The organism is Nonomuraea sp. NPDC001831 (genome assembly GCF_042892035.1).
Taxonomy (GTDB): Bacteria; Actinomycetota; Actinomycetes; order Streptosporangiales; family Streptosporangiaceae; genus Nonomuraea.
Window position 1 is genome coordinate 1171412 of sequence record NZ_JBIATU010000001.1, and the last position, 89658, is coordinate 1261069.

85 protein-coding genes, 1 pseudogene and 1 riboswitch (1 of these 87 running past the window's edge) are annotated in these 89658 nt (G+C 73.5%); of the genes and pseudogenes, 44 read left to right on the forward strand and 42 right to left on the reverse strand.

What is annotated here, in order from left to right; all coding sequences use genetic code 11:
- Positions 1-913, forward strand: partial view of an MFS transporter gene (locus ACFYYW_RS05145; protein ID WP_387645258.1) — the 3' portion only. It extends 290 nt beyond the left edge of the window; the window shows 913 of its 1203 coding nt (coding positions 291-1203); the start codon falls outside the window, past its left edge; its stop codon occupies positions 911-913.
- A 120-nt stretch (positions 914-1033) separates the two neighbouring features.
- Here ACFYYW_RS05145 and ACFYYW_RS05150 read toward each other — a convergent pair whose 3' ends face one another.
- The gene (locus ACFYYW_RS05150) at positions 1034-2221 is read right to left on the reverse strand and encodes an MCE family protein (protein WP_387645261.1); all 1188 of its coding nucleotides are present in this window, start codon (positions 2219-2221) and stop codon (positions 1034-1036) included.
- 140 nt (positions 2222-2361) lie between these two features.
- Between ACFYYW_RS05150 and ACFYYW_RS05155 the strand changes: the two genes are divergently transcribed.
- Positions 2362-3570: an acyl-CoA dehydrogenase family protein gene (locus ACFYYW_RS05155; RefSeq protein WP_358292788.1), complete on the forward strand. Its 1209-nt coding sequence runs from the start codon at positions 2362-2364 to the stop codon at positions 3568-3570.
- 136 nt (positions 3571-3706) lie between these two features.
- Here ACFYYW_RS05155 and ACFYYW_RS05160 read toward each other — a convergent pair whose 3' ends face one another.
- Both ACFYYW_RS05160 and ACFYYW_RS05165 read right to left on the reverse strand, forming a co-directional pair.
- Positions 3707-4141 carry a GNAT family N-acetyltransferase gene (locus ACFYYW_RS05160; RefSeq protein WP_387645265.1) on the reverse strand — a complete coding sequence of 145 codons (435 nt, stop codon included), beginning with the start codon at positions 4139-4141 and terminating at the stop codon, positions 3707-3709.
- Positions 4142-4289: 148 nt separating this feature from the next.
- On the reverse strand, positions 4290-5702 hold the full coding sequence (locus ACFYYW_RS05165; protein ID WP_387645268.1) for an MFS transporter: 1413 nt from the start codon (positions 5700-5702) through the stop codon (positions 4290-4292).
- A 91-nt stretch (positions 5703-5793) separates the two neighbouring features.
- Between ACFYYW_RS05165 and ACFYYW_RS05170 the strand changes: the two genes are divergently transcribed.
- Both ACFYYW_RS05170 and ACFYYW_RS05175 read left to right on the forward strand, forming a co-directional pair.
- Positions 5794-6384 carry a TetR/AcrR family transcriptional regulator gene (locus ACFYYW_RS05170; RefSeq protein ID WP_387645271.1) on the forward strand — a complete coding sequence of 197 codons (591 nt, stop codon included), beginning with the start codon at positions 5794-5796 and terminating at the stop codon, positions 6382-6384.
- Between the two features lie 352 nt (positions 6385-6736).
- Positions 6737-6889, forward strand: a riboswitch (cyclic di-AMP (ydaO/yuaA leader).
- Positions 6890-6902: 13 nt separating this feature from the next.
- Entirely contained in the window at positions 6903-7565 is a 663-nt protein-coding gene (locus tag ACFYYW_RS05175; protein ID WP_387645273.1) for a CHAP domain-containing protein, read from the forward strand.
- Between the two features lie 304 nt (positions 7566-7869).
- On the opposite strand, the gene ACFYYW_RS05180 is transcribed toward ACFYYW_RS05175, so the two are convergent.
- Positions 7870-9348 carry an MFS transporter gene (locus tag ACFYYW_RS05180; RefSeq protein WP_387645276.1) on the reverse strand — a complete coding sequence of 493 codons (1479 nt, stop codon included), beginning with the start codon at positions 9346-9348 and terminating at the stop codon, positions 7870-7872.
- 66 nt (positions 9349-9414) lie between these two features.
- Between ACFYYW_RS05180 and ACFYYW_RS05185 the strand changes: the two genes are divergently transcribed.
- The 3 genes from ACFYYW_RS05185 (at position 9415) to ACFYYW_RS05195 (ending at position 12684) form a co-directional block, all read left to right on the forward strand.
- Positions 9415-10398 (forward strand): helix-turn-helix transcriptional regulator, encoded by a 984-nt coding sequence (locus tag ACFYYW_RS05185; protein WP_387645279.1) that lies wholly within the window; start codon positions 9415-9417, stop codon positions 10396-10398.
- Positions 10399-10464: 66 nt separating this feature from the next.
- A complete protein-coding gene (locus tag ACFYYW_RS05190) occupies positions 10465-10818 on the forward strand; it encodes a VOC family protein (protein WP_387645282.1) in 354 nt (117 codons plus the stop codon).
- A gap of 81 nt (positions 10819-10899) precedes the next feature.
- Entirely contained in the window at positions 10900-12684 is a 1785-nt protein-coding gene (locus tag ACFYYW_RS05195; RefSeq protein WP_387645285.1) for a DUF4132 domain-containing protein, read from the forward strand.
- A gap of 130 nt (positions 12685-12814) precedes the next feature.
- Here the strand turns inward: ACFYYW_RS05195 and atpE are convergent, their stop codons facing one another.
- The 5 genes from atpE to ACFYYW_RS05220 form a co-directional block, all read right to left on the reverse strand.
- Positions 12815-13048, reverse strand: a complete 234-nt coding sequence (gene atpE / locus ACFYYW_RS05200) for an ATP synthase F0 subunit C (protein WP_352329951.1) — start codon at positions 13046-13048, stop codon at positions 12815-12817.
- Between the two features lie 206 nt (positions 13049-13254).
- On the reverse strand, positions 13255-14826 hold the full coding sequence (locus tag ACFYYW_RS05205) for a M28 family metallopeptidase (RefSeq protein WP_387645288.1): 1572 nt from the start codon (positions 14824-14826) through the stop codon (positions 13255-13257).
- A gap of 153 nt (positions 14827-14979) precedes the next feature.
- On the reverse strand, positions 14980-15879 hold the full coding sequence (locus ACFYYW_RS05210; RefSeq protein ID WP_387645291.1) for a cation diffusion facilitator family transporter: 900 nt from the start codon (positions 15877-15879) through the stop codon (positions 14980-14982).
- Positions 15879-16268: an ArsR/SmtB family transcription factor gene (locus ACFYYW_RS05215; RefSeq protein ID WP_387645294.1), complete on the reverse strand. Its 390-nt coding sequence runs from the start codon at positions 16266-16268 to the stop codon at positions 15879-15881. Before ACFYYW_RS05215 ends, ACFYYW_RS05210 begins: the two co-directional genes overlap by 1 nt.
- A 67-nt stretch (positions 16269-16335) precedes the next feature.
- Complete coding sequence (locus tag ACFYYW_RS05220) at positions 16336-17487, reverse strand: aminotransferase class V-fold PLP-dependent enzyme (protein WP_387645297.1); 1152 nt, start codon at positions 17485-17487, stop codon at positions 16336-16338.
- Between the two features lie 412 nt (positions 17488-17899).
- On the opposite strand from ACFYYW_RS05220, the gene ACFYYW_RS05225 reads away from it, so the two are divergent.
- The 3 genes from ACFYYW_RS05225 (at position 17900) to ACFYYW_RS05235 (ending at position 20790) form a co-directional block, all read left to right on the forward strand.
- Complete coding sequence (locus ACFYYW_RS05225; protein ID WP_364421052.1) at positions 17900-18364, forward strand: hypothetical protein; 465 nt, start codon at positions 17900-17902, stop codon at positions 18362-18364.
- Between the two features lie 90 nt (positions 18365-18454).
- Positions 18455-19546, forward strand: coding sequence for a PLP-dependent cysteine synthase family protein (locus tag ACFYYW_RS05230; RefSeq protein WP_387645300.1), 1092 nt, complete (start codon positions 18455-18457; stop codon positions 19544-19546).
- Positions 19543-20790, forward strand: a complete 1248-nt coding sequence (locus ACFYYW_RS05235) for an MFS transporter (protein WP_387645302.1) — start codon at positions 19543-19545, stop codon at positions 20788-20790. The genes ACFYYW_RS05230 and ACFYYW_RS05235 overlap by 4 nt, the downstream gene beginning before the upstream one ends.
- 60 nt (positions 20791-20850) lie before the next feature.
- Here ACFYYW_RS05235 and ACFYYW_RS05240 read toward each other — a convergent pair whose 3' ends face one another.
- The 4 genes from ACFYYW_RS05240 to ACFYYW_RS05255 form a co-directional block, all read right to left on the reverse strand.
- The gene (locus ACFYYW_RS05240; RefSeq protein ID WP_387645305.1) at positions 20851-21588 is read right to left on the reverse strand and encodes a copper resistance protein CopC; all 738 of its coding nucleotides are present in this window, start codon (positions 21586-21588) and stop codon (positions 20851-20853) included.
- A 150-nt stretch (positions 21589-21738) separates the two neighbouring features.
- Entirely contained in the window at positions 21739-22422 is a 684-nt protein-coding gene (locus ACFYYW_RS05245; RefSeq protein ID WP_387645308.1) for a hypothetical protein, read from the reverse strand.
- Positions 22423-22575: 153 nt separating this feature from the next.
- Positions 22576-23031 carry a hypothetical protein gene (locus ACFYYW_RS05250; protein WP_387645311.1) on the reverse strand — a complete coding sequence of 152 codons (456 nt, stop codon included), beginning with the start codon at positions 23029-23031 and terminating at the stop codon, positions 22576-22578.
- 74 nt (positions 23032-23105) lie between these two features.
- A complete protein-coding gene (locus tag ACFYYW_RS05255; RefSeq protein ID WP_387645313.1) occupies positions 23106-23723 on the reverse strand; it encodes a DUF4142 domain-containing protein in 618 nt (205 codons plus the stop codon).
- Between the two features lie 88 nt (positions 23724-23811).
- Here ACFYYW_RS05255 and ACFYYW_RS05260 point away from each other — a divergent pair, with 88 nt between their 5' ends.
- From ACFYYW_RS05260 to ACFYYW_RS05280, 5 genes are all read left to right on the forward strand, one after another.
- A complete protein-coding gene (locus tag ACFYYW_RS05260; protein WP_387645316.1) occupies positions 23812-24345 on the forward strand; it encodes a carboxymuconolactone decarboxylase family protein in 534 nt (177 codons plus the stop codon).
- Between the two features lie 80 nt (positions 24346-24425).
- A complete protein-coding gene (locus ACFYYW_RS05265; protein ID WP_387645319.1) occupies positions 24426-24830 on the forward strand; it encodes a nuclear transport factor 2 family protein in 405 nt (134 codons plus the stop codon).
- A gap of 109 nt (positions 24831-24939) precedes the next feature.
- A complete protein-coding gene (locus ACFYYW_RS05270; protein ID WP_387645322.1) occupies positions 24940-25596 on the forward strand; it encodes a CBS domain-containing protein in 657 nt (218 codons plus the stop codon).
- Positions 25597-25657: 61 nt separating this feature from the next.
- Entirely contained in the window at positions 25658-27355 is a 1698-nt protein-coding gene (locus ACFYYW_RS05275; protein WP_387645325.1) for a GAF domain-containing protein, read from the forward strand.
- Positions 27356-27555: 200 nt separating this feature from the next.
- Positions 27556-28068, forward strand: coding sequence for an MFS transporter (locus ACFYYW_RS05280; protein WP_387645328.1), 513 nt, complete (start codon positions 27556-27558; stop codon positions 28066-28068).
- Between the two features lie 70 nt (positions 28069-28138).
- Here ACFYYW_RS05280 and ACFYYW_RS05285 read toward each other — a convergent pair whose 3' ends face one another.
- Both ACFYYW_RS05285 and ACFYYW_RS05290 read right to left on the reverse strand, forming a co-directional pair.
- The gene (locus ACFYYW_RS05285) at positions 28139-28546 is read right to left on the reverse strand and encodes a pyridoxamine 5'-phosphate oxidase family protein (protein WP_387645331.1); all 408 of its coding nucleotides are present in this window, start codon (positions 28544-28546) and stop codon (positions 28139-28141) included.
- Positions 28547-28611: 65 nt separating this feature from the next.
- On the reverse strand, positions 28612-29253 hold the full coding sequence (locus tag ACFYYW_RS05290; RefSeq protein ID WP_352326402.1) for a response regulator transcription factor: 642 nt from the start codon (positions 29251-29253) through the stop codon (positions 28612-28614).
- Between the two features lie 188 nt (positions 29254-29441).
- Between ACFYYW_RS05290 and narI the strand changes: the two are divergent.
- Both narI and ACFYYW_RS05300 read left to right on the forward strand, forming a co-directional pair.
- Positions 29442-30034, forward strand: a pseudogene (narI, locus tag ACFYYW_RS05295) (respiratory nitrate reductase subunit gamma).
- A 32-nt stretch (positions 30035-30066) separates the two neighbouring features.
- A complete protein-coding gene (locus tag ACFYYW_RS05300; protein ID WP_387645335.1) occupies positions 30067-30921 on the forward strand; it encodes a universal stress protein in 855 nt (284 codons plus the stop codon).
- An 18-nt stretch (positions 30922-30939) separates the two neighbouring features.
- On the opposite strand, the gene ACFYYW_RS05305 is transcribed toward ACFYYW_RS05300, so the two are convergent.
- Positions 30940-31590: a helix-turn-helix domain-containing protein gene (locus ACFYYW_RS05305; protein WP_387645338.1), complete on the reverse strand. Its 651-nt coding sequence runs from the start codon at positions 31588-31590 to the stop codon at positions 30940-30942.
- Between the two features lie 156 nt (positions 31591-31746).
- Here ACFYYW_RS05305 and ACFYYW_RS05310 point away from each other — a divergent pair, with 156 nt between their 5' ends.
- Both ACFYYW_RS05310 and cydB read left to right on the forward strand, forming a co-directional pair.
- The gene (locus tag ACFYYW_RS05310; protein WP_352326394.1) at positions 31747-33120 is read left to right on the forward strand and encodes a cytochrome ubiquinol oxidase subunit I; all 1374 of its coding nucleotides are present in this window, start codon (positions 31747-31749) and stop codon (positions 33118-33120) included.
- A 7-nt stretch (positions 33121-33127) separates the two neighbouring features.
- On the forward strand, positions 33128-34099 hold the full coding sequence (cydB, locus tag ACFYYW_RS05315) for a cytochrome d ubiquinol oxidase subunit II (protein ID WP_387645341.1): 972 nt from the start codon (positions 33128-33130) through the stop codon (positions 34097-34099).
- An 86-nt stretch (positions 34100-34185) separates the two neighbouring features.
- Here the strand turns inward: cydB and ACFYYW_RS05320 are convergent, their stop codons facing one another.
- On the reverse strand, positions 34186-35073 hold the full coding sequence (locus ACFYYW_RS05320; protein WP_387645344.1) for an SGNH/GDSL hydrolase family protein: 888 nt from the start codon (positions 35071-35073) through the stop codon (positions 34186-34188).
- Between the two features lie 256 nt (positions 35074-35329).
- Here ACFYYW_RS05320 and ACFYYW_RS05325 point away from each other — a divergent pair, with 256 nt between their 5' ends.
- The 7 genes from ACFYYW_RS05325 (at position 35330) to ACFYYW_RS05355 (ending at position 43500) form a co-directional block, all read left to right on the forward strand.
- A complete protein-coding gene (locus ACFYYW_RS05325) occupies positions 35330-36397 on the forward strand; it encodes a LacI family DNA-binding transcriptional regulator (protein ID WP_387645347.1) in 1068 nt (355 codons plus the stop codon).
- Between the two features lie 108 nt (positions 36398-36505).
- Positions 36506-37768, forward strand: a complete 1263-nt coding sequence (locus ACFYYW_RS05330; RefSeq protein ID WP_387645349.1) for an extracellular solute-binding protein — start codon at positions 36506-36508, stop codon at positions 37766-37768.
- 15 nt (positions 37769-37783) lie between these two features.
- The gene (locus ACFYYW_RS05335) at positions 37784-38734 is read left to right on the forward strand and encodes a carbohydrate ABC transporter permease (RefSeq protein WP_387645352.1); all 951 of its coding nucleotides are present in this window, start codon (positions 37784-37786) and stop codon (positions 38732-38734) included.
- Entirely contained in the window at positions 38731-39561 is an 831-nt protein-coding gene (locus tag ACFYYW_RS05340; RefSeq protein WP_364420049.1) for a carbohydrate ABC transporter permease, read from the forward strand. Before ACFYYW_RS05335 ends, ACFYYW_RS05340 begins: the two co-directional genes overlap by 4 nt.
- 32 nt (positions 39562-39593) lie before the next feature.
- Positions 39594-40799: a glycoside hydrolase family 1 protein gene (locus tag ACFYYW_RS05345; protein ID WP_387645355.1), complete on the forward strand. Its 1206-nt coding sequence runs from the start codon at positions 39594-39596 to the stop codon at positions 40797-40799.
- Positions 40796-41968: a GDSL-type esterase/lipase family protein gene (locus ACFYYW_RS05350; RefSeq protein WP_387645358.1), complete on the forward strand. Its 1173-nt coding sequence runs from the start codon at positions 40796-40798 to the stop codon at positions 41966-41968. Before ACFYYW_RS05345 ends, ACFYYW_RS05350 begins: the two co-directional genes overlap by 4 nt.
- Entirely contained in the window at positions 41965-43500 is a 1536-nt protein-coding gene (locus ACFYYW_RS05355; protein WP_387645361.1) for a family 20 glycosylhydrolase, read from the forward strand. Before ACFYYW_RS05350 ends, ACFYYW_RS05355 begins: the two co-directional genes overlap by 4 nt.
- A 118-nt stretch (positions 43501-43618) precedes the next feature.
- Here ACFYYW_RS05355 and ACFYYW_RS05360 read toward each other — a convergent pair whose 3' ends face one another.
- The 3 genes from ACFYYW_RS05360 to ACFYYW_RS05370 form a co-directional block, all read right to left on the reverse strand.
- Positions 43619-44530: a hypothetical protein gene (locus tag ACFYYW_RS05360; RefSeq protein ID WP_387645363.1), complete on the reverse strand. Its 912-nt coding sequence runs from the start codon at positions 44528-44530 to the stop codon at positions 43619-43621.
- Positions 44531-44747: 217 nt separating this feature from the next.
- Positions 44748-45392 carry a response regulator transcription factor gene (locus ACFYYW_RS05365; RefSeq protein WP_352351471.1) on the reverse strand — a complete coding sequence of 215 codons (645 nt, stop codon included), beginning with the start codon at positions 45390-45392 and terminating at the stop codon, positions 44748-44750.
- Positions 45389-46393 (reverse strand): histidine kinase, encoded by a 1005-nt coding sequence (locus ACFYYW_RS05370; protein ID WP_387645366.1) that lies wholly within the window; start codon positions 46391-46393, stop codon positions 45389-45391. Before ACFYYW_RS05370 ends, ACFYYW_RS05365 begins: the two co-directional genes overlap by 4 nt.
- 446 nt (positions 46394-46839) lie before the next feature.
- Here ACFYYW_RS05370 and ACFYYW_RS05375 point away from each other — a divergent pair, with 446 nt between their 5' ends.
- Together ACFYYW_RS05375 and ACFYYW_RS05380 are read left to right on the forward strand one after the other, a co-directional pair.
- Positions 46840-47298, forward strand: coding sequence for a CBS domain-containing protein (locus ACFYYW_RS05375; RefSeq protein ID WP_352330979.1), 459 nt, complete (start codon positions 46840-46842; stop codon positions 47296-47298).
- A 5-nt stretch (positions 47299-47303) separates the two neighbouring features.
- On the forward strand, positions 47304-48587 hold the full coding sequence (locus tag ACFYYW_RS05380; RefSeq protein ID WP_364393896.1) for an ArsB/NhaD family transporter: 1284 nt from the start codon (positions 47304-47306) through the stop codon (positions 48585-48587).
- A gap of 15 nt (positions 48588-48602) precedes the next feature.
- On the opposite strand, the gene ACFYYW_RS05385 is transcribed toward ACFYYW_RS05380, so the two are convergent.
- Positions 48603-49487, reverse strand: coding sequence for a phosphotransferase enzyme family protein (locus ACFYYW_RS05385; RefSeq protein ID WP_387645370.1), 885 nt, complete (start codon positions 49485-49487; stop codon positions 48603-48605).
- 432 nt (positions 49488-49919) lie between these two features.
- Here ACFYYW_RS05385 and ACFYYW_RS05390 point away from each other — a divergent pair, with 432 nt between their 5' ends.
- The 5 genes from ACFYYW_RS05390 (at position 49920) to ACFYYW_RS05410 (ending at position 55762) form a co-directional block, all read left to right on the forward strand.
- A complete protein-coding gene (locus ACFYYW_RS05390) occupies positions 49920-50897 on the forward strand; it encodes a lysophospholipid acyltransferase family protein (protein WP_387645373.1) in 978 nt (325 codons plus the stop codon).
- Between the two features lie 202 nt (positions 50898-51099).
- Complete coding sequence (locus ACFYYW_RS05395) at positions 51100-53343, forward strand: MMPL family transporter (RefSeq protein WP_387645376.1); 2244 nt, start codon at positions 51100-51102, stop codon at positions 53341-53343.
- Complete coding sequence (locus ACFYYW_RS05400; protein WP_387645379.1) at positions 53340-54197, forward strand: lysophospholipid acyltransferase family protein; 858 nt, start codon at positions 53340-53342, stop codon at positions 54195-54197. The genes ACFYYW_RS05395 and ACFYYW_RS05400 overlap by 4 nt, the downstream gene beginning before the upstream one ends.
- Positions 54198-54287: 90 nt before the next feature.
- Positions 54288-54539, forward strand: coding sequence for an acyl carrier protein (locus ACFYYW_RS05405; RefSeq protein ID WP_352331127.1), 252 nt, complete (start codon positions 54288-54290; stop codon positions 54537-54539).
- The gene (locus ACFYYW_RS05410; protein ID WP_387645382.1) at positions 54539-55762 is read left to right on the forward strand and encodes a beta-ketoacyl-[acyl-carrier-protein] synthase family protein; all 1224 of its coding nucleotides are present in this window, start codon (positions 54539-54541) and stop codon (positions 55760-55762) included. The genes ACFYYW_RS05405 and ACFYYW_RS05410 overlap by 1 nt, the downstream gene beginning before the upstream one ends.
- A gap of 51 nt (positions 55763-55813) precedes the next feature.
- Here the strand turns inward: ACFYYW_RS05410 and ACFYYW_RS05415 are convergent, their stop codons facing one another.
- On the reverse strand, positions 55814-56251 hold the full coding sequence (locus ACFYYW_RS05415; RefSeq protein ID WP_387645385.1) for a VOC family protein: 438 nt from the start codon (positions 56249-56251) through the stop codon (positions 55814-55816).
- A 72-nt stretch (positions 56252-56323) separates the two neighbouring features.
- Complete coding sequence (locus tag ACFYYW_RS05420; protein WP_387645387.1) at positions 56324-57511, reverse strand: cytochrome P450; 1188 nt, start codon at positions 57509-57511, stop codon at positions 56324-56326.
- Between the two features lie 74 nt (positions 57512-57585).
- Between ACFYYW_RS05420 and ACFYYW_RS05425 the strand changes: the two genes are divergently transcribed.
- Positions 57586-58194, forward strand: coding sequence for a TetR/AcrR family transcriptional regulator (locus ACFYYW_RS05425; RefSeq protein WP_387645390.1), 609 nt, complete (start codon positions 57586-57588; stop codon positions 58192-58194).
- Between the two features lie 76 nt (positions 58195-58270).
- Here ACFYYW_RS05425 and ACFYYW_RS05430 read toward each other — a convergent pair whose 3' ends face one another.
- Complete coding sequence (locus ACFYYW_RS05430; protein WP_352328646.1) at positions 58271-58873, reverse strand: ABATE domain-containing protein; 603 nt, start codon at positions 58871-58873, stop codon at positions 58271-58273.
- A gap of 68 nt (positions 58874-58941) precedes the next feature.
- Here ACFYYW_RS05430 and ACFYYW_RS05435 point away from each other — a divergent pair, with 68 nt between their 5' ends.
- Both ACFYYW_RS05435 and ACFYYW_RS05440 read left to right on the forward strand, forming a co-directional pair.
- On the forward strand, positions 58942-59331 hold the full coding sequence (locus tag ACFYYW_RS05435; protein WP_352328644.1) for a RidA family protein: 390 nt from the start codon (positions 58942-58944) through the stop codon (positions 59329-59331).
- A 32-nt stretch (positions 59332-59363) separates the two neighbouring features.
- Positions 59364-60776, forward strand: a complete 1413-nt coding sequence (locus ACFYYW_RS05440; RefSeq protein WP_387645394.1) for an MFS transporter — start codon at positions 59364-59366, stop codon at positions 60774-60776.
- A gap of 85 nt (positions 60777-60861) precedes the next feature.
- Here ACFYYW_RS05440 and ACFYYW_RS05445 read toward each other — a convergent pair whose 3' ends face one another.
- The 3 genes from ACFYYW_RS05445 to cseB form a co-directional block, all read right to left on the reverse strand.
- The gene (locus tag ACFYYW_RS05445) at positions 60862-61725 is read right to left on the reverse strand and encodes a serine hydrolase (protein ID WP_364420023.1); all 864 of its coding nucleotides are present in this window, start codon (positions 61723-61725) and stop codon (positions 60862-60864) included.
- Positions 61726-61829: 104 nt separating this feature from the next.
- Positions 61830-63029, reverse strand: a complete 1200-nt coding sequence (locus ACFYYW_RS05450; RefSeq protein WP_387645397.1) for a sensor histidine kinase — start codon at positions 63027-63029, stop codon at positions 61830-61832.
- Positions 63026-63712: a two-component system response regulator CseB gene (gene cseB / locus ACFYYW_RS05455; RefSeq protein ID WP_387645399.1), complete on the reverse strand. Its 687-nt coding sequence runs from the start codon at positions 63710-63712 to the stop codon at positions 63026-63028. Before cseB ends, ACFYYW_RS05450 begins: the two co-directional genes overlap by 4 nt.
- 379 nt (positions 63713-64091) lie before the next feature.
- Here cseB and ACFYYW_RS05460 point away from each other — a divergent pair, with 379 nt between their 5' ends.
- A complete protein-coding gene (locus ACFYYW_RS05460) occupies positions 64092-64643 on the forward strand; it encodes an AAA family ATPase (RefSeq protein ID WP_387645402.1) in 552 nt (183 codons plus the stop codon).
- On the opposite strand, the gene ACFYYW_RS05465 is transcribed toward ACFYYW_RS05460, so the two are convergent.
- From ACFYYW_RS05465 to ACFYYW_RS05475, 3 genes are all read right to left on the reverse strand, one after another.
- Positions 64621-65121, reverse strand: coding sequence for an anthrone oxygenase family protein (locus tag ACFYYW_RS05465; RefSeq protein ID WP_364393867.1), 501 nt, complete (start codon positions 65119-65121; stop codon positions 64621-64623). The genes ACFYYW_RS05460 and ACFYYW_RS05465 overlap by 23 nt on opposite strands.
- Positions 65122-65251: 130 nt before the next feature.
- Positions 65252-66001 (reverse strand): SAM-dependent methyltransferase, encoded by a 750-nt coding sequence (locus tag ACFYYW_RS05470; protein ID WP_387645405.1) that lies wholly within the window; start codon positions 65999-66001, stop codon positions 65252-65254.
- An 82-nt stretch (positions 66002-66083) separates the two neighbouring features.
- The gene (locus tag ACFYYW_RS05475; protein ID WP_387645408.1) at positions 66084-66953 is read right to left on the reverse strand and encodes a LysR family transcriptional regulator; all 870 of its coding nucleotides are present in this window, start codon (positions 66951-66953) and stop codon (positions 66084-66086) included.
- A gap of 76 nt (positions 66954-67029) precedes the next feature.
- Here ACFYYW_RS05475 and ACFYYW_RS05480 point away from each other — a divergent pair, with 76 nt between their 5' ends.
- A complete protein-coding gene (locus ACFYYW_RS05480) occupies positions 67030-67179 on the forward strand; it encodes a hypothetical protein (protein WP_358301381.1) in 150 nt (49 codons plus the stop codon).
- A 7-nt stretch (positions 67180-67186) separates the two neighbouring features.
- On the opposite strand, the gene ACFYYW_RS05485 is transcribed toward ACFYYW_RS05480, so the two are convergent.
- A complete protein-coding gene (locus ACFYYW_RS05485) occupies positions 67187-69310 on the reverse strand; it encodes a SpoIIE family protein phosphatase (RefSeq protein ID WP_387645410.1) in 2124 nt (707 codons plus the stop codon).
- Positions 69311-69772: 462 nt separating this feature from the next.
- Here ACFYYW_RS05485 and ACFYYW_RS05490 point away from each other — a divergent pair, with 462 nt between their 5' ends.
- Positions 69773-73027 (forward strand): S8 family serine peptidase, encoded by a 3255-nt coding sequence (locus ACFYYW_RS05490; RefSeq protein ID WP_387645412.1) that lies wholly within the window; start codon positions 69773-69775, stop codon positions 73025-73027.
- Between the two features lie 316 nt (positions 73028-73343).
- On the opposite strand, the gene ACFYYW_RS05495 is transcribed toward ACFYYW_RS05490, so the two are convergent.
- Both ACFYYW_RS05495 and ACFYYW_RS05500 read right to left on the reverse strand, forming a co-directional pair.
- Positions 73344-73685 carry an Lsr2 family protein gene (locus ACFYYW_RS05495; protein ID WP_352330153.1) on the reverse strand — a complete coding sequence of 114 codons (342 nt, stop codon included), beginning with the start codon at positions 73683-73685 and terminating at the stop codon, positions 73344-73346.
- A 532-nt stretch (positions 73686-74217) separates the two neighbouring features.
- On the reverse strand, positions 74218-75078 hold the full coding sequence (locus tag ACFYYW_RS05500) for a hypothetical protein (RefSeq protein WP_387645415.1): 861 nt from the start codon (positions 75076-75078) through the stop codon (positions 74218-74220).
- Positions 75079-75208: 130 nt separating this feature from the next.
- On the opposite strand from ACFYYW_RS05500, the gene ACFYYW_RS05505 reads away from it, so the two are divergent.
- Positions 75209-75940 (forward strand): ankyrin repeat domain-containing protein, encoded by a 732-nt coding sequence (locus ACFYYW_RS05505; RefSeq protein ID WP_387645418.1) that lies wholly within the window; start codon positions 75209-75211, stop codon positions 75938-75940.
- Between the two features lie 137 nt (positions 75941-76077).
- Here the strand turns inward: ACFYYW_RS05505 and ACFYYW_RS05510 are convergent, their stop codons facing one another.
- The 3 genes from ACFYYW_RS05510 to ACFYYW_RS05520 form a co-directional block, all read right to left on the reverse strand.
- Complete coding sequence (locus tag ACFYYW_RS05510) at positions 76078-77292, reverse strand: RNA polymerase sigma factor (protein ID WP_387645420.1); 1215 nt, start codon at positions 77290-77292, stop codon at positions 76078-76080.
- Positions 77289-77657, reverse strand: coding sequence for a YciI family protein (locus tag ACFYYW_RS05515; protein ID WP_387645423.1), 369 nt, complete (start codon positions 77655-77657; stop codon positions 77289-77291). The genes ACFYYW_RS05510 and ACFYYW_RS05515 overlap by 4 nt, the downstream gene beginning before the upstream one ends.
- Before the next feature lie 68 nt (positions 77658-77725).
- Positions 77726-78154 (reverse strand): ATP-binding protein, encoded by a 429-nt coding sequence (locus ACFYYW_RS05520; RefSeq protein WP_387645425.1) that lies wholly within the window; start codon positions 78152-78154, stop codon positions 77726-77728.
- Positions 78155-78342: 188 nt separating this feature from the next.
- On the opposite strand from ACFYYW_RS05520, the gene ACFYYW_RS05525 reads away from it, so the two are divergent.
- The gene (locus tag ACFYYW_RS05525; protein WP_352330404.1) at positions 78343-78684 is read left to right on the forward strand and encodes a hypothetical protein; all 342 of its coding nucleotides are present in this window, start codon (positions 78343-78345) and stop codon (positions 78682-78684) included.
- A 98-nt stretch (positions 78685-78782) separates the two neighbouring features.
- Here the strand turns inward: ACFYYW_RS05525 and ACFYYW_RS05530 are convergent, their stop codons facing one another.
- The 3 genes from ACFYYW_RS05530 to ACFYYW_RS05540 all read right to left on the reverse strand — a co-directional run bounded on the left by ACFYYW_RS05530 (position 78783) and on the right by ACFYYW_RS05540 (position 80212).
- Positions 78783-79100: a transcriptional regulator gene (locus ACFYYW_RS05530; RefSeq protein ID WP_364419996.1), complete on the reverse strand. Its 318-nt coding sequence runs from the start codon at positions 79098-79100 to the stop codon at positions 78783-78785.
- Positions 79090-79521: a hypothetical protein gene (locus tag ACFYYW_RS05535; protein WP_387645427.1), complete on the reverse strand. Its 432-nt coding sequence runs from the start codon at positions 79519-79521 to the stop codon at positions 79090-79092. Before ACFYYW_RS05535 ends, ACFYYW_RS05530 begins: the two co-directional genes overlap by 11 nt.
- A gap of 121 nt (positions 79522-79642) precedes the next feature.
- Entirely contained in the window at positions 79643-80212 is a 570-nt protein-coding gene (locus ACFYYW_RS05540) for a helix-turn-helix transcriptional regulator (protein WP_352330409.1), read from the reverse strand.
- Positions 80213-80259: 47 nt separating this feature from the next.
- Between ACFYYW_RS05540 and ACFYYW_RS05545 the strand changes: the two genes are divergently transcribed.
- Both ACFYYW_RS05545 and ACFYYW_RS05550 read left to right on the forward strand, forming a co-directional pair.
- Entirely contained in the window at positions 80260-81081 is an 822-nt protein-coding gene (locus ACFYYW_RS05545) for a class I SAM-dependent methyltransferase (protein WP_387645429.1), read from the forward strand.
- Positions 81082-81129: 48 nt separating this feature from the next.
- Complete coding sequence (locus tag ACFYYW_RS05550; RefSeq protein ID WP_387645432.1) at positions 81130-82305, forward strand: acyltransferase family protein; 1176 nt, start codon at positions 81130-81132, stop codon at positions 82303-82305.
- 6 nt (positions 82306-82311) lie between these two features.
- Here the strand turns inward: ACFYYW_RS05550 and ACFYYW_RS05555 are convergent, their stop codons facing one another.
- Positions 82312-83265, reverse strand: a complete 954-nt coding sequence (locus tag ACFYYW_RS05555) for a zinc-binding alcohol dehydrogenase family protein (RefSeq protein ID WP_387645435.1) — start codon at positions 83263-83265, stop codon at positions 82312-82314.
- Between the two features lie 78 nt (positions 83266-83343).
- On the opposite strand from ACFYYW_RS05555, the gene ACFYYW_RS05560 reads away from it, so the two are divergent.
- Positions 83344-83937: a TetR/AcrR family transcriptional regulator gene (locus ACFYYW_RS05560; RefSeq protein WP_387645437.1), complete on the forward strand. Its 594-nt coding sequence runs from the start codon at positions 83344-83346 to the stop codon at positions 83935-83937.
- A gap of 86 nt (positions 83938-84023) precedes the next feature.
- Here ACFYYW_RS05560 and ACFYYW_RS05565 read toward each other — a convergent pair whose 3' ends face one another.
- Both ACFYYW_RS05565 and ACFYYW_RS05570 read right to left on the reverse strand, forming a co-directional pair.
- Positions 84024-86285: a SpoIIE family protein phosphatase gene (locus ACFYYW_RS05565; RefSeq protein WP_387645440.1), complete on the reverse strand. Its 2262-nt coding sequence runs from the start codon at positions 86283-86285 to the stop codon at positions 84024-84026.
- Between the two features lie 19 nt (positions 86286-86304).
- On the reverse strand, positions 86305-89658 hold a 3354-nt coding region (locus ACFYYW_RS05570; RefSeq protein ID WP_387645443.1), incomplete at its 5' end, for a HAMP domain-containing protein.

Sequence of the window (89658 nt, forward strand, 5' to 3'; positions counted from 1 at the left end):
TGCCGCGCTGACCAGCGCATTGGTCGCATTGAGCCCGAACGTCGAGGTGGCCCTGGTGGTGCGGGCCCTGCAGGGGGTGGCCGTGGCGATGTTCCCGCCCGCCGGCATGGCCTACCTGGCCGAACGTCTTGAGCCCCGGCGCCGCGTGGTCGCCATCGCCGCGGTGACCGGCGCTTTCCTGGCCTCGGCCGTGTTGTTGCAGGTCGCCGCGCAGGTGCTGGTCGAGACGATCGGCTGGCGGGGGCTGTTCCTGCTGTCGGCCGCCGGTTTCGCCCTCGCCGGCCTCGGCCTGCGCGCCGTCATGCTGCCCGACCTGCCGCGCGAGGCGGCCGGGTCGCTGCTGTCGGCCTACCGCGCGGTGCCCGGTCTGCTGTTCGACCGGGTGCTCGCGCTGCGCTATCTGGCCACGGTCATGCTGATGGCCGGGTTCGTCGCCGTCTACACCGGGTTGCAGATCTACGGCGTCACGTCCGCCGCCGACCTGCTCACGTTGCGCGCCTCCGGACTGCCCTCGATCGTGCTGATGCCGGTGCTCATGCCGTGGCTGGCCCGGATCCCCACCACGGCCAGGGCCGCCGCGTTCCTGGCCGTGGGCGCGCTCGCCCTGGCGGCCGTCGCGTTCAGCGGAGCCGGCGCCCTCGGCCTGCTCCTCCTGCTGGCCGTCTACGTCGCCGCCATCACCGGCGGCCTGCCCAGCATGAACGAGGCCATCTCCGCCCAGGCCGGACCGGCCCGCGGCACGGCGCTCGCCCTGTTCTCCTTCGCCCTGGCCGTCGGGGGCAGCGTCGGCCCGCAGCTCGCGGCCGCTTTCGGCGGGTTCAACCCGCTGGTGTACGGCCTGGCGATCGGCATGGGCCTGGCCGCCCTGGCCGTCCTCACCTCCGCCCACCGCGCCACCCGTACCACCCGCTGACCCACCCCACCCTCCTCAACCCGCCCCTCCCTCCGGAGCCACCCCGCCCTCAGGCCCCCACTGGACGCCGGCCCGGCACTGCCGCTCGGCGTCTGATGGGGGCCGAGTGGCGAGAGGCGGTCAGCGGGTCGTGACGAGGCCGCCGAGCGACAGGTCGGGGCGGTCGACCTGCACGTCGGGCAGCAGCCACGACGTGTCGAGCGCCACCGTGTCATTGAGCGCCCGCGCCAGAGGGTTGAGCGCGCCGAGCAGCGACTCGCAGCCGCCGTCCATGGAATGGGCCAGCGAGCACAACCACATCGCTACGTCGTCGGTCTGGCCGTTGAGGTTGAACCGGGCCCGGAACGTCGCGCTCACGGGGTCGTAGGCGTTGTTCGCGTTGTTCAGGGCGAGCGGCGCGGTGTCGAGGAACGTGCCGATGGACGCGCGCTGACGTACCAGCAGGGTGGTGAGGTGGGCGAGCTCGCGGGTGTTGGCGGCGATCTCACCCCTGTTGTCCTCGACGAAGTCGGCGACCTGGGTGAGCGTGGAGGACAGCTGACCCAGCACCGCGCGCAGCTCCTCGCGCTCGCCGTCGAGTTGCGCCGACACGCCCGCCAGGTCCTTCATGAACGCCCGGATCCGCGCGTCGTCGCGGGCCATCGCCCCGGTGATCGTGGCCAGGTCGCGGACGGTCTGAGCCAGGTCGTCGCCGTCGCCGGCCAGGACGGAGGCCGCGTCGGACAGGCCCCGCACGGTGGCCCCCACCGTCTCGCCCTGCCCGCCGAACGTGCCCGCCGAGACCCGCAACAACCGCGCCAGCGCCCCCCGCTCATCCGCCGTCACCCCACCCGGCCCCGGCCGAGGCGGACCGAGCCCCGGCGAGCCGGACCGGGTGGAGCCGGAGACCGGTGGGGCGAGGGCCGCGGCGAGTCGGTCGTAGCCGCGTAACGCCTCGTCGATCTCGACCGGCGAGCGGGTACGGCCGAGCGTGCCGCCGTCCTGGAGCACGGGCCCGCCCCGGTACGGCGGCGTGAGCTGCACGAACCGATCGGCGATCAGCGACCGCGCCACGATGACCGCCTGCGCGCCCGCCGGGACCTTGCGCCCGGCGTCGAGCGCCAGCTCCACCCGGACCTGCGCGCCCGCCGGGCTGACCGCGGTGACCCGCCCGACCCGCACCCCGAGAACCCGGACGTCGGACCCCGGATACAGCCCCACGGCGGCGTCGAAGGAGGCGACGGCGCGCACGCCCGCACCCGGCCTGAGCAGCAGATACGCCGCCCCCAGCACGAGGACGGCGAGAAGTGCGGCGAGCCGGCGGTCCATCGGCCTTCCTCGATCGACATGGGCGTACGGTTACCGGAACATTACCGTGAGTCGCCGGACCGTCGCACCTTCCGGCCGAGCCCTACTCGCCGGTAGGGTGTTACCGACGGTAACAAGGGAACGGCCAGGGAGTGGACGCGATGACCGGGTTCTGTCCGGAGCTCAGTGACGACGTGATCGAGGTGCGTGACTGGGTCCACGCGTTCGCCCGCGACGTGATCCGCCCCGCGGGCGCCGAATGGGACGAACGCGAGCAGACCCCCTGGCCCGTCATCCAGGAGGCCGCCAAGATCGGCCTGTACTCGCTGGACTTCTTCGCCACCCAATGGTTCGAGCAGAGCGGCTTGGCGCTGCCGGTGGCGTTCGAGGAGATCTTCTGGGGGGACGCCGGCATCGGCCTGTCCATCGTCGGGACCGGCCTGGCCGCCGCGGCGCTGTCCGCGAACGGCACGCCGGAGCAGCTGGGGGAGTGGCTGCCGCAGATGTTCGGCACGGAGAACGACGTCAAGCTGGGCGCCTTCTGCGCCTCCGAGCCCGACGCCGGCTCCGACATCGGCGCCATCCGCACCCGCGCCGTGCACGACAACGGCGACTGGGTGCTGAACGGCGTCAAGACCTGGGCCACGAACGGCGGCATCGCCGACGTGCACGTGGTCGTCGCCTCGGTGGACCCGTCACTGGGCACCCGCGGGCAGGCCAGCTTCGTCGTCCCGCCCGGCACGCCGGGCCTGTCGATGGGGCAGAAGTTCCGCAAGCACGGCATCCGCGCCTCGCACACCGCCGAGGTGATCCTCGAGGACGTGCGCGTGCCGGGCTCGTGCCTGCTGGGCGGCAAGGAGAAGCTGGACGCCCGCCTGGCCAGGGTCCGCAACGGCGAACGCGCCGGCGAGCAGGCCGCGATGCGCACGTTCGAGACCACCCGACCGTCGGTCGCCGCGATGGCCGTCGGCATCGCCCGCGCGGGCTTCGAGTACGCCCGGGACTACGCTCGCGAACGCGAGCAGTTCGGCCGCAGGATCGGCGACAACCAGGCGATCGCGTTCCTGCTCGCCGACATGGCGACCCGCGTTGACGTGGCCCGCCTGCTGACCTGGCGCGCCGCCTGGATGGCCCGCAACGGCAGGCCGTTCGAGCAGGCCGAGGGGTCGATGTCGAAGCTGGTGGCGGGCGAGACGGCGGTGTGGGTGACCGAACAGGCGATCCAGATCCTCGGCGGCGCCGGCTACACCAGGGAACACCCGGTGGAACGTTTCCACCGCGACGCCAAGATCTACACCATCTTCGAGGGCACGTCGGAGATCCAGCGCCTCATCATCGGCCGCGCCGTCACCGGCCTGCCGGTCCGCTGAGGACGTCTGTTCACCCGGGACGACGGAGCCGGCCACCGGTGGTCCGGAAGTGCGGACAACCGGTGAGGATCGGCGAACGGCGGCCGGACCGGGGAGAACGCCTGGAACCTGTTCTCCCCACGTGCCGGAGCAGGGGTCACTTCGGCTGCCAGCGACAGATCTTCTTGGTGGTGAGGGTCGCGCCGATGCGGGCGTAGAAGCGTTGGGCGGCGACGTTGGCCTCGCCCACCTCCCAGCGGATCACCTTGCCGTCGGCGGCTTCGGCCGCGGCCTGCATCAGCTGTTCGCCCACGCCGTCGCCGCGTTCGGCGCCGGTCACGTACAGGTCGTCCAGGGCGAGGTAGTCCTGGCCGGACCAGAAGCTGATGCGCTCCAGCCAGGAGACGTAGCCGACGGCCCGGCCGCTCCGCTCGGCGATCAGGTAGGTGATCTCCGGGCGGGCGAGCAGCCGCTCCAGGTCCTCGACGCCTACGGTGACGGCCGAGGACTGGCCTTGGTGTTCGGCCAGGCCGCGCATGAGGTCGTGCACGATGGCGGCGTCTTCGGGCGTGGCACGACGGATCGTTGTCACAGTGATCCCTTCCGGGGTTCAGGAGCGGGGTGGTGTGTTTCAGGTCCGCTCGCCGTCTGCTGGGCGAGCTTGGGCGTGGTGGGGGAGTCGCCGGCGGCGCAGGGGGGTCGACGAGCCGCCGTGGCGCCGGCAACCAGGCGGTCCCCGCTCACTGAGAGCCGGCTTGCGCCGCAGGTGACGGGCGGCCGGGCGTTACCAGCGCCGCGACGGCCGCGCCGACCGCCGATGCGATCGCGGCCACGGTGAATCCGCTGGTGAAGCCGTTCAACGTGGTCCCGGCCAGGCTCGCGGCTGCGACGCTGGAGATGACGGCGGCTCCGATGGACGCGCCGAACTCGTGGAAGGTGCTCACGATGCCGGAGGCGATCCCGGCCTCGTGGGGCGCCACCTGACCGAGGGCGGTCGCCGAGGCGATGACGAACATCGCGCCGGTGCCCGCCGCCGCGACGGCCACGCCTGCCACGACGCTGACGACGTTCGTCGAGAAGGCCGGTACGGCCATGCCGATCGCCGCGACCGTCAGACCGGCGACGGCCAGGGCGCGCCCGCCCCACCGGCCGAGCAGCCGTCCGGTCAGGTTGGCGCCGAGCATCGTCGCCACCGCGACCGGCAGGAACAGCAGCCCGGCCCGCAGCGCGCCGTAGCCCAGAGCGTGCTGGAAGTAGAAGGTTCCCAGGAAGAACACAGCGATCATCAGTGCCGTGGCCATCAGGATGAGGAAGGCCCCGACCGCCACGGGTCGCCGGGCGAGCAGTCGCACGTCCATCAGGGGCGAACGCGCCCGCCTCTGCCACAGCACGAACAGCACGTAGCCCACGGCAGCCGCGAGCACGAGCCACCCGGTGAGCGCGCTGAGCCATCCCTTCTCGCCGGCGGCGATGAGTGCGTAGATCAACGACCCGCTGGCGGACGTCACCAAGATCGCACCAAGGACGTCCAGCCGGGGCCGGGAGGCGGTCGAAGGCGTACGCGCCGGGAGGAGTACGGCGAGGACCACGGCGATCACCAGGCCGATGGGCACGTTGACGTAAAACACCCACGACCAGCCGGGTCCGGCGGTGAGCAGACCGCCGAGGAGCACGCCGAGCGCGGCACCGCCGCCGCCGAGCGCGGACCAGACGCCGAGGGCCTTGTTCCGCTCCTCTCCGTCGAACAGGGCGACCACCAGCGACAGCGCCGCGGGCGACAGCAGCGCGGCCCCGACGCCCTGTGCCACCCGACCGGCGAGCAGCGTGCCCGCCGACCCGGCCAACCCTGTGACCAGCGACGCGACGCTGAACAGCAACAGGCCGGCGATCACGATCCGCTTGGCGCCCAGCAGGTCCGTGATGCGGCCGCCGAGCAGCATGAGCCCGCCGAAGGTGAGCGTGTAGGCGCTGACTGTCCAGGTCAGCGCCTCGCGACTGAGGGCGAGGTCCGTTTCCATGTGCGGCAGCGCGATGGCGACGACGGTGACGTCCAGGATCAGCATGAGCTGGGCCACGCCGAGGAAGCCGAGGATGCGCCACCGGGCCGGCAGTGGCTCGTGGAGCTCTGCCTGGTGCACTGCAGGTCGGGTCATCAAATCCTCCAGTTGCTATCTCGTATGTCCATATACGAGTTCTGCTGGGACACTATAAGCCGTATACGCGTATACGAGATAGGGTGGGGGCATGGCTGCATCTCCTGCGCGCTCCAGGCGCCGCGTCGATGCCGAGCGCAGCATCGCCCGCATCGTGTCCGCGGCACGCGAACTGATGCGCTCGGACCCGCATGCGACCACCGACGACATCGCCCGGGCCGCCGGCGTCGGGCGGATGACCCTGTACGGACATTTCCGGACCCGGGCCGACCTCATCGAGGCGGCACTGGTCGAGGCGCTGCGAGACGGCGACGAGCTCCTGGCCTCCGTCGACCTGACAGGCGACGCGCGCGAAGCCATGGGGCGTCTGCTGGCGTCCAGCTGGGAGTTGGTGGCCGAATCAGCGGCCCTGCTGGCCGCCGCCGAAGGAGTCCTGCCCGCGGGACGGGTCCGGGAGCTGCACGCCGAACCCGCCCAGCGCATGGCCGAACTCGTCCACCGTGGCCAGGATCAAGGCGTCTTCCGTACCGACCTGCCCGCCGCCTGGCTGGTGAGCCTCACCCACTACATCCTGCACGGCGCGGCGAACGAGGTACGCCAAGGACGCCTGGCCCGGAACGATGCCGCCGAAACGGTCACGAAGTCCATCCAATCGGTACTGGCCGCGCCGGTTCCGGGGTGAGGTGGCGGACCTCGTGGACGAGGTTCAGAGCAGTTGTGCCTGTACGAATCCGGCGAGCAGCACAGCGAAGCCGCCGACGCTCTGGCCCATCGTGAGAAGCGGTGAGCGGGCTCGGTGCCCCTCTCTGTCGTGGGCGTGCCGGGCGGTCAGGCGGCTTGCCAAGGTAAAGAATTCGTGGGTAAAACGCCGGTCTGACAGGCGTTTTCGAAGCGCTTCTTCCAAGTTGGCTTGTACTGCTCTATGCCATTCACATACCTTCAATGTCAGTTACGACGTAGGCCCGGTGAGCATCCGCGCCACAGTACGTCCCGACCATTGCCGAGACCGCGTCTGATCTGCGTGAACACGTAGAACGGCGTGGCCGCCGAATCCGCTCTGACAAACACGCGGAACCGGGGACCCACATTCTGTGGGGTGAATCGGTGCACCTCCCGCGAGGGCATCCGTAGGGCACTTCCACGCCCGAACCCGTCAGCTAACCCGGTAGGCGGAATGGAAGCAAGGAGCAATACCTCTTCATGACCATCAACGCCTTCACCCGTGCCCTTAAGCCCGCCGCCCGCCTCGTGCTCGGCGTGAGCGTCGCTGCCGGTGCGGCTCTGGTCGCAGGCCCGGTCTTCGCCGATCAGGCGTCCGGCGCGCGTTCCGCCACCGTCGCCTCGCACAGCGTCGAGCAGAAGACCGCCGGGCAGGTGAGCGCGCAGTCGGTGCTGAAGATCGCCGAGTCGCAGATCGGCGTGTCCGAGAACGCCGCGGGCGGCGGCACCCCGTTCCACAGCTGGTACATGTCCTCGCCGCGGGCGAAGGAGACCATGGCCCGCGACGGCGGCAGCCTGCAGTCCTACGCCAACGCCCCGTGGTGCGCGATGTTCGTCTCCTGGGTGGGCGAGAAGGCCGGCGCTCGGTCCACCGTCGGCTGGGACGCCTACACCGTCACCTACGCCAAGTGGTTCGAGGCCAACAAGCGCTGGGGGAACGAGGCCAAGCCGGGCGCCGTCGTCTTCTACTCCTGGGACGACAAGTCCGTCGAGAGCATCGACCACGTGGGCCTGGTGAAGCAGGACAACGGCGACGGCACGATCACCGCGATCGAGGGCAACACCGGCAACGGCAAGGTCGAGCAGCGCATCCGGCCCAAGTCCCAGGTCGTCGGGTACGGCTACCCGCAGTACAAGGCCTGACGGCAGGCCGAGGACTCCTCTCCGTGCGATGGTGAGGGCAACGGAAGTGGCGCAGGGCGAGGCCCTGCGCCACTTTCCCGTGTCGCGGGAGCAACGCCGTGAGACCGGCGCCCTCGCGCCGTCCCAGCTCATGCTTCGAAGCAGCGCAGTACGGCGTCGACCATGGCCAAGGCGGCCGGATGGCGGTACCACGCAGAGCCGGTTGTAGGGCGGAGTGGCCGGGTCCAGCAGGGGCTCTTGGGCCGGCTCGATGAACGGCGATGTCAGAGCGACGATCTTCGCCGGCGCCGCGGGCTCGCCGAGCCTACTCGGCGTGCTCGACCGCGGTTTTCGGGAGCGCGAGCAGCACGACGGCCGTGACCAGGTAGAGCACGGCGGAGACGACCAGGACGACGCCGAGCGCGTGGCTGTAGTCGGGCAGCGCCGGCGCTCCGGTGGCTGAACCGGCGACGGAGGTGAAGAAGATCGTGCCGAGCACGGCGATGCCGGCGGCGCCGCCGATCTGGTTGACGGTGGACAGCACCCCGCCCGCGGCGCCCGCGTCGCGTCCGGGGACGCCGGCGAGGACGACGTTGACGAGAACGGGTGCGGCGAGACCGAGCCCGAGGCCACCGATGAAGAGTGCGAGGGCGAGGAGCCAGTATCCGGGATCGGTGCCGTCCTCGACGACGGCCCACAGGACGAGCTGAGCGGCCGCGATGGTGAGCGAGCCGGCGACCAGGAGCGTTCTGCCCGCCTTGGCGGCGAGCGCGACGCCGAGGCCGGAGGTGATGATCGAGCCGAGCGCGTACGGAAGGATCACCAGGCCGGTCTCCCACGCGGTCCGGCCGGTCCCGTTCTGGAGGTAGACCGACAGGGTGAGAAAGTACGCGCCGATGCCACCGAAGAACAGCACCGAGGCGCTCAGGCCGACGGTGAAGGCGCGGATTCTCAGCAGAGCCGGGTCGAAGACGGGTTCGTCTCCGCGTGCGGTGAGGCGGCGCTCGTGGGCGAGGAAGATCGCGAGCACGACGACTCCGGCCGCGAGGAGGGCGTAGCCGGCCCAGGTCCACCCCCATGTCCCTGTCTGGATGATCGGCAGCAGCAGGAGCAGGATGCCCGTGGCCGCGAGGAGCGCGCCTGGGAGGTCCAGGCGCGCGGTGGAGGCGGAGCGGGACTCCGGCAGCACCTTCGCGCCGACGACGAGTGCCAGGATCGAGACGGGCACGTTGATCCAGAAGACCGTGCGCCAGCCCAGGCCGAACAGGTCGGCATCGACGAGCAGCCCGCCCAGCAGCGGACCGGCGACCGAGGCGAGGCCCTGGACCGCTCCGTAGGCGCCGAACGCCTTGACCCGCTCGCCAGGAGCGAATGAGGCCCGGATGATCCCGAACACCTGCGGGACCATGATCCCGGCGGTCAGTCCCTGTCCGGCCCGCATGCCGATGAGCATCCCCGGATCGGCGGCCAGCGCGCACAGCGCCGAGGTGACCAGGAATCCGGCCAGCCCGATCAGGAACAGCCGCTTGCGGCCGTACTGGTCACCGAGTCGTCCACCGGTGATCAGGCCCGCGCCCAGGGCGAGGGTGTAGGCGGCGATCGTCCATTGGATCTGAGCGTCGCCGGCGCCCAGGTCCCGCGCCATCGCCGGGGCCGCGACGGTGACGATCGTCGCGTCGAGCAGGTCCATGAACGAACCGAAGAGCACGACCAGCAGCGCCGCGGTCGCGCCGCCGCCGGTGATGAGTGTCGGAGAAGCCTCAGGGGTGACAGCGCCCTCGCGGGTACGCGGTGAATCGGTCATGCCGGCCACCATCTCCGGCATAGTTGCCATCGAGTGACCGCTATCGGTGAGAGAGTAGGAGGAATCATGGCTGCCACCTCCGCGCGGACGCTCAAGCTGCTGTCGATCTTCGGGATCGGTTCGACCCTGACCGCCGAGGACCTGGCCACCCGGCTCGGAACGTCGGTGAGAACCGTACGCCGCGACATCGAAACGCTCCGGGACCTCGGGTACGAGATCGAGGCCGTCCGCGGAGCGGGTGGGGGATACCGGCTCGGCCGGGCCACCCGCCTGCCGCCGGTCGTGTTCGACGAGGACCAGGCCGTGGCCGCCGCCGTCGCGCTCCAGACTGTGCCGACGGTCCTGTCCGGCATCCGCGAGAACGCGGCCCGCGCTCTCGCCACGCTGCACCAGGCGATGCCCGCGCGCAGCCGCCGGCACGCCGAGGCGTTCACCGTCTCCTCCGCCCGCAACTACTGGGAGTTCCCCGCGCCGCCGATCGACGCCGAGGTCGTCCGCGCCGTCGGCAGCGCGATCAACCGGCGGCACCTCGTCCGGGTGAACTACACCGGCGACGGCGAACCCGTCACGCTCACCCTGGAGCCGCACGACCTCGTGGTCTGGGCCGCGCGCTGGTACCTGGTCGCGTTCGACCCCGATGCGGACCGATGGCGCGCGATGCGCATGGATCGCATCACAGCCCACCTGCCCACGCACACCCCCTTCGACCGGCGTGACGTCCCGCACGGCGATCCCGTCGCCTTCGTCATGACGGCACCCGACCGGGGAGACGCCGCCGCCGCATGGCCATGCGGCGGCTCGGCCACCCTCGCCCTGCCCGCCTCCACCGTCGCCCGGTTCGCCCCCGGCGGATCGACGGTCGAACACCGCACCGAGAGCACGTGCCGGCTCACGCTCGGCGCATGGTCATGGCCAGGACTGGCAGGACTGCTCCTCACCTTCGACGCCGACCTCACCGACATCGAACCGGCCGAACTCCGGCAAGCCCTGCACTCCCTGCGCACCAGAATCAGCAGGGGACTCGGATCCGCCACGGGTACGGCGCAATGAGGTGGGACGCCGCCGGCAGGTGACCCCTCCGAGGCCGGGCCGGTGGTCCTGTCTATGCTCAAGCTCATGGCACTGGAATGGGAACAGATCATCGTCGACTCCGCCGACCCGGTCGCTCTCGGGCGCTGGTGGGCCGAGGCTCTCGGCTGGGTCGTGGTCGACGAGACCGAGGAGATCATCGAGATCCGGCCTGAGCCGGACCGGATGCCGGGGCTGCTCTTCGTGCCGGTCCCCGAGGGCAAGACGTCGAAGAACCGGCTCCACCCCGACTTCCGCCCCGACGACCAGGAGGCCGAGGTCGCCCGGTTGCTCTCCCTCGGCGCCCGGCGCGTCGACACCGTGCAGGACGAGCAGCACTGGGTGACCCTCCTCGACCCGGAGGGCAACGAGTTCTGCGTCCTGGGCGAACGGAAGCACTGAGCAACACCCGGGTCTGCGGGCGACCCGCTGGCGGTCGTCCAGGACGACGATCTTCATTCGGACGTCGACTACGATCACCGGGTGACGTTCGCCGGCAATTGGGACCATCTGGGACCGACTACCAGGGAGGCATACCGGCGTTTCGACGCCCTCACCGAGCAGGGCCTCGACCCCGGTCCCGACACCGACTGGCGCCTCTACGGCACCTACGCCCACACCAAGCTCTGGCTCGGCCCGCACGGCGGCCACGACTACGACGAGCGCGTCCTGCGCCTGGTCCGCACCGTGGCCGCGCGCGCCGTCGACTGGACGCCCGACGACGCCTGGAACCTGGCCGAACGCGCCGGCTACTGGGCCCGCCAGGGCCACACCCGCCACGAGGAGCTCTACCGGATCCCGCTGTCGGCCGCCCACCTGCTCCATCCGCAACAGCGCCGCGACCTGTTCGGCCACCTGACGGACCTCGGAGAGCTCCAGCCGCTCCTGGAGAGCCTGCTCACCGAGGAGGGCTCAGCCGGTGCGGTCAGGAACGTGATCGGGGAGGCCGACCCCTTCGCCACGATGCTGGCCGAGGAGTACGGCGTCCGCCTGGCCGGAATGTCGCCGCTGCTGCGTCACTGGGCCACCGCCGACACACCGGCCCCAGGCGACGGCTGGTTGCCGGTCGTCGGCGGCCTGCTCACCCCTGAGGCCGTCGCCCTGGTCCGCGAGCTGGTCACCCGCCTGGCCGCCTACCGGGGCGGCCCGTTCGTCTGCCACCACGCCGGCATCAGCTGGAGCGAGGACCGCTTCCTGAAGGGCCGGACCGTCTGGGTGGCGTGCGGCCTGATCCGGACCTGCGAGGTCATCGACGAACCTTGGGTCCCGTCGCTGCTCGCCGACGCCGCCGTCACCTGCGGCACCGGCCACGACGGCCCGGGCTCCACCTGCCGCAGCGAGACCGTCGCCAACGAGGCTGTCGGCGGGCTGGCCCGCCGGGGCGGACCCGAGACCGTCACCCCGCTGGCGCTCGTTCAGACGCAGGTGCGGGTGGCGTCCGTACAGGAGAAGGTGACGCGCGCGCTCGACGCGCTCGCCGACGCGGCCGCGCTGACCCGCGACCAGTTCCTCGACCGCACGCCGCCCGCCGCCACCGCCACGCCCCGAGAGGTCGAGCAGGCGCGCACGGTCGCGCGCCACCGCCTGGAGCAGGCGCTCATCCACCAGCGCGAATGGACCTGGCGTGAGGTCGGCGAGCACCTGCTCGACCACCCCGTCACCGGCCCCTACGCACGCGCCCTGGTGTGGCGGATCCCCGGCGGCCCTTCCGGGCTGCCCGTCAGGACCGTCGACGGCTGGGAACTGGCCGGGCAGCGCCCCGAGGGCCCTGTCGCCTTGTGGCACCCGGCCGACGCGGGCGCCGAGGAGGTGGGCGCATGGCGTGAGAGGGGGCCGGCGCAGCCGTTCGAACAGGTCCTCCGCGAGGTGTACGCGGAGGAGCCGGACCGCGTCGCCGGTCACGTCGTGCGCTACGGCCCGGCCCGGACGGAGCTGATCCGGCACGGCTGGACCGGCGTGTCGATCGGCTACTGGGAGCACGACTGTCACGAGGGGCAGGGCGAGGTGGTGCGCGACCTGGGGGGCTGGCAGGCCCGCTGGCTGCTGCGCGTCGTCGAGGGCATGTCCGACGAGGGCTGGGACCTGGACGCGCTGTGCGCGACCAACCCGATGACCTTCCACCGTGACGGCCAGGAGGTGCCGGTGGCGTCGGTGCCGCCGCTGGTGCGGTCGGAGATCTTCCGAGAGGCCGACCTCACGGTCGCCGCCGCCTCGGCCGGCCAGGACGCCCAGCATCTGGTCGACTACTACGACGGATATTGGCACTAGAAGTCCTGCGGTGCCGACCCGACGATGCCCAGGATGACGGCCGCGGGTCGTGGGGGTGGCGTGACTCCGGAACGGTCATCGCCACCCATCTTCCGCTCGAATTCGCCATTCGCCTTGTGAAACGCGGCGATTACTTGAGGAACTGGAAGATGAACGGCGCCACCAGCCCGATCAGGGCAAGGGCCTCGGTGAGGACGAAACCGAGCAGGATGTTCTGGCGGATCAGCGGATACGCCTCGGGCTGGCGGGCGATGGCCTGCACGCCCTGGCCGAAGATGATGCCGACGCCCACGCCGGGGCCGATCGCGGCCAGACCGTAACCGATGGCGGTGATGTTGCCGGAGACTTGAGCGAGTACGTGCATTGCGCCGCCTTTCTGGCGTCCGGTGAAGCAGTGAATCGCTGGTCTGCTTGCATTCCAGCCCGTGGACGCGAGAAAGAAAAGATGGCGTTTCTCTAATTTATCCGCAAAATGCTCGTTGAACGGCGTACTGGACAAATCGATCTACATGTAGAACGCGTGAGCGGGTCCTTCCGTGCGCCCGCCGCGGGCGCACGGAAGGACCGGGGTCAGCGGGTCTCCCTGCCTTCGATGGTCGCCTTGACGGTGCTCGTGGCGGCGCGGGCCTTGGCGGCCGGCCGGGCGGTGTCGGGGCCGGGCAGGTCGCGGCTGTAGGCGTAGACGACGGCCGCCGTGGCGACCGCGCCGGTGTTCAGCGCGAGTGCCTTGTCGTTGATGTTGGCGGTGGTGTCGCAGGCCTGGTGGTAGCAGGGGTCGTAGGGCTGTCCGGCGGTGCCGCCGAAGATCGCGGCCTCCTCGGGCGTCTTGATGCCCTCGGCGCCGGTGAACACGCCGCCGGAGGGGATGCCGGCCTCGATGAACGGGCCGTAGTCGGAGCGGCCGTCGAAGTCGGTGCCGTTGTGCCCCTGGTGCAGCAGGTCGAAGTACTTCTCGTAGAGTTTCTCGATCTCGTCGGAGCCGGGCGGGCCCGCCGGGGCGCCGACGCCGTCGGAGTCGTCGCCGTCGTAGATCTTGAAGGCGTAGTTGGTGGAGCCGAGCATGTCGTAGTCGAGGAAGAGCTTGATCTTGGACAGCTCGGCCGCGGGCAGGGTCTCCACGTAGTGGATCGAGCCGAGCAGGCCCAGCTCCTCGGCGCTCCACCAGGCGAAGCGCAGCCGGTTGCGGGTCGGGATCTTGCCCAGGGCCTCGGCGACGGCGAGCGTGGCGGAGGTGCCGGAGCCGTCGTCGTTGATGCCGGGCCCGGCCGGGACGGAGTCGAGGTGGGCGCCGGACATGACCACCTTGTTCGGGTCGCCCCACTTGGAGTCGGCGATGACGTTGTAGGTGGTGCGCATCTCGCTGACGGTGTCGGTCTTGATGTGGATCACGCCGCCGGTCGTGGCCAGTTCCTGGCCGACGGCGAAACTGGTGCCCAGCACGGGGATGGTGACGGGCGTGCCGAGGTTCCCGCGCAGGGTCGCGGTCCGGCCCGGCTGGCCCTCGTTGAAGACGATCACCGCGACGGCGCCGGCGGCCTTGGCGTTGTTCGCCTTGACCACGAAGTCGCAGGTGCCGCGCTGCAGCAGCGCGATGTTGCCCGGCGTGAACCCGGCGAAGTCGGCCGCCTCGCACCCGGAGTTGGAACTGCTGGGCGTCGGGCCGGGCGGCAGGACCAGGTCCACGTTCTGCAGCGACGCGGTGACCTCGCCGGACCCGGAGTAGGTCATGGTGGCGAACTCGCCGACGGTGGAGCCGTCGGGCGGGGTCGGGGTGAAGACGCGCGGGCTGGGGGAGACGCGCTCCATCAGCGCCGTGGACTTCTCCTCGAAGTAGGCGATGTCGAACGGCTGGAGGGTGACGTTGTACCCGGCCTTCTTGAGCCTGGCGGCGACGTAGTCCCGCGAGGCCAGGTGGCCGCTGGTGCCGGCGGCGCGGTTGCCGTTGTTGGCGTCGGCGATGTTCTGCAACGCCTGTAGATGTTTCTTCACCGCGGGGGCGGTGACCGAGTCGATCAGCTTCTTCTCGGCCGGGGCAGGCGCGGGGTCCGCCTGTGCCGCGGTCGGAAGGAGAGCCAGAGGCAGGGACAGTGCCGCGGCCGTCGCAAGGACGCGGAAGGCGCCTCTGCGCAGGGTGATGCGCATACGAGCTCCTCGAACTGAGATGAAACAGGTGTCTTTCCCGATTCAGCGGCCCAGGAGAATACATAAGCCGACAAATCCACCCGTGGGAAGAATTTGAGTCGTCCAATGTTGGACAAGTGCATCCCGGGGACGGCAGGGGCGGCGTGCCGCCCGCTACCAGCCCAGTTCGTCGCAGCCCTGGTGGTCGACCGGCTCCACCTGCAACGTGGCGTGCGCGATGTGGTGGCGCTCCCGCAGCACGTCGCGGGCCCGGTCCAGAACGGCGTGGTTGTCGCCCGGCTCGGCGGTGACCAGGTGCGCGGTGGCCACGTTCATGCCGGAGGTGAGCGTCCACAGGTGCAGGTCGTGCACGTTGTGCACGCCGTCGATGGCCGCCAGGTCGGCCGCCACGGCGGCGGCGTCGATGCCCTCGGGCACGTGCTGCCCCAGGACGGCGAAGACCTGCCGCCCCAGCGACACGGCGCGGACGGCGACGAACACACCGATGGCCAGCGCGACGACGGTGTCCCAGAACGCATGCCCGGTCGCGGCCACCAGCCACCCCGCCACGATGACGCCGACCGACCCGGCGGTGTCGGCCACGACCTCCAGGTAGGCGCCCTTGACGTTGAGGCTCTCGCGCGCGCCGGAGCGCAGCAGGAGCAGGGCCACGAGGTTCACCACGAGGCCGATGGCGCCGACGACGAGCATCGGGCCGGAGGAGACCTCGGCGTTCCGGCCGAGGCGGCCGACGGCCTCGATCACGACGTACAGGGCGACGCCGAGCATCAGCACGACGGCCAGCAGCGAGGCGAACACCTCGGCCCGGTAGGAGCCGTAGCTGCGCCGGCCGGTGGTGTCGGGGCGGGCGGCGATCCTGGTGGCGACCAGCGCCGCGCCGAGCGTGACCACGTCCGCGGCCATGTGCCCGGCGTCCGACATCAGGGCCAGCGACCCCGAGATCAGCCCGTAGACCAGCTCGACCAGGAAGAACCCACCGATCAGGACGAACGACACCGCCAGCCGCCAGCGGTGCCGGGCCCCCGCGTGCCCGTGCCCGTGACCCACGCCCATCAGCGCTCGCCCTCCCGCTCCGGGTGGATGGCCTCGGTGTGCTCGGTGTGGGCCAGCGCCAGGTCCAGCAGCATCCGTACGTGCGGATCCGCCAGCCGGTAGTACGCCATCCGGCCCGAACGGCGGGCGGCCACGATGCGATGGGCGCGCAGCAGGCGCAGCGCGTGGGAGACCGCCGACTCGCTCTGCCCGGTCACCGCCGCCAGGTCGCACACGCACAGCTCGCCGTCCAGCAGGGCGACCAGCAGCTTCAGCCGGTTGGGGTCGGACAGCAGGCCGAAGACGTCGGCGGTGTCGGCCAGGTCCGCGGCGGCGGGCATGCGCTCGTGCACGGCCGCGACGCGGTCGGCGTCCACCACCTTGACCGCGCAGCCGTCCACGGCCAACACGTGGTCATCTGAAGAACTGTTCACATATCTAACCTGGCGGGACATGTCGGTGATCTGTCAACCTGCCTCAGGCCCGCAGCCGCGGGGTCAGCCGCCGCAGCGCCGCCGCCAGCCGGTCCACCTGCGCCGCCGAGGTGAACAGCGCCGGCGTGACCCGGACGGCGTCGCCCCCGGCCATGCCCGTGCGGGCGACCGTGTAGAGGCCGTAGGCGTCCAGCAGGGTGGCGGCGACGGCCTCGTTGTCGGCCGTGGAGGTGCGGCCGGTGATGCGGAAGGCGGTGATCGCGCCGTACATGCCGGGCTCGTCCGGGGTGAGGATCTGCAGGCCCGGCAGGTCGCGGACCTGGCTCACCCAGCGGTCGCGCAGGTGCCGCAGCCTCGCCTGCTTGACGGCCGCGCCGAGCCGCAGATGGAAGTCGAGCGCGTCGGGGACCGTGAGGGGCGCCGCGACGTCCATGGTGCCCGAGTGGACCCGCGAGCGGATGTCGCCGGCCGGGAAGCTCTCGTCGCCGAAGACGGGCTCGATGTCGGCCAGCCGGTCCCGGCGGATGAAGAGGAACCCGGTCCCGAGGGGCGCGCCGATCCACTTGTGCAGCGAGAACGCGGCGAAGTCGGCGTCGAGGTCGGGCAGCGTGAAGTCGAGCTGCCCCCAGGAGTGGGCGGCGTCCACGACGACGTCCACGCCGCGCTCGCGGGCCATCGCGACGATCTCCCGGACCGGCAGCACCAGGCCGGTGCGGTTGTTCATGTGCGACAGCAGCAGCAGGCGGGCCCTCGAGGTGGTCCGCAGCGCCCGCTCGTAGGCGTCCAGCGCCGCCTGCCGGGTGGCGGGCTCGGGGAGGACGAACCGGGCGACCGTGGCCGCGCGCCGCCCGGCCAGCCAGTTCATGGTGTGCTGGGCGGAGGGGTAGTCCAGGTCGGCGTAGAGCACGGCGTCGCCGGGCCGCAGCCGCCGGTAGCCGGAGATGAGGTTCTGCAGCGCCTCGGTGCCGCCCCGGGTGAGCGCGATCTCCGCACGAGTGACCCCGAGCAGCGCGGCGATCCGGTCGCGCACCTCGTCGGCCCTGGCCTTGTACGCCGTGCGCAGCAGGTGGGAGTTGCGGGCGTTGAGGACGTCGACGTTGCGGTGGTAGGCGCGCCGGACCGGCTCCGGCATGATCCCGTAGTAGCCGTTCTCCAGGTTGACGAAGTCGTCGCTGACCCGGAACTGCCGGGCCACACCCGCCCAGAAGCGTTCGTCCCGGGCCAGGGCCGTGGCGTCGGTGGCGTCGGCGGCGGCCTGGGGGAGCGCTCGGGGGAGCGCCTGCGGGAGCGCGGCCAGCGCGCCGGCCCCGGCGATGACCGCGCGTCTGGACAGAACTATGAGACACCCCCAAGATCGGGCGGCGCGGAATCGGGGCCGCGCCGGGCGAATGCCAGTGTCGCGGAGATGTCGCCGCGCGGCGAAAAAGGCTCGCCGTCGTTCTCGCCGCGTGGCGAAAAAGGCTCGCCGTCGTTCCCGCCGTCCGGCGGGAAATCGCGGGCGCCGGAGAGGGGCGGTGGCGGCGATTCCCGTGCGCCGGGAATTTCTTTACCTCGGCCTTGGCCTTTTCCCGGCGCGCCGCGCCGCGTGGCGGGCATGATCTGCGGTGATGCTCACGACCAGGTCAGCCCGCGCGCTCCGCCCGCCCGTCCCGGGGGCCGGCCGGTGGTGGCCGCACGCGATGCTGGCCCTCGCCCTGCTGATCACCGTCGTGTTCGCGCACGGCGGCGCGTGCGCGGCCGTCGAGCTGTCCGAGCGGGCCCAGGGCGGCCCCGCTCCGTCCGCCCAGAGCGCCCACCTCGACGTACACCGGCACGTCAGATGGCTGTCCGGGCGGATGCCGGTGCGCGACGCCGGGTGCCTGCACGGCGAGCTGCCGCCGGGCCACCTGCACGGCACCGAGCAGGAGTGCGCGGCCACCACGGCCACCGCCGCCGCGCCGGCCGTGGCCGCCGTCCCGGCGCTCGCCGCCGGGCCCGCGGCCGTCGGGTCCGGGGCCGTACGGCCCGCGCCGCGGGCCGCCTCGCGGCAGGCCGTTTCCGGCCAGGAAAATCTCCGCGTGATGCGCATATAGGACGCGCGTCTTTCGTCGCCGTCCTTTTCCATCGCGCCCGCGGCGTCTTCCGTGCCGCGCGAGCGCCGTTCATCTCGGGGATAACAACCAATGTCGTACGACACTTTGCCGCGCCCTGACATTCTGCCCGCCATCGGCAATTCGGGTATTTGCGTAACCGTCGGAAACACACCGCTGGCGTTCGTCGCCGCGCCGTTCGTCGCGGACGGCGGCGGCTTCTGGGCCAAGCTGGAGGGCTTCAACCCGGGCGGCATCAAGGACCGGCCCGCCCTGCACATGGTCCGGCAGGCCCGCGCCAGGGGCGAGCTGGCCCCCGGCGCGACGATCGTCGAGTCCACCAGCGGCACCCTCGGACTCGGGCTGGCCCTGGCCGGCATCACCTTCGGCCATCCGGTCGTCCTGGTCGCAGACCCCGGCATGGAACCGCTCATGCAACGGCTGCTGACCTGCTACGGCGTACGGCTGGAGATCGTGCCGGAGCCGCATCCCACCGGCGGCTGGCAGCGGGCCCGCCGCGACCGGGTCGAGGAGCTGCTGGCCGAGCTGCCCGGCTCCTACTGCCCCGACCAGTACGGCAACCCCGACAACGTGGCCGCCTACGCCGGGCTGGCCCGCGAGCTGCTGTCGCAGCTCCCGCACATCGACACGCTGGTCTGCTCGGTCGGCACCGGCGGGCACAGCGCGGGCATCACCCGCGAGCTGCGCCGCCACCTGCCCCGGCTGCGGCTGGTCGGCGTCGACACCGTCGGCTCGACCATCTTCGGGCAGCCCGACCGCCACCGCCTGATGCGCGGCCTGGGCTCCAGCATCCACCCCGCCAACGTCGCCTACGACGCCTTCGACGAGGTCCACTGGGTGAGCGCCGCCGAGGCGGTGTGGGCCTGCCGCACCCTGGCCGCCCAGCACTACGTCTCCGGCGGCTGGAGCACCGGAGCCGTCAGCCTCGTGGCCCGCTGGCTGGCCGGACGGGCCGGGCCGGGCGGCTGCGTCGTCGCCGTCTTCCCCGACGGGCCCTGGCGCTACTGGAACACCGTCTTCGACGACGGCTACTGCCGCGCCCACGGCCTGCTCGGCGTCACCCCCGCCGACGAGCCCGACGAACTGGACGACCCCGCCGAGCGCGAGGTACGCCGCTGGAGCCGCTGTGCCGCCGTCCGCGACCCGCTGGCGGGCAGGCGATGAAGGCCACGCTGGCGCAGTTCCGCTCCTTCGACCGGCCGATCCGGCTGCTGCAGGTCAACCAGGCGGGCATCAACATCGGCTTCTACATGCTGATGCCCTACCTCGCCCAGCACCTCTCGGCCGGCGCGGGGCTCGCCGCCTGGACGATCGGGCTCATCCTCGGCCTGCGCAACGCCAGCCAGCAGGGCATGTTCCTGATCGGCGGCACGCTGGCCGACCGGTTCGGGCACAAACCCATGATCATGGCGGGGTGCGCCCTGCGTACCGTGGGGTTCGCGCTGTTCGGGCTCACCACGTCGCTGCCGCTGCTGGTGGCGGCCGCGGTGATCACGGGGCTGGCGGGGGCGCTGTTCAACCCGGCCGCCCGCGCGTACCTGGCTGCCGCGGCCGGGGAGCGCAAGGTGGCCGCCTTCGCCGTGTTCAACGTGTTCTACCAGGGCGGCATCCTGCTCGGGCCGCTGCTCGGGGTGCTGCTGCTGGCGGGCGGGTTCACCGCGGTGTGCCTGGGAGCGGCGGGGATCTTCGCCGTCCTGACCGTGCTTCAAGGGTTCTACCTGCCCGCGCGGCCCCGGGAGCCGGGGCGGGCGCGGCAGCCGGTGCTGCGGGCTTGGCGGCAGGCGTTCGGTGACCGGGCGTTCGTCTCGTTCGCGGCGTCGATGATCGCTTCGTACGCGCTGTCGTACCAGATGTACCTCGCACTGCCGCTGGAGGTGCAGCGGGCCGGCGGCGGCCAGTGGGCGGTGACCGCCCTGTACGCGGTGTCGGCGCTGCTCGGCATCGCCGGGCAGGTGCGCCTGACCGCCTGGTGCGGCGAACGGTGGAGCCGCGGCCAGGCGATCACCCGCGGGCTGGCCCTCATGGGGGCGGCCTTCCTGCCCATGGTCGCCGCCGCGCAGCTCCACCTGCCGCGGGCGGCGACGCTGACGGCCGCGCTGGTGTGCGCGCTGCTGCTCGGCGCCGGGACGCTGGTGGCCTTCCCCTTCGAGATGGCCACCATCGCCGACATGGCGGGCGAGGAGCTGGTCGGCACCTACTACGGCCTGTACAACCTGGCGTCCGGCGCGGGGATCCTGGCCGGGAACCTGCTGTCGGGCGCGCTGCTGGACGTGGCCGCCGACGCGGGCTGGGCGGGCCTGCCCTGGTTGTCACTGACCTTCGCGGGGCTGGTCTCGGCCCTGGCGGTGGCCCGCCTGGAACACCGCAACGCCCTGCGGCCACGCCTCCCGGCCACCATGGCCACCTAGCTCGTTCGCGACCTGGTCAGAGCCTGGGGCGCATGGCGATCTCGTGGGCCCGCGACGCGGTCAGGGCGTGGGGTCGGCGTCCCCGGTGGCGCGTCTGCGGCGGCCGGCCACGACGGTCGCGGCTCCGCCCGCCACCAGTGCCGCCGCGGCCACCCACAACCAGCCGGGCACGCCGCCCGAGCCCGTCTCCGCCTCGGCCTGGGCGACCGGTGACGGGGAGGCCGCCGGGGCGACCTCGGCCGGAGTCCCGGTCGAGGCGGGGGTCTCGGACGAGATCGGGGTCTCGGACGAGATCGGGGTCTCGGACGAGATCGGGGTCTCGGACGTGGTCTCGGTCGGGGTCTCGGTCGGGGTCTCGGTCGGGGTGGCTGGGGCGGTGACGGTGAAGCGCAGCTCGCCGGCGATCGGGTGGCCGTCGGAGGAGACCACCCGCCAGGCCAGCCGGTACCGGCCGGGCTCCAGCGGCGCGGCCGGCTCGGCCTTCACCGTGACGCCCTGGGCCCGCGGCTTGCCCAGCGGCAGGTTCTCGCCCGCCGGGCCGTCGAGCACGAGGGTCGGCAGGGTCATGCGGGAGGTGAACTCCAGCTCGATGCTCTCCACCCGCGCGAGCTTGGCGCCGTCGGCGGGGGAACTGCTCTTCAGCCGGTCATGGGCCAGCGCGGCGGGCGCGGCGGCCAGCAGCACCAGGACGGCGCCACCGACGGCGACACCGGCACGAAGGGCTGCCCGGAACGGGGGACGCGCGGCACGAAGGGCCGCCCGGAACGGGCGACGTGCGGGACGAAGGGGATGAATCACTGCGCACTCCGAGGTTCCTGGATCCGGCTCGACCGCCGGATGGACATGCAGTCCGGCGCGCGACGGGACGCGGAGGGCGTGCCGCGGCGGCGCCGGCTGGGTCGTCTGCCTGCCGGGAGGCACGCCGGACCCGCCGCATGACGGGGAACGTCAGCGGCCGGACGGCCAGGCGTGCGCAGCCGGGCGGGGCGGCCCGCGCCGGGAGAGCACCGGGGCCAGCAGCAGCGCCCGGTGACCCACCACCGGCGGCCACAGCGGGCACGCGCGGGCGGGCCCGGCGGGCGGCGGGGCCAGGACGGACAGCCAGTCGCACAGCACGGCCCACAACCGGGCCAGCCGTACCGTGCTCAACCGCAGCAACGCCGCCAGCGCCGCGTCCCCGCGGGCCAGCCACCAGCTCGACGAGACGGCCACCGCCAGGTGGATCACCACCATCCCGGAGGAGCCGTGCCCGTGGGCGCCGCCCCCGGCGGGCGGCCCGGCGAACGGGCCCGCGAAGGGTCCGGCGAACGGGCCGGCGGAAGGACCGGCGAAGGATGGCGTGGAGGTGTCGAGCAGGTGGCTCAGGCCGTAGCGGGCGGACTCGGAGGCGTCGAAGAGCTCGTGGAGGCCGTACTGGGCGGCCACGCACATGGTCAGCAGGGGCGCCCATCCGCGGGGACGGGAACCGGCGGCGTAGGCGGCCGCGAAGGTCGCCGCGACGGCCAGGGCCAGCGGGCCGGGCGCGATCGCCGTGCCGCCGACCAGCGTGTGCAGCGCCGCCGAGGCCAGGACGCACACGGCCGTGAACACCGCGGCGCGAAGCGCGCGGACCACGGGACGGGCGACCTGCATCCGGCCATCGTGCCAGAGCCCGGCCGGGCCGTCATCCGCGTCCTTGCGCACCGGGCGGGCGCGACACGCGGACGCGCCAAGCGGACGCACCGGGCAGGCGTGACACGCGGGCGCGCCGGGCCGGCGCGACGGGGAGCCGGCGCGGCTGGGAGGTCAATGATGTCGCGGGGTCTGGAGTTCGCCGCCCAGGCGGTCGCGCAACCGTTCCAGCAGGTCGGCCGTGGCGACGACGACCCAGCGGTCGCCGACCAGGTACGCGCCGCCGTACGCCTGGGCGATGTCGAGCCAGTCTCGTTTGCCCTTGTCTGTGCTGAACGTCACGATCGTCAGGCGGCCCTGCGGGCTGTCGCAGGCCGCCTGCCGCAGCTCGGCGGCGTCGGTCTGCAGCTTGCCGGCGGGGCAGCCGAGCAGCGTGGTGAGCTGTTTCATGTCGCCGGCCGGCACCTTCGGCGCGACGGCGACGGCGGGGGCGGGGGGAGCGGCGCCGTGGTGGTGCGCCGGCTGCCCCTGGGGGACGGGGGCGGCCGCGCACCCCGCCAGCAGGGCGATGCCCAGGGCGGCGATCGCCTGCCGCGACGCGCGGACGGGTGCTTCGAGGGGTTCGGGCATGAGGTCGGTGTTCCGCCGGAGTGTCGATGGGACCGGTCCCCCGTGGAAAGACGCGCTTCCAGGGGCCGGCATGGTCAGGAAGTGGGCGGGGCGGGGGAGGGGAGCGGGGGCTCGGGGAGCTGGTTGTGGTTCACCAGGCCGGTCGATTCGAGGTACGTCATGTGGCGCATGACGAAGTTGATGCCTTCCTGGGCGAACTTGCGGATCTCGGCGTTCCTGGTCCCGGCCCGGACGAGCGCCAGGGTGCCGAAGACCTTGCCGTGCGCGGCGCGCAGCAGGTTCGCGTAGTCCTGGTCGAAGGCCGGGCCGCTCTCGGCCGCGAGCTGGGCCAGCCAGCGCTGCTGGTCGGGGTTGGGCTGGTCGGGCAGGGCGACGCCGAGTCTGGCCGCGGTGTCGCGGGTCATCTGGTCCAGCTTCTGGTGCTCGCCCATGATCTGCTTGCCGACCTGCTTGACGCGCTGCGACTGGGCGCGGGTGGCGGCGTACTCGCCGGCGGGCATCTCCCAAAGGCCGGCCTGCCGCACCTTGATCAGCAGGTCGACGTCGGCGGCCGAGAGGGGGCCCGAGGGCGTGAGGGTCCGTTGCGCGTCCGCGGGGTCGATCGACGGAGGCAGGATCAGCAGGATCGTCGCCGCCGCCGCCGCGACGAAGCCGCCGAGCATGAACATCTCACTGCGCAGGAGCCTGTGCATGCTCGAAGGTACGCGGGCCCGCCCGATCCGGTTCAACGGATCCGGGACCGGTTTCCTGCATACCCCCTATGGGTATAGAGTGCGCCGTATGAGACGTCTTGAACCCCTTGTTCCTGAGAAGGCCCCCGAGAAGTCCCGTCAGATCCTGGACGACATCGTCGCCAGGCACGGCGCGGTGGGTGACATGGTGTCCACGATGGCCCACTCGCCCGCGTTGCTCCAGGGATACCTGGACTTCTCCCGGGCGATGAAGCGGGTGAAGATCCCGCGCGCGCTCAGCGAGAAGATCTCCCTGGCCGTGCAGGAGTGGATCGGCTGCGGCACGTGCCTGGCCGCGCACACCGAGGGCGCGCTGGCCGCCGGGCTGAGCGAGGCCGACGTCGCGCTGGCCCGCCAGGGCACCTCGGCCGACGCGCGGGAGGCCGCCCTGATCTCGGTGGCGGTGCGGGTGCTGGTCGAGCCGTCGTCCATCACCGACGAGGAGGTGGCCGGGCTGCGCTCGCTCGGCTGGAGCGACCGGGTGATCGCCGAGGTCGTCGGCCTGGTCTCGCTCAACCTGCTGACCGGCGCGTTCAACCTGCTCGTGGGGAACCAGCCGGAAGCGGAGCAGGCCAGGGGTTAGCTCGTGATGTACTGGCTCATGGCGATCGGCGTGCGACCGGACCGGGTTCCCGCACGCCCCGGCGACGGATGGAGGACGACATGACCGCGCACGAACCGGCGGCATCCCCGCAGGGCCACCACCGGGCCCACGCCGACGCGATCGACGCCTTCATCGCGGCCGCCAACGCCGACGACCCCGACCACCGGTCCGCGCTGCTCAGCCGGGCCCTCGCCGCCGACGTGGTGTTCTGGGGGCCGCTCGGCCGCGGGTCGGGCCGGGGCGCGGTGGCCGACTTCGTCACCGAGGTGGTGCAGGGCTACCGGGCCGGCGGTTGCCGGATGGTCCGTACGACGTCCGTCGACGCGCCGCACGAGTGGGCCAGGTTCGGCTGGCGCTTCGAGGGGCCCGACGGCGCCACCGTCCTGTCGGGCACCGACATGGTGCACCTCACCGCCGCCGGCGACATCGACGAGATCGTGGTCTTCGCCGGTCCGCTGCACTGACACCCGCTTCCGCCGTCCAGGACCTAAGCCCTTCGCCCGCGGGACGTTCGCCGCTGCCGCCACCGCCCCCGCGCGAGGGACCGTAGAGGCGGAAAGCGAGGTGGCGATCATGTCGATCGAGGTCAGGGACGTCATGGGACGCGTGGCGATCGCGGTGCTGGAGCACGCGTCGTTCGCCGACATCGTGGCGGCGATGAAGCGGTACGCGGTGGGCGCGGTCACCGTGATCGACGCCGACCGTCGGCCGGTGGGCGTGGTGTCGGAGGACGACCTGCTGCTCAAGGAGACCGGCCACGCCCGGCACGCCGTCTCCGTCCTCGACCCGCGGGCGCGGCGGCAGGAGCACCGCAAGGCCGCCGCCGTCACCGCCGCGGAGCTGATGACGTCGCCGGCGGTCACGGTGACCCCGGGCATGCCGGTGCGCGAGGCGGCCCGGATCATGCACGCCCGGCGCATCAAGCAGCTCCCGGTGATCGATCCGGTCACCGGCCGCGTCGTCGGCACCCTGCACCAGCGCGACGTGCTGCGCGTCTTCACCCGCCCGGCCGCCGAGCTGGAGGCGGACGTCAGGGCCGTGCTCCCGCCGGACGGCACGTACACGGTCGCGGTCGACGCCGGCGTGGTCACGATCACCGGCAGGCCGGCGGGCGGAGCGCGGGCCGCCGCGCTGGCGGAGGCGGTCCGGGCGGTGGAGGGCGTCGTGGACGTCGTGATCGAGCTCGACCGTGACCGGGAGGACCTGTTCACCGTCCCGCCGCTGCTGTAGTGGCCGGGCGCGGCCCGGCCTGATTCGGGCGGCGAGGCGACCTGCTGGGACACTGAACGGTATGTCGGAAAGTGCGCAGCGCAGCCTGATGCCCCAGATGCGGCTCGACGAGCTGCTGGCCGAGCTGCAGACGAGGCTCAACGCCGTCCTCGCCACCCGTGACCGGGTGCACGCGCTGCTGGAGGCCGTGGTCTCGGTCGGCAGCGACCTCGACCTGGAGACCGTGCTGCGGCGGATCGTCGAGACTGCCACCAAGCTGGTGGACGCCACCTACGGGGCGCTCGGCGTGGTGGGGGAGGAGAGCACGCTCGTCCAGTTCATCCCGGTGGGGCTGAGCGAGGAGGAGATCGCCCGCATCGAGCACTGGCCGCACGGGCTGGGCCTGCTCGGCCTGCTGATCAAGGACGCCCGCCCGCTGCGGCTGGGCCGCATCTCCGACCACCCCGAGTCCTACGGCTTCCCGCCCGGCCATCCGCCGATGGGCACCTTCCTCGGCGTCCCGGTACGCGTGCGCGACGAGGTGTTCGGCAACCTCTACCTGACCGAGAAGCGCGGCGGCGGCGACTTCGACGAGGAGGACGAGGCCATCGTCGTCGCGCTGGCCACCGCCGCCGGCGTCGCCGTGGAGAACGCCCGCCTGTACGAGGAGTCGCGCCGGCGCGAGACCTGGCTGAAGGCGTCCTCGGAGATCACCACCAGCCTGCTGTCCGGCGCCGGCTCCCGCGAGGTGCTCACCACCATGGCCGCGCGGGCCCGCCAGATGACCGACGCCGACCTGGTCCAGGTGCTGCTGCCCGACCCGTCGGGCGGCACGCTGACCGTCGACGTGGCCGAGGGCGAGGGCGCGGGCGAGCTGCTGGGGATGGCGTTCGACGTCTCGGCCACCCTGGCGGGGGAGGCGTTCACGCACGCCGAGCCCAGGTCCGAGCGGGACCTGCCGGGCCCGCCCTACCCCGACTCGCCGCTGCGGCGGCTGGGCTACGGGCCTGGCCTGATGGTCCCGCTGGGCGCCGCGCCCCGCGTGCGCGGCGTGCTCATGCTGGCCAAGCGCGGCGGGCGGCTGCCGTTCAGCGGGGCCGACCAGCAGATGCTGGAGTCGTTCGCGGGGCAGGCGGCGATCGCGCTGGAGCTGGCCGAGGCCCGCCGCGACGCCGAACGGCTCGGCCTGCTGGAGGACCGCGACCGCATCGCCAAGGACCTGCACGACGTCGTCATCCAGCGACTGTTCGCCACGGCCATGACGCTGATGAGCACCGTCCGGCTGGTCGAACGCCCGGAGGCGGGCAAACGGCTGCAATACGCCATCGACGAGCTGGACGAGACGATCCGGCAGATCCGCTCGTCCATCTTCGCCCTCCAGGCGCCGCGCGAGGACGCCGCGCCGAGCCTGCGCACGAAGATCGTCGACCTGGTGGAGGGGGCCGGCGCGCACCTGGGGTTCATGCCCGGCCTGCGCATGGAGGGCCAGATCGACACCCTGGTGCCCGACCAGGTGGCCGGGCACCTGCTCGCCGTCCTGCGCGAGGCGCTGTCCAACGTGGTGCGCCACTCCCGCGCCACGCGGGCCGAGGTCTCCATCGAGGTCGCCGGCGGCCGGCTCGCCCTCGTCGTCGGCGACAACGGCGTCGGCGTGGGCGACGGCGGGCGGCGCAGCGGCCTGCGCAACATCGAGGAACGGGCCGCCGGCCTCGGCGGGGCCGCCGAGCTGGAGACGCCGGAGGAGGGCGGCACCCGCCTGCGCTGGCACGTCCCGCTGTGAGGGCCGCCCGAGCCCCTCGCGCGTCCTAGGTCCCGGCAGGCCGGGACCTTCGTCCATACCTCGCGTCATGCCCGCTGAGCTGTGATGGGACGGCACAGCCAGGTGATCGCGGCCATCCAGGCCGCCCCACCTTGGCATGAACCACGTGAGGAAGACGTGACGAACGCACCGGCCACCCCCCCGGCCGCAGCCCGGCGTTGATGCTCACCCTGGCGACCCTGGGCTTGTTCATCGGCCTGTTCGGGCAGACGTCGATGGCCGCGCTGCTGATCGGCGGGTTCTTCCTCGGCGTCGGCGGCACCGTGTTCGCCGTCGGGGTGCCGTTCGTCAACGCCTGGTTCCCGCCGAACCGGCGCGGCCTGGCCGTCGGGATCTTCGGCGCCGGGATGGGCGGCACCGCGATCAGCGCGCTGACCACCGTCCCGCTGGTCCGCGCGGGTGGCGCCGCCGTGCCGTTCCTCATCACCGCCGCCGTCCTGGCCGCCTACGCGGTCGTGGCGTGGCTGGTGCTGCGCGACGCGCCCGGCCGCACCAACCGGATGGCCGGGTTCGTCCCGCCGCCGGTGATGGGCTTCCTGTACGGCCGGCTCGGCTCGTACGGCCTCGGCCTGGTCCTGCTCGCGGCCACCGCCGTGCTCACCCTGGCCCTGACGGTGACCGCGGTCCGCGCTCTGGCCGCCCGCCGCGTGGCCGGCCCGGCCGGCTCACGCTGACCGCGCCGCACGAAAGAGGGCGGGGCCCGGCCGTGCGGCCGGGCCCCGCCCCAGGGCGTTCAGCGGTAGGTCACTCGGCGATCCGGCGGCCGGACAGCTGCTCGGCGTCGACCACGATGTAGTGGTCGCGGCTGCCCGGAGCCCACGGGGACAGGGGCAGCGCGGCCAGCCGGGCCGTCTCGGCCGGGTCGGTCACCGCCCGCGCGTGCCCGACCGCCGTCACCGACCAGCCGGTGCGCATCGCGGGGTCGAACTCGTCGGCCTCGAACGCCACCACGGCGTGCCGGGTGGCCGCGGCCAGCTTCGACCCGATCGAGGTGCGGATGACGACGCGCTCGCCGTCGAGGCAGAAGTTGACCGGCTGCACGGCCGGCAGGGCGCGATCGGTGAAGACGATCCGCCCGATCGGCGTGGACGACAGCAGGCGCAGGCACTCCTCACGGGAGAGCACCTGGAGCCCGGACGAATCGAGTTGCATGCTGCACAGCCTCCCACCAGGTACGTTCCCGGCGTCAGAGGCGAAAGTCCCATCGCGGGGGACGTTCAGTCGCGACGGTCGGCCCGCAACCGCGCCGACAGCGCGGCGGCCTGCGTCCGGCGCTGCATGTTGAGCTTGGCCAGCAGATTGGACACGTAGTTCTTGACCGTCTTCTCGGCCAGGAACATGCGCTCGCCGATCTGCCGGTTGGTCAGCCCCTCGCCGATCAGGTCGAGGATGTTCCGTTCCTGCTCCGACAGCGCCGCCAGCGGGTCCTGCCGGGCGGCCTGGTCGCGCAGCCGCTGCAACATGGCGGCGGTGGTCTGCGGGTCGAGCAGCGACTGCCCGGAGGCCACCGTGCGCACCGCGCCGACCAGGTCGGAGCCGTGGATCTGCTTGAGCACGTAGCCCGAGGCGCCGGCCATCACCGCGTCGAACAGGGCGTCGTCGTCGGCGAACGAGGTCAGCATGAGGCAGGCCAGCCCCGGCACCTTCGAGCGCACCTCCCGGCACACGTCGACGCCGTTGCCGTCGGGCAGGCGCACGTCGAGCACCGCGACGTCGGGCTTCAGGGCCGGGATGCGGGCGATCGCCGACTCGGCGGTCCCGGCCTCGCCGATCACCTCGATGTCGTCCTCGGAGCCCAGCAGGGCGGCCACGCCACGCCGCACGACCTCGTGATCGTCGAGAAGGAACACACGAATCATGTCTGCGACGCTACCGCCTCCCGTCACCCGGAAGTAGGGACCAAGGTCCCCGGCCGCCGGTCGTGGGCCCATCGGCCGGCACGAAGGGACTTTGGTCCCTGCCGGGGCCGCCGGCCCGCCCACCAGCCTGGATCCATGACCGTGGTGGCAGGGGACGAGTTGTGAGCGACATGGACGCGACCCCGGGCATGGGGCCGTTGCCGGCGGCCAGGAAGTTCTTCACCAGGGCGGAGGTGTCGGCCGACGGCCGCACCCTGCACCAGATCGACCCCGGCGCCTGGGACCGCGGCCTGCTCGTCCCCAAGAGCTGGACCGAGGCCGTCGGCGTGGACGAGCACCTCTACCACCTGGTGTCGGTCAGCGCCGGGACCGTGGCCGGGTCATGGTCGTCGCGGGCCTGACGCTGCTGCTGGCCCGGCGCCTGACCAGCCCCCGGGTGCGGCGCACCACCACCCGCGCCGACAAGGTGCTGTTCACCGTGCTGGCCGTGGTGATCGTGCTCGGCGTGGCCGCGACCGTGGGCAGCAACCTGCTCGGCGGCGGCTACGACTACCGGGCGACGATCGCCGTCTGGTTCCGGGGCGTGCTGACCTTCCGTCCGGATCCGCGGCTGATGGCCGGCGTGCCGCCGCTGTTCCAGCTGCACGCGATGTCGGCCTGGCTGCTCGCCGCGATCTGGCCGTTCACCCGGCTGGTGCACGTGTGGTCGGCGCCGGTGGCGTACCTGTGGCGGCCCTACGTCGTCTACCGGCGGCGCATGCCCGTCCGGCCGCGGGCCTGACGACACGAGGAATCCCAAGGAAGGAGAGCGTGATGGGCGGTCAGATCGTGGTGGCGGTGGACGGATCCGCGCCCGCGACCACGGCGGTGGAGTGGGCGGCGGCCGACGCCGCGCGGCGCGGGCTGGACCTGCGCATCGTGCACGTGCGCAGGCCGGGCGGGGCGGACGGCTCCGCCCGCGCGCTGGAGACCGCCGCCGCCCTGGCCGGGCAGGCCGGACGGGCCGGGCACGCCGGACGGGCCGGGCACGCCGGGCAGGCCGGGCCGGTGGGGGTGACGACGGAGGCGCTCGCCGGGAACGTCGTGGACACCCTGGTCGCCGAGTCGCTCGCGGCCGACAGCCTGGTGCTGGGCTCGCGCGGGCTCGGCGGGTTCACCGGCATGCTGGCCGGATCGGTGAGCGTCGCCGTGGCCGGGCACGCCGCCGGCCCGGTCGTCGTCGTCCGGACGCCGCCGCAGGGGCGGCACGACCGGGTGGTGGTCGGCTTCGACGGCTCCGGGCACGCCCGGGCGGCCATGGAGTACGCCGTCGAGCAGGCCAGGGCGCGCCGGGCGCGGCTGCACGTGGTCTCGGCCTGGCAGATCCCGGTCTCCTCGCCGTACGCCGCCGCCTACGGCAGCCTCATCGAGGTCATGCAGGACGCCGACCGCCAGGCGCACGGGCACGTCGTCCCGTGGCGGCACGCCAACCCCGACCTGGTCATCACCGAGGAACAGCCGTGCGAGCACCCGGTCTCGGCCCTGGTCCGCGCCGCCGGGACGGCCGACCTGGTGGTGGTGGGCTCGCGCGGGCTCGGCGGGTTCGCCTCCGCCGTCCTCGGCTCGGTCGGCCACGGGGTGCTGCACCACGCGGCCTGCCCGGTGGCGGTCGTCCGGCCCCGCTGCTGACCTTCGGGGCCGCCCCCTTCACATGGAGTGGATGCGCCGGCCGGTGACGTGGTGGGGGACGATCCGGATGTGCAGCCGCCGGTCGCCGCCCGCCCACGGGGTGACGTCCGGCTCGGCGGCCTGCTCGTCGGGGGTCACGTGGTGGGCGGGCCCCTGCACGAGCACGCTCCACCCCTGCCGCCGGGCCTCGTCGATCCGGTCCACCTCGAAGCCCACCATGACCTCGACGCCCTCCAGGCCGGTCCGCAGGTCCTCGTCGAGCGGGCCGCCCGCGGCGGTGCGGAAGACGATCGCGCCGTCGTGCACGCGGAAGTTGACGGGCAGCACCGTCGGGCCGTGCGAGCCGTTGAACGCGATCCGGCCGATGCCGCCGGCCGCGATCAGGCGCAGGCACTCCTCGCGGTCGAGCACCTCCAGGACGGGCTCGGCCATCGCGGGCCCGACGCCCGGCGGACGGTCGCGCCCGCCGCCCAGCAGGTCCTGGCCGGTGGTCCCGAGCGCGTCGGCCAGGCGGTTCAGTGTCCCCCGGTCCGGGATGTCGACGTGCTCCTCCATGTACCGGAGGTAGCCGGCGGACATGTCCGCCCGCTCCGCCACCTGCTCGACGGTGAGCCCCAGCCGCTGCCGGTGGTACCGGATGCGGTGGCCGAAGTCGCCGGTCCCTGTCACTGTCTCCTCCTGCCGCTGCGTCCCTTTGCCTGTCGCAGCCTTCCAGGCACCCCGTACCCCGGACAGGGTCTTTCGCCCCTTCATGGGACCAACGTCCCTCGCCCCGGGGACGCACGGCCCTACGGCGCGGACGCCGGGAAGAGGAGCCTGGCCTGCATGGATGTCCTGGATCTCTCCCGGTGGCAGTTCGGCATCACGACCGTCTACCACTTCCTCTTCGTGCCGCTCACGATCGGCCTGTCGATCATCGTGGCCGGTCTGCAGACGGCGTGGCACCGGACGAAGAAGCCGGAGTACCTGCGGCTGACCCGGTTCTGGGGCCGCCTGTTCCTGATCAACTTCGCCATGGGCGTGGTGACGGGCATCGTGCAGGAGTTCCAGTTCGGGATGAACTGGAGTGACTACTCCCGCTTCGTCGGCGACGTGTTCGGCGCGCCCCTGGCGATGGAAGGGCTGATGGCCTTCTTCCTGGAGTCCACCTTCCTCGGCCTGTGGATCTTCGGCTGGGACCGGCTGTCGCCCCGGCTGCACCTGGCCACGATCTGGCTGGCCGCCATCGGCACCAACATCTCGGCCTACTTCATCCTGGCGGCCAACTCCTGGATGCAGCACCCCGTCGGCTACCGGATCAACAACGGCCGCGCCGAGCTGACCGACATCTGGGCCGTCCTGACCAACTCGACCACGCTGGTCACCTTCCCGCACGTCCTGTTCGGCGCGTTCCTGACCGCGGCCGCGTTCGTGCTGGGCGTCAGCGCCTGGTTCCTGCTGCGCAAGCGGGACGTCTCCCTCTTCCGCACCTCGGCCCGGCTGGCGCTGGCCGTCAGCCTCGTCTCGGCGGTCGGGGTGTCGTTCTCCGGCCACTGGCAGGCCCAGATCATGACCGAGCAGCAGCCGATGAAGATGGCCGCCGCCGAGGCCCTGTGGGAGGACGAGACCTCCGCGGGCTTCTCCCTGTTCGCCATCGGCGACGTCGAGAACGGCCGCAACCACGTCAACCTGCAGATCCCGTACGGCCTGAGCCTGCTGTCCACCAACACCCTGGACGGCGAGGTCGAGGGCATCAACGACATCCAGGCCCGCTACCAGGCCCTGTACGGCCCCGGCGACTACCGGCCGATCGTCGGCCTGGCCTACTGGTCCTTCCGGCTGATGATCGGGTTCGGCATGTTGTCGGCGCTGCTCGCCCTGGCCGGGCTCTGGCTGACCAGGCGCGGCCGGCTGCCCGCGGGCCGCTGGGCCTACCGGCTGGCCATCGCCGGCATCGGCCTGCCGTTCCTGGCCAACAGCATGGGCTGGATCTTCACCGAGATGGGCCGCCAGCCGTGGACCGTCTTCGGGCTGATGCGCACCGCCTACGCCGTCTCGCCGACGGCGGACGTCCCCTCGGTGGCCATCACGCTGGTCGGCTTCACCCTGGCCTACGCCGTGCTCGCGATCATCGAGATCCGGCTGCTGGTCAAGTTCATCCGGATCGGGCCGAACGAGCAGGACGAGCCCGAGACCGCCGTCCCCGCGCTGAGCTACTGAGGAAATCATGGAAAACGTCTGGTTCGTACTGATCGCCGTGCTGTGGACCGGCTACTTCCTGCTGGAGGGCTTCGACTTCGGCGTCGGCATCCTGATGCCCGTCCTGAGCCGCGAGGAGGCCGACCGGCGGGCCGTCCTGCGGACGATCGGCCCGGTGTGGGACGGCAACGAGGTGTGGCTGCTGGTGGCCGGCGGCGCGACCTTCGCCGCCTTCCCCGAGTGGTACGCCACCCTGTTCAGCGGCTTCTACCTGCCGCTGTTCCTCATCCTGCTGGCGCTCATCGCCCGCGGCGTGGCCCTGGAGTACCGCAGCAAGAGCGACAGCACCCGCGGCTGGGACCGGGCGCTGTTCTGGGGGTCTCTCGTCCCTGCCTTCCTGTGGGGGGTGGCGTTCGCCAACATCGTGCGCGGTGTGCCGCTGAACGCCGAGCACGAGTACACCGGCACGCTGCTGACCCTGCTCAACCCGTTCGCGCTGCTCGGCGGGCTGGCCACGCTGCTGCTGTTCACCCTGCACGGCGCGGTCTTCCTGGCCCTGCGCACCACCGGCGACCTGCGCCTGGCCGCCGGGCGGATGGCCAAGAGCATCTCCCCGGCGGCCTTCCTGGTGGTGATGGCGTTCCTGCTGCTCTCGGACGGCGGCGGCGGCGCGCTGCGGTGGGCCGCCGTGGCGCTGGTCGCGCTCGGCCTGGCCGGCGCGGTGGCCGCGACCGTGCGCGGCCGCGACGGGTGGGCCTTCACCGCCAGCGCGGTCGCCGTGGTCGCCCTGGTGGCCGCGATCTTCAGCGGCCTGTTCCCGAACGTCATGCCCGCCCTGGACCCGGCCAACAGCCTCACCGTGACCAACGCGGCCTCCAGCCCGTACACGCTGACCGTGATGACCTGGGTCGCGGCCATTTTCACGCCCCTGGTGCTGGCCTACCAGGGCTGGACGTACTGGGTGTTCCGCCGCCGCCTCACCGGCGCCGTCCGGACCTGACGGCCGGCCGGATCATCGGCGGGGTCGTCGGCGGGGTCGGCGCCCGGATCGTCGGCCGGGTCGTCGGCGGGGTCCGCGCGGCGGCGTCAGCGCCGGGCGGCGTCCACCGCGGACAGCACGGCGGCGGACATGGCCTGGTGGCCCGAGGCGTTCGGGTGGAGTCCCACCGAGTCCACGCCCTCCATCGGCTCCATCCACCGGACGCCGAGGGGCTTGCACAGGTCGTGGCCCACCGAACCGGTGTAGGTGTCGACGAATCGGGCGCCGCCCGCCGCGGCGCGGGTGGCGAGCATGGTGTTGAGGCGCTTCTCCACGTCCCGCAGCCAGGGGGCGTCGCCCTTGGCGATGGGGACGGTCGCATAGCAGTTGCTCCCGTCGTCCGGCATGATGACCGGATAGCCGACGACGAGGACGTCCGCGCCGGGGGAGCGCCGCCTGATCTCCTGGAGCACGGCGTCGACCTTGTCGCCGGTGGCGGCGATGCGCCCGGCGAGCTGGTCGATGCCGGCCAGGGTGTAGCTGGCCTTGCACGGCGAACCGCCGGGGTTGAGCTTGCCGAGGATGACGCAGCGGCCGATGATGCCGCTGACGTTGATGTCGTTGCCGCCGATCCCCAGCGTGACCAGGTCCGTCTCCGGGCGGAGCGCGTCCAGCTGGGGCGGGGCGGCGCCCTGTGCGCCGGTCATGTTCTCCGTGGTCGCGCCGGCGCAGCTGACGTCCGTGAAGATGGCGACGGCCCGCGCGGCCGCGGTCAGGGTCGGGTAGTTGCGGTCGGAACGGCCGCAGTCGGCGTCCGTCTGGGTCGGGATTCCCGGGCCCGCGGTGTAGGAGTCGCCGAGGGCCACGTAGTGGCCGACGGCGGTGTCGCTGACGGTGTCGCTGGTGGAGCCGTGCGCGGCCGGCGGCGCCAGGAGCGAGGAGACGGCCGCCGTGACGACCGCCGCTGAGAACGTGAGGGACTTCTTCCCGAACATGGTCACCTTCTCTGGAGGGGGGTGAGGGCAGGGGCCGGCGCGGCGGCGGAGGCGAACGCCGCGCACGCAGGGCGAACCCGCGGCGCGCAGCCATTTCCTACCAGGTGGTTAGTTTTGCCGGGGCGCGGGCGTCCCGTCAAGATCCGGGTCGTGGTTCGGGCGGGGTGATCATGGGCCGGGCGCGGCGCGTAGGGTGGTGACCCGAGCGGATACGATCCGTTCGCAGGCGACGCCGGGAAGGGCGGGTGATGGTCCGGTGGCGCAGAGGGCGACCGTCTACGACGTCGCTGAGCGGGCAGGCGTCTCCATCGCGACGGTCTCGCACACCTTCCGGCAGCCGGAGAAGGTCCGCCCGGAGACGCGCGAGCTGGTCCTGCAGGCCGCGCGGGCCCTCGGCTACGTGCCCAGCGGCAGCGCGCGCGGCCTCGCGAAGGGCCGCTCCCAGGCGCTCGGCCTGTACGCCTTCGACATGTTCCTGCCCTCCGACCTCGGCGCCCCGGACCTCGACGCGATGGTGGCCCGGGAGCTCGACGGCCTCGGTGACGTGCGGCGATTCCCGCTCTACGTCGACGAGATCCAGCGCGGGTTCGAGCTGGAGGCGCAGCGGCTGGGCCGCCCGGTGATGCTCGGGTCGGGGGCCAGCCGCGACTCGCTGGGCAGCTTCGACCTGGCCGGCAGCGTCGACGGCCTGGCGATCTTCCCGGGCGGCGCGGCGCGCGACCTGCTGGAGCACGTGGGGCGCGGCGTGCCCGTGGTGATCTTCAGCAGCCCGCCCATGCACGACCCGCTGCACCACATCACGGTGGCCAACGAGAGCGCCGTGCGCGAGCTCGTCGATCACCTGGTCGAGCGGCACGGCCGCCGGTCTCCGGCGTTCCTCGGCGAGCCGGCCGCGCCCGACATCGCCGCCCGGTTCGCCGGGTTCCAGGCCGCGCTGGCCGCGCACGGGCTGCCGGTCCCCGAGGAGCCGTTCGACACCACCGCGCTGGCCCAGGACAGCCTGCGCTCGTTGCGGGCCGCCATCACGGCCGGCGACGTGCCGGACGCCCTGGTCTGCGCCACCGACCAGCTCGCGCTCACCGTGATGGACCTCCTGGCCCGGCACGGCGTCCGGGTGCCGGACGACGTCGCGGTCACCGGCTTCGACGGGATCGTCGCCGGGCGGCTCTCGAACCCGACGCTGACCACGGTCCGCCAGCCGTTCGCCTCGATGGGCCGGCTCGCGGTGCGCATCCTGACCGACACCGCGTCGGGGGTGTCCCACCCCAGGTCGTACGTGCTGCCGACCCGCATGGTGCTCGGCCGCAGCTGCGGCTGCCCCTGACGGAGTTTTATCTCGATTGCGCAATGGGGCTGGATTTCTGGCGAGTTAAGCGCATAAATTCTCAGCCGTTCGGGGGAGGCAACACAGGCCGACAGGAAGGAACTGGCCGTGCGACACAGATCTACAGTGGCGGCCCTGGTCGCGATCGCTGCCGCGACGGCGCTCACCGCGTGCGGCCGGGCCGACGAGGGCGCCGGACGGGCTCAGCCGTCCTCCAGCGTCGCGGCCAAGGCCGCCGGCGCGATCACGATGTGGGCGATGGGCAATGAGGGCGAGCTGCTGCCCGAGTTCTTGAAGAAGTTCGAGGCCGCCAACCCGGGGGTCAAGGTCGACGTGACCGCCATCCCCTGGGACTCGGCCTACCAGAAGTTCCAGACCGCCATCGCCGCCGGGAACGTTCCAGACCTGGCCATGATGCCCGGCCTGCCGGTGTTCAAGGACGCCTTCGCGCCCGTGCCCGGCACCATCGACACGGCGGGCATGTACCCGGGAGCCGTCTCGACGGGAACGATCGGCGGCCGGCTCCTGGAGGTGCCCTGGTACGTCGACGTCCGCGCGCTCTACTACCGCACGGACCTCGCGCGCAAGGCCGGCTGGGACAAGCCCCCGGCCACCTGGGACGAGCTGCGGCGGATGGCGTCCGACCTGCAGCGCAAGGCCGGTGCGAAGTGGGGCATCCGGCTGCCCGCGGGCAGCACCGGATCGTTCCTGTCCTCGCTCTGGATGCCGTGGTCCAACGGCGCGGAGCTGATGAACGCCGACCAGTCCTCGTGGACACTCGACACCCCGCAGTTCGCCTCGGCGTACGAGTACCTGGCGTCGTACTTCAAGCAGCGCATCGCCGACCCGAACGCCGACACGGCGCCCGCCGCCGCGGTGAAGGACTTCCTCACGGGCACGACGCCGATGCTCGTCGCCGGCCCCTTCCTGCGCGGCGCCATCTCCCAGGCCGGCGGGGACGCGTTCGCGGGCAAGTACGCGACCGCGCCGCTTCCGGCGGGGAAGAGCTCGACCTCATTCGTCGGCGGCGCGAACCTCGTGGTCTTCAAGGCCGCCAAGAACCCCGGCTCCGCCTGGAAGCTCGTCCAGTGGCTCAGCGAGCCGCAGACCCAGGCGGCCTGGTACAAGGTCAGCGGCGACCTGCCGGCGACGCAGAGCGCGTGGGAGGATCCGGCGCTGGTCGCCGACCCGACGCTCGCCGCGTTCGCCGAGCAGCTCAAGACGGCCAAGGCGCCGCCGCAGCTGGTCGCGTTCGACAAGGTCGGCGCGGCGGGCGACTCCGCGATCGAGCAGATCATCAAGGGCGGCCTGCCGGTGGCGGACGCGCTGCGCAAGCTCCAGCAGCAGGCCGACGGCATCGGGGTGTCCTGAGCGGTGTCGAACCCCATGTCACCCACCGCCCCCGGACGGGCGCGCGCCTCCCGTGACGCGCGCGCCCGCCGGGCCGCGGGAGCCAACTCCGAACGCCGGCGCCGGCAGACGACGATCGCCTGGCTGTTCGCCGCGCCGTTCGTCGTCGTCTTCGCGGTGTTCATGGTCCTGCCGATCGCCGCTTCGATCGGCTTCTCCTTCACGGACCTGACCGCGCAGGACATCCAGTCGCCCTTCAACGTGGACTTCGTCGGCCTGCAGCAGTACGCGGAGGTCCTCACAGATCCGGAGTTCCAGAACGCCGCCGGGGTGACGGCGCTGTTCGTCCTCGTCGGCATCCCCGCCACGGTGGCGCTCGGGCTGGGGCTGGCGCTGGCGCTCAACTCGGGCGTCCGCCGGCTCAGGCCGGTCTACCGCGTCGCCTTCTACGCGCCGGTGGTCACGAGCGTCGTCGCGGTCTCGGTCATCTGGCGCCACATCCTCGCCCGCGACGGGCTGCTCAACATGGTCCTCGCCCTGGTCGGCATCGACGGGCCGGACTGGCTGAACAGCACCACCTGGGCCCTGCCCTCGCTGATCCTGATGGCCGTCTGGCGCAACACCGGGACCCTCATGGTGATCTTCCTGGCCGGGCTGCAGGCCGTCCCGGCCGACGTCAACGAGGCGGCGGCGATGGACGGCGCCGGGCCCTGGCGCCGTCTGCGCAGCATCACGCTCCCGCTGCTGCGCCCCACGATCCTGCTGGGCTGCGTGCTCATCTCGGTCGGCTACCTGCAGTTCTTCGAGGAGGCATTCGTGATGACGCAGGGCGGACCGCTCGGCTCCACGCTGTCCATGACGTACTACACGTTCAACGCCTTCGGCTTCGGCGACTTCGCCAAGGCGTCGGCGGCGAGCTACATCATGTTCGTCGTCATCGCGGCGGTCGGCGTGCTGCAGTTCCGCCTGCTCAGGAGGGCCGCATGAGCCGGCCGGGAGGCCTGACGGCGCGCTCGCTCAGCTACGTGGTGCTGACCGCGGGCGTGGTGGTGTGGCTCGCGCCGTTCGCCTGGATGGTGCTGGGCGCGTTCAAGACGCAGGACGAGATCTTCGCCGACCCCCCGACGTGGTGGCCGCACTCGCCCACCGGCGGGAACTTCGCCCGCTGGCTCACCGAGCTGCACTTCGGCACCTTCTTCGGCAACAGCCTCCTCGTCGCCGTGCTCACCGTGCTCGGCAACCTGCTGTTCTGCTCGATGGTCGGCTACGCGCTGGCCAAGATGGACTTCGCCGGGAAGCGCGTCCTGCTCGGCGTCGTGCTGGTGACCATCATGGTGCCCGGCGTGGTGACCTTCGTCCCGCTCTTCGTGATCGTCGCGAAGATGGGCATCCTCGACACGTACGGGGCCCTGGTGCTGCCGTTCCTCACGCAGCCCGTGGGCGTCTTCCTGATGCGCCAGTTCATGCTGGACATCCCCGACTCGCTGCTGGAGGCCGCGCGCATCGACGGCGCCTCCGAGGCGAGGATCTTCACCCGGGTCGTGCTGCCGCTGTGCGGCCCGGCGCTGGCCACCCTCGGCATCCTCACCTTCCTGGGCTCATGGAACAACTTCCTGTGGCCGCTCGTGGCGAGCCAGACCGAGTCGATGTACACGCTGCCGGTGGCGCTCTCGCTCTACTCCACCGGCCAGTACGCGACCGACTACGGCACGCTGCTCGCCGGCGCCGTTCTGATCATCACGCCGATCCTCGCGCTGTTCGTGTCCCTGCAGCGCTACTTCGTGCAGGGCATCGCCACCATGGGCCTCAAATGACCACACCTCCGACACCCAAGACAGGATCCAACATGGCGACCTCGCAGCCGCTGACCTTTCCCGACGGTTTCCTGTGGGGCGCGTCGACGGCGGCCCACCAGGTGGAGGGGAACAACGTCGGAAGCGACTTCTGGCAGGCCGAGCACGACGGGAGCCCGGGACTGCCCGAACGCTCGGGGGACGCCTGCGACAGCTTCCACCGGTGGCCCGAGGACCTGGACATCGCCCGCGACCTCGGTCTGAACGCCTACCGGTTCAGCGTCGAATGGGCCCGCGTGGTCCCCGCGCCCGGTCACCCGTCGCCGGCCATGCTGGACCACTACCGCCGGATCATCGAAGGCTGCGGGCAGCGCGGGCTGACCCCGGTCGTCACGCTCCACCACTTCACCAGCCCCGCGTGGCTGAGCGCCGTCGGCGGATGGACCTCGGGGGAGGCGATCGCGCACTTCGCCGACTACGTCCGCGCGGTGCTGCCGATCCTCGACGGCGTGCCCTGGGTGTGCACGATCAACGAGCCCAACATGGTCGCCCTGGTGGCCGCGCGCCGCAGGTACGGCGCCGGCGAGCCCGTCCCGTCCTTCGTCCCGCCGGACCCCGCCGTGACCGCCGCGCTGGCCCGCGCGCACGAGCAGGCCCGCGACCTGCTCGCCGCCGTGCCCGGACTGCGGTCGGGATGGACGGTGGCCAACCAGAACGTGCAGGACCACGGCGCCGGCCCCGACCGCACCGCCGAGCTGTCCTACCTGGTCGACGACCAGTACATCGACCTGGCGAAGGACGACGACTTCATCGGCGTGCAGGCATACAGCCGCCTGCGCGCGGGCCGGGAAGGCGTCATCGCCCCCGGCCCGGACGACAGGCGCACGATGATGGGCTGGGAGTACTACCCCCTCGCCCTGGAGGACGCGGTCCGGCACACCGCCGCCCGGCTCGGCGGATCGACCCCGCTGCTCGTGACCGAGAACGGCATCGCGACCGGCGACGACGACGAACGCGTCGCGTACACGACCGAGGCCGTCAGGGGCCTGGCCCGCGCCATGGCCGACGGCGTCGACGTGCGCGGATACCTGCACTGGTCACTCCTGGACAACTACGAGTGGGGATCGTGGACGCCCACCTTCGGCCTCGTCGCGGTCGACCGGACCACCTTCCGGCGCACGGTCAAGCCCAGCGCCCGCTGGTTCGGACGGCTCGTCCAGGACCCGGCGGCCGTCCTGGGCGGGGAGGCCGCGTCGTGACGGACCTCCTGGACGTGACCCTGGACACCGCGGACCTGGCCCGCCTCATCGACGGCGCGGCCGCCCTCGACCCGGGAGCCCACGGCGGCCTGCGCCCGCGCCGGCTGCCGCCATGGGCCCGCGCACAACACGACGATCCCTGGTTCGACCTCATGGAACAGGCGCCCACCGGCGTCTCCCTCCGCTTCGCCACCAGCGCGACCCTGCTGCGGCTGCGCCTGCACACCCGGTCGATCCGGCCGGCCGGCGCCGGGATCGCCCGGCCGCACCGCCTCGCCGTCGTCGTCGACGGCGCGGTGGCGGAGCACGTCGCGATCCCCGAAGGGGACGTCGTGGTCATCGGCGCCGACCGGCAGGTCACCGGCCGGGAACAACGCGATCCGTCGGAGGTGACGGTGGCCCTCGTGCCCGGCGGCGGGGAGAAGCAGGTCGAGATCATGTTGCCGCACGACTGCGCGGTCGAGGTCATCGGCCTGGCCGCCGACGCCCCGATCTCGCCGCCGTCCGCCGGCGGTTTCCCGCGCTGGACGCATCACGGCAGCTCCATCAGCCATGGGCTGCAGGCCGCCACGCCCGACGGCACCTGGCCGGCGCGGGTCGCCCTGGGCACCGGCTGGCGCCTGCGCAACCTGTCGTTCGGCGGGAACGCGCAGCTCGACCCGTTCGTCGCCCGCATGATCAGGGACACCCCCGCGGACCTGATCACCCTGAAGGTCGGCATCAACCTCGTGAACGCCGACTCGATGCGGGCCAGGACGATGCTGCCCGCCGTGCACGGCTTCCTCGACCTGATCCGCGAGGGCCATCCGACCACGCCGGTGGTCCTCATCACCGCCATCGCCTGCCCGGCGCACGAGCACACGCCGGGACCGACCGTCGACCGCGGCGGCACGGCCGCCGGGGCGGACCGGGCCCTGGAGGCCGACGAGGGCGCCCTCACGCTGGCCGCCACCCGCCGGATCATCGAGCGCGTCCACGCCGGGCGCGCGGCCGACGACCCCCACCTGCACCTGGTGGACGGCCGTGCCCTGCTGGGCGAGCAGGACGCGCGCCTGCTGGGCGACGGGCTCCACCCCACGGAGGAGGGGCTGGACCTCATCGCGCGGCGCTTCCAGGACACGGTGGCCGGCATGCCGGCCCTGGCGGGGCTGCTCGGAGGCCGGCGATGAGGGCCGCGCTGGTGCCGTGGCCGCACGCGGTCGCGCTCGACCACGCGACGACGACCGTCCTGCACCCCGGCCGCGTCGAGATCCGGGCGGACGATCGTCTGGACGACGCCCGCGCGTGGCTCGAAGGCGAGTTCGCCCGCCTTCCCGCCACCCCCGCGGCGGGCGACCCGCCCCCGACGCGCGTCGTCCTGCTGATCGGAGAGGCGCCCGGCGACGTGCCGCCGGCCGGCGGCGTCGCGCCGGAACAGCTGCCCCCGGACGAGCGGCACACCGTGACGATCGCCCCGGGAGAGATCACGATCACCGGCCCGACCCCGCACGCGGTCCTGCGGGGCGCCGCGACGCTGGTGCAGCTGGCCGAGTCGGCGGCGGGCCGGCTGCCGGTCGGACGCATCGCCGACGGGCCCGCCCTGGCGTGGCGGGGCCTGATGCTCGACGTCGTCCGGCATCCGTTCCGCCCGGACGAGATCCGCCGCGTCGTCGACCTGCTGACGCGATACAAGCTGAACGTGCTGCACCTCCACCTCACCGACTCCGGCGGCTGGCGGCTGCAGTCGGCGGCCCGTCCCGCACTGGACGCGACCTCGCCCGGCGAGCTGATCACGCGGCGCGAGCTGGCGGAGCTGACGGCGTACGCCGCGGCGCGCGGGGTGACGATCGTGCCCGAGATCGACCTTCCCGGGCACGCCCACGCCGCGATCCGCGCCTACCCGGAGCTCGCCGGCGACGGGACCGCCGCCCGCCTGGGCTACGTCGATCCGGCCATGCCCGGGGCCGAGTCCTTCATCGCGGAGACCGTCACCGAGTTCGCGCAGGCGTCCCGTGCCCGGTTCGTGCACGTCGGAGGGGATGAGCCGTTCGGGATGCCCGGCACGGCGTACACGCGCGCGGTCGGCGTGGCCGTCCGCGCGGCCCACGACGCCGGCAGCCGGGTCGTGGCCTGGCAGGAGACCGTACGCGCCGGGGCGCTCGGCGACGGCGACCTCGTGCAGCTGTGGATCGGCGCGGAGACGAGCATCGACGCCGACGCCAAGAAGGCGGAGCTGCCGGAGTCCGCGCACCCGTTCGTCGACCAGATGGTGGCCTTGTTCGCCCTCGCGCCGTCCGACGGGCCCGCCGCGGCGGCGGCCGGGCTGCCGGTGCTGCTGTCCTCCAGCGACGTGCTGTACTACGACCGCCCGTACGCCGAGCCCGCCGCGGACGCCGAGGGGGAGGCGCGCCGGGCCCGGCTCGGGTTCCGCGACTATCCGGCCAAGACGCTCCGGCAGATGTTCGACTGGACCCCGCGGTCGTTGGTGGCGGGGCTCGACGTCCGCGTCGCCGGGGTGGAGGCCGCGATCTGGTCGGAGACGATCACGTCCTTCGACGATCTGGCGTTCCTGCTGCTCCCTCGTCTTCCGGCCGCGGCCGAACGATCCTGGACGCGCGAGCCGGCGACCTGGGAGGACCACCGGGCACGCCTGCGCCCGCACGTCGCCACGTGGGAGGCGACGGGATGGGGAGCGGCGTACCGGCCCGCGGCGGAGCCGTGACCCCGCCGCGGCCCCGGAAGCTCGCGGCGATCCCAGGGCTCGTGGCGGGCTCCGGGCCCGTCGCGGTCCAGGGATCGTGACGGGCAAGGGGCTCGTCGCGGTCCGGGGCTCGTCGTGGTCAGGCTTGCCCGGGCGATCCGCCGAGCTCGGTCACCGTCAAGGCGCGCAGCAGGTGCGGGTGCAGGCTCTCGGCCCGCGTGCGGGGCAGGCCGGCGGCGAGCGCGGCGTCGGTGAGCGCGGCCCGCGTCCAGGCCAGGTCGACCCGCCGGCCTGCCTCGCCGGTGAGCAGCGGGTGGTCGGCGGGCCGGTCGCCGCACAGGCGGCGCAGCGGGCGGCGCAGGTAGGGGGCGAGCGGGAAGGCGACGATGTCGCCCCGCCCGTCGTGCAGGGTGATCAGCACGGGGTCGCCGGCGCCCACCAGGTGCACGTCGCACGGCGTCAGCCGGGCCAGCGCGTCGACGGACGCGCCCGTGGACTCCAGCAGCCCGACGGCCACGGCCTCGGCTAAGCGCCCTTCCTCGGCCAGCAGGGCGACCCCGCCGCGCAGCAGCCGCCGCTCGGCCGGGGTGGGCGGGTGCGCGACCGGCGCCGGGAGAGCCGGCCCGTGCCGTCCGGCGAAGGCGTAGAACGAGGCCAGCACCGCCCGCCGGCGGACCACCGTCGCGCGGGCCAGCGGCCGGCCGGACGGCGCGAGGCCGGCGGTGAGCGCGGCCAGGCAGTAGGCGTCGACCTGCGACCCGGCCCCCAGCACGTCGCCGCCGGGATCCTGCCCGCGCAGCCACCGCAGGTAGGAGGCCAGCACCCGCAGCCGCGTCCGCCGCAGGGCCGGGGAGGGCCGCTCGCGCAGCCAGGCCGCCGCCACGCCGGCCGCCGCCGGAGCCAGCCCCTCGACGACGTCGACGTCGGCCGCGGGGACCTCGCCGCCGTCGCCGGGACCGCGCCGCGGACGCAGCCCCTCGATGCGGGAGACGAGGCCGCGGGCCTCCTGACCGGTGAGCGCGCCCCGGGACGCGACGGTGTCCTCGGCCATGCTCAGCACACGACCGGCACGGCGACGGGATCGGCGGCAGGGTCGGCGGCGGCCCGTGCCGGGGCACAACAGGACGAAAGGGAGGCGTGGAGGACGTCGCTGCTCGCGCCCAACGGACCCATCATGATCTCGATCGTCTCATGGAACTGCGCCCGCGCACTCCATCCGGCCGGGCCGCCGGGGCCGCGGGAGCCAGGGGCGCGGCCGTCCGCCGAGGTCAGGGTTCGATCAGGCCGGCGCGGATGGCGTAGCGGGTCAGGTCGAGCCGGTCGTTGAGGCCGAGCTTGGCCAGGATGTTGCTGCGGTGGCGGTCGACGGTCTTGGGGCTGATGACCAGGGTGTCGGCGATGGCCTTGGTGGAGTGGCCCTCGGCGATGAGCTTGACGATCTCCTCCTCGCGGGCGGTCAGCAGGCTGTCGGGCAGCGGGTCGCCGTGCCGGTGGCGGTGGAGGTAGTCGCGGATCAGCGCGGTGACCGCCCCGGGGTAGAGGAACGGCTCGCCGCGCATCGCCGCCCGGCACGCCTCGATGAGGTCGCGGTCGGCCACCGACTTCAGCACGTAGCCGCAGGCCCCGGCCTTGAGCGCGGCGAAGAAGTACTGCTCGTTGTCGTACATCGACAACATCAGCAGCCGGATGCCGGGCCGGCGGCGGGAGATCTCGCGCGCGGCCTGCAGGCCGGTCATGCGCGGCATGGCGATGTCCAGGACGACCAGGTCGATGTCGTGGGTGCGGACGGCCTCGACCGCCTCGGCCCCGTCGGCCGCCTCGGCGACCACGGTCAGGTCGGGCTCGGCGTCGAGGATCAGGCGGACGCCCTGGCGGACGAGCGCGTGGTCGTCGGCGAGCAGGATGCGGGTCATCGGGCGTTCTCCTTGGCCGCGCCGGGGACGGTGAGGACGATCTCGGTGCCGCCGCCGGGCGGCGAGTGCACGCTCAGCCGGGCCCCGATGAGCAGGGCCCGCTCGTGCATGCCGCGGATGCCGGCGCCCGGCTCGCCGATGCCGCCCCGGCCGTCGTCGGTGACGCGCAGGACCAGGTCGCCGTCGTCGGGCGTCAGCGTGAGCGTCGCCCTGGTCGCCTGGGCGTGGCGGGCGACGTTGGTCAGGCTCTCCTGGGCGATGCGGTAGAGCACCAGCTCGACCTCGGAGCTGAGCGGCGGCAGCCCCGGAGCCAGTCTACGCGTGACCTCGACCGTGCCGGTCTGCGACAGGTCGGTGGCCAGCGCGGTGAGGGCGCTGGTCAGCCCGAGGTCCTCCAGGACGCCGGGACGCAGCCGGTGGGCGACCTGCCGCACCTCGTCCAGGCTGGTCCTGATCGCCTCCTGGGCGTGGCCGAGCTCGTCGGCCAGCTCCGCGGGCGCCCGGTCGCGCACCCGCTTGAGCGCCAGGAGCGCGACGGTGAGGCTCTGGCCGATCTCGTCGTGCAGCTCCCGGGCGATGCGGCCGCGTTCGGCCTCCTGGGCGGCCAGGGCCTGGGCGCTGGCCACGCTGCGCTCCTCCTCCAGCCGGTCGAGCATCTGGTTGAAGGTGTCGGTGACGCCGCGCAGGTCCCGGTTGCCGGCGGGCAGCCGGTCGTGGGTGTGCAGCAGGTCCACCCGCCGCATGAGGGCGGTCAGGGAGGTCAGCGGGGCCAGGCTGGCCCGCACCAGGAACGCGTTCGCCGCCAGGATCAGCGCCAGGCCGACGAGCAGCACCGGGATCTCGGTCAGCAGCACCGGTGAGGAGACCGTCGCGGGGGACAGCGCCAGCACGAACGTGCCCGCGGCGAAGACCAGCGCGTTGATGACGAACAGGCGGCGGAACAACGCCTGGGCCGGGGTGCGGCCAGGCGGCTCCGGCGCGGTGGCGACGGCGTCTTTCATGCCCTTAGCCTGGGCGTTCGCCGCCCGCGCTGTCCACTGACCCGGCCCGGATACGGTCCCGCCCCCACCCGATATGGGGGCTGGACCCGATGGGCGCGGCCCCCCGCGCGGTGATGGCATGGTCTCCCCGGAAAACAGGGACGGACCGTAAGGAGGTGGGCGATGCGTGGCACGGACCTTCTCCGAGCCGCGGCGGCAGGACCGCTTCTCCTCCTGCCCGCCCGCGGGTCGCGGTCCGTCCCCCGGGGCCATCTGACGCGCGGGCCGCGCCGGGGGCCGGCCGCCGTCCCGTGGCCGGGGCAGAGCGCCTGAGCCGTCCTGGCCGCCTTTGTGACCTTCGCCCATGCCCCCGCTGGAGGCTCCCCATCAAGATCCGTCATACGACCGCGCCCCGAACCGGCGCGAACCGTCGTCTTCCCACCACTCCGACCACCGTGGACGGTGCCATGCGAGCACAGGACATCGCCGTCACCCTGCCGACCGTGACGGCCCGCGACTCCGTGGGACGCGCCGTGCGCCTGATGGTGGTCAACCGGCTGCCCGGGCTCATCGTGGTCGACGAGCGGGGCAGGCCGGCGACCGTGCTGCCGGGCACGCAGGTGCTGCGGCTGGCCATCCCCGGCTCGTACCAGGAGGACCAGGCCCTGGCCCGCACCCTCGACGAGAGCGACGCCGAGCTGTTCTGGCAGGAGCTCGCCCATCTGACGGTCGGCGACTGCCTGCCCAGGCCGCCCGCGCGGCCCGTCACCGTTCCGCCGGACGCGACCCTGCTGGAGGTGGCGGCGCTGATGGCCCGCACGCGTAGCCCGCTCGTCGCCGTCCTCGGCCCGGACGCCACCCTCACGGGGGCGATCACGCTGGAACGCCTGCTGACCAGCCTGGCCATCACGAGCCTTCCGGACTGATCCGCATGAGCGCGATCCTGGCCCTATCCATCTTCGTGGTGGCGTTCTTCTTCATCGCCACCGAGAAGGCCGACAAGGTCAAGGTCGTCCTGGTGGCGGCCGGCCTGATGACCGTGCTGGGGCTGACACCGGGGGAGGAGGTGTTCTCCTCAGGGCACGCGGGCATCGACTGGAACGTCATCTTCCTGCTGCTCGGCATGATGATCATCGTGGGGGTGATCAAGCAGACCGGGCTGTTCGACTACCTGGCGATCTGGGCGGCCAAACGCTCGCGGGGGCGGCCGTACCGGCTGATGGCGATGCTGATGGCCATCACCGCCGTCGCCTCGCCGTTCCTGGACAACGTCACGACCATCATGCTGGTCGCGCCGGTGACGGTGATGGTGTGCGGGCGGCTGCGCATCCCGGCGCAGCCGTACCTGATCGCCGAGGTGCTGGCCTCCAACATCGGCGGGGCCGCGACGCTGATCGGCGACCCGCCGAACATCATCATCGGCAGCCGGGCGGGGCTGACGTTCAACGACTTCCTCGTCCACATGGCGCCCGCGGTCGTGGTGATCTTCGCGGTGTTCGTGCTGCTCACCTACCCGCTGTTCCGCCGGTCGTTCCACTACAACGCCGAGCACGTCGCCAAGGTGATGGCGCTGCAGGAGCGGCGGGCCATCACCGACCCCGCGCTGCTGGCGCGGTCGATGACGGTGCTGGCCGCGGTGGTGACGGCGTTCGCGCTGCACTCCGTCCTGCACCTGGCGCCCTCGATCATCGCCCTGGTCGGCGCGGGGGTCATGCTGCTGGTCTGCCGGGTCGAGCTCGGGGACGTGCTGCGCGAGGTCGAATGGCCCACGCTGGTGTTCTTCGCCGGGCTGTTCGTCATGGTCGCCGGCCTGGTGCACACCGGCATGATGGAGACCATCGGCCGCGCCACCATCGACCTGTTCGGCGACAACTACTTCGCCGCGGCCACCTCGCTGCTGTTCGGCTCCAGCGTGCTGGGGGCCTTCTTCGACAACATCCCGTACGTGGCGACGATGGCGCCGGTGGTCGAGGAACTGGCCGCCGCCGCACCGGACGCGTCCACCGGGCAGGCGCTGTGGTGGGCCTTCGCCTTCGGCGCCGACTTCGGCGGCAACGGCACCGCGGTCGCCGCCAGCGCCAACGTCGTGGCCCTCGGGATCGCCGCCCGCACCGGGAACCCGATCTCCTTCTGGCAGTTCACCCGGTACGGCATCGTCGTCACCCTGGGCAGCACGGCCCTGGCCTGGGTGTATGTCTGGCTGCGTTACTTCTGACCCGGACCGCCCGGGTCAGGGGCGCAGCCGGTGGAACAGCTCGACCCGGGCCCGGTGGTAGTCGAGGTCCTCCTCGTCGTGCGGCACGCCCGCCGCGGCGGCCTTGCGGAAGTAGGCGTGCTCCCTGCGCAGCTTGTGCCGTACGAGCTGGGCGAGCGACTCGTCGTCGAGGGGGGCCGCCGTGCCGCCCTCCTCGTGGTAGGCGGCCACGAACTCCTTGCTGGGCCCGGTCAGGTCGTCGCCCCACTCCAGCGCGGCGGCGGCCAGCTCCAGCTCGGGGGCGCCGACGAAGGTCTCGTCCCAGTCGAGGACGGCGACGATGCGGCCGTCCCTGGCCAGGGTGTTGCCGGTGTAGTAGTCGCCGTGCAGCGGGTGGCGTACGGGATGCCCGGCGTGGAAGGCCGCCAGCCAGCGGTCGAGGACCGGGTCGTGCAGGTCGGCGGCATCTGGGGGCGGGTCGCCGTACAGGCCGGACTCCTGGAAGGCGGGCACGGGACGCGGGCCGGGACGCAGACCGGCCAGCGCGCGGTGGAGCCTGGCCAGCAGCCGCGCGCCCGCCTCCCGCTGGGCGGGGACGTCGGAGTCGGGCCACTCGCCCTCGACGTAGGGCCAGCAGGAGACCGGCCGCCCCGCCACGACGACCACCGTCGCGCCGCCCGCGGTGGCCAGCGGGGCGACGGCCTCGGGGAGCGTGGTGGCGGCGTGCCGGGCGACGGCGTGGCACCACTCCGACTCGGCCACCCCGCGCGCGGCCGGGCCCACCCGGACGACGTGGTCGCCGAGGCGGTAGGCGGCCGACTCCTCCCCGCCGTGCAGCCGCTCGCCCTCTCCTTCGGCGCCCCAGGCCCGGGAGACGGCGGCACGGATCTCGGGGGTGAGGGGCGTCTTCGCGTAGATCACCTTGTCAGGTTATGGGGTTCAGGTCATGAGCCGGGACGGCTTGTGGAGTGTTCTGCCAAGGTCGGGCGACACGTGGCGCAAATTCGGCGCTCTCCGCCGGATGGCGCTTAACCTGCACTAACAGGATCATCATCCGCTTGTCACCCTGCCGTCAGGGCCGCCGGTGCCGAGCCCGCTCCGAATTCGGGACGCTCATGATCGTGCAGTCGCAACAAGTCGCACAAAGCTCACATCCGCCCGATAGCCGCCCGTCCCGGCGCCGAGGCACCCGCACGCCAACCGGCACCGCACGCCTTGGAACGGTCCAGAGTCAGGGGCCGGTCCGGTGCGACCTGCCGCCCGCCGTCGTCCCGCGCTGCCGTTAGCGCCGCTCGGGCCGGCCCGCCGATCACCGTCTGGGAGTCCCGCGTGTCCCATCCGACTCCACCCGCAGTGTCCACTGCTGTGCCGTCCGCCACGCCGCCCGTGGTGCCGTCCGTGGTGTCGCCCGTGGTCCCGTCCGTCGTGCCACCCGTCGTGCCGCCCGTCGTGCCGCCCGTAGGGGCGGGGCGGGCGACGTGGCGGCACGTCGCCGGCTCCGGCCGGCGCGTGGAGATCAACCCGTGGCTGGCGCGGGCGCCGTGCTCGGTGCGCGCGTGCCTGCCGGAGGAGGCCGTCGCCGCCGGGCGGGCGCGCCGCGCGGCCCGGCTGTGCGCCGCCCTGCTGGTGCTGCTGGCCGCGTTGCCCGCCTTCCTCGTCATGGGAGCCGGGCCGAGGCGCTGGCGGGCCAGGACCGCGCAGGCCGCGGCCCGGCTGCTGCTGCGCGCGCTCGGCGTCCGGGTCGAGGTCGCCGGTCCGGCGGACCTCGCGGGGGAGGGGGCCGGGGTGCTCGTCGTGGCCAACCACGTCTCGCTGCTCGACCCGCTGGTCATGCTGGCCGCGCTGCCCTGCCGCCTGCTGGCCAAGCGGGAGGTGCGCCGGTGGCCGCTCATCGGCACGCTCGGCGCGGCCTGCGGGGCGCTGTTCATCGACAGGGAACGCCTGTCCACGCTGCCCGCCGCGGTGGGCCTGGTCCGCGACGCCCTGCTGGCCGGGGAGGCGGTCGCCGTCTTCCCCGAGGGCACCACGTCCTGCGGGCGCGAGGTCGGCACGTTCCGGCCCGCGGTCTTCCAGGCGGCGATCGACGCGGGGGCGGCGGTGTGCCCGGCCGTCCTGCGCTACTACGAGGGTCCGAGCCCGTCGAGCCGGGGGAGCTGGGTGGGCGAGGACTCGGTGACCGGGTCCGTCGTCCGGGTGGCCGGGACGCGGCGGCTGCGGGCCGAGGTGCGGCTCACCCCGCTCCTGCCGCCGCCCGCGCCCGCCCGCGGGCCGCGCGGACGGGCCGCCCTGGCCCGCGCCGCCGAGGAACGCGTACGCGCCGGCCTCGACTGAATGCCCAAGCCAACCGCACAGGCCCGACCGCACAAGGCCCGACCGCACAAGGCCCGACCGCACAAGGCCCGACCGCACAGGCGCGCGCCGCGGGGGAGCGCGGGCGCGGCGGCCTCGACCGACCGTTACTCGACGTAAGGATTCACCGATGTGGGGCAATTCGCCGCCGTCCGGCCGTGGGCGGAGGTGGCCGCGACGGGTCGTGCTCTGGGGCGCGGCCGTCACGTTCGCCGTCTCGCTCATGGCCGGCCTGGACGTGCACGACCGGCTCGTGCTGGGCGACATCGTGCCGCTCGGATCGCAGTCCCTGCGCGCGGACGACATCCTCCAGGACGCCTTCCACGCGGGCAACGCCGACCTGGTCCTGATCGCCCGCGCCGCACGCCCGGTCGACGACCCCGAGATCGACGCCGCCGGGACACGGCTCACCGAACGCGTCTCGGCCGACCCGGGCGTGTGGCGGGTCACCTCGTACTGGCGCGGCCACGAGCCCAGGCTGCGCGGCGGCGACGGGCGCGCGGCGGTCGTCCTGGCCCACCTGCGCGGCGACAACGCCGCCCGCAACGCCGCCGCCCGCCGGATCGTGGAGTCCCTGCACGGCCGCTACGGCCCCCTGTCGCTGACCGCCACGGGCGAGGCCCAGGTGCGCGTCGAGGCGCAGGACCGCAGCGAGACCGACCTGCGCGCCGCCGAGCTGATCGCCGCGCCGCTGACCCTGGCCATCCTGTGCGTGGTGTTCGGCAGCCTGGTCGCCGCCCTGCTGCCGGTGCTGATCGGCGCGCTGGCGGTGATCGCTACCATGGCCGTGCTGCGCCTGCTCACCGAGGTCATGGAGATCTCGGTGTTCGCGCTGAGCATCTCCAGCGCGCTCGGCTTCGCCCTGGCCGTCGACTTCAGCCTGTTCATCGTCACCCGCTTCCGCGAACAGCTCGCCCAGGGCCAGGACGCCGCCCAGGCCGTCGCCGTCACCATGCGCACCACCGGCCGGGCCATGGCCTGCTCGGCGGCCACCGTGGCGCTGTCCATGTCGGCGCTGCTGCTGTTCCCGTTCACCATCCTGCGCTCGCTGGCCGTCGGCGGGATGACGATCAGCCTGACGGCGGCCGCGGCCAGCCTCGTGGTGCTCCCGGCCGTGCTCACCCTGCTCGGCGACCGGGTCAACCGGCTTCCCGTGCCCGGCCCGTGGAACGCCGCGCGCCGGTCCGCGCCGCCGGTGGAGGACGGGCCCTGGTACCGCCTGGCGGTCGCCGTCATGCGCCGCCCGCTGGCGGTCGCCGTGCCGACCACCGCGCTGCTGCTGGCCATGGGCGCGCCGTTCCTGGGCGCCCGCTTCGGCACCCTGGACGACCGCATCCTGCCGCCCGACGCGCCCGCCGCCCGGGCGGCGCAGGCGCTGCGCGCGGAGTTCGGCGGGCAGCAGGTCGTCGGCGGCACCATGATCGTGCTGCCGGACCTGCGGATGACCGGGCAGAGCTCCGCCGGCCCCCTGGACGGCTACGCCAGGCGCCTGGCCGCGACCGACGGCGTGCTCCGGGTGGACACGGCCGGCGGCTCCTACAGCCGGGCCGCCGCCGTCCCGGGGCCGGGCCGCCGGTTCACCGGCGAGGCGGGCACCTGGCTGCTCGTCACCACCGCGCACGAGCCGTACTCGGTGGCCAACAGCGAGCTCGTCCGGCGCCTGCGCGCGATCCCGGCCCCGGGCCAGGCGCTGTTCGCCGGGCCGGGCGCCGAGCTCGACGACATCAGGCAGAGCATCGCCGGCACGCTGCCCACGGCCCTGGCGCTGATCGCGCTGGCCACCCTGGCCATGGTGACGCTGCTGACCCGCAGCGTCGTGCTGGCCGTCAAGGCCCTGGTGATGAACGTGCTCAGCCTCACCGCCACCTTCGGCGCCCTGGTGCACGTCTTCCAGGACGGCCACCTGCGCGGGCTGGTCGGCGACTTCACCGCCACCGGCAGCATCGACGCCCTCATGCCCACGCTGATCTTCTGCGTCGCCTTCGGCCTGTCCATGGACTACGAGATCTTCCTGCTGTCCCGGATCACCGAGGAGTACCGCGACCGCGGCGACACCGCCACCGCGGTCGCCACCGGGCTGCAGCACACCGGACGGCTGTTCACCTCGGCCGCCGTCATCTTCGCCGTCGTCATGGCCGCCGTGGCGACCTCCGGCCTGGCCGTGCTCAAGATGATCGGGGTGGGCATCGCGCTGGCCGTCCTGGTCGACTGCACGCTGATCCGCACGCTGCTCGTGCCCGCCGTGATGCGCCTGGCCGGGCCCGTCAACTGGTGGACGCCCCGGCTCCTGCGCGGCAGGCGGGGCAGCGGGGGCGGCTCTCCCGGCGACCCGCCGCGCGTCCCCGTCGGCGCGGCGGCAGGCGGGCCGTCCGGGCCGGGCGGCCCGGACGGGACGGAGCCCGCGGCACCGCCGGCGGGCACACCATGACGACCACCCGCGACCAGGACCACCGCCACGAGCGGCCGCCGTCCGGGCCGGGGCTGTCGCCGTGCACGCCGGACGCGTGCGTGCGCCCGCCGGTCGCCGCCGCCGGGCCGGTCCGCCGGGCCGCCCGCCTCCTGGGCTGCGCGCTGGCCCTGGCGGTCGCCCTGGCGCTGTCGGCGGCGCCCGCCCGCCGCGCCGGGGCCCGGCGCGCACGCCTGTCCCGCAGGGCCATGGGCCTGATCGTGCGCACGCTCGGCATCACGGTACGGGTCCCCGGCGGCGTCCCGGCCCTGGACGGCCACGGCACCCTGCTGGTGAGCAACCACGTCTCGTGGGCCGACCCGCTGATCATGGCGGCCCTCACGCCGGCCCGCCAGCTCGCCAAGCGGGACATCGGACGGTGGCCGCTGGTCCGGTCGCTGGCCGCGGCCCACCGCACGCTGTTCATCGACAAGGACCGCCCGGCCGGGCTGCCCGCCGCGATCACGGCCGTCGCCGCCGCGCTGCGCGACGGGGACGCCGTGCTGGCCTACCCCGAGGGCACCACCTGGTGCGGGGAGGCCATGGGAGCCTTCCACCCGGCCCTGTTCCAGGCCGCCGTCGAGGCGGGCGCGACCGTCCGGCCGGTGGCGCTGCGCTACTGCGAAGCCGGCCTGCCCTCCACCCGCGCCGCCTGGATCGGCGCGGACTCCCTGCCGGTCTCGCTGCTGCGCGTGGTCGCGACCCGGAACCTGGTGGCCGAGGTGACGTTCCTGCCCCCCGTACGCCCCGACCCCACCGGACGGCCGCGCGCGGACCGGGCGGCGCTGGCCGCGCTGACCGAGTCGCGGGTCAGGGACGCTCTGGGCCCGGCTTGATGGACATTTGAGGTGTCATACCCGGACCCGCCCGCGCTCCTGGAGCACACTCGGACACGCCCCCCATCCGCCGAGAGAACGGACGGCACCATGACCGACGACCAGATAACAGACACGCTCCGCGGCCACTGCGCGCGGGTCCTGGGCGTCAGCCCGGCCCAGATCGGCCCGCACACCGACCTGCGCGAGGAACTGGACGCCGACAGCCTGGACTTCGCCGAGCTGTACGCCGTGGTCGAGGACGAATGGGGCACCTTCGCCGACGACCGGCTCCAGCGGGTGCGGACCGTCGCCGACATGGCCGCCGTCATCCGCCGCCACCTGACGGCGGTGGGCGGCTGATGCGACCCCGGGTCGCGGTGACCGGGCTCGGCCTGCGCACGCCCGCCGGCTCCGGTCCCAAGGAGCTGTGGAACGCGCTGCTCGGCGGGCGCTCGACGGCACGGGCCATCACGTCCTTCGACACGTCCGCGCTCGCGGTGCGCTTCGCCTGCCAGGTGCCGGAGCTGGACGTCTCGGCGTACCTGACCGACCGGCAGGCGCGGCGGCTGGACCGGGCGTCGCTGCTGGCGGTGTGCGCGGCGGGCGACGCGCTGGCCGACGCCGGTCATCCGCGGGTGCCGCCCGAGCGGCGGGCCGTGGTGGCGGGCAGCTCGTTCTGCGGCACCGAGACCTACGAGTCTGCGCTGCTCGACACGCCCGGTCCGGCGGCGCTGCGGCTGTCGCCGATCTTCATCCCGAAGATCATGCCCAACGCCGGCGCCGCCGCCATCGGCATGCGGTACGAGATCCGCGGGCCGAGCATGTCCGTGGTCACCGCCTGCGCCTCCGGCGCGCACGCCATCGGCGAGGGCGTCCGGCTGATCCGCGACGGCTCGGCCGACCTGGTCGTGGCCGGGGCCGGGGACGCCAACGTCACCCCCGGCATGCTGCACGGCTTCAGCCGGTGCCGGGCCCTGTCGGTGCGCAACGACGACCCCGAGGCCGCCTGCCGCCCCTTCGAGGCCGACCGCGACGGGTTTGTGCTGGCCGAGGGGGCCGCGTTCCTCGTCCTGGAACGCCTGGACGACGCCGTGCGCCGCGGGGCGCGCGTGCACGCCGAGGTGTCCGGCTACGGCCGCACCAGCGACGCCCACGACCTGACGGCCCCCGCGCCCGGCGGCGCGGGCGCCCGGCGGTGCATGGACGCCGCGCTCGCCGACGCGGGCCTGGCGCCCGAGGACATCGTGCACGTCAACGCCCACGGCACCGGGACCGAGCTGAACGACCTGGCCGAGGCGCAGGCCATCGGCCGCGTCTTCGGGCCCGCCGCCGTGCCGGTGAGCTCGACCAAGGGGGTGACCGGGCACGCCCTCGGCGCGTCCGGGGCGATCGAGGCCGTGGCGTGCGTGCTGGCGATGGCCGAGTGCACCGCCCCGCCGACCGCCAACCTGGACCGGCTCGACCCGCGCTGCGACATCGACGCGGCGCCCGTGCCGCGCCCGATCGCCAGGGGGCCGGTGATGTCGAACTCCTTCGGCTTCGGCGGCCACAACGCCACGCTGGTCTTCTCGCCGGCGCGCTGACGTCTCCCGCCGGACGGTCAGCCCCGCCGGACGGTCAGCCCCGCCGGACGGTCAGCCCCGCCGGGAGACGAACACGCAGAACGGGTGCCCGGCCGGGTCGGCGTAGACCCGCAGGGGCTCCTCCTCGTCGTCGATCCGGTCCAGCAGCAGCCGGCCGCCCAGGCGCAGAACGCGTTCGTGCTGCTCCAGCAGGCTCTCGACCGAGGAGACGGTCAGGTCGAGGTGGAGCTGCTGGGGCACCCCGGGCTCCGGCCAGGTCGCCTCAGGAAGCGTCTCGACCTGCTGGAAGGCGAGCTGCGGCGCGCCGTCCCTGGTGCGCAGCACGAGCCAGTCGCGGCCGCGTTCGTCGTCGGCCCCCGCCTGCGGCGGCTCGTCGCCGGGCCGGTAGACCAGGTCCAGCAGGGACCGGTAGAACTCCGCCAGCGCCCTGGCGTCGGTGCAGTCGAGCACCACCTGACACAACCTGATCCCGCCGTCCGTACCGGTCATGCGCGCCTCCGTGATCGTCCTTCGTCCGTCATGCTCTCTGCACGGCCGGAGGGCACGTCAAACGCGGCGGCCTCACCAGGTGACCGGCAGGGACGCCAGGCCGTAGATCGTGGCGCGCGGGCGCAGCGGCACCTCCTCGGCGGGCACGGCCAGCCGCAGCCCGGGGAAGCGGCGCAGCAGCGCGGGGAAGGCCAGCCGCATCTCCAGGCGGGCGAGCTGCTGTCCCAGGCACTGGTGGATGCCGTGGCCGAAGCCGAGCTGCGGCCCGGCCTCGCGGGTGACGTCGAAGCGGTGGGGGTCGGGGAAGCGGGCCGGGTCGCGGTTGACGGCCGGCAGGGAGAGCGTCACGGTCTCCCCGGCGCTGATCGTCCGCCCGGCGAGCGGCACGTCGGCCCGCGCGACCCGGATCGGGCCGATGTGCACGATGCTGAGGTAGCGCATCAGCTCCTCGACGGCGGTCGCCGCGACGCCGGGATCGGTGCGCACCAGCTCCGCCTGCTCCGGACGGCTCAGCAGCAGGAACGCGCCGAGGGCCAGCATGTTCGCGGTCGTCTCGTGGCCGGCGGTCAGCAGCAGGGTGGCCACCCCGGTCAGCTCCTCGTGGTTCAGCTCGCCGCCGGAGACCAGCTCGCCGAGCAGGTCCTGGGCGGGCTCGGTCCGCTTGCGGGTGACCAGCTCGGACAGGTAGCCCATCAGCTCCGCGCCCGCCGCGCCGCGCTGCTCGGCGGAGTTGTCCAGGTTCACCGCGCGCGCGGTGGTGTCCTGGAAGCGCGCGCGCTCGTCGTACGGGACGCCGAGCAGCTCGCAGATCACCAGCGACGGGATCGGCAGCGCGAACGCGCCGACCAGGTCGGCGGGCGCCCCGGCCGTGGCCATCTCGTCGAGCCGGCCGTCGACGATCTCCTGGATCCTGGGCTCCAGGAGCCGCATCCTGCGCATGCTGAAGCGGCCGGTGAGCAGCCGCCGGTAGCGGGAGTGCTCGGGGTCGTCCATGGCGATGAAGAAGCCCGGCGGGATCACCAGGTCGGCCAGGCCCTCGGGCGGCGCCAGCTCCTTGATCGGGGGCGCGGCGCCCTGGGAGGTGTTGCTGAAGCGCGGGTCGTCGAGCACCGCGCGGGCCTCGGCGTGGCCGGTGACCAGCCAGCCGGGACGGCCGTCGGCGTAGATCATGCGATGCAGCGGGCCGTGCAGCCGGGCGAGCTCCGCGGGCGGCTCGAACGGGTTCTCCCGGTCGAGCGGCAGGCTCTGAAGGATGTCCATGCGTCCCAGAAAACCGCAGAGACTGCGAATTTGCAACCTGTGCATAAAAGCAGGGCATGCAGTAGGGTGGCGCCGTGGAAGGTCATCGCGAACGCAAGAAGGCCCGCACCCGCCGCGCGCTGCTGGAGGCCGCCGTCCGGCTGTTCGCCGAGCGGGGGTACGAGCAGACCACCGTCGCCGACATCGCCGCGGCGGCCGACGTCGCCCCCCGCACCTTCTTCGCCTACTTCGCGAGCAAGGAGGACGTGCTCTTCCTCCAGGCCGGCGACCGCGAGCGGGTGATGCTGGAGGCGATCGCCGGGCGGCGGCCCGGAGAGCCGCTGGGGGAGCTGCTGAGCCGCATGTTCGAGGCCATGGTGCGCAGCCTGGCCGAGGACGACGAGCTCGGCTTCGCGCTGTCGCCGCTGCGGGCGCGGCTGATGGCCGCCGAGCCCGCGCTGCGCGCCCGCGGCCTGACGCTCATGATGGAGACCCAGCCCCGGCTGGCCAGGGCGTTGTGCGAGGTCTATCCGGGGCTCGACCCGGTGTCGGCGGGGGCGGCGGTCGGGAGCTTCATGGGCGCGCTGGCCGTGGCCGGGATGGTCGCCCAGGAGCAGGGCGGCTCCGAGGACGACGTCCTGGCCGCCGGGCGGCGCGGGATCGAGATCGCGGTCAACGGCCTGTCGATCCTCGACCGGCCTTAGCCCGCGCGGGGCCGCCCCGCGTCCACTCACCGGGCGTCACGGCTCCAGGCCGCCGTCACGGCTCCAGGGCCTGGCGTCACGGCTCCAGGGCCTGGCGGGCGCGCAGGGCGCGGAGTTTGTGGCGGTTGCCGCAGCGTTCCATCGCGCACCAGCGGCGGGCGCCGGGCCGCGAGGTGTCGACGAACACCAGCGGGCAGTTGTCGCTCGCGCACTCCCGGATACGCTCGGCGAACGGCCCGGACAGCAGTTCGATCATCTCCCGCGCCATGGCGGACAGCGCCTGGACGGCCCGCACCGGCGACGCCCATCCCGCCGTGACGCCGTCGGCGCCGAGTTCGGGCACCAGGGGCGCGGCCGTCGCGGCCCGGTTGATGGCCGTGATCGCCTCGGCGGGCAGGGGGCGGCGCGCCGCCCGGGCGTGGGCCGCGTCCCAGATCGCCCGGCGCAGGGCCTTGGCGTCGGTGAGCTCGCCGGCGGTCACGGGGACCGTCATGACCGCCGTCAGGGGTGGCTGGGCGAGCCATTCGGCCAGGTCGGCCGGCTCGTGGAGGGTCTCGAAGATCGCGTACTGGCCTTCGCCGCCGGTGTGGGCGAAGTCGAGGCAGAGGGCGCCGGCGTCGAACCGGAACGACCCGCCCTTGGGATCGTGCAGCACCCGTCCGGTTGCGTTCACTCGCATGACACCACTATAACTGGTGTCGCACCGAAACCTCTTTAACTGGTTTCAGAACACGAGGAGAGAACACCATGGCCGTACGGCACATCAACCCCGAGGGACTTCACCGCAGCCCGGCCTTCAGCCAGGCCGTCGTGGTCGAGCAGCCGGCCAAGACGATCTACATCGGCGGCCAGAACGGCGTCGGCCCCGACGGCAAGGTCGTCGGCCCCACGGTGGGGGACCAGGCCAGGCAGGTGTTCCGCAATCTCAGGACGATCCTGGAGAGCGAGGGCGCGACCCTGGCGAACGTCGTGCACTGGCGCATCGCCGTGCTGGAGGGCCACACGTTCGACGAGGGAGTGGCCGCCTTCCAGGAGGTGTGGAACCGGGCCGACGCCCCGCCGGCCATCACGGTGCACGTCGTGGCCGGCCTGAACCCGGGTTGCCTGGTCGAGGTCGACGCCGTCGCGGTCGTGTGACCACGCGGGGACCGTCGACGACATCTCGGATCATGACGAACACCGCGGACGCGCCACCGGCCGGGCGGAGCACCGCCCGGCCGCCCGCCCCCCTCTGGCCGATCGTCGCCCTGGTCTGCCTGGCGCAGTTCATGACGGTCCTCGACGTGTCGATCGTGAACGTCGCGCTGCCCGCCATGGAATCCGACCTCCGCCTGGGCGCCGAGGGGCTGCAATGGGTGGTCAACGCCTACCTCCTCACCTTCGCCGGGTTCCTGCTGCTGGGCGGCCGGGCGGCCGACCTCTACGGCCGCAGGCGCACGTTCGTCGCGGGCCTGACCGTGTTCGCGGTCGCCGGCCTGGCCGGCGGGCTCGCCACCACGCCGGAGCTGCTGATCGCCGCGCGGGCGTGCCAGGGGCTCGGCGCGGCCGTGGTCGCCCCGGCCACGCTGACGATCCTCACCACCACGATCCCCGCCGGGCCGGCGCGGGCCAGGGCCGTCGCCACCTGGGGCGCGGTCGGGGCCGCCGGCGGGGCGGTGGGCTCGCTCGCCGGCGGGCTGCTCACCGACTACCTGTCCTGGCGCTGGATCCTGCTGATCAACGCGCCGATCGGGGTGGTCGCGGTCGTCGCCGCGCTGCGCCTGCTCGCCGAGAGCCGCGACGCCGGCGCTCGCGGGCTCGACCTGGCCGGCGCGATCACGGTGACGGCCGGGCTGTCGGCGCTGGAGCTGGGCATGCTGCAGACGCCCGCGTACGGCTGGGGTTCGCCGCGCGCGCTGGTCCCGATGGGCGTGGGCGTGCTGGCGCTGGCCGCGTTCGTCCTGGTGCAGGCCCGGTTCGCGCGCGAGCCGCTGATGCCGCTGCGGATCTTCCTGGCCCGCTCGGTGTCCGGCGCGCTGCTCGTGCAGTTCCTGCTGGGCGCCGTGGGGTTCGCGCTCTGGTACTTCCTGTCGCTGCACATGCAGCAGGTGCTGCGCTACAGCGCGTTCCAGGCGGGCCTGGCGTTCCTGCCGCACACCCTCGCCGTCGTCGTCGCCGCCAAGGCCACGCCGTGGCTGGCCGGCCGGGTCGGGCTGCGTCCGCTGCTGGCCACGGGCGCGCTGATCGCGGCGGCGGGTTTCGCCTGGCAGGCCACCGTCACGCCGGAGAGCGGCCTGCTCGCCGGGATCGTGCTGCCGGGCGTGCTCATCACCGGCGGACTGGGGCTCACCTCGGCCCCGATCGCGCTGACCGCCACGGCCGGCGTCGGCCCCGGCGAGGCGGGGCTGGTCTCCGGCATCCTGAACTCCTCCCGCCAGGTCGGCGGCTCCCTCGGGCTGGCCGCGCTGACCACCCTGGCCGCGGCCCCCGCCGGCGCGCCGGCCTCCGGGTACGCCCTGGCGTTCTGGGCCTGCGCCGGCGTGGTGACCGCCGGGGCGGTGGCCGTGCTCGCTCTGCCCAGGGTCTCGCGCGAACGTCCGTGACAGGCGATCGCGTCCGCGGTCGTCAACCCGACACCTCGGCTGGGCGTCGTCAGCGGACTGACCTGCTGATCCCCGCCCGGTCGCCTCATCGCGACCGGTCGAGCAGCCACTGCTCGACCGCCGCGCTCATCCGCCCGCCCGCCTCCAGCGCCGCCGCCTTGGCGGCGGCCGGGTCGGTGTGCGCGGCCTGGCCGAGGATGACGCCGAGCACCAGGTGACCCCGTACGCGCGAGGCCCACATCAGGTTGCCGCCCGCGGCCGTGCCGGAGCCGGTCTTGATGCCGATGACGCCGTGCCTGTTCAGCAGCGTGTTGGTGTTGTGCAGCCGCCTGGCGTCCCCCGGGACGGACGTGTCGGTCTGCGCCACCACCGCCCGCAGCACCGGGTCGCCCATCGCCGCCCTGGCCAGCCTGAGCTGGTCGGCGGCGGTGCTGACGGTGGTGTCCTCGTTGCCGCTGGCCCCCGTGTACGTGCTGTCCGCCATGCCGAGGCGTCGTGCGGCGGCGTTCATCCGGGCCACGAAACGCTCCTGGGAGCCGGCGTCCCAGCGGGCCAGGAGCCGGGCCACGTTGTTGCCCGAGGGCACCATCATCAGCTCCAGCAGCCGCCGCAGCCGTACCGTCCGGCCCTGGACGAGCGGGACGGTCGACTCCAGCCGCGACAACGACTCCTCGGCCGCCGCGCGGTCCACGGTGATCAGCGGGCCCTCGTCGCCGGGCCGCAGCGGGTGGCGGCGCAGGATCACGTACGCGGTCATCACCTTCGTCACGCTGGCGATCGGCACCGGCCGCAGGTCGCCGCTGACGCCCAGGCTGCCCACGCCGGCCACCTCGACCGCCGCCTGCCCCTCCCGCGGCCACGGCAGGGACGCCTCCCCGGTGACCTTGGGAGCTCCGGCACAGCCCGACAGAACGCCAGCCAGCAGCAGAAACATCAAGGAACGTCGCATACCGGCCAGGTTGCGCGACCGGCGTGTCCGTACGGCCGTGGCCGCGCATCCACCCGCGCTCAGCCGTGTATCAGCCCCGCATCACCCGGGCATCCACCCGGGCATCAACCCCGCGGGAGGCGCAGGACGGCGACCGCGCCGCCGTCCGGGGCGTTGGCCAGGGTCAGCTCGGCGCCGATGACCCGGGCCTGGCCCAGCGCGATCGTCAGCCCCAGGCCGTGGCCGCGGCCCCGCTCGGCGGCGCCCGTGCGGAACCGGCGCGGCCCGTCGGCCAGCAGCTCCGGCGGGAACCCCGGCCCCCGGTCGCGCACCTCGACCACGTGGTCGCCGACCGCGATCTCCACCGGCGCCGCGCCGTGCCGATGGGCGTTGAGCACGAGGTTGGCCAGGATCCGGTCCAGCCGCCGCGGATCGGTCTCGGCCACCGGGTCCCCGTCGGCCAGCACCCGCGCCTCGACCCCCACCCGGGCCGCCGACTCCGCGGCCAGCGCGGCCAGCGGCACGCGCACCCGCTCGGCGACCTCGGCCCCGGCGTCCAGCCGGGACACCTCCAGCAGGTCCTCCACCAGCGTGCGCAGCACCCGCACCCGGTCCCGCACCAGGTCGGCGACCTCGCCCTCGTCCAGCAGCTCGACCACGGCGACCAGGCCCATCAGCGGGGTGCGCAGGTCGTGCGCGACGTCGGCGGTGAACCGCTGCTCGGCCAGCAGCCGGTGCTGCAGGCTCGCCGCCATCGAGTCCACGGCGGCGGAGATGCGGGCGATCTCGTCCCGGCCGCGGGCGTTCGTCCGGGCGGCCAGGTCGCCCCCGGCGATGCTGCGGGCGGTGCGCGCGACCCGCCGCAGCCGCCGGTTGGGCAGCTCGGCCGCCAGCACCGACAGCGGCACCACCCCGGCCAGGGCGAGCAGCCCGGCCTTGGCCATGTTCCGGTCGAGCGCCTGGAGGCCCAGCAGTTCGGAGCCCATCGCGATCTGCACGCTCGTCGCCTCCTCGCCGCCGTCGCCGGACGGCTGGACCGCCCACATCCACGGCTCGTCCCGGTGGTCGAGCCCGTACCAGACCACCCGCCGGCCGGGCCGCAGCCGGTCGGCCAGGGCATCGGGAAGCTCGGTGACGGGCACGACGTCCTCGGCGGTCCCGGCGGCCAGCGACCTGTCCAGGGCCGCCTCGGCCCGCGCCTGGCCGAGGTCGAGCGCCCGCTGCCAGGTCGCCCGGTGCACCAGCAGCCCCACCACGGCGGCGACGACGGTCGCGGCGAGCGTGACGAGTGCGGCGATCTTCCAGCGCAGCGAGGCCGGGTTCACGTGACGGCCAGCTTGTAGCCGAACCCGCGCACGGTCTCGACGCGCTCGGCGCCGATCTTCCTGCGCAGCCGCTGCACGCACAGGTCGACCACGCGGCTGTCGCCGTCCCATCCGTAGTCCCACACGTTGCGCAGCAACGTCGCCCGTTCCAGGACGATGCCGGGATGGGCGGCGAACTCCAGCAGCAGCCGCAGCTCGGTCGGCGACAGCTCGACGCGCCGGCCGGCCCGCCGCACCTCCAGCGCGCCGGTGTCGACGCTCAGGTCCCCGAACTCCAGCACGGCCGCCCCCGCCCCGGGCCCGGCGGCCGGCGTCCGGGCGAAGGTGGCCCGGCGCAGCAGCGACCGGATCCTGGCCACCAGCACCGGCAGGTCCACCGGCTTGACCACGTAGTCGTCGGCGCCGCCCTCCAGCCCGGCCACGATGTCCAGCCCGTCGCCGCGGGCCGACATCATCAGGATCGGCACCTGGCTGGTCTCCCTGATGCTGCGGCACACGCTGATGCCGTCGAGGCCGGGCAGCATCACGTCCAGCAGCAGCAGGTCGTGATCGCCCGTACGGGCGGCCTCCAGCCCGTCGAGCCCGTCGGCCGCCGTGGTCACCCGGTAGCCGTACCGTTCCAGGGCCATGCCCAGCGACGTGCGGATCACGGTGTCGTCCTCGACGAGCAGCAGGGATGTCATGAAATCGCACCATACCTAGGGAAGTGCACTGACCGGCCCGCGTGTCGGTAGGCTCGGGATGGACGATCGCGGCCAGGACGCCGAAGCCGTTCCTGCTCCGCTCGGCCCTCATCGCCTCGCAGCCGGCCGGGTCGGCTGTCCCGCCGGAGCCCCTCCGCAGCCGGTCAGCACCCCCGGACCGAGCGGACCGCGCACCAGCGCACGCATCAAGGGCTCCTTCGCCGTGGGGACGCGCCGCCCTCCGCGACGCCTCGGCCAGTCTTGGGCCCTCTTCCGTCCGCCCGGCCTCGGCCGGGTGTCACCGGGCGCTCGGCCGTGTATCAGCCGCGTATCAGCGCCCGCAGCCAGTCACCAACCCCCACCGAAACGGAGAACAACCGTGCCGAACCACGTTCTCACCGGCACGCCGGGCGCCGGGAAGACGGCCGTCCTGCGGCTGCTGGAGGTCCGCGGGTACAGCGTCGTCGAGGAGGCGGCGACGGACGTCATCGCCCTCGGCCAGGCGCTCGGCCGCGCGGAGCCCTGGCGCGAGCCCGCCTTCGCCGAGGAGGTGGTCAGGCTCCAGCGGCGGCGCCAGGAGGCCGTGCCCGCGGGCGGCGAGGCCCCCGTCTTCTTCGACCGCTCGCCGGTCTGCACGCTGGCGCTGAGCCGCTTCCTCGGGTATCCCGCCTCACGCCTGCTCGCCCGCGAGGTCGAGCGGGTGGTGGAGCGGGGGACGTACGACGGGAAGGTGTTCTTCGTCCGCAACCAGGGGTTCGTCCGCGCCACCTCGGCCAGGCGGATCGGCTACGAGGAGGCGCTGGACTTCGAGCGCCTGCACGAGCGGACCTACCGCGACCTCGGGTTCGAGCTCGTCGAGGTGCCCGCCGGGCCGCTGGCCGACCGCGTCGCGCTGGTCGAGCGCGCCGTCAGCCCACCCGGCCGCTCTTGACCAGCGCCCAGCACAGCGAGGCGAACGCGCCGGTGGTGGTGATCGTGCGGACGAGGTTGTAGCCGGCCCACTTGGCCTCGTCGAACGCGCGGCGCACCGCGGCCAGGTCGGCGATCCGGTCCGGGTCGCCGGCCGCCTTGAGAGCGTCGTTGAGCGGCACGTTCACGGCCACGGTGAGCACGAAGGCGACCAGGTAGAGCACCAGCGCGACGATGATCCAGGGCAGCACCGCGCGCACGTCCTGGCCGAGGTGCAGCGCCGCCGCCAGGCCCGTGAAGGCCAGCGCGCCGACGAAGCTGAGCATGAACCAGGGGTTGAGTATCGCCCGGTCCACGGCCTGGAACGCCCCGACGAACGTGCGGTCGTCGGTCGCGCCCAGACCGCGCATGATGGTGTGCGAGTACAGCCCGAAGACGCCCGCCGCGAGCCCGGTCGCCATGGTCGCCGCGATGAGCACGACGGTGCGCAGAACCGACATCAGTGTGTCCCCCTGTTCGTCCCGCGCCCGACGTCCCGGACGCGCGAGGACAAGTCAACGCGACACCGGGGGAGCGCGGCCATGGCCGAGACGCTCCCGCGCATACGCCGGACTCCAGGGGGCGCCGTGGTCAGGGCGCGGGCGGGTTCCGGCGCGCGGTGACCAGCGCGAAGGACAGGTATTCCCCCTGGTCGGCTTCGAGCATGGCGATCGTCGCGGTCTCCTGCCTGGCGCGGGCCCACAGCAGCCAGTCGTGCCATCCGCCGTCCTGCAGCCGCGCGGACGTCACCGTGACCAGCTCGGTGATCTCCCACTGGAAGCGCCACCACTCGGCGGTGTGCCAGGCGATGGCCTCCCAGCCGACCAGGGCCTTGACGTGCGCGGGGATGTGCCCGAGCTCGCGGACCTCGCGGGTCATGCCGGGCGTGGCGACACCGAGCTGCCCGCCGGGCCGCAGGAAGCGGACCAGGTAGGGCAGGTAGGAGTCGGCCGTGCCGAAGTACTCGAAGGCGTCCACGCTGACGATCGCGTCGAAGGACTCCGGCTCGAACGGCAGCGCGTGCGCCTCGGCCCGTACGGCCCGGACGCGGTCCGTCACGCCCGCCGCGGCGAAGACGGCCGCGGCCTTCTCCGGCGCGACCCACAGGTCGGCGGCCACCACCTCCACCCCGAACTCGCGGGCCAGGAAGACCGAGGTCGCGCCCAGGCCAGAGCCCAGGTCGAGCACCCGCATACCGGGCCGCAGGTCGAGGTCGCGGGCCAGGTCCTCCAGCAGCCACAGCGGATGGGGGCCCATGTCCAGCCCGAGCACCCATTCCGGGTCGTATGTGGAGGACAGCGGATAGACGTCGGGACGCACGAGATCCTGGATCGCTGACACAGCGGGCCATCCCACCACGAAGCCCCCGTCCGTTCAACCGGTTATCTGCCGCCGGGGCCGGGTCCCGCACGTGCGATCCGGGTCACCGGGTCAGGTGCGCCAGCAGGGCGGCGGCGGCCGGGTTGGCGGGAACGGGCGCCCGGCCGGCCAGCACGACCGTCCTGGCCGGATCGGGCTGGCGGATGCGCACGGTCGGCAGCCCCTCCCGCTCGGCCACCCGCCGGGGGACGATCGCCACCCCGATCCCGGCGCGCACGAGGTCGACCAGCAGCCGGATCTGGGTGACCTCGCAGGTGATCTGCCGGTGCAGCCCGCACCCGGCGGCCAGCCGGCGCACCGCGGTCTCCAGCCCGGTGCCGGCCTTGAAGTCCACGAACGGCTCCTCCGTCAGCTCCGACAGCAGGGCCCGCTCCGCGCCGGCCAGCCGGTGCTCGGGCGAGGTCATCAGCACCAGCTCCTCCTCCCAGGAGTCGAACACGGCCAGCCCCGCCGGCAGCTCGGCGCCGTCGAGCGCCAGGTAGGCCAGGTCGAGCTCGCGGGCGAGCAGCGCGTCGAGCAGCCCCGCCACCGGCGCGTCGCGGACCGAGATCTGGATGCCCGGCCGCAGGCGGTGGAAGGCGGCCAGCTCGGCCGGCAGGTCGACGCTGGTGAGGGTCTGGATGGTGCCGATCGCCACCCGGCCGGTGGCCAGCCCGGACACCGCGGACACGGCGTCGGCGGCCGCCGCGGCGTCGGCCAGCAGCGCCCGCGCGGCCGGCAGGAAGGCGTGCCCGGCCGGGGTCAGCACCGGCCGCCGCCCGGTGCGCTCGAACAGGTCGGCGCCGAGCTCCCGTTCGAGCTTGCGGATGGACGTGCTGAGCGCCGACTGCACGATCAGCTCGGCCCGCGCGGCGGCGGTGAAGCTGCCATGGGTGGTGACGGCGACGAAGTGGCGGAGCTGACGCAGTTCCATCCATCTACGATAGCGATGGCAGCCAGCGAGACGATGTGTTGGATCGATCAGTGCCTGCCAGGACATCCTGGTCCGCATGGAACGACACGTCCCCGCCCTGTGGTCGGCCGCCTACTGCTCCCGCCGTCCCGCCCCGGTCCGGCTCGCCGGGCGGGGGCTGCTCAAGCTCCTCGACTTCGTCCGGGCGCTCGCCCTGGCCGACCACCGCACGTTCGTCTCGCACTGAACGGGGCTCAGCCCGTGTTCTCGCGGTGCCGCAGCAGCAGCAGCGCGATGTCGTCGGTGTGCGGGGCGTGGTCGAGCAGCGTCCCGGCGACCTGCTGGAGCTGCTCGCGCGGGGCGCTGGTCAGGTACGCCGCCAGCGTCCCGATGGCCTCGTCCAGGTCCACGCCCGGCGCCTCGACCAGCCCGTCGGTGTAGAGGGCCAGGACGGCGCCCGGCGGGAACGGCACCTCCACCGTGGCGTACTCGGCGTCGGCGTCGATGCCGAGCAGCAGGCCCGCCGGGATGTCGATGATCTCGGCCGGCATGTTGGGCGGGCGCAGCAGCGGCAGCGGATGACCGGCGTTGGCCGCCCGCAGCGTGCGCAGGCGCAGGTCGAAGTAGATGAGCAGGCAGCTGGTGAACAGGTCGGTGTCCAGGTCCATGAGCAGCCGGTTGGTGTGCTGGAGCACGTCCCCGGGGCTGGCCCCGACGGCGGCGTGGGCGTGGATGGCGGTGCGCACCTGGCCCATGAGCGCCGCGGCCGTCATGTTGTGCCCCTGGACGTCCCCGATGACGGCCGCGGCGGTGGTCTCGTTGAGCCGGATCAGGTCGTAGAAGTCGCCGCCGATGCCGACGCCGCGGGTCGCGGGCACGTACCGGGCGGCCACCTCCAGGCCCGGCATGTCGGGCAGGCTGCCGGGCAGCAGCGAGGTCTGCAGGCTGTGGGCCAGCCGGTCCTTGGTGTCGTAGAGCAGCGCCCGGTCCAGGGCCTGGCCCATCAGCCCGGCCAGCGTGGTCAGCGTCGCGCACTGCTCGGCGGTGAACGGCCGCGGGTGGTCGAAGGCCAGCAGGCAGACGCCGAAGGTGTCGTCGGAGACGGTCAGCGGCAGGAAGGCCCAGGCGGCCATCCCGTCGTCCTGGGCGGCGTCGGGGAAGGCCCGGTTCAGCTCGGCCCGGTCGGCGAAGAAGGCGGCCTCGCCGGTGCGGACGACCTGCTCGGCGGGGCTGGGCGCGGCCAGTGACTGGCCGTCGAACCGCTCCAGCACCTCGGGGACGTAGCCGTGCGAGCCGACGATCCGCATCCGGCCGCTCTCCGCCCTCATGATCGCCATGGCCTGCGCCCTGAACACCGGCATGACGTGCTCGGCGATGAGATCGACCACCTCCCGGACGTTCAGCGCCCGGGTCATCGCCGAGGCCATGTGCAGGAAGTTGTAGAAGACGTCGGCCCGCGGCAGCCCCGCGTTGTCCGGCATGAAGGCGCGCGCGGGCCGCTGCGCGCACAGGTCGGCGCCCGAGGGGGTGATGCGCAGGCTCAGGCCCGTCGGGTCCGGGTGCAGGACGAACTCCAGCTCGTGGCCGTCCGGCCGGCGGGCCGAGCAGGAGGCGACCCGCTGGCCGACCACCGCCGCCCGGCAGCGGTCCTGGAAGGCCGGGTCCTTCAGCCACGTCGCCGTCTCCCACAGCGGCGTGCCCAGCAGCTCCGAGACGGTGGTGCCGAGCAGGTCGGCGGCGGCGGGGCTGGCGAAGGTGACGACGCCGTCCAGGTCGAGCGCGACGGAGCCGTCCCGCAGCCGGTCCAGGTAGCCGGCCGCGGCCACGGCCTCGTACGGGTCGGGCATCGGCGGCGGCACCGGGGTCAGCACCCGCGGCTCGCCGCCGGGACGCAGCGGACATCCGCTGTCGGCGGCCTGCTCCAGGACGGCCGCCAGGCGCTCGCTCGTGGCGGCGATGACGTCCTGCTCCGGCCCGCTCAGCTCGGCCGGCCGCCCGTCCGGCCAGAGCAGGATCCACGAGCCCCACATGCGGGAGTCGCTGTGCAGGGGTGCGGCGGCCGAGGCGAAGGCGTACGGGAAGGCCAGGGCCGTGCCCGGGAAGCGGCGGGCCAGCTCCTGCGCGGTCGGCACCCACACCAGCCGCCCCTGGCGGACGGCGGCGGCCACGGGCGCCCCGCCGTCCAGCCGGACGGTGGTCCACGGCCTGACGAGCTGCGCGGGCAGCCCGATCTCCGCCTCCATCACCAGGACCTGCGGGGAGCCGGTCAGCAGGTACACCGCGCCGATGTGCGCGCCGGTGTCACGGGCGGCCTGGGCGAGCTGCTCGTCCAGCGCCGAGGTGTACGGCAGGGTCCCCTCGTCGGCGTGGCCGCCCACGGACTACCTCGTTCCGTGCTGCGCTGACGTCGGCGCCGCGTCCCGTTGATCGCCCATAGGACAACTGTAGATATCCGTATTGGGGGTGAAGCTCACCGTTGCCGGATTCTGGTGAAGAGGAGGGACGAATATGAGCTTTGCGGCGGGCGACGGTCGGGTGGGGCCAATTGGCCGGAACGTGACAAAGCGACGGGGTTCTCGGCCAGTTGATCGCTGTCTACACTCCGGTTCGGACGCCAACCCACCCCGCCCACGGGGAGGGGAGGCGGTCCCGCTCGTCACCCGCCGGGGAGGGTCATCGATCTCTCCGGCATGCGCGCGTGGGGGTGACATGACGTCCTCGGCCGGGGCGGCGGGTTCGTGCAGCTCCTCGGCCAGGAGGTCTTTGTGTTGTCCCGTTCGTTCTCATCCCGTTTACGCCGGTTGACATCGTTAGCCGTCGGGCTCGGTGTCGTGCTGACCATGAGCCCGGCCGTGGCGCGGGCCACGCCGGCCCCGCCCGGCAAATGGCGGTCGGTGCCGCTCACCGGCGCCGAGGTGGTCGAAGGCGCCAAGTCCTCCACCGGCAAGCTCGCCAGGAGCGACGCGGCGCTGCTGAAGGTCACCTCGCCCGCGCCGGTCAACGTCATGGTCAAGCTGGACTACGACTCCCTGGCCGCCTACCAGGGCGGGCTGGCCGGACTGCCGGCCACCAGCCCCGCCGTCACCGGCAAGGCCCTCGACACCAGAAGCGCCGAGGCCAGGAAGTACGGCACCCACATCCAGGACGTCGAGAACGCCTTCCTGGGCGAGCTGGCCAAGAAGATCCCCGGAGCCGTCGTCGGCCAGCGGGTCAGGACCGTCTACGGCGGCATCGCCCTGCGCGTCCCGGGCAACAAGGTGGCCGACGTGCTGCGCCTGCCCGGCGCGGTCGCCGTCCAGGAGGACAGGCCCCAGCAGCTGCTGACCGACTCCAGCCCCGAGTTCATCGGCGCCGACACCATCTACGGCAAGCTCGGCGGCAGCTCCTCCGCGGGTAAGGGCGTGATCGTCGGCGTGCTCGACACCGGCGCCTGGCCCGAGCACCCGTCGTTCGCCGCCGCCCCCGGCCTGCCCGCCCCCGGGCCCACCAAGGACGGCACGCCGCGCGTGTGCAACTTCGGCGACAACCCGCTGACCCCCGCCAGCGACCCGTTCACCTGCAACAACAAGCTGATCGGCGGGCAGCCGTTCATGGAGACCTACAACGCCGTCTACGGCGGCGAGGTCTACGGCGACAGCGCCCGCGACTCCAACGGGCACGGCACCCACACCGCCAGCACCTCCGCGGGCGGCCCGGTAGCCGACGCGAACCCGCTGGGCATCAGCCGCGGCCCGATCCACGGCATCGCCCCGGCCGCCGAGGTGTCGGTCTACAAGGTGTGCGGCGCGCAGGGCTGCTTCCCCTCCGACTCGGCGCAGGCCGTGGCGCGGGCCGTGCTGGACGGCGTACGCGTGATCAACTTCTCGGTCTCCGGCGGCAGCGACCCCTACAGCGACCCGGTCGAGCTGGCCTTCCTCGACGCCTACGCGGCCGGCGTGCTGGTCTCGGCCTCGGCCGGCAACTCCGGCCCCGGCGCCGGCACCACCGACCACCGCGGCCCCTGGGTGACGACGGTGGCCGCCTCCTCGCAGTCCAGGACGTTCCAGTCCACGGTCACGCTGTCCGGCGGCGGCGCCACGGCGACGATCAAGGGCGCGTCCATCACCGCGGGCCTGGCCTCGCCGCTGCCCGTCGTCCTGGCCTCCGCGCCGCCGTACTCGCGGCCGGCGTGCGACGTCCCGGCCCCTCCCGGGCTGTTCAGCGGCAAGATCGTCGCCTGTGAGCGCACCCCCAACCGCGTGCTGAAGAGCTTCAATGTCAGGCAGGGCGGCGCGGCCGGGATGATCCTCTACAACACCTTCCCGTTCGACGTCTTCACCGACGCCCACTGGCTGCCGTCCGTGCACGTGGACAAGCCCGAGGCCGACACCCTGCTGGCCTTCCTCGCCGCCCACCCCGGCGCCACCGCCTCCTTCACGCAGGGCGCCAAGTCCACCTGGCAGGGCGACGCGATGGCGCACTTCTCCTCGCGCGGCCCCGGCGGCGACTTCCTCAAGCCGGACGTCACCGCGCCCGGCCAGCACATCATGGCGGGCATGACGCCGACCCCCGAGTCGCCGCTGGAAGGCCCGCCCGGCAACCTCTACCAGGTCATCTCCGGCACCTCGATGTCCGCGCCGCACGTGACGGGCTCGGCGGCGCTGGTGTTCGCCCTGCACCCCACCTGGACGCCCGGCCAGGTCAAGTCGGCCCTGGAGACCACGGCCAGGACCGCGGTCACCAAGCAGGACAGGACCACCGCGGCCGACCCGTTCGACATGGGCGGCGGGCGCATCGACCTGACCAAGGCCGGTGACCCCGGACTGACCCTGGACCAGGACGCCGCCGGCTTCGTCGCCTCGGCCACCGACCCCGTCAACCGGATCGACCTCAACCTGCCCTCGGTGAACGCGCCCACCATGCCCGGCGTCATCACCGCCAAGCGCACCGTCACCAACACCACCGGCTCGTCGCTCACCTTCACCGCCTCCGGCACCACCGTGAGCGGAGCCGCCGTCGCCGTGCTGCCGCCGCTGTTCACCGTCGCGCCCGGCAAGAGCGCCAAGCTGAGCATCGTCGTCACCGCGCCGGAACTGCCCGAGGGCCAGTACTTCGGCCAGGTCAACCTCAAGCAGGTCGGCGGCTCGCGCGCGCTGCACCTGCCGGTGGCCTTCTACCGCAAGCAGGGCGCGGTGCCGGTCGAGCAGACCTGCGCCCCGGACACCATCGCCAGGAACACCGGCGAGTCGACCTGCACCGTCACCGTGCGCAACACCACCTACGAGGACGCCGAGGTGACCGCGCTCAGCACCCTGGACGCCCGCCTGCGCCTCAACAGCGTCACGGGCGCGACCAAGGTCGGCACCCAGGTCGCCACCACCAAGGCGACGCTGGCCGCCACCCAGCCCGCCCGGCCGGCCATCGCGCCCGGCGCCGGACCGGCCGGCTACATCCCGCTGGACGCCTTCGGCGTCACGCCCACCCCGATCGGCGACGAGCAGGCGCTCAACTTCACCGTGCCCGCCTTCCAGTTCGCCGGACGAAGTTACACCCGGCTCGGCGTCACCTCCGACGGCTACAGCGTCGCGGGCGGGGCCACCGGCGATGACGTCTCAGCGACGCCGCAGACGCTGCCCGACCCGGCGCGGCCCAACGGCGTGCTCGCCCCGTACTGGACCGACCTGGACGGCACCGCCGCGCCGGGCGTCCTGGCCACGATCCTGACCGACGGGGTCAACGACTGGCTGGTGGTGGAGTGGCGGCTGAACCTCTACGGCACCACCGACCTGAAGGTCTTCCAGCAGTGGATCGGGCTCAACGGCGTGGAGGACATCAGCTACGCCTACGACCCGGGCAACCTGCCCGGCTCGCCGCCCGCCGCCTACGGCCTGACGGTCGGCGCCGAGAACGCCGAGGGCAGCGCCGGCGCCCAGATCTCCGGGCCGCCCACCCAGGATCTGGTCGTCACCAGCACGCCGGGCGCGCCCGGCGGCAGCCTGACGTACTCGATGAAGGTCAAGGGGGTCAGCGCGGGGGTCGGCAAGATCACGACCGCCACCTCGACCCCGCAGGTCAAGGGGATCACCGTCGAAGTGGACAAGATCACCGTCCAGTGAGCCCGCCGGTGGCCGCGGGCGGCGCACCCGCCCGCGGCCACCGCGGCACGGCTTCCGAGCTCCCTCAGAGCTCGGCCCGGTGCTGCTCGGCGGGGTCGGTGTGCTGCTCGCCATGCACGTGATCGGCGCCCTCAGGCGGTCGCCGCCGGGCTCAACCCGACGTTCCCGGACGCCCTCGGCCCCCAGGCGCGGCTGTCGGCGCCGCTGCCGAGGATGGCCGCGCAGGTCGTGCCGGCCGTGGGGGCGACCCGGAGCCGTCGTGGCGGCGCTCAGGCTCGCCGGACTGCTCCGCCGGCCTGCGCGCTCCTGACGTCTCCTAGTGGGCGGCCTCGTACTTCTCGACCACCGAGGCCGCGATCCGGCCGCGCTCGCTGACGGGCAGGCCGTTGGCCTTGGCCCACTGCCGGATCTCCGAAGACTTCTCCCGGCTCAACGCGCGGCTGCCGGTGACGGCCGCCCGGCGCCCGCGCCCACCGCGATCCACGCGAACAGGACGGGCCTTCACGATGAAGGGCGCCAGTGCTTTCCGCAGCGCGTCCGCCTTCTCCTCATGAAGGTCAATCTCGTAGCTGCTGCCATCGAGTGCAAAGACGACGGTCTCATGAGCCTCCCCACCGTCTACATCGTCGATGAGAATCTCTTGAATCTGCTTAGCCATGGTGGCACTCCATGCTCGATACGGTTGTTGCGTACTGTAGCGCCCTTCAGTAGCGTGCGGGCAACTTACCTCGGCCCGGCGCCGGTGAACGCGCAGAACTCGCCGGGCACACCGCCTGTCAAAGGCATTTCAAACGCGCCCGGAACCGCGCGTGCCCGGGGTGTCCCGGCGGCCGCCTTGCGTATCTCACCTGGGAATGCCCGCGTCATGTTCCAGGTCGCGGGGCGGGCGGGCGGTCGCGGCGGGCCCGAGGCCGCCCGGCGCGCGCACCCGCGCGGGGCGGCAACGGGAAGGCGGCGGCCGCGGCGGCGGGCATCTTATCGAAGATGAATTCAAAGGTGTGCTTCAATGTGTCGGCGCCGCACCGGCGTGCGCGCCGCCGTCGCTTCCCGGCTTCGGCACACGGTTTTCCGGCGTCCCGCGAGCTGTGCGCCGGCCGGGCCCTATGGCGTCAACTCCGGGCAAGGCGCAGAAGTGCAAGTGCGAATGCGACGGGCCCGGCCGTCTTCCGCCCCTTTTGTTTCTGACCGATTTATCGGGCGGGGCGGCCGAACCACTCCGTGACCCGGCGGAGGGCGGCGTCCGGGCCGTCGAGGTCGAGCAGGAGCTCGGGGGCGGCGAGCGCGGCCACCTCCTCGAAGGCGTCCTGATGACAGGTCAGCCGCCAGCCGGGCCAGCGCTCGGCCGGCCGCGACGGGGGCAGCGAGCAGTCCAGGGACCACCAGTCGAGCGTGCGGGCGGCGGCGTCGAGGTACACGCCGTTCCAGGGCGCGGCCTCCAGCACCGCGAAGGGCGTCGCCTGCTCCTGGGGGCTCAGCAGGGCGGCGGGGCCGGCGAGCAGCACGCGGGCCAGGCCGGCGCACCACCAGCCGGCGAACGACAGCCGCCCGGCGGTGTCCCGTACGGCCACAAGGGTGTCGGCGACCACCGACAGGTCGTCGTCCTCGGCCGGGCCCTGACCCCATTGCGGCGGCAGCGGCGCCGGCGGGTCGTCGAGGCCGGCGACGGTGTCGTAGCCCAGCCCGAGATGCTCCATGACCTCGTGGAGGCCGCGGGCCGCCCACCTCACCGTCCAGCCGGGCCACCGCGCGGCGAGCAGGCCCAGCCACGCCCGGATCTCCGGCACCGACGTGCGCCACACGGGCCCGCGGATCTCCAGGGAGCAGTGGACCAGCAGCAGGCGGCGGGGCACGTCCAGCACGGCCACGGCCTGCCAGCGCACCGCGTCGCCCCAGCCGAGGGCGTGGCCGTGCTCCTGCTCGCGCACGAAGGCGGCCAGCCGCTCGGGGCCGCGCAGCAGGTCGCCGTGGAAGGTGCCCGCGCCGCCCCGGCGTGACCAGACCCGATGGCCGCCCGCGTCGACGATCACGTAGTGCGCGTGCGCGGTGCCCATGCCGCCCAACCTAGCCCGCGCCCGGCGGGGGCGGACTCCGGCTGATCCGCAACGGCTCCGCAACGGCTCCGTGGCAGCTCCGTGGCAGCTCCGTGGCGGGGACGGGCCGGGACCCCGCGACAATGGAGCGATGCGCTACCTGGATGCGGCGGACCCGCTGGCGGTGTCGGCGGCGGCGGCCGTGCGGCTGGGCGACCTCGACGGCGTACGCCGTCTGCTGGCCGGGCATCCCGGGCTGGCCCGCGTCCGGCTGGGCGAGGCGGGCGGGGTGTCCAGGACCCTCCTGCACGTCCTCACCGACTGGCCGGGCCACGTGCCGCGCGGTCCCGCCCTGGTACGGGAGCTGGTGGCGGCCGGGGCCGAGGTGGACGCCCGCTTCGCCGGCCCGCACGCCGAGACGCCGCTGATGTGGGCCGCGAGCTGCGACGACGTCCCCGTGCTGGACGCCCTGCTGGACGCCGGAGCCGACGTCGAGGCCACCGGCGCGGTGATCGGCGGCGGCACGGCGCTCTCGGACGCGTGCGCCTTCGCCCAGTGGGACGCCGCCCGCCGCCTCGTCGAGCGCGGCGCGTCCGCCCGGTTGTGGGAGGCCGCCGCCCTCGGGCTCATGGACCGGGTCGCGGCGGCGTTCGAGGCCGGGACGCCGTCGCGGGCAGAGGTGACCGAGGGGCTGTGGGCCGCCTGCCACGGCGGGCAGTCGCAGGCCGCGGCGTTCCTCCTGGAACGCGGCGGCGACCTCGGCTGGGTCGGCTACGACGACCTCACCCCGCTGGACGCCGCCCGCCGCGCCGGCGCCGACGACCTGGCATCCTGGCTCGCAGCACACGGCGCCCGCCCAGGCCCCCGGCACCCCGCAGGCTGACCCCCGCACAAGCGCCGGCACCCCGCCGGCCGACCCCGCCCAGGCGCGGGCATCTTGCCGGCTGACCCCCGCTCAGGCTCCGGCACTCGGCAGGCTGCCCCCCGCTAAGGCCCTGCACCCCGTCGGCCGGTCCCCGCTCAGGGCCTCGCGTCGCGGGCGGTCTCGGTGGCGCGGGTGAGGAGGGCGCGGCGTTCCTGGTCGCTGTGGGCGACGGCGGCGGCCCGCCGGAACAGCGCCGCCGCGCGCGCCGGGTCGCCGTCGCGGGCGGTGAGGTCGGCCTCGGCGGCGATGGCCAGCGGATGGCCGTCGAGCTCGGCGCGGGAGCGCTCCAGCAGCGCGAGCCCGGCCCGCGGCCCGTGGGCGTACCCGTGCGCGACGGCCCGGTTCAGCTCCACCACGGGCGTGGGGTGGAGCAGGGCCAGCTCGTCGTAGCAGCGAGCGATCCGCGACCAGTCGGTGCCGGGCAGCGAGGACGCCGTGGCGTGGCAGGCAGCGATGCGGGCCTGCAACCCGTACGGGCCGCCGCCCTCGACGGCGGCCAGCAGGGCGAGCCCCTCGCCGATCGCCGCCCGGTCCCAGCGGGAGCGGTCCTGCCGGTCGAGGGGCACCAGGTCGCCGGCGGCGTCGCGGCGGGCGTCCCGGCGGGAGTGCTGCAGCAGGAACAGCGCCAGCAGCGCCGTCACCTCCTCCTGTTCCGGCATGAGCCGCCGCAGCAGCCGCGCCAGCCGGATCGCCTCCTCGGCGAACGCGGGTTCGCCGCCGGCGTCGTAGCCTTGCGTGAACAGCAGGTAGAGGACGGCCAGCACCCCGGGCAGCCGCTCGGCCAGCGCCGCCCCCTGCGGCACCCGGTACGGGATGCCCGCCTCGGCGATCTTCCGCTTGGCCCTGGTCAGCCGCCGGGTCATCGCCGACTCGGTGACCAGGAAGGCGCGCGCGAGGTCGGCAGTGGGCACGCCACAGACCGTCCGCAGCGTCAGCGCCACCCGCGACTCCAGCGCCAGCGCCGGATGGCAGCACGTGAAGACGAGCCGCAGCCGGTCGTCCACGACCTCCTCCTCCCGCCCGTCGCCGGGCCCGTCCTGGACGGTCAGGGCGAGCGCCGCCAGCTCGGCCAGCTTGCGGCGCTCGATCGAGACGCGGCGCAGCGCGTCGATCGCGCGGTTGCGCGCCACCGTCATGAGCCAGCCGCCCGGGTTGGACGGCACGCCCTCCTCCGGCCACCGCCGCACGGCCAGCGCCAGCGCCTCCTGGGCGCAGTCCTCGGCGAGGGTCCAGTCGCCGGTGACCCGGATGAGGGCGGCGACGATCCGCGGGTACGCCTCCGCCGCCGCCTCCTCCAGGCGCCCTCTCACTGCTCGAAGTCGGCGAACGGCCGCAGCTCCAGCCGTCCGTGCCTGGCCATCGGGTGGCTGCGGGCGACCTCGACCGCCTCGTCGAGGTCGGCGCATTCGAGCAGGTCGAAGCCCACGATCACCTCCTTGGTCTCGGCGAACGGCCCGTCGGACAGGACCAGCTCGCCGCCGCGCACCCGCACGGTGGTCGCGGCCGACTCCGGCGCCAGCACCGCGCCGCGCACCCGCCGCCCGCGGGCGTCGTTCTCGGCCACCCACGCCTCGACGTCGGGCAGGTTCTCCTGGTCGGTGTCGGGCGCGGTGTCGGTGCAGACGAACATCATGTACTTCATCTCGTGCTCCTCGGTCGGACGGCGTCTCACCATGGTGACGAACGGGACCGACGGAACCGGACGGCGTCCCCCGAAAAATCTTTCGCGGCGACGGAGAAGGGTCAGGCCGACACTGCGCGGCGCGCGTCCAGGCGGCCGGCCCGGGGACGGGCCCGCAGGTCGAGGGTGAGCAACGAGCCGAGCCCGGTCTGCTCGAGCACGACCTCGTCGCAGAGCTGCTGGATGACCCACAGGCCGTACCCGTGGGAGGCGGTCGGGTCGAGGCGGGCCGAGGCCAGGTGCTCGTGGGTGAGCCGGCCGGCGACGTCGAGGATCTCCACAACCACGCCGTCGGCGTCGCCGCGGGAGGTCACCATGCCCGTCCGGCCGCCGTGGTCCAGCACGTTGGTGACCGCCTCGTTGACGGCCACCACCAGGTCCTCCAGCCGGTCGGCGGACAGCCCGCAGTGGCGGCCGTGGACGCGGATCAGGTCCCTGATGAGGGCAAGGTCAGTGCTGATGGGGCACTGGAGCTCGAACTGAAGGGTCATGATCGTCTCGCGTGGCGGGGTCGGATGGGGTGGCGGGCCAGTCTCCAGCTTTCCCACCGGCGGCCACTCAAACGTGTACCGCCGTCGTTCGCAAGTCGGCGGCATGAGGGACGCAGGACCGGGTAGCGCCATAAGTGCAGAAACTTCCGGCACGCCCACGGTCCCCAGACGAACCCGGAGGCTGACGAATGCGGCACGGCGACGGCGACCAGAGCACGGGCATCGACCATCGCAAGGGGAGCGGCCAGGTCACGGGAAGCGGCGGGCTGGGCAGGGCCGCGCTGTGGCCGGCCTCGGTGCTGACCGCGGCGGTGACCGCCGACCTGCTGCGGCGCAGGTTCGCGCCGGCCCGGCTGCGGCTGGCGGAGGCCGCGAGCGAGCTGCTCGAACGTACAGGCGTGCGCCCCGCCAGGCCGCGCCTCACCGACCGGGAGCGGCTGGACCGCCAGTTGCTGACCTGGCGGCAGGCCCACCCGGAGACCGGGTGGCCCACCGGCCGCATGGGCCCGGCCGGGACCGGCGGCGGCTGACCCGGCGTCCCCGCGAGGTCCGCCCTGTCAGCCGGGGCCCGTAGGGTCTGCGGGCGGTCCGGGTCAGGTGGGCCCGTTGGATCTGCGGGCGGTCCGGGTCAGGTGGGGCCGGCGGCGCTCCGGCGGGCCGTCTCGGCGATCGCCCGGAGCGCGTCGAGGTGCCCGGCCAGCGCGCGGCGGCCCTCCTGGGTCAGCGAGAGCCACGTGCGGGGGCGCTTGCCGACATACCCCTTGCGCACGTGCACGTAGCCGGCCTCCTGAAGGGCGGAGACGATCCGGCTGACACTGGCGTCGGAGATCTCGGCGTAGTCGCGGACCGCGGCGAACTCCGCCTCCAGCGCGCCCGACAGGAACGCCATGACGGTCAGCCGGGTGGGGTGCTGGATGACCTCGTCCAGCCGGGGGTCAGCGGTCATGGCCGTCGCGTGCCGTGACCGCCCACAGCGCGGCCCCGCCCAGCACGGCGGCGCACGCCGCGCCCGCGCCCTGCCCGAACGGGACGGCGGCGAGCCAGCCCAGACCGTAGGCGGCGGCGGGAACGAGCTGGTTCATCAGCCGGCGGGGGAGCGGGCCGCCCGGCATGGTGACGACCCCGCCGCGGCTGACCACCGCCGCGTGCACGGCCAGGAAGGCCACCAGGGCCACGATTCCCGCCGCCAGCACCGGGACCCGCTGCGCCCAGGGCCCGGTCAGCAGCCCGAAACCGGCCGCGAACAGCAGCCCGCGCGCCGGGGCGAACCAGCCGGGGGCGGCCGGCCGCGAACGGGCCGCCGCCCGCGCCGCCTCGGCCGCCAGCAACGCCTGACGGGCGGCGTGGGCGTCGACGTGATCGCGCATCGGACCTCCTCGGTAGAAGTATTTTCACCGTAGCATCTACTTTTGCCTCGCAAAAGTACTTCCGACGCCGCCCGGCCATGACGTGTGCCGCGACCGCGGCCCGGCCGGTCCGCCGCCGCGCCTACGCCTGGCCCGTGTGCAGGTGGGAGCGCTCGCCGTCGTGGTCGAAGATGGTGAGCAGCTCCACCGGCCCGTCGTGGGCGCCGACGGCGTGCGGGGTCATGGTCGAGAACTCGGCCGCGTCGCCCGCCGGCACCAGGACGGTCCGCTCGCCCAGCAGCAGGCGGGCCGTCCCGGACAGGACGGTGAACCACTCGCGGCCGGGATGCGCCTGCGGTTCCAGCGGCCGGTCGGGGGTGATGCGCATCTTGGCCACCGTGACGCCGTGCAGCGAACGTTCCCGCGACAACAGCCACACGGTCATCCCCGGGTGGTCGCAGGGCAGCGGCCGGATCACCACGTCGTCGTCCTCGGTGGACTCGACGAGCTGGTCGAGCGTCGTGCCGAGAGCCCGCGCGATGGGCACGAGCTGGTCGAGGGCGATCCGGCGGTGGCCGGTCTCGATGCGGCTCAGGTTGGACGGGCTCAGCCGGCACCGCGCGGCCAGGGCGTCGAGCGACCAGCCCCGGGCCAGCCGCAGGCCGCGGATGCGCCGCCGGACGACGGCGTCCAGGTCGACTTCTTGCGTCATAGGCAAGAGTGTATGCCGCACACGCAGGAGCCCCCTACGGTGAAGGCATGGAAGCACATCACCACCACGGACTCCGCCACGGCGACGAATCAGCCCTGGCGGACCTGCTCGACCTGGACGCCGAAGTGCTCGGGCCGTTCCTGGACGAGCTGACCGCCTGGGTCGGCGAGCAGACCGGCCGCGCCCCGCGCACGGTCGCCGACCTGGGCGCCGGCACCGGAACCGGCACGCTGGCCCTGGCCCGGCGGTTCCCCGCCGCCGAGGTCGTCGCGGTCGACCGGTCGCCGGTCATGCTCGACCGCCTGCGCGCGGCGGCGCGCGGCCAGGGGCTGGGGGAGCGGGTGCGCGTGCTTCAGGCCGACCTGGACGCGGCCCTGCCGCCGATCGGCACGCCCGACCTGGTGTGGGCCGCGGCATCGCTGCACCACGTCGAGGACCCGGCGCGGCTGCTGCGCGAGGTCCACGCCGCGCTGCGCCCCGGCGGGCTGCTGGCGGTCGTCGAGATGGACGGCATGCCGCGCCTCCTGCCCGACGAGGCCGGGGCGGCGCTGGAGGCGCGCTGCCGGGAGGCGCTGGCGGGCAGCGGCCCGGACCCGTACCCGGACTGGGGGCCGGTCCTGGCGGCGGCCGGGTTCGAGGTGGCCGCGCGGCACGACTTCCCGATCGAGGTGCGCCCGGCGCCGCCGGGGGCCGTCCGCTACGCGCGGGCGGTGCTGGGCGGCTACCGGTCGCGGCTCGCCGGGCACGTGGCCGCCGATGACCTGGCCGCCCTCGACCGGCTGCTCTCCGCCGGCTCGCCGGAGTCCCTCGACCGCCGCGAGCTCGTCGTGCGCGGCACCCGGACCGCCTGGGCGGCCCGCCGTCCCTGACTCCGGGGGAGCCCGGGTGTTGCCAGGGGGACCGATACGTTGGGATGCGTGACGACTGCTCCTTTTGGCACCCCCCAGGTCGTTCGTCCCGAGGCGTCCAGGCTCGCCTGGCTGGACGCCCTGCGCGGCATCGGCGCGCTCGCCGTCGTGGGCGAGCACCTGACCACCTGGGCCATGCCCTGGCTGCGCCCGACCTTCTTCAACCTGGGCGTGTACGGCGTCCTGGTGTTCTTCCTGGTCAGCGGGTACATCATCCCGTCGTCACTGGAACGGCACGGCGACGTGCGGGCCTTCTGGATCGGCCGCGCCTTCCGCCTCTACCCGCTCTACCTCGCCGTCATCGCCGTGGTCCTGGCCCTGTCCTGGTGGATCCCGGTACGCGCCGAGGTGCCCAGGGACGCCTCCTCGGCCGCGGCGCACGCCACGATGCTGCTGGACGTCGTCGGCGTCGCCGGCGTGATGAACACGATGTGGACGCTCTCCTACGAGATGGTCTTCTACCTGATGGTCACCGCCCTGTTCGTGACCGGCGTCCGGGACCGGCGCGGCCTGGTCGCCGTCGCGTTCGGGGTGACCGCGGTCGTGGCGGGCCTCGCGCTGGGCGCGGCGCCGTTGACCGGCGGCTGGTTGTCGTGGGTGTCGTTCGCGGTGTTCGCCGCCGGGCTGGCCGGCGTCGTCTCCGGCCGGCTGCGCAACCTGGCGGCGTGCGCGCTCGGCGTCATGGCCCTGGCCCTGCTGCTGCTGAGCAGCCGCGTCCCGTGGTTCGGGGCGGCGATCCTCGCGGTCATGTTCACCGGCACGGCGATCCGCCGGTGGGAGAGCGGCCAGGGGTCGTTGTGGCCGGTGGCCCTGGCCGCCTCGCTGGTGACGGTCGCCCCCGTCCGGGCGCTCAGCGCCGGGTGGTGGTGGGTGCAGCCGGACGTGTGGGGCACGACCGTCGCCCTGGCCGGGCTCACGTTCGCGGCCGGTCTGGCCTGGCGGGCCCGCCGGGTGCCCGCCGTGCTCACCTGGCTCGGGCTGATGAGCTACTCCCTCTACCTGGTGCACCTGCCGGTGCTGCTCGTGGTGATGGAGGTGGCGGGGGAGATGCGCTGGTCGCCGCTGCCCCTGCAGGTCGGCGTCAGCGTGCTCTTCCTGGCTCTCGTGCTGCCGGGCAGCCGGCTGACCTACCGTTTCCTCGAACGCCCGATGCAGCGGCTCGGCCGCCGCCTGACCGCCTCCTAGGCGCTCCTACCGGCGCGGGTCCAGCACGAGCTTGCCGGTCGTACGCCGTTCCCTGAGCTCGGCGTGCACCTGCCGCACCTCCGACATCGGACGGTCCCCGCCCACGACCACCCGCAGCTCGCCCGCGATCACCTGCGCCGCCATCTCCGCGTACGCCCCGGCCAGGACGGCGGGCCGCTGGAAGGCGTTGAGCAGCCAGAAGCCGCTGACGGTCGCCGAACGGGGCTGGAGCGCGCGCGGCGAGACCGGCTGCGGCTCCACCCCGCCCGCCATCCCGTAGAAGGCGAGCCGGCCGAACGGCGCCAGCGCCGCCAGGCTCTGGTCGGTGACCCGGCCGCCGGTCATCTCCAGGACCACGTCCACGGGCTCGCCGCCGTTGGCCGCGCGCAGCGCCGCGGTGAGGTCGTCGGCGGCCGGGTCGACGGCGGCGTCCGCGCCCAGCGACAGGGCGAGCTCCCGCTTGGCGGGCGTGCTCGCCGTGGCGATCACCCGGCCCGCGCCCGCCGCCTTGGCGAGCTGCACCGCCAGCGAGCCGACGCCGCCCGCCGCCGCGTGCACGACCACGCTCTCCCCGGCCTGCACCCGGCCGGTGTGGCGGACCAGCCACCACGCGGTCAGCCCCTGGGCCAGCAGGGCCACCGCCGCGACGTCGTCGAGCTCCTCGGGCACCGGGAAGGCGGACGCCTCAGGGACCGCGGCCTTCTCGGCGTACCCGCCGCGCTCCAGCAGGGCGGCCAGGCGGCGGCCGTCGGCGGTCCTGCCGACGACCTCACCGCCCGGGACGACCGGCAGCGTGGTCGCCGCCAGGTAGGCGTTCTCGCGCATCAGCGTGTCGGCGAAGTTCACGCCGCAGCGCGAGACGTCCACGACGACCTGGCCGGGGCCGGGGCGCGGCTCGTCCACCTCCCGCACCCGCACGACCTCGGGACCGCCGAACTCGGTGATCTGCACGGCTCGCATGGCAACTCCAATGGAATCCAGTTTCAAATGGTACTGAGTACCATAAGGGACGCCGTCCGCAAGCGCTAGACTGGGCCCGTGACCGAGTCCTCCCTGCGCGCCCGCAAACGACGGCGAGCCCGCGACGAGATCATCGAGGCGGCCTACCAGCTCTTCGCCGAGCGCGGCTACGACGAGGTGACGGTCGCCGACATCGCCGAGCGCGCCGAGGTGGGCCGCACCACGTTCTTCCGCTACTTCGGCGACAAGCAGGAGGTCGTCTTCGCGGGGGAGCACGACTGGCTCGACGGCCTGGCCGCCCACCACCGCGAGCTGCGCGGCGACCGCCCGCCCGGCCTGGCCGAGGCGCTCGCCCAGGTGCGCGAGCTCACCCTCGCCCTGTGCGCCAGGGCCACCCTCGACCCCGTCCGCTACGTCCTGCGCGAACGGCTGATCGCCGGGCATCCCGAGCTCGGCGACCGCACGGCGCGCAAGCAGCGCCGCTTCGCCGAGACCATGACCGAGGTCCTGCGCGAGCACGGCGCCAGCCCCGAGACGGCGGCCCTGGCCCCGCAGCTCGCGCTGGCCTGCTACACCGCGGGCCGCGCCGTCGCCGGCGACGACCCGGCGGCGCTGGCCCCGAGCGTGGCCGCGGCCTTCGACCGGCTCGGCCTCCTCCCCCCCGCCCCCTGATCCGCCTGACCCGCCTGGCCCGTCCGTCCCCTGATCCGCCTGACCCGCCGCCCGGCCCCCTCGCGCCCGGCCCCCTCGCGCCCGGCTCAGCGCACGTGCACGCCGATCAGGCAGGTGTCGTCGTCGGTGTCGGAGTTGCAGTGGGTGAGCAGGTCGTCGAGCCGGTGGTCGAGGGTCGTGGCCGTCCGCGAGGCGACGGCCAGCAGCCGGTCCTGGGCGTGGCGCAGGTTGTGGTCGCGCCGCTCGATCAGGCCGTCGGTGTAGAGCAGCAGCGTGTCGTCGGCCTCCAGCTGCAGCCGGCCCTCCTCGTAGACGGCGTCGGCGAACGCGCCGAGCAGCGGCCCCTTGATCATCGGCAGCTCCGTGCCCTGCGCGCCGCGCAGCAGGATCGGCGGCAGGTGCCCGGCCCTGGCCCAGCGCAGGACGCGGGTGGCGGGGTCGTACAGGCCGCAGATCGCGGTCGCCGTCATGCGGTCGGCGAGGTGGCGGGCGACCAGGTTGAGCCAGGTCAGCAGCTGGGCCGGCCCGGCGCCGGTGGCGGCCAGGCCGCGCAGCGCGTTGCGCAGCACCACCATGCCCGTGGCGGCCGCGACGCCGTGCCCGGCCACGTCGCCCACCGACAGCAGGATGCACCCCGAAGGCAGGACGACCGCGTCGTACCAGTCGCCGCCGACCAGGTCCTCCTTCTGCGCCGGACGGTAGCGGACCGAGATGCGCAGCCCGAAGGAGTCCATGCGGCCGTGCGAGGGCGGCATGATGGCGTGCTGGAGCTGGAGGGCCAGGCGGTTGCGGGCGGCGGACTGCCGTTCGGTGTGGGCCAGCCTGTCGCGGGTCACGGCCAGCGCGACCTCCGTCCAGTGCTGGGGTGAGACGTCCTGGTAGGCCCCCCGCAGCGCGGTCAGCCGGCCGTCGGGGGCGAACACCGGCTCGGCCACCACGCGCAGATGGCGGGCCACCCCGTCGGGGCGTTCCAGCCGGAACGCCGTCGCGGCCGGCCGCCGGTGATGCAGCAGCGTGCGCAGGAAGAGGCCCACGGCCACCTCGTCGTCGCGGTGCACGTGGTCGCGCAGGCGCTCCAGCGGGACCGGCCGGGCGTCCGGCGGCAGGCCGTACAGGGAGAACATCTGGGCGTTCCACATGATCTCGCCGGTGAGCGCGTTCTCCTCGAAGCCGCCGATGCGGCCCAGACGCTGGGCGTGCTGGAGCAGGCGGGCCTGGTCGTCGTGGTCGCGCCGGACCAGCAGCACGCTTTCGCCGTGGCGGGTGATGCTCACCTCGGCCGTGGAGGCCGCGGTGAAGGGCATGTCGGCGGCGCGGAACGGCTCGCCGGTGGCGTGCACGTGCTCGATCGCGGCCAGCAGCTCCCCGGCCGCGAACGGGTACGCCTCCAGCAACAGCCCGCCCGCCCGCACCGCCGACGACCCGTTGGCGTGGTGGACGCGGAAGTCGGTGAGATGCCCCTGCGGGTCGAGGTGCGGCACCAGGACGAGCGCCGGGTCGGACATGGAGTCGGCCAGGGCGGCCAGCTCGGCCAGGGCGGCGCCGGCGCGCGCGGGCGGGCCGGGGGAGTTGAGAGTGAGGGCGCACAGGTCGGCCAGCGCCTCGATCTGCCGTTCCATCCTGGGCGTGGGCTCGGGACAGTCGCCCGGCCAGCAGATCTCCAGGACGCCGAGCACCCGCCCGCCCAGCCGGGCCAGCGCGGTGACGCGGCCGCCGGTCAGCTGGTGGCGGCCGATCGAGGGCGGCCCCTGCGGGGTGTGCCACAACGTGCGGCGTTCGAGCAGCGTGCTGGTGGCGGGCGTGACCAGGCCCGGCGGGACCTGCCGCCAGAGTCCGGCCTCCTCGGCGCTGAAGCCCGCCTGCCCGGCCAGCGTCAGCGACGTGTCCGGCCCGGCCGCCCACACCGCGACCGCCGTCGCGCCGATCGGCAGCAGGGCCGTCTCCAGCACGGCGTGGGCCGCCGCCTGCACGTCCGTGGCGCCGAGCGCGGCGCTCTCGGCCGTGCGCAGCCGCACCGCCGCCTCCGCGTGCCCGGCGGCCGGCTCCGGATCGCCGTCGAGCCCGGCGGCGCCGCTCAGGGACGCGTCGGCGATGGGGTCTCCGGCGGCCCGGTTGACGACGTCGGCCGCCAGCTCGACCGGCGAGCGCCCGGTCCGGGCCGCCAGCGTGGCGAGCTGGTCGGCGGCCTGCGCCGGGGCGCAGCGCAGGCGCTCGACCAGGATGCCCTTCGCCAGCTCGACCAGCGCGCGGTCGTCGGCGGCGCGGCGGACCTCGTGCAGCTCGGCGCGCAGGCGTTCGACGGTCGCGGCCAGCCTGGCCAGGCCCGTCTCCTCGGCTGAACTCCCCATGGCGCGACTCCTCACCGGGTCAGGCCGGATCCATCCAGTGCTGGATGCGTTCGATCAGCTGGTCGGCGTCGACCGGTTTGGTGACGTAGTCGCTGGCTCCGGCCGCCAGCGACTTCTCCTGGTCGCCTGGCATGGCCTTGGCCGTGACCGCGATGATCGGCAGGTCGGCGTAGCCGGGCATCTCGCGGATCGTCTCGATCGCCGTGTAGCCATCCATCTCGGGCATCATCACGTCCATCAGGATCAGGTCCGTCTCGGGGTGGGCCGTCAGCGTGTCGATGCCCTTGCGGCCGTTCTCGGCGTGCAGCACGTCGATGCCGTGGATCTCCAGCATGCTGGTCAGCGCGAACAGGTTGCGCGCGTCGTCGTCCACCACCAGGACCGTGCGCCCGGACAGCGTGTTGTCGATCTCCCGGCCCGACGCGGCCCCTACCGTCCGGGACCTGACCAGCGGCAGCACGTCGCCGGGCTGGTCGGCGGTCAGGTGCAGGGCGATGCGCTCGCGCAGCTCGTCGAGGCTGGACAGCAGCTCCAGCGGCCGGTCGCCGATGCGGGCCTCCTGCGACGGGCCGGAGCGCCAGTTGTTGTAGGCCAGCACCGGCACGCCGTGCAACGCCGGATCGCCGTCCATGGCCTCCAGCAGGCCGTAGGCGGCCCGGTCGGGCAGGTCGAGGTCGAGCACCACGCAGTGGCACGGCTCGGCGGCCAGCAGCCGCGCCGCCTCCTCCGCGTCCCTCGCCTCGACCACCTGGACGGTTCCGCCGAGCGGGTCGGGCGCCCCGGCCAGGCCGCTCACCACGCTCTCGGTCACCAGCGACAGCAGCCCATGCGGGCGCTCCTCGATCACCAGCAGCCGCCGCGGCTGACCGGCCACCGGCAGCGTGACGGCCGCGGGCGCGTGCCCCTCGGCCCCGGGCTGGGCGACCGGCAGGTACAGGGTGAACACGCTGCCCTGGCCCGGCGTGCTCTGGACGGTGATCGCGCCGCCCAGCAGGTAGGCGATCTCGCGGCTGATGGACAGGCCCAGGCCGGTGCCGCCGTACTTGCGGCTGGTCGTGCCGTCGGCCTGCTGGAACGCCCCGAAGATCACTTCGAGCTGTTGCTCGGGGATGCCGATGCCGGTGTCCACGACGCGCAGGGCGATGGCGGGGGCGTGCGGGCGCACCGCGGCGGGCAGCTCGCCGTGCGCGGCCGGCTCGATGCGCAGCTCGACGCCGCCGGTCTCGGTGAACTTGACCGCGTTCGACAGCAGGTTGCGCAGTATCTGGCGCAGCCGCGAGTCGTCGGTGAGCAGGTCGGCGGGCACGCCCGGCCCGGTGGTGATCCGGAAGTCGAGGCTCTTCTGCGACGTCATCGGCCGGAACGTGGCCTCGACGTAGTCGAGGAGCTGCCGCAACGGCACCCATTCGGGGTTGATGTCCATCTTGCCCGCCTCGACCTTGGACAGGTCGAGGATGTCGTTGATCAGCTGGAGCAGGTCCGAGCCCGCGGAATGGATGATCCCGGCGTACTCCACCTGCTTGGGCGTCAGGTTGCGCGTGTGGTTCTGGGCCAGCAGCTGGGCCAGGATGAGCAGCGAGTTGAGCGGCGTGCGCAGCTCGTGGCTCATGTTCGCCAGGAACTCGCTCTTGTACGTCGAGGCCAGCGTCAGCTGGTGGGCGCGGTCCTCCAGCTCCTGCCTGGCCTGCTCGATCTCCAGGTTCTTGGTCTCGATGTCCTGGTTCTGGCGGGCCAGCAGCGTGGCCTTCTCCTCCAGCTCGGCGTTGGAGCGCTGCAGCTCCTCCTGCTGCTGCTGCAACTCCTCCGACCGGGCCTGCAGCTCGACGGCTAGCCGCTGCGACTCCTTGAGCAGCTCGTCGGTGCGGGCGTTGGCCACGATCGTGTTCAGGTTGACGCCGATCGTCTCCATGAGCTGGTCGAGGAAGGCCCGGTGGACCGGCGTGAACGCCTGCACCGAGGCCAGCTCGATCACGCCGAGCACCTGCTCCTCGACCACGATCGGCAACACGATCACCGAACTCGGATCGGTCCTGCCGAGCCCCGAGGAGATCGTGATGTAACCGGGCGGGACGTCGGCCATCGTGATCGTCCTGCGGCTGCGGGCGGCCTGGCCAACCAGCGCCTCGCCGAGCCGGAACCGGGTCGGCCTGCCGGGGTCGGCCGGGTAGCCGTAGGCGCTGATGAGCCGGAGCTCGTTCTCCTCCGCCGAGAAGAACGCGCCGTACTGGGCGCCGACCAGCGGGGCCAGCTCGTTCATCACCAGCTCGGCGACGGCCGCCAGGTCCCGGTGCCCCTGCATCAGCCCCGACATGCGGGCCAGGTTGGACTTGAGCCAGTCCTTCTCCTCGTTGGCGCTGGTCGTCTCGCGCAGCGACTTCACCATCGAGTTGATGTTGTCCTTCAGGTCGGCCAGCTCGCCCTCGGCGTCGACCGTGATCGAGCGGGTCAGGTCGCCGGAGGTGACCGCGCTGGTGACCTCGGCGATGGCGCGCACCTGCCGGGTCAGGTTGGCGGCCAGCTCGTTGACGTTCTCCGTCAGCCGCTTCCAGGTGCCGGAGACGCCCTCGACCTCGGCCTGGCCGCCCAGCCTGCCCTCCCGGCCCACCTCGCGGGCGACCCGGGTGACCTCGGCGGCGAACGAGGACAGCTGGTCGACCATCGTGTTGATGGTGGTCTTCAGTTCCAGGATCTCGCCCCGGGCGTCGACGTCGATCTTCCTGGTCAGGTCGCCGCGGGCGACGGCCGTGGTGACCTGGGCGATGCTGCGCACCTGGTTGGTCAGGTTGTCGGCCATCGAGTTGACGTTGTCGGTGAGGTCCTTCCAGGTGCCCGACACGCCCCGGACGGTCGCCTGGCCGCCCAGGTTGCCCTCGGTGCCCACCTCCCGGGCCACCCGCGTCACCTCGTCGGCGAAGGCCGACAGCTGGTCGACCATCGTGTTGATGGTCTCCTTCAGCTCCAGGATCTCCCCACGGGCATCCACCCGGATCTTCTGCGTCAGGTCACCCTTGGCCACCGCCGTGGTCACCTCGGCGATGCTGCGCACCTGCGCGGTCAGATTGTCGGCCATCACGTTGACCGACTCCGTCAACGCCTTCCACGTCCCCGACACACCCTTGACATCGGCCTGACCGCCCAGCCGCCCGTCCGTGCCCACCTCACGCGCCACCCGCGTGACCTCATCCGCGAACGACGACAACTGATCCACCATCGTGTTGAGCGTGTTCTTCAGCTCCAGGATCTCCCCACGAGCCGACACCGTGATCCGCTGCGACAGGTCACCCCGCGCCACCGCCGTGGCCACCTGCGAGATGTTCCGCACCTGATCGGTCAGATTGCCCGCCATGAAGTTCACCGAGTCGGTCAGGTCACG

Excerpts from the sequence above, each read along its gene's own strand:
- ACFYYW_RS05150 (WP_387645261.1), bottom strand. The coding sequence starts at position 2,221 with ATGGACCGCCGGCTCGCCGCACTTCTCGCCGTCCTCGTGCTGGGGGCG.
- ACFYYW_RS05155 (WP_358292788.1), top strand. The coding sequence starts at position 2,362 with ATGACCGGGTTCTGTCCGGAGCTCAGTGACGACGTGATCGAGGTGCGT.
- ACFYYW_RS05165 (WP_387645268.1), bottom strand. The coding sequence starts at position 5,702 with ATGACCCGACCTGCAGTGCACCAGGCAGAGCTCCACGAGCCACTGCCG.
- ACFYYW_RS05170 (WP_387645271.1), top strand. The coding sequence starts at position 5,794 with ATGGCTGCATCTCCTGCGCGCTCCAGGCGCCGCGTCGATGCCGAGCGC.
- ACFYYW_RS05175 (WP_387645273.1), top strand. The coding sequence starts at position 6,903 with ATGACCATCAACGCCTTCACCCGTGCCCTTAAGCCCGCCGCCCGCCTC.
- ACFYYW_RS05180 (WP_387645276.1), bottom strand. The coding sequence starts at position 9,348 with ATGACCGATTCACCGCGTACCCGCGAGGGCGCTGTCACCCCTGAGGCT.
- ACFYYW_RS05185 (WP_387645279.1), top strand. The coding sequence starts at position 9,415 with ATGGCTGCCACCTCCGCGCGGACGCTCAAGCTGCTGTCGATCTTCGGG.
- ACFYYW_RS05190 (WP_387645282.1), top strand. The coding sequence starts at position 10,465 with ATGGCACTGGAATGGGAACAGATCATCGTCGACTCCGCCGACCCGGTC.
- atpE (WP_352329951.1), bottom strand. The coding sequence starts at position 13,048 with ATGCACGTACTCGCTCAAGTCTCCGGCAACATCACCGCCATCGGTTAC.
- ACFYYW_RS05205 (WP_387645288.1), bottom strand. The coding sequence starts at position 14,826 with ATGCGCATCACCCTGCGCAGAGGCGCCTTCCGCGTCCTTGCGACGGCC.
- ACFYYW_RS05210 (WP_387645291.1), bottom strand. The coding sequence starts at position 15,879 with ATGGGCGTGGGTCACGGGCACGGGCACGCGGGGGCCCGGCACCGCTGG.
- ACFYYW_RS05225 (WP_364421052.1), top strand. The coding sequence starts at position 17,900 with ATGCTCACGACCAGGTCAGCCCGCGCGCTCCGCCCGCCCGTCCCGGGG.
- ACFYYW_RS05230 (WP_387645300.1), top strand. The coding sequence starts at position 18,455 with ATGTCGTACGACACTTTGCCGCGCCCTGACATTCTGCCCGCCATCGGC.
- ACFYYW_RS05235 (WP_387645302.1), top strand. The coding sequence starts at position 19,543 with ATGAAGGCCACGCTGGCGCAGTTCCGCTCCTTCGACCGGCCGATCCGG.
- ACFYYW_RS05245 (WP_387645308.1), bottom strand. The coding sequence starts at position 22,422 with ATGCAGGTCGCCCGTCCCGTGGTCCGCGCGCTTCGCGCCGCGGTGTTC.
- ACFYYW_RS05250 (WP_387645311.1), bottom strand. The coding sequence starts at position 23,031 with ATGCCCGAACCCCTCGAAGCACCCGTCCGCGCGTCGCGGCAGGCGATC.
- ACFYYW_RS05255 (WP_387645313.1), bottom strand. The coding sequence starts at position 23,723 with ATGCACAGGCTCCTGCGCAGTGAGATGTTCATGCTCGGCGGCTTCGTC.
- ACFYYW_RS05260 (WP_387645316.1), top strand. The coding sequence starts at position 23,812 with ATGAGACGTCTTGAACCCCTTGTTCCTGAGAAGGCCCCCGAGAAGTCC.
- ACFYYW_RS05265 (WP_387645319.1), top strand. The coding sequence starts at position 24,426 with ATGACCGCGCACGAACCGGCGGCATCCCCGCAGGGCCACCACCGGGCC.
- ACFYYW_RS05270 (WP_387645322.1), top strand. The coding sequence starts at position 24,940 with ATGTCGATCGAGGTCAGGGACGTCATGGGACGCGTGGCGATCGCGGTG.
- ACFYYW_RS05275 (WP_387645325.1), top strand. The coding sequence starts at position 25,658 with ATGTCGGAAAGTGCGCAGCGCAGCCTGATGCCCCAGATGCGGCTCGAC.
- ACFYYW_RS05280 (WP_387645328.1), top strand. The coding sequence starts at position 27,556 with ATGCTCACCCTGGCGACCCTGGGCTTGTTCATCGGCCTGTTCGGGCAG.
- ACFYYW_RS05285 (WP_387645331.1), bottom strand. The coding sequence starts at position 28,546 with ATGCAACTCGATTCGTCCGGGCTCCAGGTGCTCTCCCGTGAGGAGTGC.
- ACFYYW_RS05290 (WP_352326402.1), bottom strand. The coding sequence starts at position 29,253 with ATGATTCGTGTGTTCCTTCTCGACGATCACGAGGTCGTGCGGCGTGGC.
- ACFYYW_RS05300 (WP_387645335.1), top strand. The coding sequence starts at position 30,067 with ATGGGCGGTCAGATCGTGGTGGCGGTGGACGGATCCGCGCCCGCGACC.
- ACFYYW_RS05310 (WP_352326394.1), top strand. The coding sequence starts at position 31,747 with ATGGATGTCCTGGATCTCTCCCGGTGGCAGTTCGGCATCACGACCGTC.
- cydB (WP_387645341.1), top strand. The coding sequence starts at position 33,128 with ATGGAAAACGTCTGGTTCGTACTGATCGCCGTGCTGTGGACCGGCTAC.
- ACFYYW_RS05320 (WP_387645344.1), bottom strand. The coding sequence starts at position 35,073 with ATGTTCGGGAAGAAGTCCCTCACGTTCTCAGCGGCGGTCGTCACGGCG.
- ACFYYW_RS05335 (WP_387645352.1), top strand. The coding sequence starts at position 37,784 with ATGTCACCCACCGCCCCCGGACGGGCGCGCGCCTCCCGTGACGCGCGC.
- ACFYYW_RS05340 (WP_364420049.1), top strand. The coding sequence starts at position 38,731 with ATGAGCCGGCCGGGAGGCCTGACGGCGCGCTCGCTCAGCTACGTGGTG.
- ACFYYW_RS05345 (WP_387645355.1), top strand. The coding sequence starts at position 39,594 with ATGGCGACCTCGCAGCCGCTGACCTTTCCCGACGGTTTCCTGTGGGGC.
- ACFYYW_RS05355 (WP_387645361.1), top strand. The coding sequence starts at position 41,965 with ATGAGGGCCGCGCTGGTGCCGTGGCCGCACGCGGTCGCGCTCGACCAC.
- ACFYYW_RS05360 (WP_387645363.1), bottom strand. The coding sequence starts at position 44,530 with ATGGCCGAGGACACCGTCGCGTCCCGGGGCGCGCTCACCGGTCAGGAG.
- ACFYYW_RS05365 (WP_352351471.1), bottom strand. The coding sequence starts at position 45,392 with ATGACCCGCATCCTGCTCGCCGACGACCACGCGCTCGTCCGCCAGGGC.
- ACFYYW_RS05370 (WP_387645366.1), bottom strand. The coding sequence starts at position 46,393 with ATGAAAGACGCCGTCGCCACCGCGCCGGAGCCGCCTGGCCGCACCCCG.
- ACFYYW_RS05375 (WP_352330979.1), top strand. The coding sequence starts at position 46,840 with ATGCGAGCACAGGACATCGCCGTCACCCTGCCGACCGTGACGGCCCGC.
- ACFYYW_RS05380 (WP_364393896.1), top strand. The coding sequence starts at position 47,304 with ATGAGCGCGATCCTGGCCCTATCCATCTTCGTGGTGGCGTTCTTCTTC.
- ACFYYW_RS05400 (WP_387645379.1), top strand. The coding sequence starts at position 53,340 with ATGACGACCACCCGCGACCAGGACCACCGCCACGAGCGGCCGCCGTCC.
- ACFYYW_RS05405 (WP_352331127.1), top strand. The coding sequence starts at position 54,288 with ATGACCGACGACCAGATAACAGACACGCTCCGCGGCCACTGCGCGCGG.
- ACFYYW_RS05410 (WP_387645382.1), top strand. The coding sequence starts at position 54,539 with ATGCGACCCCGGGTCGCGGTGACCGGGCTCGGCCTGCGCACGCCCGCC.
- ACFYYW_RS05415 (WP_387645385.1), bottom strand. The coding sequence starts at position 56,251 with ATGACCGGTACGGACGGCGGGATCAGGTTGTGTCAGGTGGTGCTCGAC.
- ACFYYW_RS05420 (WP_387645387.1), bottom strand. The coding sequence starts at position 57,511 with ATGGACATCCTTCAGAGCCTGCCGCTCGACCGGGAGAACCCGTTCGAG.
- ACFYYW_RS05430 (WP_352328646.1), bottom strand. The coding sequence starts at position 58,873 with ATGCGAGTGAACGCAACCGGACGGGTGCTGCACGATCCCAAGGGCGGG.
- ACFYYW_RS05435 (WP_352328644.1), top strand. The coding sequence starts at position 58,942 with ATGGCCGTACGGCACATCAACCCCGAGGGACTTCACCGCAGCCCGGCC.
- ACFYYW_RS05440 (WP_387645394.1), top strand. The coding sequence starts at position 59,364 with ATGACGAACACCGCGGACGCGCCACCGGCCGGGCGGAGCACCGCCCGG.
- ACFYYW_RS05445 (WP_364420023.1), bottom strand. The coding sequence starts at position 61,725 with ATGCGACGTTCCTTGATGTTTCTGCTGCTGGCTGGCGTTCTGTCGGGC.
- cseB (WP_387645399.1), bottom strand. The coding sequence starts at position 63,712 with ATGACATCCCTGCTGCTCGTCGAGGACGACACCGTGATCCGCACGTCG.
- ACFYYW_RS05465 (WP_364393867.1), bottom strand. The coding sequence starts at position 65,121 with ATGTCGGTTCTGCGCACCGTCGTGCTCATCGCGGCGACCATGGCGACC.
- ACFYYW_RS05475 (WP_387645408.1), bottom strand. The coding sequence starts at position 66,953 with ATGGAACTGCGTCAGCTCCGCCACTTCGTCGCCGTCACCACCCATGGC.
- ACFYYW_RS05480 (WP_358301381.1), top strand. The coding sequence starts at position 67,030 with ATGGAACGACACGTCCCCGCCCTGTGGTCGGCCGCCTACTGCTCCCGC.
- ACFYYW_RS05490 (WP_387645412.1), top strand. The coding sequence starts at position 69,773 with ATGAGCCCGGCCGTGGCGCGGGCCACGCCGGCCCCGCCCGGCAAATGG.
- ACFYYW_RS05495 (WP_352330153.1), bottom strand. The coding sequence starts at position 73,685 with ATGGCTAAGCAGATTCAAGAGATTCTCATCGACGATGTAGACGGTGGG.
- ACFYYW_RS05500 (WP_387645415.1), bottom strand. The coding sequence starts at position 75,078 with ATGGGCACCGCGCACGCGCACTACGTGATCGTCGACGCGGGCGGCCAT.
- ACFYYW_RS05505 (WP_387645418.1), top strand. The coding sequence starts at position 75,209 with ATGCGCTACCTGGATGCGGCGGACCCGCTGGCGGTGTCGGCGGCGGCG.
- ACFYYW_RS05515 (WP_387645423.1), bottom strand. The coding sequence starts at position 77,657 with ATGGTGAGACGCCGTCCGACCGAGGAGCACGAGATGAAGTACATGATG.
- ACFYYW_RS05520 (WP_387645425.1), bottom strand. The coding sequence starts at position 78,154 with ATGACCCTTCAGTTCGAGCTCCAGTGCCCCATCAGCACTGACCTTGCC.
- ACFYYW_RS05525 (WP_352330404.1), top strand. The coding sequence starts at position 78,343 with ATGCGGCACGGCGACGGCGACCAGAGCACGGGCATCGACCATCGCAAG.
- ACFYYW_RS05530 (WP_364419996.1), bottom strand. The coding sequence starts at position 79,100 with ATGACCGCTGACCCCCGGCTGGACGAGGTCATCCAGCACCCCACCCGG.
- ACFYYW_RS05535 (WP_387645427.1), bottom strand. The coding sequence starts at position 79,521 with ATGCGCGATCACGTCGACGCCCACGCCGCCCGTCAGGCGTTGCTGGCG.
- ACFYYW_RS05540 (WP_352330409.1), bottom strand. The coding sequence starts at position 80,212 with ATGACGCAAGAAGTCGACCTGGACGCCGTCGTCCGGCGGCGCATCCGC.
- ACFYYW_RS05545 (WP_387645429.1), top strand. The coding sequence starts at position 80,260 with ATGGAAGCACATCACCACCACGGACTCCGCCACGGCGACGAATCAGCC.
- ACFYYW_RS05555 (WP_387645435.1), bottom strand. The coding sequence starts at position 83,265 with ATGCGAGCCGTGCAGATCACCGAGTTCGGCGGTCCCGAGGTCGTGCGG.
- ACFYYW_RS05565 (WP_387645440.1), bottom strand. The coding sequence starts at position 86,285 with ATGGGGAGTTCAGCCGAGGAGACGGGCCTGGCCAGGCTGGCCGCGACC.